This window comes from Colwellia sp. Arc7-D (assembly GCF_003061515.1).
Lineage (GTDB): Bacteria > Pseudomonadota > Gammaproteobacteria > Enterobacterales > Alteromonadaceae > Cognaticolwellia.
The window spans coordinates 2,133,842-2,249,184 of record NZ_CP028924.1 but is presented as its reverse complement, the minus strand read 5'-3'; the positions used below and the strand labels follow the sequence as shown (position 1 = coordinate 2,249,184).

Sequence of the window (115,343 nt, the reverse complement as noted above, 5' to 3'; positions counted from 1 at the left end):
TGATATTAGCTTTGGCTATAGAGAATTATTAGACAGCGATGGTGATGGTTATGACGATGCCATTGATGTATTCCCTAACGATATCAGATATCACTTAGATACTGATAATGATGGAATGGCTGATGCTTGGGAGGTTCTCTACGGACTTGATCCTAATGACGATACTGACAAAGATTTAGATCCAGATAACGATGAATTATCTAGCTTAGCTGAGTTTGAATTAACTCTCGAGCTTGGCAGTGATTATTCAGGCTATCATCCAACAAGAGCCTCACCTAAAGTCCCACAAGCTAAGACTATTAATATTCAAGTAGGTGGCTCTTATCAATTTCCTTTGGCTCCTATTGTTACGTGGTCAGGAAAAGATGAGTCTTTTGAAGCCTACTTACTTACTGAGACTATGAGCGATGGCCTGAGCCCTTTAGGGGCTGATGAATTCAATCACTTTGGATTAAAAGTCGATGAAACGGTGACACAAGGCACTCAATTAACCCTTACATACCGTATTCAATTAACTACAGGGGAGTTAACTAATTTAGCCTCTCTGACTGTAAATACAAGCATAATAGATGCTAATGAGAAGCCATTTATTTTTACAGTAAAAATAGAAGATGGTAATAGTGTTCAATTTTATACTAATAATGAATATACCTATAATTACTCTATTGATTGGGGAGATGGTTACAAATCGACAAATTTAACTAGTGATACAAGTCATACATATGAATCTAATGGTGAATATGAGTTGACTGTAACTGGTTTATTACCTTCTGTACATTTTAATATCTCGTATCCAGAATCGCAGTGCTATATTTCTGAGGTCACACAATGGGGAAGTAATCGTTGGGTTTCAATGCAATCGATGTTTAATGGTTGTCACTCTTTATCGATAAAGGCCCAAGACGAACCTGATTTATCTTTGGTTACAAACATGGATGGTATGTTTGTCGATGCTACGTCTTTTAATGACGATATTTCTACTTGGAATGTAAGCAATGTGACTACAATGTATTTCATGTTTGCTAAGGCGATCTCTTTCAACCAAGATATCTCTACTTGGGATGTAAGCAATGTAACTAACATGGGTATCATGTTTGATAACGCGATCTCTTTCAACCAAGATATCTCTAATTGGGATGTAAGCAATGTAACTAACATGGGTACCATGTTTAATAACGCGATCTCTTTCAACCAAGATATCTCTACTTGGGATGTAAGCAATGTAACTAACATGGGTTTCATGTTTTATAACGCGATGTCTTTCAACCAAGATATCTCTACTTGGGATGTAAGCAATGTAACTAACATGGGTTCCATGTTTTATAACGCGACCTCTTTCAACCAAGATATCTCTACTTGGGATGTAAGCAAAGTTACTTATATGGGCTACATGTTTTCTGGAGCAAGCGCATTCAATCAAGACATTTCTGCGTGGGATGTAAGCAATGTGACAAGTATGCGTTGGACTTTTTCTGGCGCGAGCTTATTCAACCGAGATATTTCTGCTTGGGATGTAAGCAAAGTTACTGATATGGACTACATGTTTTCTGGAGCAAGCGCATTCAATCAAGACATTTCTGCGTGGGATGTAAGCAATGTGACAAGTATGCGTGACACTTTTTCTGGCGCGAGCGCATTCAATCAAGACATTTCTGCGTGGGATGTAAGCAATGTGACAAGTATGATTTGGACTTTTTCTGGTGCTAGCTCATTTAACCAAGACATTTCTAGATGGAATGTTGGCAATGTGACTAGCATGGTTGCTATGTTTCGAGGAGCAAGCGAATTCAATCAAAACATATCTGGTTGGGATGTTAGCAAGGTTACCTTAATGCTTGATATGTTTTCTGGCGCTAGCTCATTCAATCAAAGTATTGCCGCGTGGGATGTAAGCAATGTAACTCATATCAACGGAATGTTTTCTAACGCTATCGAATTCAACCAAGATATTTCGGCTTGGGATGTAAGCAATGTAACTCATATGTCCTACACGTTTTCTGGTGCAAGCTCATTTAACCAAAATCTAGCCACTTGGGATACAAGCAATGTAATTAGCATGTGGGCCATGTTTAGTGGCGCTAGCTCATTCAATCAAAATATTTCGGCTTGGGATACAAGCAAAGTTACTTATATGGACTACATGTTTTCTAGAACAAGCGCATTCAATCAAGACATTTCTGCGTGGGATGTAAGCAATGTGACTGATATGAGTAACACTTTTGCTGGCGCGACCGTTTTCAACCAAGATATTTCAGCTTGGGATGTAAGCAATGTGACTGATATGGACTACATGTTTTCTGGAGCAAATGCATTCAACCAAGACATTTCTATGTGGGATGTAAGCAATGTAACTAATATGCATAGCACTTTTTCTGGTGCCAGCGCATTCAACCAAGACATTTCTATGTGGGATGTAAGCAATGTAACTAACATGGGTTCCATGTTTTATAACGCGATCTCTTTCAACCAAGATATTTCTGCGTGGGATGTTAGTCATGTTGTTGACATGAGCTATATGTTTTGGAAAGCAGAAAGTTTTAGCGCCAACCTGTCAAGTTGGGATGTTAGTAGCGTGACTATTTACAATAATTTTTCCAATGGCAAGCTTATTCCACCTATTTGGCCTTAATCATATCTTTCTATCTGAGTATTCAGGCAGTGATAGTTTGAAAGAAAAGTCTATTTTAAATGTAAGCGCACAATTAAGTAGTGCGCTTAGCTATAATCGAAGTCTAGCTGCACATTCCACGGCATTAAATCTGTTAAATCATCATCGTCACTTTGACGTGCGGGCAATGTTTTGAATAAATGCTGGAAGTAATAATAGGGTTAATGTCATTGGCTCGGCACGTCGCCCTGAGACCTTTAACAAGCTTTTTCTTTAAAAAGTAATGGCGAATTTCTGTCGCCCTGACACTCGGAATTGTTAGATACAGTCTGAGCGACTACAAATTATACTTACTTTATATTTACTTTATATTTAAGGTATAATCTAGAACGTTTGGTATTCTAAGTATCAAATCAATTTGCAGCCACGCCTTATTTAATAAATGAAAAGTACAATTATTTCGAGGCAAGTATCTCATACTTTCCAAGCAATTTACCGTATTGCTCTTTCAGTTCGAAAAATTCGTTTTCTTTTTTTTCTAAATCAGTAATTCGCTTCATGGCTGATTCTATTTGACCTGAAAAGTGAGAGTTATCAGATAATAATTTCTCATTCTTGGTTTGAAGCTGCTCTAACTCATCATATAAATCTGCTATTTTATCATCGCAAGCTTCTAAGGCTATGCCAGCTTGCTGTTCTGATTCTTCAAAACTTTCAATCTTTGATTTATATTCTTCAATAGTAGAAGAAACACGCTTTTCAGCTAATCGTTGTGCGACTTTATAACTATTGATAGTAATATCTTTTAAGTTTTTAATGGCTCGTTTGACATTTATATCAAGGTTTTCTTGAATTTCAGTAGGCAGTTCTATATCTGTTTCATTATCATTACTTAAACTTTCAGAGCTTCTTTCGTTGGCGTAGCTTTCCCAAACCTCTTTTATACGTGCAAATCCACCGCGATTACCAAGTTGAACTCTGATAGCGCCAGAGTTAGGCCTTTTGCCAGCATTCTCTATTGCTACACCAGCTTTAATAATTTCTTCTTTCGATATTTCCGCATGCCTTGCCATATCGGGAACCTTTAATTTAATTAGTTTATTTAATAACTTTAGTTTAGTAATCGGATAAATCAATAAATTATTAAAAAATTTATAAAATAGTTGAGGTGTGTTTGATTTTGATACACACTAGCTTCACTCAATAGCTTGATGCATACAACATAATGAATTTGGACAACCTAAATTACGCACAAAAACAAAGGCTTGCTTATATTGATTTTAAATTACTGTTTGTAGGTAAAATTACTCGCAATGAGATTGTAACTAAGTTTGAGAAAGGGATGTCTGGGGCGACGGCCGATTTAAACCTTTATAAGGAATTTTGTCCAGAGAACATGTCTTATGACACTAAGCAGCGAATATATGTTCAGTGTGATACTTTCAAACCATTGTTTACACACGATCCTCGTAAAACTTTGGCTAAACTCGCGAATCAAATAAGCGATGGCTACGATGCCATTGGTGAAGTAACGTTTCCGGTTGCAGCGCCGAGCCAACTTAATATTCCAGACATATTCATTGTCGCAAGACTTATCCAAGCGATAATTAATCACAAAGCAGTCAGTATTATCTATACATCACTAAGTAGTGGCTCTGCTGCACGCGAATTAGTAGCACATAGCATTGTAGATAATGGCTTGAGGTGGCATGTTAGAGCTTATGATCGCAAATCAAATTCATTCCGTGACTTTGTCATAACACGAATTTCCAAAGTTACAATTCTTTCACAGAATGTAAGTACCAATGAAGATAAACTCGAAGATCACCAATGGATGCGAATGATGCCTTTAGAGCTTGTACCGCATCCTAAAAACATTAAACACCCAACCGCTATAGAATTAGATTATGGTATGGAAAATAAGGTTCTAGGGCTAAATGTTCGTGCAGCGCTAGCTGGATATTTATTAAGACGCTGGAATGTAGACTGTACATCTGAAGCGTCTTTAAAAGGTGGTGAATATCAATTATGGTTACGTAACCGTCAAACTCTTTATGGGGCAGAAAACTTAGCGATAGCGCCAGGTTATAAAGCAGATGTGGGAAGTTATAATGACATCTAAAGTACATGTAAAAAATGATAGTATTAAAAGTAGTAAGGCATACTTAGGCGACTTAATCGGTGGTAGTTTGATGATCCGAGAAAGTCAGTTAATTTCTGAGCTACTTTTGAAAAAACCAACAAAAGAAGAATGGTTAGATGCCATTGTTAATCAAAACATTCTACAAAAGCGATCTGACGCTTCAGCTAAAAGAAACGCAGCGACAATTAATAAACGTTTAGAAGGCTTGGGCGATGAGTACATTGAGCAACTCGCTTTTGGTAGTACAGAACTTACCACTCAGTTAATGTTTGCTGCCACATTACTTAATTCAACAATGCTCGCTGATTTTATGAGAAATGTATATAACGATGCAAAACGAATGTATCGCGAAGTTCTTGATAGTACAGATTGGGAGTCATTTTGGGATGATCGGTCACGGTTGTTTCCAGAGTATACCCAAATGACAGCATCCACTACTTATAAAATATCTCAAGTCGCTTTTAAAGTATTGGCAGATGCAGGTTATATCGAGTCAACACGTAGCAAAAAGCTTCAAAATGTTTACTTATTACCGGAAGTCAAAACATTACTCACTGTTATGGATCGTGAAGATATTATAGCGGCAATGGAAGTTTAACTTTCAAGGAATGAAACGGGGATAAATAAATGAATAATAATAAAAAAAGCTTAACGGCTAGGCTAGATCAAATAATACCAAAAATAGAAAGTGCAGACTTTCTAAATAATCAAGGTTTAGGAAATGAAATTGGTTTCTATGTATTTGATTATCAGGCAGAATCAGAACTAGTGGTAAGAGAGCACATAGCTTTCATGACGGATAAAATGCAAAAACGTGGCAGAACGTTTACCAGTATCAATTTATTCGAGGTGGTTCTTGAAATGCTTGAAACTAGAAACCTAACCGAACGAGCATTTAAAACCCAAAAAGAGCGTGGCGATGATGCTCTATTTAAAGCGTTAAAAGGCCCGCTTGAACAAAATAGAGTGGCAGAGTTTATCGCTAATAAAATAGTTTTAGATAATTCTGGCGACTCAAAAACGGAATTTATTCTATTACATGGTTTGGGGAGCGCTTGGCCAATCATTCGAGGCCACGGCTTATTGAATGCTCTACATGCAAAAGTAGGCAATGTACCAACCGTATTATTTTATCCTGGTGAATGGGATGGACTAACACTTAAAGCTTTTAGCACGATGGACGGAAATGGTTATTACCGTGCTTTTAAGCTTGTTCCTTAAACCACAGCGCCCAGATTAGCGCATGAACTTTACTTGATAAAATTAATGAAAAGGACTTTAGCCCTTTCAAAAATAATGGATTACTAGAGAAATATAAACTATGTCAAATATGCTAATTAAAGATTTATTCACTAAAGACATCGAACGTAAAATTAATGGTGTTGTTAAAGCGGACCAAAAAGAAGATCACGTTGTATTTACCGAATTAGACGAATATGTTGTCACTAAAGAGCTATTTACGCACTTTGAAAAATTCTTCGACTGCTACATGCCTTCAGTTCGCGATCCAAAAGCTAAAGCTGCTTCAGGAAAATTAGGAATTTGGGTTAGCGGATTCTTTGGTTCAGGTAAGTCACATTTTATCAAAATCCTTTCATACCTTTTGCAAAATATTGATGCTCGCAATGAGCTGCACAATGGTGGTGAAAGTAAAAAAGCTGTTGAATTTTTTAAAGATAAAATTCAAGACGGCTTCCTTATTAGTGAAATCAACACAGCTGTAACCAAAGAAAATACTGTCATATTATTTAACATAGACAGCCGTGCTAATACCGATGATGGTGACGATGCTATCCTAAAAGTATTTCTTAAAGTGTTTAACGAACAAATGGGATTTAGTGGTGACCATCCCCATATTGCGCATTTAGAGCGTGAGTTAGACAGTCGCGGTGTATTTATTAAATTTCAAGAAGAATTTACCAGCTTAACTTCAGCTAACTGGCTAGATGAGCGTGATGCCTATGACTTCTATCGAGATGACATGGCAGAAGCCCTTGCTAAAGTAACCGAACAAACAACCGAATCAGCTCGACAATGGGTTGATCAACTAGAGAATAATTTCACTTTAGATGTTTCAAACTTCTGTAAATGGGTAAAAGAATACTTAGACTCAAATATTGAACGTCGAGTATTATTTTTTGTAGATGAAGTGGGGCAGTTTATTGGTAACAACACTCAAATGATGCTCAAGCTACAAACGATTACAGAAAACTTAGGCACCATTTGTGAAGGTCGAGCTTGGGTAGTGGTAACTTCTCAAGAAGATATTGACTCAGTTATCGGCCAAATGGCAGGCTCTAAAGGCCATGATTTTTCAAAAATTCAAGGGCGCTTTGAACGATTATCACTTTCAAGCTCTAATACCAGTGAGGTTATTGAAAAGCGTTTACTTGAAAAAGAGCAACCAGCTCGAGAGTTATTAGCAAAACTGTATGATCAGAAAGGCGATATCCTTCGTAACCAACTGGCGTTTGACTCAACCACCACTGCAGAGCTAGCAAACTATAAAGACGCAACAAGCTTTATTCATAGTTATCCATTTGTACCTTATCACTACACATTGGTACAAAAAATATTTGAAGCAATCCGCAAGGCTGGAGCAACAGGATTACATTTAAGTCGAGGTGAACGTTCATTGCTTGATGCGTTTCAAAGCGCAGCAAAACAAGTAGGTAATCAATCTGTCGGTGTGTTAATTCCGTTATATTACTTTTATCCAGCGATAGAAAGTTTTCTAGATACCTCTGTTAAAAAAGATATTGACCAAGCAAAAGAGAAAGACTCAATTTCTCCATTTGCTTTAAACATATTAAAAACTTTATTCTTAATACGCTATGTTGATGTCATTAAATCAACACTCGATAACCTTGTTACTTTATGTATAGGAAAAGTCGATGAAGACCGTTTAGCGCTGCGCCGTGATATAGAGCAAGCACTTAACTCTTTAGAGCAAAATTTACTGATAGCTCGTCAAGGTGACGAGTATATTTTCTTAACCAATGAAGAAAAAGAAATTGAAAACGAGATCAGAGAAACCGAAATTGAGTTATCAGATGAAATTAAGAAACTCAGTGATGTAATATTTGATGAAGTTTTAAGAAGAAATAAAGATTATCGTTATGCTGAAAATAAGCAAGATTTCCCAGTTAGTCGCTTTTGTGATGGCTTACCACGTGACGGGTCGCAAGAATCAGACTTATTGGTTAAAGTTATTTCTCCTCTCGATGAAGCAAACTATAAAGAATATACCTCTGCTTTTTGTGCCAATTTATCGCAAGACAGTGGCGGTTCGATCATCATCAAATTGGCTAATAAGTCTAAAATAGTCGATGAAATACGTACTACAGTTAAAACTGAAAAGTTTATACGTCGCACTACGGGTAACAGGCCAGAACAGCAACAGCTGTTAAGTCAAAAAAGTTCTGAAAACCGAAAGAGAAATGAAAGAATAAAAACAATTGTAGAAGACTTATTAAAAGACGCTGAATTTTATGCATTAGGATCAGAGCAAAACCCTAAAGGTAGCTCGATCAGTATTATTTTAGACGAAATCTATAAATACGTAATAGAAAATACCTTCAGTAAACTTAAATTAGTAAAACCATTTCCCGGTGAAATTCGTCGTGAGATACAAAACACTTTAATCGCTGATGATGTAGGGCAAATAGGGTTGGACCTTAAAGCGGAAGAAGTTAACCCATTGGCGACTTTGGAGGTTGAAAAACATATCACTTTAGCAGATGACACTGGCCGTTCAATCACTGCAGACGACATTGTTAAACGTTTTTCAAAGCGCCCATTTGGTTGGAATGATGAAGAAATACTTCTCATCATGTCTCGCTTAGCATTATCTAATAAAATTACGTTTCAAATGCGTCAACAAGATGTACCGCTGAGAAATGCTTACGATAATTTAATTCAAGTAAGAAAACGTGCAGAAATGCGTGTTAGACGTGTTAAGCAACAATCAGAAGCAAACCTTAAGCGTGCGGCCAAATTATTCAAAGAATTTTTTGGTAAAAATGCGCCAGATAGCGAAAAAGAATTATTTAATACCGCTCAAGATAACCTTAACAACATGAAAACAAAACTTGAGGCTTTTTCGCATAAATCATCGACGGGTAAATACCCTGGCGGGAAAGAGATAGATTGCGGAATTGTAATGTTGGCTGGTTTAACTGAACTTCAATCAAGCTTTCAGTTTATAGAGCAGTTTTTGGCAAGTGATAACGACTTACTTGATTTTGAAGAAGACTATCAAGATTTAGAAAACTTTTTTGAGACTCAATTCACAACATGGCAAAAGCTAGCAACATCACTAACTCAAGAGTTTGACCGTAATCGCAATGTTCTAGATAAAGATGATACAGCGAATAAAGCACTGCAAGAGCTTGAAGCTATATATAGTAATTCTCGTCCGTATAGATATATTCGAAACATTGAACCACTTATTGCTAAAGTGGCGAAAGTTAATGAACAACTGATTACAGAAAAAAGAGTGCATGCAAAGTCACGTATTGAAGAGCGTATTAAAGAAGTTACGCAGCAAATTGAAGATGCAAAAGCACCTTCTGAGCTAAGTAATAAAGCACTTCGACCATTGCAATTAGCCTTAAAAAACCTAGATGGTTTGCAGGGTATTGCAGAAATTTTGCAAGAGCAAGCAGAGTCAATCCACTTGCTAGAAAATGCACATGACTTGATAAATCAATATATCGGCCAGCAAGAAGCAGCAAGGCTTCAAGCTATTAAACAAGCTGAAATTGAGGCGAGAAGAAAGCAACAAGAAGCTGAGCAACAAAGTGGAACCGGAAGTGTTGATTACGAACCAACAAAACCACCAGTACCACCTAAAGCAGCTGAACCTATCCCTAAAAAAATCATTTCGGTTGATACCAGTAGTTTATTACGAGAAGTAAATTTAGCGGGTGTTATAGAAACCGAGCAAGATATTGATAAATACATCAATGCCTTACGAGATAAACTATCTACATTAGTAGCTAACAATAATAAAGTGCGTATTAAGTAATCAAGGAAGATTATTAATGAATTTTTTTACGAATGTTTTTAAGAGTAAAGAACAAAAACTTCGTGAAAAGCGGAGTGAATTAATCCGTCAAAAAGATTTATTAAAAGAAGAGAACCTTAAAAAAATATTAGCAAAGCAAAAAGGCATCCCATTATACAGGGCACGCCATAAACTAGACGAAACCTTAGTTTCATTTGAAACGAGAAGAGATGAATTAAACCAATTATGGGAAAATGCTTATAAAGACTTTTCGTGGTGGAATAAATTAAAACATGGTGAAAAATTAGATTTACGTGGGTTAGATACTCAAATTAGCCAGTTAAAGTCGGCAATTAAGAAGTTTACTGAGGTTTATGGCGCCGACTGTCAAGCCCTACATGATCATTTTAATTTGTTAAAACTTACGAGCGAAAAACGCATTGATTTTACATATAGGCAATTATTAAAAGCTACACAAACTGACCTTGTTAAAGATGTAAATGATAGCTCCATGGGGATGGCATGGTTAGCGTCATTATCTGTTCCTGTCTCCATAGCCGATGATCTTATCTCGGCCAGTGAGGTTTATGGTTCACTCAAAGCTGTTAATGGCAATTTTGAAAATATGTCTAACTCAGATATTTGGTGGGAAACGCTATGGATGTCACCAGAAAGCCATGCTGGATTAGTGAGCCTCACCAAAGGTGCATATTTTGAACAACTGGTTGCTGATAATACCAATGGTCAATTACATGAGCATTTCAATAACCCCGATACAGATATCCTCATTGGCGGAACTGAGATGCAAATTAAAGCGACAGATAATATTGCATACATAAACTCAGTAGATGATGATATTCCAGTTATCGCTACTTCTGAGGTTGCGTTAGCAACTGGTGTAATAGACGGGGGATACAGTAATGAAGACATCACCAATAGCGTTGAACACGCATTAGGGGGCACAGTTATTGATGCAAAAGATACGGCTGTAGATCTTGTGTTAACAGGCGTCGCTTCTTTAGGTATTTTTGCATCACTTAATGGTATTAACCATGCGTCCAAACAATATGATAAAGGCGTAGATGGTGTTCAATCTTTTTTTGAAGGGGCGGGTGTTGCGATAGAAGGTACTGCTAAAGGGCTCGTAGATGCAAGTGAGTTGGTTTATAAAGTAGTTATGTCTAAGCCAATTCGATTTGTAGGTCGCACACTTATAAAAGGAATTAAAATACTCGACGAAACGCTTTTCGTTGAGCAATCCAAGGAAGGAAAAAAGTGAAAGAATTAGCGAAAAAATATTTACATGAAATGACAGGTAACCCATTGGCAAAATTTCATGAAGATCAGTGGGAATCAATAAACGAACTTGTTAATAAACAGAATCAACTTTTAGTGGTTCAAAGAACAGGTTGGGGTAAAAGTGCGGTGTACTTTATAGCCACCAAAATTCGCCGCTCTCAAGGCTTCGGACCAACATTAATTATTTCGCCTTTGTTATCCTTAATCAGAAACCAAATTGATTCAGCGGCAAAGCTGGGGCTGAGTGTGGTTTCTTACAACTCTTCCATGGATAAATATGAACGTCAATCGGCGGAAAACAAAATTTTAGCCAGTGAAGTTGATGCTGTGATCATAGCGCCAGAACAATTAGGGCAAACTTACTTTGCAGAAAATATTTTAAACCGCATTAGTGGCAATATTGGCTTGTTTGTTGTTGACGAAGCGCATTGTATTTCTGATTGGGGACACGATTTTAGGCCTGACTATGGCCGCATTGTTCGCGTATTACAAAATATGCCCCAAAACATGCCAGTTTTAGCAACAACGGCAACTGCTAATAACCGAGTCGTTAACGATATCAAAGATCAATTAGGTGATCGGTTATCTATAATTAGAGGGCCTTTAACACGTAAAAGCCTTCAACTCCAAAATATTGATATGTCTAATAAATCTGAACGCTTAGCTTGGTTAGCTCAATATTTAAAAGAGATAACAGGAACAGGTATTATTTATGCAAAAACCACCAAAGATTGTGAAATTGTAGCTGGGTTTTTGCAAACACAAGGCATTGATGCTCATGCTTATCATAGTCAATTAGAAACAAGTGAAATTAAAGAAAACTTAGAGAAAGCGTTAATTAAAAACAAAATAAAAGCGCTAGTTTCTACATCTGCATTAGGAATGGGGTTTGATAAACCAGACTTGAGCTTTGTTATCCATTATCAATCACCAGGTAATGTTGTTGAATACTACCAACAAGTTGGTCGTGCTGGGCGTGGCATTGACAGTGCTATCGGTATCATGATGTTAGGTAAAGAAGATGGAAAAATTCAGCAGTATTTTATAGAAAATGCATTCCCTAAAGAACATCAAATTAATCAGCTGTTAGATGTAATCGAAAAAAAAGACGGTGTAAAATTAACAGATTTAGAGCCCTTTGTTAACTTTTCAAAAGGTACCATTACAAGTATTTTGAAGTTTTTAGGGATTGAGCAACCATCACCAATTTTGAAAGATGATAAGTATTATTATCGTACACAGTTTGACTACAAAATACCGCAAGACAAAATCGACCGTTTAAATAATATTAAACAAGGCGAATGGGATATATTAAATAATTACCATCAATCTACGTCATGCTTGATGCAGTTTTTATCGAGTGAGTTAGATGATCCAGAAACACAACCTTGTGGTAAGTGTGAAAACTGCAATCCGGCTAATAAATTGTCTGATAAAATTAATCATGACTTAGTGATATTGGCAAATGATTATTTAAGACATCGATACATAGAAATTAAACCAAGAGCGACATTTGCAAGCTCTGGGGCTAATGCTGGGTTAGCGTTTAAAAGCTATGGATTTCCATACCGAGACAAAAACTTAAAGATAGAAAAAGGTATGGCGCTTTCTTCATGGAAAGATGGTGGTTGGGGAGACATGGTGGCAGAGGGTAAACAGCAAGGAAGTTTTAGCCATGATTTAATTCCTCCAATGGTTAAAATGATCAATAGCATTCCCTATGAACAACGCCCTAGTTGGCTTACTTATGTACCTTCACCTCGGCATCCTAACTTAGTCCGTAATTTTGCTCATGCTTTAGCAAAAGCTTTAGGAGTAGAATGTAAAGATACGATCAGCATTTCTGAAGTTCGACCACCTCAAAAAACAATGGAAAATAGCTTTTATCAAAGTAAAAACCTAGATGGGGCTTTTGGTATAGATGCTTCACAAGGGTATTCTTCACCCGTTTGGCTATTAGATGATGCGGTTGACTCTAAATGGACATTTACAGTTGCGGGTGCGTTATTAAGGCAAAGCGGTGTTTCAAAAGTTGTACCGATAGCGCTCACTAGCACGAGTAAAAACAATTAAAATTATGTCAAAAACAAGTGATAATCTAATGATTACTGAGAATATTAAAGCAGTACTGTTACTTACCAGCTTTTTCAATTCCAACGAACTTGGAAAATATAAAACGCTTTCAATTAATGAGTACGGCTACTTTGCTTGCTGGTTAAATCAAAATGGTCAAAAACCCGTAGATTTACTCAATGAAGACTCCTTTGATAATATATGGGGTTTGTGGGATGAACCACTTAGTCATGTAAAAGCTAAGAAAATAATTGATTTTTCACGCTTAGAAAACACAATAGCTAATATCACATATGACCGAATCAAAGACTTGCTAAATAGAGGCGCAAGCTTAAGTTTAGCGCTTGATAAATGGCAAAGTGCGGGGGTTTGGATCATAGACCGACAGCATGAGCACTACCCAAAAAATATCAAAAAACAATTAAAACATCAAAGCCCTGCTTTATTGTTTGGGGTAGGTGATTCTGCATTATTAATAAAACCTGCCATAGGCTTTGTCGGCTCAAGAGATTGTAATCATGATGATGAACAGGCTACAACGCAATATGTACAACATATAAACCAGTTAAGTTATCAAGTTGTATCTGGAGGCGCAAAAGGGGTAGATTCTCACGCTATGCTTGCCTCATTAAATAATGGCAATACCGCCATTGGCGTACTTGCAGATAGTCTGTTTAAAGCAAGCGCTTCAAATCAATGGCGACAGCATTTAAAAGCAAATAACTTAGTATTAGTTAGCCCGTTTTATCCTGAAGGGCGTTTTACTCCTGCTAATGCCATGGCCCGAAATAAATATATATACCTTTTATCAAATGCAACGCTAGTGATCACCTCTGGTGAAAAGGGCGGCACATGGGAAGGGGCAAAAGAAAATCTTAAAAAAGATTGGGTGCCTTTGTTGGTTTCTACTCATCAAGAGCCTTTACAAGCAGGTAATCAAGGGTTAATTAATGGGAGTGTTTTAGGTAAAGTTAAGACTAAAAACTCGACTAAGGCTCAAGCGAAAGCATTGTCAATTACGCCTACCACTTCTTCAGAACAGTTTTCTGAATTGCTTTTTAAGGGGCATGAAACAACCCCTTTAAAAACTGAAGCTGAGCCGAGTAGCAAGCCAACGCCTTCGACGAATGAAACCTTAAAAAGCCCAAATACAAACTTGGACTTGAGTAATAAAAGTAGCCTTCAAGAAGATATGTTTTCAATGCCACTTAACTTTGAACATGAGGCCGAAAATCTAGAAAATACTCAATCACAATTTATTGAGAATACTCAAAAGGTAATTGAACCGCAGTCACTTGAAACTCCAGACAACATTGCTGAGCACCAAACAGACTTAACCGAAAATAAACGTGGTCTAAATGATGATACAAACGAATCTAACCCTGTCGCTAAGATAGAAGCTAACAGTGAAAAGAAAATTGAAGCTATAAGTCAAGACAGCGTAGAAGTATCCCATGCGGATAAATTAGCAAGCCCTGCGCCTTCTGTTACGCCAGATAAGGCAGAAAACACAAAGCTAGAAAGTCAGCCTCCGACACAAACAACAACAACACCATTACTTGATAACTTTTATCACCAACTATGTGTGCTAATACAAGCTCAGCCTAAAAACCTTATTGATATATCTGAACTTGAAAACCACTTTCCTGAGTTTGAGATAATGGGTAAAACAGCGCTCGATAAATGGCTAAAACACCTTGTTGAAATAGATAAACTTGTTAAGCCTAATGCTCGAAAAAAACAGTATACATTGCCTGTAGCCTGAAGAGTTTAAGCATTAACTTAATAGTAAATAATAAATATATTATTTAAAAATACCGACATCATGGAACCGATAACGAGATTTATATGAACACTAAAAATTTAAAAGCCTACGCACCCAAAGCACGTTCTCAATTTATTGACGCTATTAAAAAGCGTGCTGCACAGTTTGGCATATACGAAGACAATATTGCTGACATTCAATTTGAAGGTAGTGTTGCCCTAATCGAAGGTCGTGCATTTACTAATAAACAAGGCGAGCAGCGCAAACGACTTGAACAAAAAATATCTGAGAAGTCATTAGCTACCCATAAAGAACGCTATGATTTGTTCATTCGCGAAATGGCATATACATGGTTTAACCGTTTTGCAGCCATTCGTTATATGGAGTTACACGATTATTTAGACCACGGCTTCCGTGTACTTAGTAACCCTAACAGCACAGACAATTTACCTGAAATTTTAGACCATGCATCAGATGTGGTTGATAGCCTCGATCCAGAAAAAAAGTATTTGGATAAAAATCACATCATCGAACTGCAATTAGCAGGTAATAAAGAAGAAGAGTTATACCGAGAGTTATTACTAGGCCAATGTCACCGATTATATAACATCATGCCTTTTATGTTTGAAGCAATAGACGATGCTACTGAGTTATTGCTTCCAGACAACCTAACGAAAACTGACTCTATCTTAAAAGGCTTAGTGAACGAAATACCAGAAGAAGATTGGAGAGAGATTGAAGTTATCGGTTGGTTATATCAGTTCTATATTTCAGAACACAAAGATGCTGTTATCGGCAAAGTGGTAAAGTCTGAGGATATTCCAGCTGCGACGCAATTGTTTACCCCTAATTGGATTGTTAAATACCTAGTGCAAAACTCACTTGGTAGACAATGGCTAGCTACTTATCCTGAATCAGAGTTAAAAGACAAGATGGAGTATTACATTGAGCCTGCGCAGCAGTCAGATGATGTCATAGAGCAGCTAAAAGCTATAACTCCAACCAGTATCGACCCTGAAGAAATTAAAATTCTCGACCCTGCCGCTGGAAGTGGCCATATTTTGGTTGAAGTTTATGAAGTTATGCGTGAAATTTACCTTGAACGCGGATATCGGTTACGTGAAATTCCAGAGTTAATTCTCACTAAAAACATTTATGGTTTAGACATTGACGATAGGGCTGCTCAACTCGCTTGCTTTGCCTTAATGATGAAAGCTCGTGAAGATGATAGACGCATCTTCCAACGCGTTGAAAATGGTGAAGTATCGCTTAATGTTTACTCTCTTCAATCAACAGAAGGTTTAGATATAAGCAAACTTTGGCAAGCGTTAAATTTAGACGGAAATCAGAAACAAGGTTCAACGGGTGGACTTTTTGATGGTTTAGATGATTTGTCAGAAGGTTTTGTTCAACCAACAGGTATTTATGAAGGATACTTTGAATTACTACAAACGCTTAAATCAGCTTTTTTGCAGGCTAAAACGCTCGGTTCATTGATTCAAATTAATCATAAATACTTAAAGAGCTTAACTAATTTAAGGCATTTATTAAAAGCAAAGTTAAGAAGTTCAGATCCTTCATCAAAGCATGCATCCAATAAATTAATACCAATTGTAGAGCAAGCTATTTTACTTAGTACACAGAATGATGTAGTCATAGCTAACCCACCTTATATGGGTATTAAAAAAATGAACAAAATTCTGAAGGATTACGTGAGCAAAAAATATCCGAATTCTAAAAATGACCTTTTTGGTGTCTTTATGGAAAGAGGAAATGAGTTAACTAAGACCTTTGGTTTTCATGCTCAGGTCAATATGCAATCATGGATGTTCTTAACCTCATTTAGTGGATTAAGAAGTAATATCTTGCGTAACTTTAGCATTATAAGTCTAGCTCATTTAGGAGCTAGGGCTTTTAAAGAGATTTCCGGTGAAATTGTCCAGACAACTGCCTGGGTCCTACAAAAGAATAAAACAGAGTTTATTAAACCTGTCTTTATTCGATTAATAGATGGTGATGATGAAGTAAAAAGAAGAAATCTGATAAATGGCAATCAACGGTTTACTGATGTAGTTCAAGAAGAATTATTAAAAATTAGCGATCACCCTGTCTCATATTGGATGCCAAAAGAGGTTAGAGAGTTATTTACAAATGAAACACCTCTTTCTGAATTAGCTAGCCCTAAGATCGGCTTGCTTTCTACGGATAATGAACGCTTTCTTAGATATTGGTTCGAACCCAGTGCTCTAAATATTTATTTTAAAGCATCTGACAGGAATGAAGCACAACTAACTAATAAAAAATGGTTCCCCTATAACAAAGGTGGCGATGATAGGAAATGGTTTGGTAACAACGAATTTATCATAAATTGGAAGAATGATGGTGAAGAGATCAAAGCTGCGACGGTTGGTGCTGCCGGTGGAAGGGTAGTGAACGAAGGCTTTTATTTTAAAGAATCTGTTTCTGCTTCATCAATAGCAACCTCTGCCAATAGTTATCGATTTTATAATCATGGTGGCGTATTTGATGTGAATTTTAGAAGTTACTTTAATTCTGAAGATCTTTCAATTAATTGGTTACTTGGATTCCTTAATTCTAACGTTTCAAAAAAGCTAATTTCATACATTAGCTCAACTATTGCCTTAAACAAAGTAGACTTAGATCGTTTGCCTTTTGTTGGAGGTGGGCCTGAAGTCGATACTTTAGTAAATGATATTATAGCGATTTATAAATGGGACTGGAATCAACAAGAAACTAGTTATGAATTCACAACATTCGCTTTTTTAAACGAAAATACTGAAGAGAATAGATTGATAGTTCTCTTAAAAGATTGGTTCAAACGTTGTGAAGTAATATGCGAAAAAGCCAAAACACTAGAAGAAAGTTTAAATAAACACTTTATAACAGATTATAAAGTTAAAAGTGGTATTTCGTCAGTAATTTCTATTGATGAAATTACTTTAAATATAAACCCTTATTACAAATATAAATCTTCTCAATTAGGTACTTATTTTTCAGAAAGAGCAACTTCGAAGTTTACACAAGATTTAATTAGTTTTGTTTTGGGTTGTATGATGGGGCGATACTCTCTTGATCAAGAAGGTTTAATTTATGCAAGCTCAAGTAACGAAGGCTTCAAAGAACTGATTTCTGAAGGAGCTTATAAAAAATTTCCAGCCGATGATGACGGTATCATTCCTCTAGCCTGTGAAGAATGGTTATTTGATGACGATGCAACAGCACGTTTTAAAGAATTTGTTAAAACGGTTTGGGGTAATGAACATCTAAATGAGAACTTAGAGTTTGTGGTTGAAAGTTTGTGTTTACATGCCTTGAAGCCTAAAAAAGGTGAAGGTGCGATGGATACAGTTCGCCGTTACTTCTCAACGCAATTCTTTAAAGACCATTGCAAAACTTATAAAAAGCGCCCTATCTATTGGTTATTTAGTTCTGGAAAAGAAAAAGCCTTTGAATGTTTAGTGTATTTGCATCGTTATAACGAAGGCACACTATCACGTATGCGTACTGAGTATGTCACACCATTAATGGGTAAATATGAAGCTCATCACTCGATGCTAACAGAGCAAAAGCTTGAAGCGACAACTGCTGAATCAAGAACTATCGAAAAAGAGCTTAAGTTGTTAGAGAGAAAACAAGTTGAACTCCGTACCTTCGACGATCAGTTAAAGCATTACGCTGAAAAACGAATCACACTTGATCTAGATGATGGTGTAAAAGCCAATTATGGAAAATTCGGCAACCTACTAGCCGATGTAAAAGCCATCCACGGAAAGGCGGTTAAATAATATGAAATTACAAAGTTTAAGTGATATTTTCGAACGCCGCTTATTACGCATACCTGATTATCAGCGTGGCTATGCTTGGCTAGAGCATCAATACAACGATTTTTGGGAAGATATTCTTCACCTTAATGTTGAACGCGTTCACTATACTGGCGTTATTACCTTAGAGCCTGTAACAAAAGACTTATGGCAAAGATGGGACAATGACGAATGGATCATTGAAGGTGTTGGTTTTAGACCTTTTTATGTTGTTGATGGTCAACAAAGGTTAACAACATCAATGCTGTTAATGCAGGCAATTTTAGAAACAGTAAATAACGATACACAGCTAAACTACCAATCTCTAGATTCTATAAGAAAGCAATATATTATCAATAGAGCTGACGATGGTTTAAGAGAAAGCTTCATTTTTGGTTACGAGAAAGATAACCCAAGTGACGAGTATTTAAAGACTAAAGTTTTTGGTGTTCATTCTCATAGTAACCAATATCAAGAAACCTTATACACTCAGAATTTATCTAAAGCTAAAGCATTCTTCAAGGGAAAGCTTAAAGAGCTAAGTACTGATGAGATCGCATTAATTTATAAAAAGTTGACGCAAAAAATTAAATTCAACTTATATGAGATTGATGATGAAATTGATGTGTTTGTCACCTTTGAAACTATGAATAATCGCGGTAAGCCCCTAACAAGTTTAGAGTTATTGAAAAATCGCCTTATTTATCTTTCGACACTGTTTAAAGAGCATGAAGGTCATGCCGTCCTCAGAGCTAAGATTAATAACGCTTGGAAAACCATTTATGAGTATCTAGGAAAAAATCCTGAAGCTCCTCTCAGTGAACACCTTTTTTTACGTAATCACTGGACTATGTACTTTAAATACACGCGCCGCAAAGGTGATGACTACATTAAGTTTTTATTAGATGAGAAATTCACCGCTAGAAATGTAACTCATCCTAAAAAAGATGAAGATATGATAACGGTTGAGGAAGTGGATAAGTATGTCACTAGTCTTCAGCAATCTATTCGTCCTTGGTTTTACATGCATAACCCTTATTTTCCGTTGCCTGAATACACAAATGATGAAAATAAATTATTGCTTGATAGACTACATAGATTAAGTTTTAGGGCCTTCAAGCCTCTATTACTTGCTGCGTATGTATCTGAGCAAAATGTAGAAGACGTAAATTCATTATTGTTAGCTGCTGAAAGATACAACTTTACTTTGTTTACCTTAAGTCAAAGACGTTCAAATACTGGTGACACTGAGTTCTTCTCAATGGCCAGAGATTTATTGGTGAGATCTATTTCAATTGCTTCAATAATTGAGAAAACCCAAGGTTGGATCAATCATTATTATGATCCTCAACGATTCTATTCGCATGTTGCAGAGAAATACGAGTTGGGATTAAACGGTTTTTTCAAATGGGACGGTTTGAGATACTTTTTATACGAACATGAGCAGTGGCTGCGCTCAAGAGGAAAGCAATCTTCAAATAAACTGTCATGGGAAAAGTTAACGGCGAATAAAAAAGATAATGTAACGATTGAACATGTATTCCCACAAACACCTAAAGATGACTATTGGCTTTCAAGGTTCGGCAGTTTAGATAAAGAGCAGACTCAGTTTGTAGCACATTCTATTGGTAACTTAGTGCCGCTTAGCAGAGCTAAAAACTCTAGCCTGCAAAACGATAACTTTGACTTAAAAAAGAATAACGGTAAAGGTGTTGGATTTTATAACGGTTCAGCTTCAGAAAATGAATTAGCCCAACAGTTAGAGTGGTTACCTGAATCTATTTTGAGTCGCGGACTACAACTCTTAGCGTTCATGGAAGAGAGATGGCAAATAGTGATAGGTGATGATGAATTTAAGGCTCAGTTGCTTCATCTGGAATTTTTGAAAGAGCAAGTCGCCAGTCAGGAAATAAACTAGCATGCTTTATTCAACAACATTTGTTTATAAAGGAAATACAGGTGGTTCTGTCGTTATACCTGACAGTAGAATAAAAACAGAGCTCCAACCTGTGAGATTTTCTTGTCGTTATTGTAATTCTAATTTTGCTAGTGATGATTTAAGAGTAAGACATGAGTGGGAAAAGCATCCAACTAAAAACCCAACTCTTAGGATTAAAGGAAGAGAAGTAACTTCTAGTCGGTTTTATCTAAGAGATACGATTTCAATTGATGATATTGAGCTGAGCAATGTACAAAGAATGTATATTAATGATGTTGAGACTGATGTAGAACAAATTCAGATTATTGTCTCTGAAAAGCTAAATCAGTTTTTAAAGATAGATCTGTTTAATAGAAAAATACGAAAGACATTTGAGATCGATATCTCGATCCCTAAACTTGAAGAAATAGAAAAAGTAGATGAATATTTTTGGTTGTTTTTGAGTCGAGACGACTTCACTGAAGAGTTAATAGACCAGTTTATAAAAAGTACATCCAAACTTAGTTCAGTTAAATGGTATGTCGATGGTTTAGTCAAATATCTCCAGGGTATAATGGCTAAAGATGGGAAAACAAAATTTATTACTTTTGAAGATCATGAAATACGATTCAATCAAGCTCACAGCATATTATCTACGTATGAATCATTATTAGCGAAAGCAATTGTGTCTTTAATTGATTTTAATAAAAACAATTTTACTACCCCTACAGCTGGCCAAAGTCTGCCTTATTTAACAACAGCCTTAACTTTTTTTTCTGGTGATGTTTGCAATAACAAAGTGGGGAGCTTTGATGATGCTTCAAAGAGCATCCCTACAGATAGGATGACATCTCTTATATTAGAGTGTGTTTATACTGAGTTTGAAAGCTCCACCTTTGAGTTTATACAACAACGAGTTGCTCGAATGCGCAGTCATACTTTAACAGTACAAGATAAAAGTAAACTTGATTATATATTGTTTAGAAAAGCCATAATGGAAGGGAATAGCATTGAAATGGCTAAGTGCATAAAAAAGTTAAAATATAACGAAGTTTTTAATTTAGAAATATTTGATGAGAATAGCTAATGAGAGATAAATTAAGTTTACCCAAAGGTAAAAGTGAAGATTCAATTACAAAAATAAGTAAACCGATAAAAGTATTGAACTCATTAAAAGAAATATTAGTTGATATTTTTACAACTGAAATTGATAAAAAAACTTTGAAGGCAAAACCTTTGAAGTTGACGACAACCCATGAAACGGCAATCAAAAATATTAAACTTAATGACAGATTATCAGAATTAGAGTTAAAAAATATCATTAAGCTAGTAAGAAATAATGATAAGGAGCTTAAAATAGTTCTTCAATTAGCTATATCGTCTCAGCAATGCAATCACTCTGAAATAAAGCGCTTACTCATTAATATATGTGTGAGTATTGTAAGCAGTTTGGAGTTTTTAAACCCTTTAAATGCGGAGTCTAATATTTTTCAGGGAATGTTGTCTGAATATAAAAATAATAGAGATGCAGTAGGTATATTGAATGCTCAACTTAAGAAAAAATTTGAATTCCGTGCTGAAGGGATAAAAAAGAGCAATCAAATCAACAAGGCTAAAGAGGCTCTCAATATTAGCAAAGACATTGATGTTGTTGCCGATAAGTCGAAAGGCATGACATTAGTTCAACTTGATTCAATGAGAAAAAATGTACAGGCTTTGAGTTGTTTATGGTGCTATGAGTTTGAAAAATCTAAGCCTGATTTGATTTTAGATTGGTTTTATAAAATTCTAGCTGAAAATACAAAAAGTAAAGATAAGAAACAAGAACGGTCTATTCCATATTTTTTAGCTAAACAATTATTATCTTCAAACCGCGACTCAATCGTTGAAAGTATTGCGTACTTTAAAGAAAAAGAATCCTCCGCTAAAAAACAGTGCATGATAGAACAGCAAACCGTTAGTCAGATTACAGACCACAATAATAAACTAATTCTAGAAGTTTCTTCATTAAAAAGTTGTGTTGAAGAAAAAGAGACTCAACTAAAAGTTTTAACTGCAGAAGTGGAATCTCTTAAAAAACAGTTCACAACCGATGTTATGCAAGTTAAAGCTGAGCGTGTGCACTTAAAAGATGACACTGGAAAAGTAAAATCTAAGGCAATAAACTTGCTTGAAGAGGATGTGCTACCGACTCTTAAAACTTCATTAAAGGGTCTTAAAAAAGATGAACCTAAAGTAAGTTTTGCAGTAGATAAATTAGATTTAGTTATAGAAGATATAGAGGGAGCTTTACAATGGTTCAAAAAATAGGGATAGATTTTGGAACAACTAATAGCTTAATTTCAGTTGTTACACTAAAAGGAAAAGTAAAATCATTTACGGTAAGGGATCGTCCGCATCCTTCAGTTGTTCATTATGAAGGTACAGATGTTATTTGTGGTGTTAAAGCTAAAAACAAGCTTCAACAAAAAACTATTGGTGTTCAAGGGAGCACTGTTAGGGGGCCTAAAAAGTTTATAGGTGGAAGCGATTTTCCGGTTGGCGGAGTTTTAAAGAACCCAAAGGAAGTTGTTACTGACTTAATGAACTTTCTTATAGCAGATGCTAAAGAACAAGATGATGACGGTATTGCTGACTTGCAACATGCTGTTGTTACGATTCCTGTAGCTATGGATGGAAGGGGACGTCAAGCGCTTCGTGAGGCTTTGCTAGATGCTGGTATATACGTTGAGATGTTTATACACGAGCCATTAGCTGCATTATATGGTCATTTTAAGAGCCTACCAGATAGTGAAAATGAATTATTAAAGAATGAAGGGAGAATGATCTTAGTTTTTGACTGGGGTGGAGGCACATTAGATTTAACACTTTGCCAAGTTCGTAATGGCTCTATCGTTCAAATAATGAATAGAGGCAATAACAAAGTAGGTGGTGATTATTTAGATGAAGCCATTTTAAATTACATTGAAGAGAAGCATGCTAAGAAATATGGCTGGGATGTAGCGACAAATAAATCTAGAAATCCAGGTATGAGAGCAAAGCTGCTTGAAGAGTGTGAAAAAGCTAAAATAGACTTATCTAGACGTGTGAAAATTGATATTTGGATTGATGACTATTTTAATGCTGATGGTGATGAGGCAGAAATAGAGCACTCTTTAACCAGAGATGAACTAGATAGTATTTCAAAATCGATTATTGATGCCGGAATTGGTGAAATAGAATTCTTATTATCACAAGAACAAGCACATGTAGATATTCAGACTATAGCATTATGTCTTGCTACTGGTGGCATGGTTAACATGCCAATAATACGCCAACATTTAAGAGAATTATTTGGCGTTGCTACACTGGAGGTTTCAGACATAGGTGATCGGATTATTTCTGAAGGTGCTGCATGGATAGCACATGATGACTTGTGTTTAACCTTAGCAAAACCCTTCGAGTTAGTTGAAGCTAGAAACTCGTTATTAACTGTTATACCTGAGGGAACAAAGTTACCGTCAAGAGGTTACACTCCTGATGCTTTTACTCAGTCTATGTATTGTGCTGATCCTAGAGATGGAAAAGCAGTATTTACTTTTAAAAGACCTCAAATGGTTGGCAAGTCTGCAGCAACGGATAGGAGGACAACTTATGAGAATATGGTCGTTCCTGTTAATAAAGACTTTCCACCAATGAAGGAGAGAATTGACGTTAGTTATCAGATTGATGAAAATTTAATTATTAAAATTAATGCTCAATCACTAGATGAACAAGCACCACAAGAATTACAAATTTATGATCTTGAATTCGCTCTACAAATTTCGAGTAATACATTGTCAAAAAAGCCCTTACGCCTAGTTAATTATAAAGGGGAACAACTAGGCTTAGCGGTAAGATCTAACATTACAAGCGTTGATGATGCATGGGATCTGGTACCTGGTGAACTCTTAAGCGAGTTCAATAAAAAAGATGAAAACTTATACTTTAAGAAGCAACTTACAGAACTTCAAAAAAACGAGAATAGGTATTATCAACTTTGTAGCTATTGTCACCAAAGATATAAAGTTGGATGTTGTTCTACTTAAAGTAGAAGAGGCATAATTAACTAAGGTTTTTCACATAATAATTATGAATTTAGAACAAATTAAACAAGGAATACTTGCCAAGTTTGAGAAATGCCGTTTGGTATTTTGGCAAGATGACGATAATGAGTTTCAGGAGCAGTTTCCTGAGCTAAGTGCCGAATTACAATCATTAGGAATTAACGCTATAGCGCTAGATTCTGAATCGCATCTTGAGGTTAAGCAGCGTATTGAGTTGTTAGAGCCAGAGCAGAATTTTTTACTTTATAGTAATGAAAAAGTCAATGAGCCAACTAGAGATTGGCTGTTCGATATTCGCTTATATGCGCAGCAATTTTATGCTGATTCTAGTTCTATGATCCTCAATGAACTCGGGATGAGAATGGAGTTTCGTCAGCTAGTTAGTCGTTATAAGAAATTTTTTGGAAGTAAACAACGTTATAGTAAATTAAGAAACTTGCTTCCTGACAATGCCGACAAAAAGGCTTTAGAATTAGCCATGATCGCCACTTTAGCTAAAGTAGAATCTGTCAGCTTTACTGCAGTTTTAAACGAATTAATAAGTAAATACAGCAAAGCGCCTGAGCTAGCTGATGAGATACTCGAAGAAATAGAGAAATATGGTTTAGAAAAGTCATTTTGGACATTAGCAATTGAAGAGTTTGGTTATCTTAATGTCGATTATTGGTTAAGTAGTAGTGAAGAAAGTGCAAAAAGCACTTATTCAGTAAAAGACCTAATAACTAAGCTATTAGTTACAGATTGCTATCATGGATTACAGTCATCAGGGGCTAGTGTTGTTGACTCTGCATTTGCACAAAGTTTGTCGTCTCATTTGTTACCAATTACTTTTGATAAAAGCCTCAATGAAAAGCTTCCTAAAGATATTAAAGATCTTGCCGGAAGCACATCTGCTAAAAAAGCATCGGTTATTAATTTTGTAAAAGCATGGCGTGAAAGTAGAACACTTTCCAAGTCATACAATCTTATTGCTAAAGATGTATCTTTCGAGCTAGAAATTAAAAACAAGCTTGCTGAATTCAAGCAACCAAGTGATTTACTTTTTGTGGAAACTTTTGTCGATGCAGAAGAAGAGTTACTCAAAATGCTCGCTAAAGATTTACCTGCTTATAATTCAAATGATATTGCTGATTGGGTTTCTATTCGCTTGAGAAGCCACTGGTGTTATCAAGATGAAAAGTATGCGGCAATTCATCGAGCGTTAAAATCAGCGAAGAAATTTTATGAGCTTAAAGAAAAGTATGTAGATGGTTTTGATTTTATGGGCACTAAAAAACTTGATACAGCCAGTGCTCTTTATAAAGCTTATGAAGTAGAAATACATCAATTTGACACGACATATCGGATATTTTCTGAAAACTCTCTTAGAGCATCACAGAACGGCTCTGATATTTTGAAACTGACAGGTTTAGTCGACGATATTGAAAGCTTGTATGTAGATTGGTTTTTGCACGATTTTGCAATAGCTTGGGGCAAACTTGTAGATAAAGAATCGCTACTAGAAAATTGGAAATTACCAATTATTAATAACCAATACGAATTCTACAATCGTGAAGTTCAAAAAGTGTTACTTCAACCTAGTGTTAAGCGCGTGTTTGTAATTATTTCTGATGCCTTTCGCTATGAGTGCGCAAAAGAAATTCACGACTCGATTAATAATCGTAAGCGCTATAAATCCGAATTAACTTCACAGCTTGGTGTTGTCCCATCATATACTCAAGCAGGAATGGCGTCGTTACTCCCATATAGAAAGTTTACGGCACATTTAAATAAAAGTGTTGAGTATAAGTTGGATGGTATTTCTGCCCATGGCACAGAAAACAGGCATAAAATTTTGCAAGCACATGGTGGTATAGCTTGTACGTATGATGATGTAATGAAATGGACTAATCAGCAATATCGAGATTTAGCTCAAGATTCATCAGCAATTTATATTTATCATAATAAAATTGATGCTATAGGTGATGATGGTGGTACCGAAAACGAAGCGTTTTTAGCAGCAAGAGATGCTATTGATGAAATAGATAAACTGATAATTAGGATATTCGATAAACTTAAAGGCGGTAGAGTTATTCTGACCGCTGATCACGGATTTTTGTTTAATCAAAGTGATGTTACAGAGTCAGATCGAACAGCCTTACAATCTAAGCCCCCAGGCACTAAAATTTCTAAAAAGCGCTATTTAGTTGGAGAAAACTTACCAAAAGCTGATAGTTACTGGGTAGGGAAAATGTCTAATACCGCTAACGTATTACCAGACTCAGATGCTGAATTTATTGTGCCTCGCGGTAGTAATAGATTCCATTTTGTCGGCGGAGCAAAGTTTATTCATGGTGGTATTATGCCCCAGGAAATTTGTGTTCCTGTTATGCATTTACGAGCTATTCATTCAACAGTTAAAGAAAAACAAATTAAGAAAAAAGTTGGTGTTGTACCGTTGAATAGCCCAATTAAAATAGTTTCAAATATCGATAGCATTCAATTCTTACAGGCTGATCCAATTGGTGATAGTTATGTTTATCGTGATTTAAAAATTTGGCTTGAAGACCCTGAAGGCAATCATGTAAGTTCTCCTGAGAACATAAGGTTCGATTCAGTATCAGAAAAAATGGAAGAACGTAAACGAAGCGTTCAAGTGAAATTAGAAGGTAGTGGCTTTGACCGCACCATAAGCTATAAGCTAGTAATGGAAGATACTGAAAGTAAAACTAAAACTACATATTCAGTGACCATTGATTTAGCTTTTGAAGATGACTTTTTTTAGGGGAAAGTGGTTGTGAGCATTGAAAATAATTTGGATAGTGAACAAAGTGAGTCAAACGAGTTAACAGAGCAGGTGACTCATGAATCTTTACCCCCAACATTTAATGAAGAAAAAGCAGATCTTCGAGGTATGGATTTAGACGACTTAATGACAACTGAATTTAAAGGTCGTGTTGTACGGAAAGATTTAACAAAGCAACTCAAAGAAGGAGCTAACGTACCTGTATACGTGCTGGAGTACCTGCTAGGTATGTATTGTTCTTCTGCTGAAGATGACTTGATCAATGAAGGCATGAAAAACGTAAAAAAAATTCTTACGGAGAACTATGTTCGACCAGATGAAGCTGAAAAAGCGAAATCGTTGATTCGAGAAAAGGGTACATACAAAGTTATTGATAAAGTATCCGTTAAGCTAAACCAGAAAAAAGATATCTATGAAGCAAACCTTTCCAACTTAGGTATTAAAGATGCTGTCGTTCCCAATAATATTGTTAAGCAAAACGAAAAGCTCTTAACTGGCGGTATCTGGTGCATTATAACATTGAGTTATTTCTATGAAGAAGGTCAAAAGATATCACCATTTAGTGTTTTTAATTTAAAACCTATTCAAATGCCATCTATGAATATGGATGAAATATATGACGCACGTAGAAAATTTACGTTGGATCAGTGGATGGATTTGTTATTACGCTCAATCGGCATGGAGCCTGCTAATTTAGATCAAAGAGCAAAATGGCACTTAGTTGCGCGGATGATACCATTTGTTGAAAATAATTATAATGTGTGTGAGCTTGGGCCTAGGGGGACAGGTAAGTCACATGTATATAAAGAATGTTCACCCAACTCATTGCTTGTATCTGGTGGCCAAACAACGGTTGCTAATCTTTTTTATAATATGTCGTCTCGCCAAATTGGCTTAGTTGGTATGTGGGATGTTGTCGCTTTTGATGAAGTTGCAGGTATACGCTTTAAAGACAAAGACGGTATTCAGATCATGAAAGATTATATGGCGTCAGGATCATTTTCGCGTGGTCGTGACTCTATTGAAGCAAAGGCATCGATGGTGTTTGTTGGTAATATTGATCACAGTGTTGAAACTTTAGTTAAAACAAGTCATCTCTTGGCACCTTTCCCTGATGAAATGATTGATTGTGCTTTTTTCGATCGTTTTCATGGATATATTCCTGGCTGGGAAATTCCAAAAATGCGTCCTGAATTCTTCACTGATCGTTTCGGTTTGATCACTGATTATTTAGCTGAGTATATGCGTGAAATGCGTAAAACAACTTTCTCTGATGCAATAGATAAGTTTTTCAAGTTAGGTAATAACTTAAATCAACGTGATGTTATTGGCGTTAGAAGAACAACTTCAGGCCTATTAAAACTATTGGTGCCCCATGGGGATTACACGAAGGATGAAGTAAGAACGTGCTTAATATATGCACTTGAAGTTCGTCGTCGTGTAAAAGAGCAACTTAAAAAAATTGGTGGGATGGAATTCTTTGATGTTAACTTTAGCTACATTGATAATGAAACCTTTGAAGAGTTTTTCGTTAACGTACCTGAGCAGGGTGGTTCAAACTTAATACCTGCAGGTATTACAAATGCAGGTGTAGTTCATTTTGTCAGCAATGGATCTGGTGGTAAATTAGGTGTATACCGCCTTGAAAGCCAAATGACTGCTGGTAATGGCAAACACTCTACTTCTGGATTGGGTTCTGACACTTCAGCAAAAGAACAAGTACGTGTAGGTTTTGAATATTTTAAAGGTAATTTGAACCGAATTGCTGCAAGTTCTAGATTTTCTGAGCACGAATTTCATCTACACTTCATTGATTTGCAAAGCTCAGGTAATAGTCATTCAGCAAGCTTATCATCACTAGTCTCTTGTTGTTCAATACTTCTTAATAAACCAGTACAAGAACAGATGGTAGTACTAGGAAGTATGACACTTGGCGGTGTTGTTAACCCTGTGCAAGACTTAGCTTCTAGCATGCAGGTTGCATTAGAAGCTGGAGCTACCAAAGTATTACTTCCAATGGCATCAGCGACAGATATTCCAACAGTTCCAGCGGAAACTTTTACCAAATTCCAAGTTAGTTTCTTTAGTGATCCCGTCGATGCTGTATATAAAGCACTAGGGGTTCAATAAGAGCATATTACGGCTTACTAAGCTTCATATTTGGGGGAATAAAGTGAATAAAATTGCATTAACTCAGTATTGCCAAATTCAAAATAGAGTATGCCCCATGCCGCCACAGTGGGCTAAACTCGAAGAGCTCTTAACAAAGTCTAGTAGCTCTTCAAAACCACCTAGATCGTTTATTTTAGGTTATTGGTTTGAGTGTTCTGACACTGAGAAATTAGAACAGGTTAGTAAACAAATTGAATGGGCCGATAATAATAATGTTTATCACATAGCCCATGAATTTATACTGGCACTTACGCCAAAGCAGTGGCATTGCAAGTAAATATATAAAGTTATTACGGTGCTATAAAGTGAGCAAGGTGCTGATGTAAGGTATTAGAAATTTAATTTAAATAGTTTAATCTAATTCAATTACGATATTTGAAGTAGGGTAAGCACAACAAGTAAGAATTTCATTATCACCAATATAAGCTAAAGGGTACTGTTGATAGTCAACAGTACCTTTTTTTAATGAACAACGGCAAGCCCCACAAAAGCCATCACGACAATGAAAGTGTGATTCGATATTCTCTCTTTCTAGGGTGTTTAGAATGTTTTTGTCTTTATCGAGGAACGGTATTTCCCGTCCCTCGACCGTAATACTAAAAGGCATAAATACTATAAGTCGAAATCGTCGAAATCGTCGCTTGATACTGACGAGTCAACCTGACCAACTAAGTAACTAGATATCTCTGTTTCTTGTGGGGCCACTTGGACGTTATCACTAACCAAATAAGAGTTCATCCACGGTAGTGGATTACTTTTGATGTCATAGGGTGCATCAAAGCCGATAGCACTTAAACGTTGGTTACTGATGTACTCAATGTATTGTTTTAAAATAGCGGCGTTAAGACCAATCATAGAGCCATCTTTAAATAGATAGTCGGCCCATTCTTTTTCTTGCTCAACAACATCCATGAAAATTTGCTTACCTTGATCACGCATTTCAGTCGAAATTGCACGCATTTCTGGGTCATCGTTACCTGAACGCCAGATATTGAGGATATGTTGGGTACCAGTTAGATGCAGTGCTTCATCGCGAGCGATAAGCTTTATCAGTTTTGAGTTACCCTCAAGCAACTCTCGTTCAGCAAACGCAAAAGAGCAAGCAAAACTGACATAGAAACGGATGGCTTCTAAAGCATTAACAGAACAAATTGCCAAATATAACTTTTCTTTAAGTTTACGTTTGCTAACTTCAACTGACTTACCATCCACCTCGTATGTTCCTGGACCTTGAGATTGTAATAATTGAGTTAATAGAATCACATCATCAAAGTATTTAGCTATGGAACTTGCACGGTTTAAAATGGCAGGATTAACAACAATATCATCAAAAACTTCACCAGGAGCTGTAAATAAATTACGTAAAATGTGTGTATAAGAACGTGAGTGTATAGTTTCACTAAATGCCCATGTTTCTACCCAAGTTTCAAGTTCTGGTAATGAAACTAATGGCAGTAAAACAGCGTTAACTGAACGAGCAGCCATTGAGTCCAGCAAGGTTTGATATTTCAAATTAGAGATGAAAATATGTTTTTCAGACTCGGTTAAACTCTGCCAATCAGCACGATCTTTTGAAACATCAATTTCTTCCGGACGCCAAAAAAAAGACAACTGTTTTTCAATCAACTTTTCAAAAGCTATGTGTTTTTGCTGATCGTATCTTGAGACATTTACAGAATTACCCAGAAACATTGGTTCTAGCAGGGCATTATTAGGTGTTTTATTAAAAGTCGTATAAGTCATAAATTTATTCTCAGAAAGTTCACGTTTATATTTATGTTAAGCTGCAATACTGTAGTTATGTGAGCTTTCACATAAACCAATACTTATGGCGTTCGTTGTTTTTATTGGCATTCTACTAACGTTTTTAATCTTTTGTGTACTTTTCTGTCTGTAATCAAGTTTAATTATTTTGGCATTACCTTCTAGTAATTCGCGCTCGGCAAAGGCGAATGAACAGGCAAAACTGACATAAAAACGAATAGCTTCTAAAGCATTAACTGAGCATATTGCTAAGAAAAGACGCTCTTTCAATTTACGTTCACTGACTTCTATAGTGTTACCGTCCACTTCATAACTACCAGGGCCTTGCGACTGTAATAATTGCGTAGTGATAATCACAGCATCAAAATATTTTGCGATACTTGAAGCACGCTTTAAAATTGCCGGATTGACCATGATGTCGTCAAACACTTCACTTGGGTCAGAAAATAAATTACGTAATATGTGAGTATATGAACGAGAATGAATAGTTTCACTAAATGCCCATGTCTCAACCCATGTTTCTACTTCTGGTAGTGAAACAAGTGGTAGTAAAACAGCATTTACCGAACGTGCAGCCATAGAATCAAGTAACGTTTGATATTTTAAGTTCGAAATAAATATGTGCTTTTCAGAGTCAGTTAAGCTCTGCCAATCGGCACGGTCTTTAGATACATCAATTTCTTCTGGACGCCAAAAGAAAGATAACTGTTTTTCAATCAGTTTTTCAAACGCCATATAGCGCTGTTGATCGTATCGTGCAACATTTACACTGTTTCCCAAAAACATTGGCTCTAACAAAGCATTGTTAGCTGTTTGGTTAAACGTAGTGTACGACATTTATTTCTCCTTGAAATAGCGCGCTCGAAAGGCTGTATTTCATTACTTAGTGTTGGTTATCTAGTTTTTTTATTATGTGTATTGCTTGAAAAATTGGTTGGCAAAAAAAGAGGAAAACCTGTTGTTTTCCTCTTTAAGTACGCTATATCTTACACGCACCGCCGGCACAATCATCTTCAATCTCAATTTGGTTGTCGTCAGCGCCATCGCGAGTATTGTGATAGTACATCGTTTTAACCCCTAACTTGTAAGCGGTTAAAATATCTTTTAATACTTGTTTGATAGGCACTTTTCCACCTTCAAAACGAGCAGGATCATAATTGGTATTAGCAGAAATAGTTTGGTCAATAAACTTCTGCATTATGCCAACCAATTGCAAGTAACCTTCGTTACTTGGAATATTCCAAAGTAACTCATAGTTGTCTTTTAAACGTAAATACTCAGGTACAACTTGCTTTAAAACACCATCTTTACTTGCTTTAATGCTGATTAAACCACGTGGTGGCTCAATACCATTAGTCGCATTAGAAATTTGAGACGAAGTTTCTGACGGCATTAATGCTGATACGGTTGAGTTTCTTACGCCGTGCTTTTTAATACTGGCACGAAGTGACTCCCAATCTAAATGAAGTGGTTCACCGGTAATGTTATCGATTTCTTTTTTGTAGGTATCGATAGGCAAAATACCTTGTGATAAACGAGTCTCATTAAACTTAGGACAAGAACCTTGCTCAATAGCTAATTCGTTAGAAGCTTTTAATAAGTAATACTGTATCGCTTCAAATGTGCGATGCGTTAAGTTGTTCGCACTACCATTTGAATAGAAAACACCATTTTTTGCTAAATAGTAAGCGTAATTTATAACACCTATACCGAGAGTACGACGACCCATTGTAGCGGTATGTGCTGCTGGTACTGGGTAGTCTTGATAATCTAATAAGCTATCTAAAGCACGTACGGCTAAATTAGCTAAACCAGATAACTCGTCTAGGCTTTCAATTGCGCCTAAGTTAAATGCCGATAAAGTACATAGGGCTATTTCACCGTTTGGATCGTTTACATCTTCCATTGGCTTGGTTGGCAAAGCAATTTCTAAACATAAGTTACTTTGACGAATAGGCGCAACAGTCGGATCAAAAGGTGAGTGAGTATTACAGTGATCTACGTTCTGTAAATAAATTCGGCCTGTACTTGCACGCTCTTGTGCAAATAAGGTGAATAATTCAATCGCTTTAATACATTTTTTACGAATTGAATCATCAGCTTCGTATTTAACATAAAGCTCTTCAAACTTATCTTGGTCTTCGAAGAAAGCGTCATATAAACCTGGTACGTCACTTGGGCTAAATAAAGTAATAGATTGGCCCTTAATTAAACGCTGGTACATTACTTTATTAAACTGTACGCCATAGTCTAAATGTCGAACGCGGTTTTCTTCAACACCACGGTTATTTTTAAGTACTAATAAGCTTTCAACTTCTAAATGCCATAATGGGTAGAATAGGGTGGCAGCACCGCCGCGAACTCCACCTTGCGAACAACTCTTAACAGCTGTTTGAAAGAGTTTATAAAATGGAATACAACCGGTATGAAAAGCTTCACCATTGCGGATTGTACTACCCAGTGCACGAATTCGACCGGCATTAATACCAATACCTGCACGTTGAGATACGTATTTCACAATCGAGCTAGATGTTGCGTTAATTGAATCTAAACTATCGCCACACTCAATTAATACACAAGATGAAAATTGGCGAGTAGGCGTACGAACACCAGCCATAATAGGCGTAGGTAATGAAAGCTTAAAGGTTGAAATAGCGTTATAAAAACCTTTTACGTAATCTAAACGTGTTTCTTCAGGGTATTTTGCAAATAAGCAAGCCGCCACTAAAATATATAAAAACTGTGCACTTTCATATATCTCACCAGTAACACGGTTCTGTACTAGATATTTACCTTCTAATTGTTTTACCGCAGCGTAACTGAAGTCTAAATCACGGCTGTGATCCATAAAGCCTTCAAGTAGCTCAAATTCTTCAGGTGTGTAATCAGCTAATAAATGCTCATCATACTTGCCCGCTTCTACTAGTTTTACAACATGCGGGTAAAGCTTAGGTGGCTCAAATTGGCCATAAGCTTTTTTACGTAAATGAAATATGGCTAAACGTGCAGATAAATATTGATAATCAGGTGTTTCTTCCGATATTAAATCAGCAGCTGATTTAATAATGGTTTCATGAATGTCAGCAGTTTTAATACCATCATAAAATTGAATATGTGACTTAAGTTCAACTTGAGATACCGAAACATTGTCTAAGCCGTTTGCAGCCCAAGCAATTACTTTATGGATTTTTTCTAAGTCGATTGGCTCTTTAGAACCATTGCGCTTTGTAACAAAAAGGTTGTTATTCATGAAAGACCTGTAAATCTAATTGTTGTTTTAATCACCCACAGTAGGTGCTTAAAATGTTAATTGCCTCAAAATGTCATTTATACGAGATAAATCGTATATCATTCAATATGTCTCTGAATGAAAAATGCACTATATCTTGGGGTTTTTAAAAAACTAATCACAAGATAGTGAGGTTTGCACTACAATGCAAGCGATATAAATTATCGTTTTTAGGTTGATTTTTTTAGAGTAAAAGTTCTGTTAGTAACAACTAACTTAGTAGTGCTTTTTGATTTTGGTTTTTGTAAAACGCAACGGTTATTTTCATTTATTTTTTAGCACTAAATTATTTTAAGTTAATTTTTGTGTTTTATATGACTAAAGGTAATAAAAAATATAATAACCTTATTTATCAGTGTCTTATGTTTTTGGTTTGATTATTGAACACATGAATTGACGAGTGATTATTTTATCAACGCATTATGTTTATCTTTAGTACGAGTGCAGAAATAAGGATGATATTCAGGCGGCGATGGGGTCTTAAACTGCTTTTACAAAGAAAATCTGATAATTGACGTTTTTTTGTCCAGATAACCGCCTGAGATGTACTTTTTACCAATATTTTTACTTTATAGTTAATAAACATTATCCATATGTGCTCAAACTTAATCGCTTCATTAGCCAATAAAGGAGATTAAATCTAACGGTGCAGCAATTATGTGATCAGCCTGCCACGATTGACAATTTTCATCACTGAGAATATATCCCCACTGGGCAACAAAAGTGGTCATTTTTGCACTATTGCCAGCTTGAATATCACGTAAAGCGTCTCCGACATAAAAGCATTGCTGATGATCAACACTCATTTGTTTGCAGGCATATAAAATTGGCGCTGGATCAGGCTTACGTTTTGTTAACGTGTCACCCGCAACCATAACAGCACATTGACTAAATTCAGGGTAGTGTGGCAATAGCAGTTTAGTTAGCCCTTCAGGTTTGTTGGTGACAATCCCCCAAGGTATTTCATTTATTTCTAAATGCTGTAGTAATTCTGCTACCCCTGAATAAAGGCAAGTATGCACAGCAATATTTTCTTGGTAGTAATCGAGAAATTGCTGACGTAATACTTCATAATCGTACTGTTTTATAGCATCACCAAAGCCAAGATTTAGTAAGCCTAAAGCACCATCTGAAGCGATAGGTCGATAATCTTGTGCTGACACTTGTGGTTTACCGTACAGCGATAACACATGATTTAAAGCCGCGCCTAAATCATCAGCTGTATCTAATAATGTACCGTCTAGGTCAAAAAGTACGCTGGCTATATTTTTGGTGTTCTGAGTTGAAAGCATAGTATATCTCTAGATTAAGGTTGACTTGAAGGGATGTTCGCGTTGAGAACCGTTTTTCAACGCGATGATGGCTATTAAAGATTAAACCCGTTGACAACAAAGAATATAGTTAACATCTAATGATGAGATTAATTTATGATTTTCAGTAAAAGGATTATAATGAATACCAGCAGCATCAATACATTTTAAGTCAAATGACTCAGCCCAAGCGATTAACGTTGAGGGCGAATAAAGCTTTTATGATCATGTGTTCCATCGGGTACCAATTTGAATATTTTCTCTGCAGCCACGATAGCCAGTAAATAAGCTTTCAAAGATTTATTCAATGTTGAGAAAAAAACAAAACCACCTGGCTTAACCATTTGTGCACAGGCACTGATGATTGATTCAGGATCAGGCACATGTTCTAGCATTTCCATACAGGTAACTACATCATAATGTTGTGGTTGCTGCTGAGCTTTTTCTTCTGCAGTTATTTTTTGATAGTCAACATTAACACCTGTTTCCAAAGCATGTAGCTTGGCAACATTTAACGGCTCTTGGCCCATGTCTATCCCGGTAACTTCTGCACCAAGTTGCGCTAAGCTTTCAGCTAAAATTCCACCTCCGCAACCAACATCAATTATTTTTTTAGCAAATATATCGCCAACATGCTGACAAATAAACTGACGGCGAAGCGGGTTTATTTGATGTAATGGCTTAAAATCACCATCTAGTTCCCACCATTGGCTGGCAACTTGTTCAAACTTTGCAATTTCGTCGGGGTTAACATTTAAGTTGTTAGACATAGATATTTATCATTGTTGGTTTACTTATATTTCAGATTCTAAACCAATATTTACGACAAGCCTAGTAGCAAGATGAATTCACTGTAAATAAAGCTTTTATCTTTGTTTAAACAGCTTGAGCCAATTTATATAACCGTAAAGTACTGGTTTAATGTTGACTAAATAGTACTGATAAAACGATGTTGATAGCTTAAATTGTCACTTAAAAATGACATGTGATTAAAATGCATACAGCTATCCACATTAAGCTGATCTGTATGTAATAATAATTCAACAAATACCTTTTAAATCATATCTGTATTGTATAAACACTTTATATCTAGCATTTACTTGAAACTTTAGCTTTTTAACGGCAGAATTAAGCAAAATAAAGCGGTAGGGCATGAGAAATATTTATGCTAGTATGCCGTGTTAATTAAAAATAATAATTTCGAAATTTTCTGAATTAGATTTACGTTAAGGGATACCATCAATTTATGACCGATTTGGCGAATAATATTGCTCCTGTCAATATTGAGGATGAGCTAAAAAGCTCCTATTTAGATTACGCAATGAGCGTTATCGTAGGTCGTGCACTACCAGATGTGCGTGATGGATTAAAACCAGTGCATCGTCGCGTACTTTTTGCGATGAATGTTTTAGGTAACGACTTTAACAAGCCGTATAAAAAGTCAGCACGTGTTGTTGGTGATGTAATAGGTAAGTATCACCCGCATGGTGATACGGCTGTGTACGATACAATTGTACGTATGGCCCAAGACTTCTCATTACGCTATATGCTGGTTGATGGTCAAGGTAACTTTGGTTCTGTTGATGGTGATTCAGCAGCAGCAATGCGTTATACCGAAATTAGAATGTCGAAAATCGCTCATTCAATTTTAGCCGACTTAGATAAAGAAACTGTTGATTACGTGCCTAACTACGACGGTACGGAAATGATACCAGCAGTTATGCCAACACGTATTCCTAACCTTTTGGTTAATGGTACTTCTGGTATTGCCGTTGGTATGGCGACAAACATTCCGCCACATAACCTTACAGAGGTTATTAATGGCTGTTTAGCGGTAATAGAGAATGGCGATATAAGCTTTGAAGAGCTTTTAGAGTTAATTCCAGGACCTGATTTCCCAACTGCGGGTATTATCAGTGGTCGTGCTGGTATACAAGAAGCTTATCTTACCGGTCGTGGTAAAATTAAAATTCGTGCGCGCGCTAGAATTGAAGTCGATGAAAAATCGGGTAAAGAAACAATTGTAGTGTTCGAATTGCCTTATCAAGTTAACAAAGCCCGTTTGATTGAAAAAATGGCTGACTTGGTAAAAGAAAAACGCTTAGAAGGCATTTCTGCCTTACGTGATGAGTCTGATAAAGACGGTATGCGTATGGTAATTGAAGTGAAACGTGGTGAAGTAGGCGAGGTTATTTTAAATAACTTGTATAAGCTTACCCAAATGCAAGTTTCGTTTGGTTTGAATATGGTGGCATTAACTAACGGCCAACCTAAATTATTCAGCTTACGTGAAATGCTTGATGCCTTTATATTGCATCGCCGTGAAGTAGTAACACGTAGAACAATCTTTGAATTACGTAAAGCACGTGAACGCGCGCATTTACTTGAAGGTTTGTCGATAGCGCTTTCTAATATTGACCCGATTATCGCGTTAATTAAGAACTCACCAACACCTAGTGAAGCGAAAGAGCAATTACTCGCACAAGGTTGGGACTTAGGTCTTGTTTCTGACATGCTAGCTGCTGCTGGTGATGATGCCGCTCGCCCTGAATGGGTAGAAGAAGAGTTTGGTATTCGTGATGGTCAATACTTTTTAACACCACCACAAGCACAAGCTATTCTAGATTTACGTTTACATAAGTTAACGGGTCTAGAACACGAAAAAATCTTAAGTGAATACAAAGCATTATTAGAAGTTATTGCTGAATTACTTTATATTTTAGCGACACCTGCACGTTTAATGGAAGTTATTCGAGAAGAGCTTGAAGCTATTCGTGATGAATTTGGTGATGAGCGTCGTACTGAAATAACTAATGCTTCACATGATTTATCAATGGAAGACTTAATCACTGAAGAAGATGTAGTGGTAACACTTTCACATGAAGGTTATGTTAAGTATCAAATATTAAGTGATTATCAAGCGCAACGCCGTGGTGGTAAAGGTAAAGCCGCAACTAAGATGAAAGAAGAAGATTTCATTGAGCGTTTACTTATTGCTAATACCCACGATACCATTTTATGTTTCTCAGACCGCGGTAAACTTTATTGGTTGAAAGTATTCCAGTTACCTTTAGCTAGTAGAACAGCACGTGGACGACCAATAGTAAATATTTTACCGCTTGAAGAGGGTGAACGTATTACTGCTATTTTACCGGTACGTGAATATGAAGAAGATAAATTTATAATCATGGCTACTGCTTCTGGTACTGTTAAGAAAACTGCTTTAACAGCTTATAAAAACCAACGAGCTAACGGTATTATTGCCTTAAACTTGCGTGATGACGATACCTTAATTGGTGTTGATATTACCGATGGTGAGAATGACATTATGTTGTTCTCAGATGCAGGTAAAGTTGTACGTTTTAACGAAAAGAGACGCGATAGCGAAACAGGCGAAATAAAAGTTGACCCAGAAACGGGTGAGCAATTATGGGCTTTAAAACCGATTGGACGTACAGGTACCGGTGTTCGTGGTATTAAGTTAGAGGGCGATCAGAAGGTTGTATCTTTAATTGTACCGAAAAACGATGGACCAATATTAACCATTACTGAAAATGGTTACGGTAAGCGCACAGCGTTGGATGAATACCCTGCGAAAAGTCGAGCGACTAAAGGTGTTGTTTCAATTAAAGTAAGCGAACGTAACGGGCCAGTAGTTGGTGCAGTTCAAGTTGAAGAACAAGACGAAATAATGTTGATCACCGATAACGGTACGCTAGTTCGTACTCGTGTAGGCGAAGTTAGCGTTATTGGTCGTAATACTCAAGGTGTTCGTATTATTCGTACTATTGAAGGGGAACATGTTGTTGCCTTACAACGTATTGATGAAATTGAAGAAGTTGAAACTTACGAACTAGACGAGAATGGTGAGCCTACGTTGACTCAAGCAGTAGAGGGTGAGCAAGTTGATACACCTGAATCTAGCGAGAGTGAAGGTGAAGATTCAGCACTCGATAATGACGATACTCAAGAGTAACCGTTATTAATTTAAGGAAGGCGGTTATTACCGCCTTTTTTTATGAGTAAAATTTGATATAAAAGTTATATCAAAGTTGATTTTTGAATTGATGATAACGATTAAACAGGTATGCTAGTGACCTTAAAATTTTCATTGAAACAACGAAAGTCGTTGTTTCAATACAAGGCATAAAATTTAATTAATGAGATTAACTTTTATCGTAAGAGTTTACTCATTTTAATTACTATCGGGCGATAAGATAAATTAAAGAAAGGTGAAGTATTAGATGTCTACTGTTTACAATTTTTGCGCAGGCCCTGCAATGTTGCCTGTTGATGTGATGAAAAAAGCGCAAAATGAATTTTTAAATTTTGCCGGTACTGGTAGCTCCGTGATGGAATTGAGTCACCGAAGTAAAGAGTTTATTACGGTTGCGGATAAAGCCGAAGCCGACTTACGCACCTTAATGTCGATTCCAGACAATTATAAAGTATTATTTTGCCATGGGGGTGGACGCGGTCAGTTTTCTGCTGTGGCGTTAAACCTTCTAGGCGATAATAAATGTGCCGATTATATCGTAACGGGTGCTTGGTCTAAGTCAGCCGCTGAAGAGGCAAGCCATTATGGCAATATAAATGTTATCAATGTAGTGGATAATAGTAATGGCACTCAACGCGTAAAAGCCAGCACTGAATGGCCGATGAGTAAAGATGCTGCTTATGTACATTATTGCCCAAATGAAACCGTCGATGGAATCGAGATTTTTGACGTTCCTAACACCGGTGATATTCCATTAATAGCAGATATGTCATCAACTATTTTATCCCGTGAATTTGATGTGAGTAAGTTTGGTTTAATCTACGCAGGTGCGCAAAAAAATATTGGCCCTTCTGGTTTAACGCTAGTTATTGTGCGTGATGACTTGCTGGGTAATGCTCATATAGATACACCTTCTATTATGAATTACCAAGTATTGGCTGATAACGGATCAATGTATAACACTCCTCCAACGTATGCATGGTACTTAGCAGGGTTAGTTTTTGACTGGTTACTCGCTAAAGGTGGTGTTAGTGCCATAGCGGATATTAATCAACAAAAAGCACAGTTACTTTATCAATATATTGATCAAAGTTCTTTTTATACAAACTCCATTGTTTCCACAAATAGAAGTTTGATGAATATTCCTTTTTGGTTAACGGATGACAGTTTGTCTGCTGATTTTGTCAAGCAGGCTGAAGCACAAGGTTTAACTGCACTTAAAGGTCATCGTATGGTGGGCGGAATGCGTGCCAGTATTTATAACGCTATGCCAATAGAGGGCGTACAAGCGTTAATTGATTTTATGAAAAAATTTGCAGCAGAGGCTAAATAACATGGAACAACTAACACTAGATCCGATTGATAAAATTAATGGTGAAATATTCTTACCAGGTTCAAAGAGCCTATCTAATCGTGCATTGTTAATAGCAGCGCTTGCTAAGGGTGAAACTAAAATCACCAACTTGTTAGTCAGTGACGACATTAACTATATGTTAGCGGCACTAAAAACTTTAGGTGTTCAATTTACCTTAAGTGAATGTGGTACAGAGTGCACCGTTATCGGTAATAATGGCTTTTTTAATACTAGCGAGTCACTGGAGTTATATCTTGGTAATGCGGGCACCGCTATGCGTCCACTATGTGCTGCACTTGCCGCAAGCAAAGGTGACTTTGTATTAACTGGCGAGCCAAGAATGAAAGAAAGACCTATTGGTCATTTAGTCGATGCATTAGCCCAACTCAATGCAGATATTGAATACATGGAAAACAAAGATTACCCGCCAGTAAAAATTAAAGGTAAAGAGCTAACTGGCAGTACTGTCAGCATTGATGGTTCAATTTCAAGTCAGTTTTTAACCGCTATTTTGATGGTGTCTCCATTACTCAAAACTGATACTAACATAGAGATTGAAGGTGAATTAGTTTCTAAGCCTTATATTGATATTACGTTAGATATTATGGCTAGATTTGGTGTCACAGTAGAAAATAACGATTATCAATCTTTTACTGTCAAAGGCAATCAGTCTTATCAAGCGGTTGATAAATATATGGTAGAGGGTGATGCATCGTCTGCATCATACTTCTTAGCTGCTGGTGCAATTAAAGGTGGAGAAATCACGGTTCACGGTGTTGGTAAGTTAAGTGTACAGGGTGATAAGCACTTTGCTGATGTACTTGAGAAAATGGGCGCAGAAGTTATTTGGAATGACGAGTCTATTACGGTAATTGGTAAGCCACTTACCGCTGTTGATATGGATATGAACCATATTCCAGATGCTGCTATGACTATTGCAACAACGGCGCTTTTTGCTACTGGCACAACCACCATTCGAAATATCTACAATTGGCGAGTGAAAGAAACAGACCGTTTAACGGCTATGGCAACAGAGTTAAGAAAAGTCGGGGCTGAAGTTGTTGAGGGCGAAGATTATATTTCAATAACCCCACCAGCAGTTTTGAAACATGCAGAAATTGATACTTATAATGATCACCGAGTGGCTATGTGTTTTTCACTTGTTGCATTAAGCGACACACCGGTAACCATTAATGATCCAAAATGTACGGCTAAAACATTTCCTGACTATTTTGAAAAGTTATCGACGGTTTCATTTTAAAAAATGTTACATAATAATTTATAACGCGATTTTGAACTGTAAATCCCGTATAATGCCGCCGATTTTCGACTTTAGGAGATAAATAAATGCAGGAAAGCATTCCAGTCATCACTATAGATGGTCCTAGTGGTGCCGGTAAAGGAACAGTAGCCCGTATTGTTGCAGAACAACTCGGTTGGCACTTATTGGATAGTGGCGCAATTTATCGCGTTTTAGCTGTTGCAGCCCAACACCACAATATTAGTGTTGAAGATGAAGAGTCATTGTTGCCAGTAGCAGCACACCTTGATGTTCAGTTTCAAATATCTACTGTAGGTGAAGGTAGCGTTATTTTAGAAGGCGAAGATGTTTCAAACGCCATACGCACAGAAGAAATTGGTGCGCTAGCATCAAAAGTAGCCGCGTTTCCACGTGTTCGAGAAGCATTATTGAGACGCCAACGTGCTTTCAAGGTTACACCTGGCTTAGTTGCCGATGGTCGTGACATGGGTACCGTTGTATTTGCTGATGCACCCGTTAAAGTTTTTCTAACGGCCAGTGCAGAAGAAAGAGCACAAAGAAGATTTAATCAGTTGAAAGGCAAGGGCTTTGATGTTAAAATCGGGCGCCTTTTGGATGACATACGTCTAAGAGATGAGCGAGATCAAAACCGCAAGGTGGCGCCGCTTGTCCCTGCAGAAGGTGCATTAATTGTTGATTCTACTGAACTTTCTATTGAAGAAGTGGTTGGTAAAATCCTTTCATTTAGTAATGAAAAATTAATGTAAGCTGAAAATTAACCTTATGCCTACTGTACGGATGCACTGGGCAATTATTTAATTACCCCATGAAACAATGACGTTGACTGGATTAATAACTGAGTTTATATATAAGTTATGACTGAAAATTTTGCACAACTTTTTGAAGAAAGTTTAAAAACAATCGAAACACGCCCTGGTTCAATCATCAAAGGGACTGTAGTTGCCATCACAAAAGACAACGTTTTAGTAGACGCTGGCTTAAAATCTGAATCTGTTATTTCAATTGACCAATTCAAAAGCCTTACGGGTGAAGTTGAAGTGTCTGTTGGTGATGAAGTAGATGTGTCACTTAAAGCTACAGATGATGGTTTCGGTGAAACTATTCTATCTCGTGATGACGCAAAACGTCATGAAGCATGGCAAGTGCTTGAAAAAGCTTATGAAGAAAAAGAAACTATTATCGGTGTTATCAACGGTAAAGTTAAAGGTGGTTTCACAGTTGAAGTTAGCAATATTCGTGCTTTCTTACCTGGTTCATTAGTAGATGTACGTCCTATTCGTGACACTACTCACCTTGAAGGTAAAGATTTAGAATTTAAAGTTATTAAGCTTGATCAAAAGCGTAATAACGTTGTTGTATCTCGTCGTGCTGTTATCGAATCAGAAAGCAGTGTTGAACGTGATGAATTATTAGCTTCTCTTGCTGAAGGCATTGAAGTTAAAGGTATTGTTAAGAACCTTACTGACTACGGTGCATTCGTAGATTTAGGCGGCATTGACGGTCTACTTCACATTACAGATATGGCTTGGAAACGTGTTAAGCACCCAAGCGAAATCGTAAATGTTGGTGATGAAATTCAAGTTAAAGTATTGAAATTCGATCGTGAACGTACTCGTGTTTCATTAGGTATGAAGCAGTTAGGCGAAGATCCATGGGTTGCTATCGCTAAACGTTACCCTGAAGGCGCTAAGCTTACAGGTCGCGTAACTAACTTAACTGACTACGGTTGTTTCGTTGAGATCCAAGAAGGCGTTGAAGGTCTTGTTCACGTTTCTGAAATGGATTGGACTAACAAAAACATCCACCCATCTAAAGTTGTTAACTTAGGTGACACAGTTGAAGTTATGGTTCTAGAGATTGACGAAGAACGTCGTCGTATTTCTCTTGGTCTTAAGCAATGTATCCCGAACCCTTGGGAAGAGTTTGCTAAGAACTTCAACAAAGGTGATAAAGTATCAGGTAAGATCAAGTCAATCACTGACTTTGGTATCTTTATTGGTCTTGACGGCGGTATTGACGGTCTTGTTCACTTATCTGACATTTCATGGGCTGGCGGTGAAGAAGCTGTTCGTGAATACAAGAAGGGTGATGAAATCTCAGCTGTAGTACTTCAAGTTGACCCTGAGCGTGAACGTATTTCTTTAGGTGTTAAACAAACTGAAGATGATCCGTTTAATCAATACCTTGCAGATAACAAAAAAGGTGCTATTGTTACAGGTAAGGTTATTGAAGTAGATGCTAAAGGCGCTAAAATTGAATTAGCCGAAGGCGTTGAAGGTTACCTTCGTGTTGCTGATATTTCACGTGAACGTATCGAAGATGCGACTACTGAATTATCTGTTGATGACAGCGTTGAAACTAAGTTTGTTGGTGTTGATCGTAAGAACCGCACTATCAGCTTATCAATCAAAGCTAAAGATCAAGCAGACGAGCGTGAAGCGATGGATACATTGAACCAAGCTCCAGAAGAAGATTCTGGTCTAAGTGCAATGGCTGAAGCGTTTAAAAACGCTAAACTTTAATTCATAGCAATACCAAGTGAAGAAGAACTGCATTTAAGCAGTTCTTCTTAAATGTTTAAATCCGATGGCGCGAAGCTATAGTGAACACTGGAGGTCAAATGACCAAATCAGAACTCATTGAAAGATTAGCAGATAAATTAAATCATTTAGCTGCGAAAGATGTTGAACAAGCTATTAAAGAAATTCTTGAAATGATGGCGCATACCTTGTCAAAAGGTGAGCGTATTGAAATTAGAGGTTTTGGCAGTTTTTCGTTGCATTATCGTGCTCCTCGCGTAGGACGGAATCCTAAAACTGGCGAGTCTGTAGAACTTGACGGAAAATATGTTCCACATTTTAAACCTGGTAAAGAATTACGTGAAAGAGTAAATCTTTCAATCGCGTAATTGCAGAATTAATGAATAAACGGCATGCTATGAGCATGCCTTTTTTTTGTGTTGCTTTGGATGAACTACTATGCGTCTTTATATTACCGTTATACTATTTCTTATTTTACTTGCCGTCGCGTTTATTTTTGGTAGTCAAAATGATCAAATGCTTACGCTAAATTATTTGATTGCAAAAACAAATATCTCTGTTGCCACAGCCGTTGGACTATTTACCGCAATCGGTTTTGTTCTAGGCTTATTATTTGTTTTATTTTGGAAGCTATTGAGTATGGTCAAACCCAATAAAAAAAATCAAACGTTAACAAGTAAGAAGTCTTAGTATGCTAGGATTATTATTCTTATTGTTACCTGTTGCTATGGGGTACGGTTGGTTTATGGGGCGCAACAGCGTTAAACAAAACAATCATTCTGCAACGCAAGAACTCTCTATAAAATACTCTACAGGACTAAATTACTTATTTTCAAATCAACAAGATAAAGCGATTGACTATCTTCTTGAAGCATTGAAAGTAGAAGATGATACTGTTGAAGCTCACTTTGCCATGGCAAACCTCTTTAGGCGCCGTGGAGAGCTTGATAGAGCATTAAAAGTACATGAACATTTAGTACGCCAAAAGCACTTACCTAACAGTGCGAAACAACAAGCTGTGTTTGAGCTTGCAAAAGATTTTCTCAGTGCTGGTCTTTACGATCGTGCTGAAGATATGTTCCATAAGTTATTAAAATCTAAAATCTACGGTTTAAAGTCTTTAACTTCTTTAATGCAAATCTATCAATCGACTAAAGATTGGAAGCAGGGTATTGCGCTTAAGAAAGCTATTGCTAAAACCCGTGACACCAAACTTTTACACACGTTAGCAAATTTTTATTGTGAACTTGCGACCATAGCTTTAGATAAAGATGAATTTATCGAAGTTATTGAACTTCTAGATAATGCCTTAGGTCATGATCCAAACTCTTCTCGTGCAAATTGGTTGATGGCACAAATTTATGAAAACCACCAACAGTACGAAGAAGCATGCCAATGCTACAAAGCTATTTATGAACAAGACAAAGAGTTTTTTCCTGACGTAATTGAGAAAATGTTTACTTGTTATCAGGCGCTTAATGCTGAGAAAGAGTTTTTCAAATTTATTAGAAAAGTTTACGAAGAAACGGGTAGTACTAGTGCGTTAATTAAGTACTTATCTCATATTGAGCAAGCAAAAGGCGGCAGCCACGCAAAAACTTTTATATTAACTGCGTTAAAACGTCGACCGACCATTCGTGGTTTCAAACATTTTGTAAAAATGCAGATGGGTGATAACCAATCTGAAAATACAGCAGATAACCTTGAAGTCATTCGTGAGCTAGTTACAGCATACTTAAATGTTAAGCACCGCTATAGCTGTAGAACTTGTGGTTTTAACTCAAGTACTCACTATTGGTCATGTCCTTCGTGTCATGACTGGGAGCAGTTGAAACCTATTCGTGGATTAGATGGTGAATAACTCAGCTAAATAGTGATATAGCTGTATTTATAAATTATATAAAGCCTGTTTTCTGCAGGCTTTTTGACGCAAAGAGCGTTGTATTATTAAAAATTAATTATTGAGGAGAAGCGCATGAGAGACGCAAAAGTTGTCGTGGCCTTAGATTTTGATAACAAAGATGAAGCATTATCTTTCGTAGACAAAATTCAACCGAGTGATTGCCGCTTAAAAGTTGGCAAAGAAATGTTTACTCATTTTGGTCCTGATTTTGTAAAAGCACTGGTAGAACGTGGTTTTGATGTTTTTCTTGATTTAAAATTTCATGACATTCCCAATACGGTTGCTAAGGCGGTTGCTGCCTCTGCAGAACTAGGAGTGTGGATGGTTAATGTACATGCTTCAGGTGGCCTTAAAATGATGGAAAAGGCAAAAGAAGCCTTACTACCTTATGGAGACAAAGCTCCGCTTTTAATTGCGGTTACTGTGTTAACGAGTATGGGAGAAGAGGACCTTGCGGGTATAGGCATTACTAAGTCTCCGGCTGAGCACGTAAAACACTTAGCTTCGTTGACTAAGCAAGCAGGTTTAGACGGCGTAGTTTGTTCAGCAATGGAAGCTGAGTCATTAAAACAACTGCTAGGTAAAGAATTTAAGCTTGTTACACCTGGTATTCGCCCAGAAGGCAGTAATGCAGACGATCAAAAGCGTATTATGACGCCTCGTCAAGCCGTTGATGTTGGTGTTGATTACTTAGTTATTGGCCGACCAATCACCAAAGCTGCAAACCCACATGCCGTATTACAAGAAATTAACCATTCAATTAGTTAGGATCAACTAGCAAATAGAACTTTATATGCACTTAATTTGACAAATCTCGACAAGACTTCTAAACCTAATGCAGTGAATTATTATCTACAATAATTCACTTATAAGGAAATTAACTCTATTTAGAAGGAAAGTTACATGAAAAGTCACATCTGTTACGCTCTTATAATTTTATTTACAGTATTATCAATGCCACTGCGTGCTGCCGGGTTTAACGAAGTTCCGGAGGTTGTATCTACTACAGAAGTTCATGTGGTAGATATCAATCTTGCTGATATTGAAACCTTAGCTTTGTTAAAAGGTGTTGGAGAAAAAAGAGCCAAAGCAATCGTCGCTTATCGTGAATCAAATGGACAATTTAATTCTGTTGATGATTTACTTAATGTTAAAGGCGTGGGAGAGCATACATTACAACTAAATAAAGGAAGAATTAAGTTGTAATCTTGGTAGTTTTGCGACATTAGTCATGTAAATCATTGCTACTTTTTTCATGAATTAAGTGTAACTAGGAAATAATATAAATTTTATTTCCTGAATTAATTGGTTATTACTTTAAAAAGTAGATTTATAAAGCGTCAGTCAATTTTATATGAAGTTATATAAAGTTATATAAAGTGAAGCTATCCAATATTAAAAAGCCAGTCAATCGACTGGCTTTTTGCTATTAACGAGATAGGTGTTAGTTTATAGCAAGCTATCTAGTGTTAATTCCATCATACCTTTGAACGTTGTTTCACGTTCGTCAGCTGTAGTTTGTTCACCAGTTTTTATATGGTCACTAACAGTTAATACAGTTAATGCTTTCTTACCATATTCGGCAGCAACACCGTATAAACCGGCAGCTTCCATTTCTACAGCTAAAATGCCATATTTTTCCATTAGTGCAAACATTTCAGGTTGAGGCGTATAAAACAAATCAGAGGTGAAAATATTACCAACACGAATTTTTTTACCTGTTTTTTCTGCTGTTTTTACAACGTTATGCAATAAATCAAAATCTGCTGTTACTGCAAAGTCACAACCATTCATGCGTGAGCGGTTTACATTTGAATCTGTGCTTGCTGCCATACCGACAATAATGTCACGTAGTTCGATATCATCACGAACTGCGCCACATGAACCTATGCGTATAATACTTTCAACGCCATAGTCTTTATATAATTCTGTTGCATAGATAGATATTGATGGAATACCCATTCCTGAGCCCATTACGGAAACTGGCTTACCTTTATAGGTGCCAGTGTAACCAAACATGTTACGTACGCGAGTTACACAGGTTACGTTATCTAGAAAGTTGTCTGCTATATATTTTGCGCGTAGAGGATCGCCCGGCATAAGTACCGTTTTTGCGAAATCGCCGTTGTTTGCTTCTATGTGTGCTGTTGCCATGAGTGTTAACCTTTTTTAGTGGTGTTCAATCACAGTAAGTTTCTAGCCATTGCTGATATTATTTTAACTCAGCCGCTATCAAGGGTGTTTTACTGATATGTCTTTTAAATGTTTAAAGTTGGATTCTAACTGAAAAAGCGTTCAGTGATCCAGTGATAACCTATACCACCTAAATAAATGCCGAAAATTCCAGCAATACCTGATAAAACTGGTGGTGCGGGTATAGGCAATTTAAGTAGCGAAAATATTAATCCCACAAATATTCCTGTGATTATCGCGATTATAACTTCGAACACGTATTCTCCTTGTTGATTGTTAATCAGCTATTTTAACCTCAAATTAACAATTTCAACAATGTACATTATCCTTTATTTGATACCTTTTGTTTTAAAAGTACTTTTTCACTGTCAGATAAGAAGCTTGCTTTTAATGAGTTCTCTTGCAACTGCTGAATATCTTTATCTGAAAATCCTAAGATGTTTCTAGCTAAGTTAAATTCATTTTTTAGCTCGATACCTTGCACACCCGGATCATCTGTATTTAAACAAACTAATAATCCACGTGCTAGAAAGTCTTTAATTGGATGTTGGCTAATATCTTTAATCGTACCTGTTTGGTAATTAGAAGTAAGGCATGATTCTATGGCAATATTATGCTCGAGCATGTAATCCATAAGCTTTTCATCTCGATGACAAGCAACGCCATGACCTATGCGTGTTGCATGTAACTGATTGATAGCCTGCCATATACTTTCTGGCCCTGCAGCTTCTCCGGCATGAATAGTGGCATGAAGTTGGGCTTTATTTACTTGGTTAAAGTGGTCGACAAACAGTTCGCCAGGAAAGTTATATTCATCGCCGGCTAAATCTACTGCAACTAAATGCTGTTTATGAACAAGAAGGGCGTCTAGCTCTGCTTGACATTTTTCTACACCAAATGTGCGACTTAAAATACCAATTAAATTAATTTTTACGTCATAAACTTTACATGCAGCATTAACACCGTCTATTACCGCAGCTACTACATCAGCAACGACCAAATTATTGTTCATTGCCATATAATAGGGTGAAAAACGTAATTCGGCATAATTAATACCGGCATTAAAAGCATCTTCTACGTTTTCATAAGCGATACGCTTACAGTCATCTAAGGTTTTAAGCACAGCAACGCCCCAATCAAGCTTACTGAGAAAAGCTAATAAATCGCTTTCACTGCCTTGAACTTGAACATGTGGAATAAATGCTTCAAAGCTTTTTTCAGGAAGAGCAATGTTGTGTTGTTGTGCTAATGCCCAAATAGTTTTAGGGCGAATGTTACCGTCTAAATGTCGGTGCAAATCAATTAATGGGAGGTGAGAGTGGTTCATAATACTGAGCAACCTATATATTTGTTTGATAAAAAATACGACGAGTAAATTATAAAATAAAGTGATTTAATTTTCATGCAAGTCGAATGTTTTGATTATACCGCTTTTTTCGTATTTTATGTTGCTATTAGTGTAAGAACACTGATAAGTTAAATTTGAGACTAATCATCTAGGTGTCTAGACGTAAATATACATTAAAATCGCAGCATAAAGAGAAACAACATGTTTGAGCAAACCGACGACGTTCGTATTAATAACATTAAAGAACTTTTACCCCCTATCGCATTACTTGAGCGATATCCTTCTTCTGAGCAAGCAACCAAGTCGGTTTTTTCTGGTAGACAAGCCATAAGTAATATTTTTAACAACAAAGATGATCGATTATTGGTTGTTATCGGTCCATGTTCGATACATGACCCAAAAGCGGCACTGGAATACGGTGAACGTTTAGTAAAATTACGTGAAAAATATAAAAACACGCTTGAAATTGTTATGCGTGTTTACTTTGAAAAACCAAGAACAACGGTTGGTTGGAAAGGGCTTATTAACGACCCTTACATGGATAACAGCTTTCAGCTTAATGATGGTTTGCGTATTGGTCGTAAGTTGTTGCTCGATTTAAATAACTTGGGCTTACCTACTGCAGGTGAGTTTTTAGATATGATCACGCCGCAATATATGGCTGATTTTATGTGTTGGGGCGCTATTGGTGCAAGAACCACCGAAAGCCAAGTACATCGTGAACTAGCATCTGGATTATCATGCCCAGTAGGCTTTAAAAATGGCACTGATGGCACGATTAAAGTCGCTATTGATGCTATTGGCGCAGCTAGTGCCTCACATCATTTCCTTTCTGTTACTAAATATGGCCATTCAGCGATAGTTGAAACCACAGGTAATGAAGACTGCCATATTATTTTACGTGGTGGTAGAAAAACAAATTTTGATGCTGAAAGTGTTAAAACAGTAACAGAGCAGCTAGAAAAGTCTGGTTTAAATACCAACATTATGATTGATTTTAGCCACGCTAATAGTAGTAAAAAGTTTGAAAACCAAATGCTTGTGTGCCGTGATGTTTGCGACCAAATGAGTAATGGAAATAAAAATATTTTTGGTGTTATGGTAGAAAGTCACTTAGTTGAAGGCCGTCAAGACCTAGCTGTTGGGGAAAAAGGCACGTATGGTCAAAGCATTACTGATGCTTGTATCGGTTGGCAAGATACTGAAACGCTACTGGCTGAATTAGATCAAGCCGTTGTCAATCGCAGGGCTTAATTCACCGCTTTGAATTAGCATTTAAAAACTAGGTAATACATACGCCAAGCAATTAATTATTGTTTGGCGTTTTTTGTTAGGTCAAATCAATGTTTATTGTCCAGTTATTAACGTTCTATAAAGTCGGTAAATACCAATAATGATAAGGCTGTGAATAGCCCTTGTTGCGTTGTCTTGATTTTGGTTGTGTTATACAGCGTGATTTAACCTAATAAATAGACCATTCACCGTACTTAACAAAAACTTATGTAAAGCAGTGTAAAGAACATTGTTTGTCACATTTTGCAGTCATACTATACTTACTTCATTAATATATCGAAATTGAAATTGTTATTATGGGGAAGGGTTTTGAAAGTTCGTTTTAACAAAGATTTCAGAATGAGTGAGCGAGATAATAAGCATAAATCTAGTTTGCTTTTTTGGAAAATATCCAAGTTAACTACAAGGTTAAAGGCAAGTAATATACTGGTAGTGAGTATAGCTTTGCTTGTGGGGGCTTGTAGTACTCCTACAGGGATGTCTTTTCAAAAACCTAGTCGTTTAACAGAGCATAATGTCCCAAATAAGTGGCAAGAAAATATTGCATCAATTGAAAATGACACAATAGCGACTGATTGGATTAAAAGCTTTAAAGACAATACCTTAGATGATCTAATTGGTTACGCGTTACAAAATAATTATGCACTTGATGCCGATAAAATAGGTGTTGCGCTTGCAAAAGAACGTTTAAATATAAGTGCAGCTACAGACTTTCCAGAGCTATCTTTATCTCTGGCTAATTCAAGAAATAAACAGGTTTCAAACAGTGTCACTACGTATCAAAATAGCGCTGACCTTAGTCTCGATTTAAGTTATGAAATTGACCTGTGGGGAAAACTGTCAGACCAACAAAATCAAGACAGATTAAGTTATGCAGCAGCGCAAGCAAGTTACCAGCATAGTAAACTAACGTTAGTCGCTGATATCAGTAAAGCTTGGTTTAATTTAACCCAAGCACAACAGTTGCTAACTTTATATCAAGAACGTGCTGAAAACCTTCAACGTAACTTATTAATGATTCAATCTTCATATCAATTGGGTTTGAATGATGCATTAGATGTTTATCTCACCAAAAATACAGTTAACCAAGAATTGGCTCGTGTAGCTCAACAGCAGCAAGCATTGAAGGTTAGCAGTAGAGCACTTGAGCTGCTGGTAGGAGATTATCCGCTAGCTAAAAAAGTAAGTGAGCAGAACTTACCGTTTATTGCTGATGAAATTAAGCTAGGTTTACCTGCACAATTACTCACCCGAAGAGCCGATATTCAAGCAAGTTGGTTATCGCTATTAGCGTTAGATGCTGGCTTAGCGATAGCACATAAGCAACGTTTCCCAAGTTTTAATTTAAATGCCAGTGTTGGAGATAATGCCAGTGAATTAACTAATTTGCTCAATGGTGGAGCATTAGCTTGGTCTTTAATGGGCAGTATAACCAGCCCGTTATTTAATGCTGGCCGACTCGAGTCACTGGAAACCCAAGCGAAATTAACCGTAGTTCAAAACGAAAAGCTATATTTACAACAAGTTTATCAAGCCTTTGCTGACGTGGAAAATAGCGTAAGCGAGCGAGAGTCGCTTAATCAGCAATATAATTTTTATCTTAAAGCACAAGAAAACGCTTTAGCGGCTGAAAAACTTTCATTTGATCAATACTTACGTGGCTTAGTCACCTATACCACGGTATTAGAAGCACAAAGGCGCTCATTTGATGCTCAAACTACCGTTATTCAACTAACCAATGAACTATTACAAAATAGAATCGAAATTTACCTTGCTTTAGGTGGTGACTATCTTGATGGCACAACCCAAACGCAGCAAATAAACAGTACTAAAGGTAACTCATTACCAGCATCGTTAACTAACCGTATAAGCATGGAAAAGTAATGTCGTTAAAATTAAAAAAACTACTACCGATCATCGTATTATTGTCGCTCTTATTTGCAGCCTATATTGTTACAAGTAATCCTCCTTCAGCAAAGCGGGGACGTCCAAGTGCATTGCCGCAAATTAGCGTTGAGGTAAAGAAATTAGTGCGTAATGATCTTGCTATCACAATTGACAGTTATGGCACCATAAAGCCTCGTACACAGAGTGTGTTATTGCCACAAGTATCAGGCCAAATTATCCGTATTAACCCAAAATTTAGAGCCGGTGGCTTTTTCGAACAAGGCGACGTATTGCTTGAATTAGATCAAAGAGACTTACTCGCCGAAGTTAAAATTGCACAATCGAGCCTGTTTAGTGCAGAACAAAGTTTTAGTGAAGAACAAGCGCGTGTAGAGCAAGCCGAGCAAGACTGGCAACGTTTAGGTAATGACAAAAAAGCACCTGATTTAGTACTACGCAAACCTCAATTAATGGCGGCACAGGCTTCAGTTTATTCAGCCCAAGCCAGTTTATCTAAAGCTGAATTAGCCGTAGAGAGAAGTAACATTGTTGCGCCATATACTGGACGTATATTAAGTAAATCTGTTGATGTTGGACAAGTCGTCAGCATTGGGACCGAGCTTGCAGAAATTTATGCCGTAGATTATGTCGAAATTCGTTTGCCACTTAAAAATAAAGACCTCCCTTACATGATGTTGCCAGAGAGCAATCGCTTTGAAAATGCCACTGCTCAAGAACAGCCTGCTGTTACTATCTATTCAGATTTAGTCACTCGTCAAAGCTGGCAAGGTAAAGTAGTGCGCACCGAAGGCGCATTTGATGAAGAGTCACAGCAATTATTTGTAGTAGCACAAATTGACGATCCTTATGGCGTAAATGAAGGTAATGGCTTGCCATTAAAAATTGGACAATATGTTAGTGCAAAAATTAAAGGTAAAACGATTGAAAATGCCTTAACTGTTCCAAATAAAGCCATTTATCAAGGCAGCTATGTGTATATTGTTGATGATAATATTCTTAAGCGTAAAAATATTACTATTGCATGGCAAAGTGATGATGTAGCGGTAATTAAATCGGGTCTAGAAGCCAACGAATTATTAGTATTAACGCCTTTAGGTCAAGTAACCTCTGGCACCTTGGTTAGTCTTAATAGCATTGACGGTAAGCCTGTAAAAGCATCAAAACAAACTAGAGTAAAACCTAGCGCTGACAAAAAGCCTGATAAAAACTCAAAATCTAGACCAAATGCAAAGCAATCGCCTGATGAACAAGGGGCTAAGTCATGATCGCTTGGTTTGCAAAAAATCATGTTGCTGCTAATTTATTGATGATCACCATTTTATTGACCGGTATTTTCTCAATAAAAAGTAGTATTCCATTAGAGGTGTTTCCATCTTTTGAATCTGAGATTGTTAATGTTTCTGTGTCCTTACGGGGTTCAACACCTGAAGACGCAGAACAAGGTGTCGCAATTCGAATAGAAGAAGCTGTTCAAGATCTTGAAGGGATAGAAAAAATCACCAGTACGTCTGTTGAGGGTGGGGCATCGGTGCGAATTGAAGCTGACTCCAGTACAGATGTACGAGATTTACTCGCTGATATTAAAAGCCGTGTCGATGCAATTAATACCTTTCCTGCTGATGCAGAAAAGCCAGTTACTGCAATCGCACAGCGTATTCGTAATGTTATTTCAGTTACCATTGCTTCTGATTACGGTGAAAAAGAAATACGTGAGTTTGCTGAACAAGTGCGAGACGATTTACTGCGACTACCACAAGTAACCCAAGTAGCATTAGATGCTGTTCGCGACTATGAAATTAGTATTGATATTAATCAAAGCAAATTAGAGCAATATCAATTAACCCTTTCTGAAATTTCTACAGCAATCAGTAGTAGCTCTGTCGATATTTCTGCAGGTAATGTTCGTACTGATGGCGGTGATGTTCTAATACGTAATAAGGGACAAGTATATCGTCGAGACGAGTTTGAAAAAATTGTTATAAAAACGAATACTGATGGCACGTTTTTATATTTGGAAGATATTGCACAAGTTAATGATGGGTTTGAAGAGACTCCCTTACGGGCTCGCTTTAATGGCCAGCAAGGTGCTTTAATTGATGTGTATAGAATTGGTAATCAAAGCGCGATTGACGTTGCTGATGCCGTAAAAAACTATATTGATGAGCGCCAAAGTAGCCTGCCACAAGGTTTTGTATTGAGTTATTGGGATGATGATTCCGAAATTGTAAAAAGTCGCCTAAACACCCTGATCACTAATGCTTTACAAGGTGGCTTTCTCGTACTGATCTTGTTGACCTTATTTTTACGTCCCTCGATAGCATTTTGGGTGTCTATTGGTATTCCCATCAGTTTTATGGGGCATTTATTGTTATGCCATTTTTTGATATTTCAATAAATATCATGAGCTTATTTGGATTTATTCTAGTGCTGGGTATTGTCGTTGATGATGCCATAGTGACTGGAGAAAATATTTATCGTCATACGCAAACGGCAGCTAGCGGTTTAGAAGCAGCGATAAAGGGCACTCAAGAAGTGGCAACACCGGTAACCTTTGGTATTTTAACCACGGTAGCCGCATTTTTACCCTTAGCGTTTATTGAAGGACAGCGGGGAGCATTGTTTGCCCAAATCCCGATCATCGTTATTCCAGTACTGCTTTTTAGTTTAATAGAGTCTAAATTTGTACTGCCTTCGCATTTAAAGTCGCTGCGTTTGCGCAGTGAAAGTACAAAACAATCAAAATTCAGTGTTTGGCAACAAGGCTTTGCAGATGGTTTTGAAAACGCAATTCTTAAGTATTACAAACCATTATTGTCAATAGCTATTCGTAATCGTTTAACTACCGTAGCTTTGTTTTTTGGCATGTTTATTTTGATCTTAGCATTCATTACCAGTGGTTGGACTCGCTTTGTATTTTTCCCACGTATTGCGAGTGAAACTGCTCGTGGTAGCGTTACTATGCCAGTAGGCACTAGCTTTGATGTCGTTGACTCTTATGTTGAAAAAATGTCGAATGCAGCCAAAACATTACAAGATAAATACCGCGATGACGATGGTAATAGCTTGATTTTAAATACCTTGGCTATCACCAGCGACGCCAGCGGTCGAGTACGCTTTGAAATACAGCCGGCAGATAAAAATGACAGCGGTGTAGGTACAGCACAATTAGTCAATGAGTGGCGGGAATTAATTGGTCCATTACCGGGCGCAGAAAGTGTTACTTTTAGGGCCGAAATTGGCAGGGGCAGCGATCCTATTGATGTACAACTTTCAGCAACTGATTTAAAAAGCTTGAATCAAGTCGCAGATGAAGTTAAAACCCGCATTCGAACGTATCCTAGCGCTTTTGAAATCGCTGACAGTTTATCTAACGGTAAAGAAGAGCTGCAAATAGAATTAACGGCGCAAGGTTATGCCATGGGCATGAGTAACGCTTGGGTCACCAGACAAGTTAGAGACGCTTACTTTGGCTCAGAAATTCAGCGCATTCAACGTGGGCGTGACGATGTTCGTGTAATGTTACGCTTTCCATTATCAGAGCGGCAATCGATATCTAAACTCAATGATATGCTGATAAATACTCCTTCGGGTGGCAAAGTACCGTTATCGCATGTAGCGATATTAAAACCGGGTAAAAGTGCGTCTGCTATTAAACGTATCGACCGGTATCGAACGGTTAATGTTACTGCGGATATTGATAAAAACACCACTAATATGACCACGTTAAATGCCGACCTTAATCAGTTTTTAACCGAGCTAATGGGCAAGTATCCTGGCGTTTCTTATAGTTTGGAAGGTGAAGCACGCGAACAAGCAGACTCTTTTAGCAGTCTAGCTTGGGGCTTATTATTTGTATTTTTTATCATATATTGTTTATTAGCGATACCGTTTAAATCTTACATACAGCCGATCATTGTTATGTCAGTAATACCGTTTGGTGCCATCGGCGCGATTATTGGTCATTGGATAATGGGGATGGATTTAACCATTATGAGCTTACTAGGGTTAATGGCTTTGATCGGCGTTGTTGTTAACGACAGTTTAGTGTTAGTCGACTTTATAAACGCTAAAGTTCGCACAGGCATTAGAGCGTATGACGCAGTATTAATTGCGGCGCAATCAAGATTTCGCCCAGTTATGTTGACGTCTTTAACCACCTTTATTGGTTTAATGCCATTATTATTCGAAAAAGCAACACAGGCACAATTTTTGATACCTATGGCCGTTTCTCTGGGGTTTGGGATAATATTTGCAACCTTTATTACCTTAATTTTAGTACCTGTAAATTATTTACTGGTTGAAGACATGAAACGTTTCACATCAGACGGTAAACAAAAACTGATCAAGCAGTTAAGTTAATTTAATATAGTCACTGAGTACTTAATTAGATTTTTTAAATGAGTTACGCTAAGCGAATGATAAGCCTTTGTTATTCGCTTAGCTTATCGTTAAACTAATCAACAAATGTATTCTCAATTATTAAGGTAAACTGATGGCTGATAAAAACACAGCAGAAGAAACCATATTTTCTAAAATCATTCGCCAAGAAATACCGACCCCGTTACTTTTTCAGGATGAGCTTGTCACTGCATTTCGCGATATTTCTCCACAAGCCAATAGCCACATTCTCATTATTCCAAATAAGCTTATTGCAACCGCTAATGATATTGAGCAAGAAGATGAACTCACCATTGGCCGAATGTTCAGTGTTGCTAAAAAACTCGCTAAAGAAGAGGGGATAGCACAAGACGGATATCGTTTGATCATGAACTGTAACCAACATGGTGGCCAAGAAGTTTATCATATTCACCTACACTTAGTTGGCGGTGAACCCTTAGGTAAAATGTTGAACATTAAATAGTCGAGCTCTTACCTCAAGCATTAGAACAGCTATGTGACTATAGATAATGCTTGAGGTAGCCAATCATGAAATAAGCGAGCTGTTTATGAATACTAATGCCATTAACCTGACATGAGTTAATACTATTAGTTGATTGGTTTTAGCCTTAATTTTAGTATATTTATAGTTATAAGTTAGTATCAAGTTTGAGTACCTCACCCGTTAACACACCTCATCGGACAATTTTATTCTTTATAGTCTTTTAAATCCTTATTGTTATATATAAGCGCAATCTCACTCACGTTAAGCAGTCACCTATTATTTAAATCTTTTAAAGTATTTACTCTGTACTTTCCAGTAAATATTGTTAGTATGCATGTCGAACCAAGGGGTGCCTGAAATTTTTTTATAATTTTGATGGCTGAGATGCATAGCGAACCCTTAGAACCTGAACCGGATAGTACCGGCGTAGGAATGGTTAAGCTAATCGTATTCCATTCTGTAATGTTATGTTTGTTGCTTCACTCTTATAGTGTAGAAATAGCTATTTATTACAGTTTGTACCTCATAAGCTACCCTCCCACATGCCGTATCCCATAGCGTATTCCTAATCGAATTTATGAGATCACAATGACGTTTATAAAAACACCTGTTGCTTTAGCAATATTGACTAGCCTTGTTACTTCAACAACATTTGCTGCAGAAACTTCAACCGATACTGCTGAACCAGTAACAGAAGTTATCACCATAAATGGCGATTTTCGTGCAACATCATTACAAAAGACCGCAAGTTCTTTATCTGTTATCGCGAGCGATGAAATTAACGCACGCAACGCACAAAACCTTGAAGAAATAATTGCTCGCACGCCTAATGTTAATTTTTCTAGTGGTACTCAACGCGCTAGATATTATCAAATTCGCGGTATTGGTGAGCGTAGCCAATTTAAAGAGCCGATCAACCCATCAGTGGGTTTAATTATCGATGGTATTGATTTTTCAAGTGTTGGCAGCATAGCGTCAACGTTCGATGTTGAACAAGTAGAGGTTTACCGTGGACCTCAAGGTACACGTTTTGGTGCTAATGCCATGGCGGGTATGATCAATATTACATCAAACCAACCAACAGATACCTTTGAAGGTAAAGTAAGATTGTCTGCGGGTAATTACGATAGCTACAGTGCGGGTTTGGTTTTATCAGGGCCAGCAACTGAAAAAGTAAACTACCGTTTAGCTCTTGAGCAATACAGTAGCGATGGTTTTATAGAAAACGATTTTTTAAATCGTGATGACACCAACAATCGCGATGAATTTACTATGCGTGGTAAATTGGCCATTAAAGCCACTGACGACTTAACGATTGATCTTACGGCATTTGTCGCCGATTTTGATAACGGTTATGATGCTTTCTCCCTCGATAATAATCGACATACTTTATCTGACCAACCTGGCTTTGATCGTCAAGACACTAAAGCCTTAGCAACAACGTTTACTTATCAAGGTTTTAATCATTTTACCATTGAAAGTATACTCAGCTATGCCGACTCAACATTAGATTATGGCTATGATGAAGATTGGGCCTTTGTTGGCATTCGCCCTGACTGGGAATACAGTTCTGAGGATAATTACTTTCGCGATAAAACATCAGCCACTGCTGAACTTAGAGCTGTTTCAGCGCCCAGTGGAAAAATCTTTAACAACACCACCGCTTGGGTTACCGGCTTGTATTTTAAGCAAGAAAAAACCAATTTATTACGCCAATACACTTACCTTTCTAGCGATTTTACCTCGTCATTCGATACCGATAATATTGCAGCATTTGTTCAGTTTGATAGCCAACTTGATGAAAAGTTAAGTCTTACAACTGGTTTAAGATTAGAGCGAAGAAATTCAGATTACTCCGATGCTGAAATGCTTGAATTTTCTCCAAGCGATTCTATGGTTGGCGGTAAAGTTGTGTTGTCGTATCAAATGGATAAGAATAATTTATTCTACGGTTCAATAAATAGAGGCTACAAGGCAGGTGGTGCAAATACCGAAGGTACTTTACCGGCTAACTTGCGTGAGTTTTCACCTGAATATTTATGGAATTACGAAGTAGGGTATAAAGTTAACTTATTAGATAATCAAGCTTACGTTCGTAGCGCATTATTTTATATGGACAGAGATGATATGCAAGTGCGTACATCATCGCTAGAATTGCGTGAAGATGGCAGCACAGACTTTGTTTCATATTTAGGCAACGCTGCAACAGGCACTAATATAGGCATTGAACTTGAAGCAGGGTGGCAGTTAACGCCTGAACTTGAAATATACGGAGCTTTAGGTTTATTAGATACTGAATATAATGGCTTTATAGATGCTGACGGTAACGATAAATCGGGTGATGAACAAGCACACGCGCCGAGTTATCAATTTAACATTGGTTTAAACTATCAATTATCAGATCACTTATTATTGAATGTATCTGTTGATGGTAAAGATGAGTTCTTATTCTCTGACACACATCAAGAGAAGTCAGAAGCAATTGAAGTTGTTAACTTATCGCTAAGTTACACTAAAGATGATTGGCAAGTAAAAGTATGGGCGCGTAACTTATTTGATGAAACTTATGCGACTCGTGGCTTTTATTTTGGTAATGATCCAAGAGACGAATACACGGCTAAAGCTTATTATCAGTTAGCTGAGCCAGCAGTTTTTGGTGCAACATTTGATTATAACTTTTAGATAAAAATGTTAACAACTTGTTGTTAAATAATGGTTTATGTGTAATAACTGTTAGTCATTAAGTTGAAATTATAACGTATAAGGAGTACGCATCTACAACGGCTAGCGTGTTCCTTATCTTTTTGTTAAACAATATTATTAAGTATTTATTATGAAAATATCGATTGAGATTAGTTTATACCCATTAGCAGAAGATAAATTTAAAACCGAAATATGGGCATTTATTAAACGTTTACGTTTAGTCGATGGTTTATCGGTAGTCACCAATGGTATGAGTACACAAGTATTTGGCGATTATGATCTTGCTACCTCGCATGTCATGGCTGAGATAAAGCATGTACATCAAAAACTTAATGCTGCGGTGTTTATTTGTAAGTTTATAGGCGGTGATCGCTCTGTAGTAGAAGCTGAATCGTAATGTCGAATTCAATGAGTGCAACAACTGAAATTATACAATATTTCACTACATTGCCATTATTTGAGTTGCTCGCTGTGCTAACGTCAATATTTTATGTGGTTTTAGCTGCAAAAGGTAATATTTGGTGTTGGCCAGCCGCTATAATAAGTACTGTGTTGTATACGGTTATTTTTTATAATGTATATCTGTGGATGGACAGCTTATTACAGTTGTACTATTTACTCATGGCGATATATGGCTGGTTTTGTTGGCACCAAAATAGTACTTCAAATAACAGTACTGAAACAAAAGCGCTGCTATACAGTCAATGGTCATTAAATCGTCATAGCGTTATCATTTTAGTATTAACGTTAGTTTCTCTAGCTTTAGGTTGGTTAATGGCAACATATACCCCTGCACATTTCCCATACCTTGATAGCGCTACAACAGTATTTTCGGTATTTGCTACTTATTTGATTACCCAAAAGGTATTAGAGAATTGGTTGTATTTTATTGTCATTGATATTGTTTCTATATATCTGTACATGGAAAAAGATTTGCTTCCAACCGCTGCTCTATTTGGTAGCTTTGTTATTTTTGCTGCTTATGGTTATTGGCAATGGCGCAAACAATTCAGATTACAATTTCGTCAACAACATAATGACATGTGTATCAATAGCTCTGTTACCGAATAAATTATGATGATGGTAATATTTAATATTTCATTTAGCTTGCGAATTAAAAGTTATATTGCGCCTAATCTGCAAGATAATACTTTGAATTTAAGCGGGTAACCATGCAACAGCAAACGTTAAGTCAAATGCTTTGTCAGTTGCCTTGTTTTAAAAAACTTAAGGTAACTGACATAAATGAGATAAATACAGGTCTTAGTCAGCCATGCTTTCGTGTTGAATATAAAAATAATTTTTATTTCGCCAAGTATGTAAGTCCAAACAGTACTGAAGCTTTAGCAAGCCAAATCGCGGCTAACCATAATATTTCTCCTCATGTAGTGTATGTAGGTAATAACTGGTTAATTACCGAGTTTATAGTAGGAGAGGGGCTTGATACGGTTATACAGAGTGAAGTCGCTAAAATAGCCACTATGTTAACCCTGCTGTCACGGTGTCATCGTATTGATTACGCTTTGCAATACAATGCACTTGAACCGTTAGATAATCTGCAAACAACAAATCAGCTTAATCTAGAAAGTGTTGATCAAAAAACAACAAAAATTCAAATACCCACCTTAGATATTTCTAATACCATAAGCGAATTATTTGAAAATATAACGTGTAATGACGTCTTACTAAATAACTTAATGTCGTTATCAAAGGTGTTACAACAAAACTTAACAAATGTGAATATAACGTTAGGAAGTATTGAACAAGTACTTTGTCATGGTGATGCCAACTTTAGCAATGCTATGCAATTAAAATATCCACAACTAAACTCAGTTGCTGTGCATAAGTTAATAGATTTTGAATGCGCATGTATCGCACCTGTAGATTTTGACCTAGCCATGTTAATGGCAGTTAACGAGATTGAACGCGCTAAAATAGCCTTAATCAATGATCAATACATATCTATAAATCAGGCTCACTTAGCAACCAATAATATAGCTGATATTGTCGACAATTCACTAGTCAATAAGCAATGCATGCCTATACCCTCTATATTTCTAGTTACGCGTTACTATGATTTATCTATCCTAATCAATTGCTTATGGTACTTATCTAAATATAAGGACACTAGTCAGGTAAAATACAAAATTTTAGCTAAAAAACAAATAATGCTATTACCGATGTGCCACCCTCAGGTAAACAATATTTTAGATGAAATGAGATAAGGCGTACTAATCTTAAGACTAGTGGTAGTGCGAGAGTGCTTTGCATAGCGCATAATTACGCTAACTTCACTAATGGGTGTTTTGTGTGAATTGGAAAGAGTTTGTAGAAAATAGAAATCGCTTATTTTGGTTGGTACATACAGCTGGCTGGTGTGGTTTTGCCTTAGTACATTACTTAGGTTCGTTGCTGCACGATCTACGCGATATTTTTCTTGTTATCATTTTATTAAATGCTTACGCCGGTTGGTTATTTACCGCGCCGCTTAGGTATATTTATCGTCGTATCTGGAATTTTACCCCGCTAAAAATAGCCTTCGTGGTGATACTCACCTCTTATTGCACTGGGGTATTATGGCAAGTGGTTAAAAACATTAATTACTGGGAAATATACAAGCATGGTTACCGCCCAGATTTTTGGCTTTATTACACCAAAAATAGCCTGTTATCCTTCTTTATTATTTTAAGTTGGAGCGGCTTATATTTTGGTACTAAGTATTACCAAATGTTGCAAAAAGAAAAGCAAAACGTTTTACGTGCCAATAATGTTGCTCATCAAGCACAACTTAAAATGTTACGTTATCAGTTAAATCCGCATTTTTTATTCAACACCTTGAATGCCATCTCTACTCTCATTTTGGTAGAAGAAAATAAAACTGCGAATGGCATGGTGACCAAGTTAAGTGAGTTTTTGCGCTATTCTCTTGATAAAGATCCAATGAAGCGGGTAACACTCGACAGTGAATTACAAGCACTCAGGCTTTATTTAGATATTGAAAAAGTACGCTTTGAAGAACGCTTACAAGTAATTTGTGAAGTTGCTGGCGATTGTAACTTAGCTTTAGTTCCTAGCATGATATTGCAACCATTAGCCGAGAATGCAATTAAGCATGCTGTAGCGGTGCAAGAAGAAGGGGCACCATTCACGTTTCAGTGCACCGATTCGGTAACGATTTACTGATAGAATTGGCTGATAATGGTCCAGGCGCTGACATTCAAAATGGTAACTTGTTTCGCGAAAAAGGTGTTGGTTTAGTTAATACCCGCGAACGCTTACAAGCTTTGTATCAGAATGATTTTTCTTTAGTTGTTGCCAACAATGTACCAACTGGTGTTAAAATAAGCATAAGAATTCCCTATGAAGTTGGCGGTCGAATATGAGCAAGCAGCTCACCACTATTATTGTTGATGACGAACCTCTAGCCAGAAAAGGGTTAGCGGTGCGTTTACAAGAACACCAAGATATAGAAATTATCGCTCAATGTACTAACGGAAGAGCTGCATTAGAAGCCGTTAGAGCTTATCAGCCTGACTTGATATTTCTCGACATTCAAATGCCAGGGCTAAATGGATTTGAAGTGGTTGAAGCTATCATTGAACAGGGCTTACATTTGCCCATGGTAGTTTTTGTTACCGCTTATGATCAATATGCGATGCAAGCTTTCGAGGTACATGCACAAGACTATTTGCTTAAGCCTGCTGATGAACAACGACTCGCACAAACCTTAGATAAAATACGTCAGAACATAAGTAGTGAAGTCAACGCGAAACATAAATCTAAACTGGTGAGACTTGTTAGTGACGTTACCGGTAACGATTGTGAAAAAATTCTTCAAGAATTAGAAAACAATGAACCCGTTAGTATCTCCAGTTATTCCGATGTTTTAGCGATAAAAGACGCTGGTGAAGTCAGTAGGGTACCGGTAAAAGATATCTTATGGATAGATGCTGCTGGCGATTACATGTGTGTACACACGCATGATAGTACACATATTTTACGAAAAACCATGAAACAATTAGAAGAAGTACTAGATCCTAGGCGTTTCCTTAGAAGTCATCGTTCAACAATCGTAAACAAAACTTACATCAATAAGTTTTGTAGCCAGCTTAACGGCGAATACTATTTAGTGATGTCAAACGGTAAAGAATTGAAAGTTAGCCGCAGTTACAAAGAAAAAGTTAAAAAAGCCGTTACCGCTTAAGTTATCAGAAATTACAGTGCTAGCTCTCGGGGGATTTATCGTTTCTCCTATACACGATTTAGACCTAGTAGCTTGTTGGCCTAACAAATTTATCTTTAAACAAGATACCTGTGTTCGTTTTAGGTACCCACCCAAACAAAGCATTAGAGAAAACTAATCTAGATGTTATAGCGCTTCATCAAGAAGCTCACCATAGTGTTTCCTTGAGTGCAGCTTTTTCTATGGCATTGAAAGTAAATTATAAAGCTTAACTTTTATAAACACTGCATTTTCTACACTTTTAGTTCGTACAATTCTTTGTTCATCTAATAATACAAAATTAAAGCTATAAACAGAGAAACTTTAGTGAGTTTACTGATAAAATTAAACAATACTTCTCAATAAAATCAATATTAGCAACACAAGGATGAATAAAGTGCGCATATCAACTATGGGCTTAATACTGTTAACGCTAATTACAGGTTGTTCTTCAACGTCGGACTTAAATAAAAGCGCTGAAATGCACAGTAAAGCAGGAGATTATTACCAGGCTATTGGGCAAGACCATGCCGCGCGAGAGGAATACCAGCAAGCCGATAAAACATTTGACCGAGCAGATAATGTATTTTCTTTATTGGTTGATTTATTTGAGCATGTTTCAAAAGATAATTAATTAAACTCGTTTAAAAATGTAAAAATGTAAAAATGTAAAAATGTAAAAATGTAAAAATGTAATTTTAGAGAGCCTTAAGCTCGGAGTGTTTATAAGTGCGAAGTACCGATGATTTAGTCAATAGTTCTGAAGATAACTTTATAGATAGTTTTGTAGAAGAATTTTGCAAAAACCAAACGTTGACCCCTATATCAATTGCAGATATTGCTGAGCTTGAAGCTCGTTTGATTGTTACGTTACCTAACTCATATAAATATTTGTTATCTAATTATGGCTTGCTTCATACACCCAATGTTATGACAAAAACCTGTGATTTATCAGTAGAATTAACTCAGGTTCAAGACTTCCTAAGTCTGGAAGATGTATATTCCTTATCTAAATTGTATGAAATGAGCGGGATGCCAAAAGGACATATTTTGTTTGCTTCTGATTGTAAGGGCAATATGTTTTGTTTCAAACATGAAGATTGTGAAAAAATTGGCAGTGATATTCCAGTATGGTTTTACAATCAAAATAATCAAACCATTGAAAAAACGGCGGATACATTTAATCTGTGGTTACGGGAGTTTAGCGTCTGCTAAGTTAACCCATACTTTTTATTTAAATAAATAAAAAACGCCAGTAGTTTACTACTGGCGTTTGTATTTTAGCGTATCAAACTTTTAACATTATTAATCTACGTTATGCAAAGTCATTATCTTAATGTTGAATTATTCGGGAATTAAAATAAATTAATACTTTTTACTAGCTCGGCTATGTTAAGTCGTAACCGAGCTATAAATTCTTAATTAGCTTAATTTTTTAATTAAACGCTCAGCAGCTTCACTTGAACTTGCTGGATTTTGACCACTAATAATACCGCTGTCTTCAACAACGAATGATACCCAGTCGTCACCTTTTTGGTAATCTGCACCTTGCTTAATTAACTCATCTTCAAGCAAAAATGGCACTATGTCGGTTAACTGCACGGCTTCTTCTTCGCTATTAGTAAAACCAGCAACTTTTTTACCCTTAACAATAGGGTTACCATCTTTGTCTTTAACATTAAGTAATACAGACGTTGAATGACAAACTACCGCTACAGGCTTATTTTGTTCGATAAATGCTGATATCAAATCAATTGAGTTTTGATCATTAGTTAAATCCCACATTGGACCATGGCCACCAGGATAGAAAACAGCGGCATAATCATTTGCATCAACTAAGTTTAACTTGATGGTTGTTGCTAATATGGCTTGATTGGTGGTGTCATTTTCAAAGCGACGTGTTGCATCTGTTTGAAAATCAGCTTCTGCACTTTTTGGATCTAATGGCGGTTGTCCACCTAAAGGTGAGGCTAAAGTTACATTATATCCAGCATCAATTAATTGGTAGTATGGCGAAGCAAACTCTTCTAGCCAAAACCCTGTTTTCTCTCCAGTGTCGCCTAATTGATCATGTGAGGTAAGAACCATTAATACTTTTTTATTTGTAGTCATTTTATCTTCTCTACGCGTTAAATGCGTGTTAATTTTTGGAGTAGAAGTTGATTAAGTACTTTAATATTAGTAACTAATCGACGTTTTAAATCATGTTCTTCATGCTATGGATAAATTATAGGCTTAATTATTTTTAATACAATGCAGAGTTTATTGATAACTTTGTTTTAATTATTGATACAATAGGTGTCATTAGTTTTATTGGCTACATGATTAATACGGATGATTTAATGGATATATCTTTTGAACAACTGAAAAGCATGGTGGTATTTTCACATATTGTAGAACAAGGTAGTTTTAGTGCAGCAGCAAAACATATTGGGCTTTCTCGAGCCGTGGTTAGCTATCATATTAAAAAATTGGAGCAACAGCTTGGCGTTGTACTATTAAATAGGTCAACACGCTCTATTGCGCTTACACAAGCAGGTAGTGATTATTACCAACGATGTCGTATCATTGCCCAACAGGCCAGTGCAGCCAACCAACAAATAGAAAATGTAAAAAATGAACCTGAAGGCTTACTCAAAATTACCTGTCCGGTGAGTGTCGGTTTGCATACTATTGTGCCTGCGCTAAATAAATTTAGAGATCTTTATCCAAAAATTGAGCTAAATGTCATGTTAACCGATGAAGTGGTAAATATTCTTAAAGAAGGTATAGATTTAGCCATAAGAGGCGCACCTTTGTCTGACTCTGGTTTACAAGCACGCAAGCTTGCCGTGTTATCTACTTGCATTTGTGGCTCACCAGAATATTTTAAAAAACATGGGCGTGTAAACAAACCCAGCGAATTAAACCAACATAACTGGGTCGTTTATAAGCTTGCCAGTCAAAAATTAACGCTTGAAAAGTCAGGTCGAACCTATACAGTTGATATTAAAGGCACAATAACGACCAATAATGCTAGTGCAAGAACAGCCTTTGTTGAAGGTGGTCATGGCTTGGGACGAATTCCTGTTTATGATGCTTGGCCTAAAATCAAAGCAGGGCAATTAGAAACTGTTTTAAATGATTATCAACTCAACGCTATTGATGTTTACGGTGTATTTCCACCCGGAGCGGCAACGTCAAAAAAACTGCGTTTGTTAATTGATTTTCTTCAACAGTTTTTTGAACAACAACAATTAAGTTTGATGACTAACTTTAATTCTACGTAATGTTGAACTTGAAAAGGTTACTTTAGATGTTAAAAATAAAATCAACGCTAATGTGGGTATTGTTAGCTGTACTTGTTTCAGGTTGCAGTTTTAGGTTTGTATATAACCATTTAGACTGGTGGACAAACTGGTACTTGGATGATTATGTCACCCTGACAGATCAGCAACAGCAACTGTTTGATAATGAATTTGAACAATTACATCTTTGGCATCGCACTTCACAGTTACCTGTATATGTGCAGCAGCTTAAAAGTATTAAAGCCGACATAAACGGTGATATAAACGCACAGCGTGTTAAAGATAACCTGGCGCAACTGATACAACATTGGCAAAATTTTTTAATGGCGGCAGAGCCAAAATTGCAGCCTTTAGCTTTTAGTTTATCGAACAGTCAAAAACAGCAACTAATCACGGCAATACAAGAAAATAATCAAGATAATATTGATGACTTTGAAAACCTGAATGAGCAAGAATGGCTAGAAGAGCGTAGTGATGAACAAAAGGATCAACTTAAGTCATGGTTTGGTCGATTAACCGATGAACAAAAAGATCAAGTAACAAAACTGAGTGAAAAATATCAACGCTCTTTTATGCCCCGTATGGCTTATCGTCAACAATGGACTAACGAGTTTGCTCAACTGCTAAATGGTGATTTACCCGATCATCAATTTAAGTTTGAATTTTACCGTTTATTTGTCAATGGACGTAGTTTAAGAGATGAGCAACTTAATACTATTTCTGATAATAACAGTGAAGTTTTTGCTAATATTTTTCTTTATATGGTCACAACAGCAAATGATAAACAACGTAAACGTATTAATAAAAAACTCGATAAAGTTATCGGTGATTTAGAGTACTTAATTAGTAACGATTAGTGGCTGTTAGGACATATAAATAGGCCATTAGTTTATCAAGCTGATTTATGTAGACACAAGTATTAAACAATATTATGAAGGGTTTAAGTGATCAGACAAAAGAAGAGGTAGCATTTTAATGCTACCTCTTTTTTATTGATGCTAAGTACTATTACAAGTAATTGCCAATTAACTAAAACTGATATTTACTCAATAGCTTTCGTCATACGTTACAAAATATTAAGCAAAGTGCTTTTTAGTTAACGTAAGTACTTTTAACGTATTAGTTGCACCAACAGTTTCCATTAAATCACCGTGGGTTAGAATAACTTTATCGCCTGCAACTAATTCTGAACCTTTTACTACTGCAGACATTACGTCTTGTGCCATTTTTTCAGCATTAACAGCACCAGTAGAGTCAAATGCTACTGGGTAAACACCACGATAAATAGCCGTTTTAGTTAACGTTTTAGGATGACGCGACAATGAGTAAATTGGTAAGCCTGAAGAAATACGCGACATAATTCGTGTCGTATGACCAGATTCAGTTAAGGCAATTATTGCTTTAACACCGTCTAAGTGATTAGCTGCATACATCGCAGACAATGCAATAGTTTCTGATACTTCAGTAAAAGTAGTTTCAACACGATGCTTTGAATTGGTTACTGAACTTTCTTTTTCAGCACCAATACACACGCTCGCCATGGCTTTTACGGTTTCAATCGGATATTTACCAGCAGCTGTTTCAGCTGAAAGCATAACTGCATCGGTACCATCAAGCACAGCATTAGCGACATCCATAACTTCAGCACGAGTAGGCATTGGCTGTTCAATCATGGTTTCCATCATTTGTGTTGCGGTAATAACCACACGGTTTAATTGACGGCTACGAGCAATAATATGTTTTTGCTTACCAACTAATGCAGCATCGCCAATTTCAACACCTAAATCACCACGGGCAACCATAACAACATCAGAGGCTAAAATAATACCGTCTAATACTTCGTTATCATTAACTGCTTCAGCACGTTCAATTTTAGATACCAAGCGAGCGTCACATCCAGCTTCTTGTGCTAATAAACGCGCTTCACGCATATCTGCAGCATCACGAGGGAAAGACACCGCTAAGAAATCAACATTAATTTTTGCTGCTAATTTAATATCTTCTTTATCTTTAGCAGTAAGTGCAGGGGCGGTAAGACCACCACCTTGGCGGTTAATGCCTTTGTTATTTGATAATGGACCACCAACAGTAACTTCGGTAAATACTGATTGGCCTTTAGTTTCTAGTACACGTAATTGCACACGACCATCGTCAAGTAATAAAATATCACCAGGGATAACATCTTGTGGAAGTTTTTTGTAATCAATACCGACTTTTTCCTGACAACCTTCACCTTTAGCCATTGAAGCGTCTAATTCAAACTTATCGCCTATTGCTAATTTGATTGGACCATTCTTAAAGGTAGAAACACGAATTTTTGGACCTTGTAAGTCACCTAAAATACCAACATAAATACCAAGTTCTTTTGATAATTCACGAACCATATTAGCGCGGTCTATATGATCTTGAGGAATACCGTGAGAAAAGTTCAACCTAACAACGTTTACACCTGCAGCCAATACTTGTTTTAATATGTTTCTATCGTCAGTTGCCGGACCTAAAGTCGCGACAATTTTGGTTCTTCTAGGCATTGTAATCCTTAAATTTATATATTTTTTATGTGTTTTACAGCGTTTGGTTTTTACCTGTCGCTACTCATTAGTCTTTACGTTCGAAGCGTGAGCTACGCAGACTGTCTTTAACTTTTTTCAAATTATCTCTAAACTTTGTGCCACGACGTAGAGTGAATCCAGTCGCTAAGCAATCAATTAACGTCAGCTGTGCAATGCGCGATGCCATAGGCATGTAAAGATCGGTATCTTCGGCAACATCTACTGATAATACAAAATTACACTCTTTAGCTAATGGTGTGCCTGCCGTTGTTATACCTATTACCGTTGCATCGTTTTCACGGGCTAAACTGGCGACATCAACCAATGCTTTAGTTCTGCCGGTATGTGAGATCACAACAACAACATCACCTTGGCGACTATTTATTGCACTCATACGTTGCATTAATATGTCATCGAAATAAACAACAGGTACATTAAAGCGAAAAAATTTATTTTGTGCATCATGTGCAACGACAGCAGAAGCACCTAAACCAAAAAAGGAAATTTTATTTGCTTGGGTTAACAAATCTACTGAGCGGTTAATCGTTGAAGTGTCTAAGCTTTTACGCGCTAATTCTAGGTTAGCCATTGTTGATTCGAATATTTTTGAGGTATATTCATCAGCAGAGTCATTTTCGTCAACATGACGGTTAACATAAGGCGTACCATTAGCAAGACTTTGTGCTAAATGGAGTTTAAAGTCGGGATAACCTTTTGTGTCAAGGCGACGACAAAAGCGATTAACGGTTGGTTCACTTATATTAGCTTGCTTCGCCAAGGCGGCGATACTGGCATGTATAACAGTACCAGGTGATGATAATATAACTTCTGCCACTTTACGTTCAGATTTACTGAAAGTATCTAACTCATTGGCGATTTTTTCTAATATATTCATTACGTATTAGCCTTAGCGCGTTACTTAATTGGTACTATACTGTCCATATTAAGAATAACTGTAATTTGTTTTCTGTCTTTACAACAGAAAATATGAAAATTAATTTCATATTTCAGGGTAATATAAAACAAAAGTGGTGGTTTTTGCAAACCTTTAATAGTTCTTTGTTTGAAAATTGGCTTGCAGCCGTTATTTTTAAATGAAATATAAATAATGTAATAAAATTACAGAAAGTACTTTACTGTCGATGCTATAGCAGATAAATTAGCTTTATATGTAGTTTAGTTACAGTTAAATAAAAATTGAGAATACATGCTATGAAAAACATAGATACCCCATTAGCAAGTGAAATTGTTATTTTTGGTGCGCTGGGAGACTTATCTCGTCGCAAACTTTTACCGTCTTTATATCAATTAGAATTAGCTGGCTTATTAAGTGATGACACTCGAATTATTGCTGTTGCTCGAAATGATCTAGCGCTTGATGCTTTTACTAAACAAATAGATGAAAGCTTAAATGAATTTATTTCAGAAGCGCTTGATGCCGAAACAGTCACTAAATTTTTAGCCAGACTGGTTTATCAACAACTCGACTTTAAAGATATTAAAGCCTATGAAAACCTCGCTAAAACGTTATCAAGCGTTGAAGGTGCACGTGTTTACTATTACTCCACTCCACCAGCAATTTTTGGTGATATAAGTGAAGGGCTTAAGTCAGCTAAATTAATCGATAATGCTGATAGAGTAGTTATGGAAAAACCTATCGGGCATTGTTTAGAGTCATCTAAAGTCATTAACGACCAAGTATCTCGCTATTTTAAAGAAAAACAAATTTATCGAATCGATCATTATCTCGGTAAAGAAACGGTTTTAAACCTTTTAGTTTTACGATTTGCCAATAGCCTGTTTACTAACAACTGGGATCGTAATTGCATTGACCATGTACAAATTACCGTTGCAGAAAGTGTAGGTATTGAAGGGCGTTGGGGCTTTTATGATGAAGCTGGCCAAATGCGCGATATGGTACAAAATCATTTATTACAAGTTCTTTCTCTACTTGCAATGGAGCCACCGGCAGATTTGAGTGCAGATAGTATTCGAGATGAAAAATTAAAGGTTATTAAAGCACTTAAACCAATTACTCTGCAAAATGTTAAAGAAAAAACAGTCAGAGGCCAATATGCAGACGGTTACCTAAACGGTGTCGCTGTACCGGGTTATTTGAATGAAGAAGGTGCTAAAGCGAATAGTTCAACGGAAACTTTTGTCGCTATAAAAGCTGAAATAGACAACTGGCGTTGGGCGGGCGTACCATTTTACTTGCGAACAGGTAAACGTATGCCACAAAAGCACAGCGAAATTGTTGTACATTTCAAGCAACAAGCTCATAACATTTTTAATGAAAGCTATGCCGAATTACCATCAAATAAATTAACCATTCGTTTGCAACCAGACGAAGGCGTTGAGCTTGAAATGATGAATAAAATTCCGGGTATTGCCTCTCAAATGCAGATCCATGAAAATAAATTAGATTTAAGTTTTTCTAAAACTTATGACAATCAACGTGTTGTCGGCGCTTATGAACGTTTATTACTAGAAGTAATAAAAGGTGATCAATCGTTATTCGTTCGTCGCGATGAAGTTGAGGCTGCTTGGAAGTGGGCTGACAGTATTATTGAAGCTTGGCAATCAACCAATAGCGCACCAAAACCATATGCAGCAGGTTCTTGGGGACCTGTTTCATCAATTTCTTTAATCGCGCGTGATGATCGCCATTGGGTGGAATAATGTACCAAATTAACGAATTCGAGCAACGTGAATTATTAGATGTGGCTCTGGCTGATAAAGTTGCAGCCATACTGACTGCTGCTGTTGAATCTAGAGGAAAAGCGAGTATCGCTGTTTCTGGAGGCTCAACCCCAAAAGGATTTTTTCAAGCATTATCTAAGAAAAAATTAGCGTGGCAAGCTATCACCATCACTTTAGCAGATGAACGTTGGGTGGACATTACTTCAAGTGATAGCAACACCAAGCTAGTACATGAAAACCTATTACAAAATGAAGCCGTAAACGCCAATTTTTTTCATCTTAAACAGGGCGACAGTTTAAATACCGAAATTTTAGCAGATTTGAACTTAGCAGCTAATCAACAGTTACTGCCTTTAGATGTGCTTATCCTCGGTATGGGTGAAGATGGCCACACAGCCTCGTTATTTCCTTGTAGTGATGAAATAACCCAGTGCCTTGCAACTGATAGTGCAGCACTGATAAAAGTTACACCAAAATCAGCGCCTTATCAGCGTATTAGTTTTAGTTTTGCCGCATTATCGCAAAGCAAAAATACATTTTTACATATAAGCGGTGCAAGTAAGAAGCAAGTGTTAGCAACAGCTATTGCAGGACAAGAATGTCGAGAAATGCCGATCAGAGCATTTTTACAAGCACCAGACGTTAATACACAAGTTTATTGGGCACTTTAATTATGACTAAAATTTCTATGAACAAAAATATAGTACAGATCACAAACCGTATCATTGACCGCAGTAAAGCGAGTCGTGCAGCTTATCTTGAAAAAATAGCAGGTGAAAAGTCTACAACTGTACATCGTGCAAGTTTATCTTGTGGCAACTTAGCTCATGGCTTTGCCGCTTGTGGTAGTGATGACAAAGCGACATTGCGTGGTGTTAATCACTCAGATGTTGCTATTGTTTCAGCCTATAACGATATGCTTTCAGCACATCAGCCATACCAAACTTACCCTGAAATTATTAAAGCAGCGGTAAAAGAAACTGGTGGTGTTGCGCAATTCGCTGGTGGTGTGCCTGCGATGTGTGATGGTGTGACTCAAGGTCAACCAGGCATGGATTTAAGCTTAATGAGCCGTGATGTTATTGCCATGTCAACTGCTGTAGCGTTGTCGCATAACATGTTTGACGGTGCCTTAATGTTAGGTATTTGCGATAAAATAGTACCTGGCTTATTGATCGCCAGTATGACATTTGGTCATTTACCTACCGTTTTTGTACCTGCGGGTCCAATGCCTTCAGGCTTACCTAACAAAGATAAAGCTCGTGTTCGTCAGCAGTTTGCTAAAGGTGAAGTGGGCGAAGAAGAATTACTAGAAGCTGAATCAGCGTCTTATCACAGTGCTGGTACTTGTACTTTCTTCGGTACAGCAAACTCAAACCAATTAGTGGTTGAGGTGATGGGTTTACATTTACCTGGCGCATCTTTTATCGCTCCTAATACCCAATTGCGTGAAGAATTGACTAAAGCTGCTGCACGCCAAGTAACGCGTTTAACTCAGCAATCAGGCAATTATATGCCAATCGGTAAAATGGTTGATGAACGTTCAATCGTTAACGCTATTGTTGCTTTATTAGCAACTGGTGGTTCAACCAACTTAACTATGCACATTATTGCCTTCGCAAAAGCCGCAGGTATTATCATTAATTTCCAAGATTTTAATGACTTATCTGACGCTGTGCCATTATTAACTCGTATTTATCCTAATGGTCATGCAGATATTAATCAATTTCAAGAAGCGGGTGGCATGGCATTGCTATTCAAAGAATTGATTGACGCTGGTTTGGTACATGAAGATGTTGAAACTATATGTGGACGCGGATTAACCCGATATACCCAACGTCCAGTATTAGAAGATGGCAAGTTATTGTGGATCGACGGAGCGACAAGTTCTGGCGATGACGAAATAATTGCCACTGTTGCCAAACCTTTCAGTAGTCATGGTGGTTTGCAAGTTATGAAAGGCAACTTAGGTATTTCAGTGCTGAAAACTTCATCACTTCGTGAAGGTAGCTTTGTTATTAAAGCACCTGCAGTTGTATTTGAAGACCAACATGAACTAGATATCGCTTTTAACGCCGGCGAATTAGAAAAAGACTTTATTGCTGTTGTTCGCTTTCAAGGACCTAAAGCACGTGGTATGCCTGAGCTACACAAATTAACGCCACCATTAGGTGTTTTACAAGACAAAGGCTACAAAGTTGCACTAGTTACCGACGGCAGAATGTCAGGTGCTTCTGGTAAAGTTCCTGCAGCTATTCATTTATGTCCTGAGGCTTTAGATGGCGGTTTAATTTCAAAAATTAAAACTGGCGATATGATCTTACTTGATGGCGAAACTGGCGAGTTAACATTATTAGTTGAAGAAAGTGAACTAGCTAACCGTGAAAATGCTATTTTTCACGTCAATGGTCATCACCAAGGCATGGGGCGCGAACTATTTGGCTTTATGCGTCGTAACTTAAGCTCTGCTGAGACGGGTGCTTGTTCACTATTTGATGAGAATTTTCAAGGCGGACTATAATTATGCCGCACAATGAAATTAATATTATTGCTGATATTGGTGGAACTAATATGCGTGTCGCTTTAATCGATGCTCAAGGTGAAATTGCCGATATTACCATCTATGCATGTGCAGATCATGAGAGCTTAGCGTTTGTATTAACAGACTTTATGACTCGACATCAGTTAATGGGCAAAACAATAAATGCTTGTTTGGCTATTGCTTGCCCAGTAGATAAAGATCTCATTGTGATGACTAATTTGCCTTGGCAGTTTTCACAATCGCAATTAAAAGCGCAATTAAAGTTAAATGAGCTAGTGCTCATTAATGACTTTACTGCCATTGCTCATTCAATACCGCATTTGGGCGCTGATCAAAAAGTGCAAATAGGTGAGGGTAATGTTATTGCCAATAAACCTATTTCTATTTGTGGTGCAGGCACAGGTTTAGGTGTTGCAAATTTAATCTCTATTGATTCTTGCTGGCACAGTTTAAGCGGTGAGGGTGGACATGTAGATTTTGCTCCTGTCGATGAACAAGAGATTGCTATATTACAGTTCCTTTCTAAAAAATATGCACGTGTTTCCAGCGAGCAGTTATTGTCAGGGCTAGGTATTGAACAAATTTATCAAGCGTTGAGCTTTGTAAAAAATGGCGAAGCTACCATGTTGTCTGCAAAAGACATAGCAGGAAAAGCATTATCGGGTGAGTGCACCTTATGTGTTGAAACCCTTGCACAATTTTGTCGTATTCTTGGTAGTTTTGCGGGTAACTTAGCGTTAACACTGGGTAGCTACGGCGGCGTTTATATCGCTGGTGGTATTGTACCTCGATTTGTCGACTTTTTTGCCGACAGTGAATTTAGAAAAAGATTTGAGGCAAAAGGCCGATTATCAAGTTTTAATCAACCTATTCCAACTTTTGTCGTTACCGAAGAACAACCTGGTTTACTTGGAGCAGCAGCGTATCTTGATCAATTTATGTCAGAAAAAAGTAAAGCCAATTACACAAACCAAACAACTAACACTACTAGGTATTAAGAGGAATTATGACTTTACCAAATAAATGGCAAATTCAGCCATCAGAACTATTTGCAATGGGCCCTATAGTTCCCGTTTTAGTGATAAAAGATGTTAAAGATGCGTTACCCATTGCAGAAGCATTGTTAGCTGCTGATGTAAAAGTATTAGAAGTTACATTGCGAACTCCTGCAGCTTTAGAAGTGATCAGCATCATTGCTAAACATTTACCTGAAGCCATTATTGGTGCAGGAACCGTTACCAATCGTGAATTACTACAACAGTCTTACGATGCAGGGGCAAAGTTTGCAATCAGCCCTGGTTTAACAAAAGATTTATTACAAGCCGGTAAAGAAGGTAACTTAGCCTTAATCCCTGGTATTTCATCAATATCAGAATTAATGGATGGCATAGACTTAGGTTATGATCACCTTAAATTCTTTCCAGCAGAAGCTTCTGGTGGTGTTAAGGCCCTTCAATCAATCGGTGGCCCATTTCCAGATATTAAATTCTGCCCAACAGGCGGCATTAACATTAATAATATTAGAGATTACTTAGCATTGCCCAATGTAGTTTGCTGTGGCGGCTCTTGGTTAGTGTCTGATGAGATTGTTAAACAAGGTAATTGGCAAGAAATTACGCGTTTAGCTAAACAAGCGCTAGAACACGTAAAGTAGTATCTATTGCTACTTAGCTAGTTAAAAGCTTACATTATTTTAAAATATAAAAAACCAGGCGAATGCCTGGTTTTTTTTGTTAAGAGAACTGCAATTTAAATAATATTTAGCTAAACAATTACTTGAACACTCATGTCACACTCAAGTCACATTCAAGTCAGCTTAGAACTTGCCTGTTCTGTTCAGTGGTATCGCTTAATTAAAACTAGATTTTAGTTTCTGTTAATAACGGTAGCTCTAATCTCATACGTTGGCTATTGCGAATAAAATTGCTGCCAGTCTCAACCAACTCTCTACCTTCTTTGATCATAGCTTGGGCTTCAGTTTGTAATTTTTTTGACTTGGTAATCATTGAATTACCTTTTTTTACGTCATCAATTGCATCTTCCCACTTATCACCAATGGCAGTTAAACGATCTGCTTCATATTGAATTTCTTTTGGGCTTGTAGATGCACCAATTTGTTGAGACTCTAACTGATAGCTCTGTCTTGAACGAATAATAGTATCGCTAGCTATTTGAATGAGCGCTTCGCCTTCTCTTAGTTCAGTTCGTGATTTTTCTAGTGTTTTCTCACCTTTAATAATGAGTTTTTCACCTTTCTCTGAATATTTTTTTCCTTGTTCCCACATCCCATTAGGATCGTTAGCATAATCGCCAAGTTTTGGTGTTGAAACACAAGCTGTTAAAAAAGTAGCCGAGATAATTAATATTAAAAGTTTTTTCATAATTTATCCTTAGAATAAAGGGTTAAACAAAGGGTATGTGTTTAAATTTGTGTGTAAATTTAAGGGTATTATACTGCTATGGGAATCTAATATACAAAAAAGCCAGAATAAATCTGGCTTTAATATCGTAAAATTTTAACTCGCGGTTTTTATTTTGATATAAAAGTTGCCAAGTCTAAAATTTTATTTGAGTAGCCAATTTCATTATCATACCAAGAAACAACTTTAACAAAGGTATCGGTCAGTGCAATACCAGCTTCAGCATCAAAAACTGATGTGCATCTTTCGCCAATAAAGTCGTTAGAAACAACAGCATCTTCAGTGTAACCTAAAATGCCTTTTAACTTGCCTTCTGAAGCCGCTTTCATTGCCGCACATATTTCTTTGTAACTTGCTGGTTTTTCAAGGTTTACGGTTAAGTCTACAACAGACACATTCGGTGTAGGAACACGAAATGCCATACCTGTTAACTTACCGTTTAACTCAGGAATTACTTTGCCTACGGCTTTAGCAGCACCAGTTGATGAAGGTATAATGTTTTGTCCTGCACCACGACCACCACGCCAATCTTTTGCAGAAGGGCTATCAACGGTTTTTTGAGTCGCTGTAGTGGCATGAACTGTGGTCATTAAACCATCTTTAATGCCCCAGTTATCATTTAACACTTTAGCAATTGGCGCTAAACAGTTGGTCGTACAAGAAGCATTTGAAACAATGTCTTGTCCAGTATATTCAGTATGGTTAACACCCATAACAAACATTGGTGTATCGTCTTTAGACGGAGCAGAAAGAACAACTTTTTTTGCACCAGCTGTTATATGTTTACGCGCTGATTCATCTGTTAAAAATAAACCTGTTGATTCGACAACAACATCGACATCAACGTCATCCCACTTTAAATTAAGCGGATTGCGTTCGGCTGTCACTCGGACATTTTTACCGTTTACCACTAAATGACCATCAACGACGTCAACAGTACCGTTGAAACGACCGTGTGTAGAGTCATACTTAAGCATATAGGCAATATAATCTACATCGATTAAATCATTAATTGCGACTATTTCAACATCTGCTCTGGCAAATGCTTCTCTAAATACGAATCTACCAATACGACCAAACCCGTTGATCCCTACTTTAATTGTCATAATGAACCTTAAAAACAAGACTTAAATAATTTATGTAGTAAAATTACACCAATTTGTGAAAATTACAAGCTATAAATCGGTAAATCACAATATAAGTACATTTGTTGCTTGTTTTATTACGTATTGTTACTAAAATGTCTGCTAATTTAATAAGCACGAAAACATTTATTTGTTTTGGCTTATATTCAACGCATTATTTCTGTGTGTTGATGATGCTATAATGCATTCTATTTGAATTTTACTGGATATTTTATGATAAAGAACAACAGCGTATGTGATATTGGTTTTATAGGTTTAGGCGTTATGGGAAAAAATTTAGTGCTTAACTTAGCCGATAATGGTTACAGTATTGCCGCTTTTGATCTTGATATTAGTAAAGTTGAAGATGTTATTGCCCAAGATAAAGCAGAAAGTGGCTTATCTACAGCCCGTGTTGTTGGCTGTACTTCTTATACCGAATTATTGTCACGCTTAAAACCTCCACATCTTATAGTACTGTCAGTACCTGCTGGTGCGCCAGTTGATCAAGTTTGTGAAAACCTGATCGGTGCGGGTATTCAACCTGACGACATCGTAATTGATACTGGCAATAGCTTATGGGTAGATACCGTTGCACGTGAAAAGAAATATAAGAATAACTTTATTTTATTTTCTTCGGCTGTTTCAGGTGGAGAAGTAGGCGCAAGATTTGGTCCTGCGTTGATGCCTAGTGGCTCTCCTTATGCTTGGACGAGAATTAAGCCTATTTGGCAAGCTATAGCGGCGAAGGTGGATGCTAAAACAGGTAAACCGATAGAGCGAACAAAACCAGGTGAAATAGTTACAGAAGGTGAGCCTTGTGCAGCTTACATTGGTCCAGCAGGTGCTGGGCATTACGTGAAAATGGTACATAACGGTATTGAATACGCTGATATGCAAATTATCTGTGAAGCATATCAAATGATGCGAGATGGCTTAGGGCTAAACAGCGATGAAATTGCAGATATTTTTGCGCTGTGGAATAAAGGACCTTTAGAAAGTTACCTAATGGAAATATCTGTAGAAGTTTTACGTCACCGTGTGGGCGAAGCAGAAACTCCTTTAGTTGATTTAATTCTAGATAAAGCGGGTCAAAAGGGCACTGGATTGTGGACTGCTGTCAGTAGTTTAGAACTTGGAACTCCGGCACCCACAATAGCTCAGGCAGTTTATGCACGTTCAATTTCATCTTTTAAAGATTTACGTGTAAAAGCTTCAACTATTTTAGCAGGGCCAGAAATAACCGTTTTAAATGCTACCGAAAAGGAAGCATTTATTGAACAGTTGCATGGTGCGATTTACAGTGCAAAAATTTGTGCTTATGCACAAGGGTTTCAATTAATGAAACTTGCTGAAAAAGAACATAATTGGCAGTTAAATTTTTCAAGTATTGCTAAAATTTGGCGTGCTGGTTGCATTATTAGAGCAGCCTTTTTACAGTCAATAACAGATGCATTCGAACGTAACCCTGATTTAGACAACCTATTACTCGATGATTTCTTTGCTGAGCAATTAAGTAAACATCAAATAAACTGGCGTAAATCTGTTGCTAACTCAGCACTTATGGGGATTCCAACAGGCGCGATATCATCATCGTTATCTTATTACGACTCTATACGTTGTGCTGTGTTACCCGCAAATTTATTACAAGCTCAACGTGATTTCTTTGGTGCTCATACGTTTGAGAGAATTGATGTCAATACAGGGAAAAAATATCACGTTAACTGGTCAAGCGAATCACGTAATATAGTAGAAATTGGTTAAATTATCATTTGTGCGCTATCTAATTTTATTTAGATAGCGTTTTCTATCAATACATCAGTATTTATTTTTATCCATTGCCATATTCACCCCTTAAAACCTTTGTAACTTCATCGCACTTTTCGATACATATTAGTAAAACAAAAGTGCTTTTTAGCTCCTTAATGTCTCTAGTAGTCCATAGATAAATAAAAAATAGTTAGTATTTAAATAAAATTAATTTATTTGATTATTTATGCCTGAAAACCTCTGTAACCGGTAGCGAAATATTTCATGTTGCATTACAATATCTTCCGGATTTAGTAATTAAACATTACGACTTACAGCTTTACATTTTAATAACCCATCTTCAATTGACTGATATAAAAGGTTTACGCAATGACTTCTCATCTTGAGGAACAATACCAAACTAGTTGGCAAGAGCGCCAAACATTCGCTGAAAACATGCAGCCGATCACAGGACAATTATTTAGAAATAAAGGAATTGAAATTTCTATTTATGGTCGTCCACTAGTTAATGCTTCTGCTATCGACATTATTAAAGCTCACAGATCTGTGGCATTACACGAAGAAAACAAGTTGCGTTTACGCGAAAGTTTCCCATTTTTACAAGCGTTAGCCAAAATGGAATTAGCGCCTGCACGAATTGATGTAGGTAAATTAGCCTATCGTTACTTATTCAAGGGTGAAGCTAATGGCTTATCAATTGAACAGTTTTTAGAGAAAGAGCTGGCAACTATTGTTGCAAAGGGTAATGACGTACAAGAAACTAAAGACGTTGTACTGTATGGTTTTGGTCGTATTGGTCGTTTGCTTGCACGTTTACTTATTGAACGCGCAGGACCAAATGCTAAGTTAAATTTACGTGCGATTGTTATTCGTCCAGGTAAAGAAGATGATCTAGAAAAGCGTGCAAGTTTACTTCGTCGTGATTCTGTTCATGGTGCTTTTAATGGCAGCATTACTATTGATAAAGAAAATAACGTTATTAAAGCTAACGGCGCATTCATAAAAATTATTTATGCTAAATCACCATCTGAAATTGATTACACTGCATACGGCATCAATGATGCTTTAGTTGTTGATAATACGGGTATCTGGAGTGATGAAGAAGGCTTAGGTCAACATCTTCAATCAAAAGGTGTTGCTAAGGTGTTATTAACAGCACCAGCGAAAGGCGATATCAAAAATATCGTATTCGGTGTTAACGACGATATGATTTTAGCGGACGATAAAATTATCTCTGCAGCAAGTTGTACTACTAACGCGATAACACCTGTACTTAAAGCATTAAATGATGAGTTTGGTATTCGCAACGGTCATGTTGAAACTGTGCATTCATATACTAACGATCAAAACTTAATTGATAACTACCATCCAGCTCCTCGTCGTGGTCGCAGTGCTCCATTAAATATGGTTATCAGTACTACTGGCGCAGCTAAAGCGGTTGCAAAAGCATTACCAGAGTTAAAAGGTTTATTAACAGGAAATGCTATTCGAGTTCCTACGCCAAATGTTTCAATGGCTATTATGAATCTCAACTTGAAAAAAGAGACTGACAAAGCGGCATTGAATGATTACTTACGTAAGATTTCTTTGAACTCTAAATTACAAAATCAAGTTGACTACACTGCTTCTACAGAAATAGTTTCAACTGATTTAGTGGGTTCTCGTTACGCAGGTGTTGTTGACTCTCAAGCGACTATTGTGGATGGTGACCGTGCCGTGCTTTACGTTTGGTATGATAATGAATTTGGTTACAGCTGTCAGGTTGTGCGCGTAATGCTAGCAATGGCTGATATTAACGTACCAACATTACCGGTTAACTAAGCGAACATTTCAAGTTTTTAAATGTTCAAATAAAGCTTATGCAATCAGGGGTGTTTTTATTTAACCTGATTAATTAACAAGAAGCGTTTACCTGATAGGTAAGCGCTTTTTTTTATGGCTAAATACTGATCAACGCTAAAGTCTTAGCGCATGTTGTCGATATATGATTATAGGTTATTAAAGTGATTAATTATAAGGTGGAGTAAAATGTCAGTAGAATTAAATACAAATAATACAGTTCCTATGAGCACTGAAACTATACTCGCAGTTAAAAGTGCTAACCTAAGTAAGTCACAAACCGAGTTAGAAGGTCAGATGGCATTAGCACTTATTGAATCTGCATCTGTTGGTAACGAAGGCTTAGCTGTTGTCGGTAATATTGGTCAAAATATCAATATTAAAGCCTAGGTCATTTAACGTTTCTTAAGAAAGGCATTTATTAACAGCTTAAGTTTGCGCAGTTTAGCTAATGCAACTCACTAACACATCACATTTAAATCTTCACAACTTACACAGTATTCTTATCAATTTGAGTAAATTAACGCTTAAATACATCTAGCAGGTTTCGGTAAACCCGCATATTTGGTTGCTTGTTTGGCTGGGCCTTCTTTAAATAAACGATATAAATATCGGCTACTGGCTTTTTCTTCGCCAAACTCAGCTTTCATAGCTTTAGTTAAAGCGCGTATCGCAGGAGAAGTGTTATAAGTTAAGTAGAAGTCTCTAACAAAGCGAATAACTTCCCAATGAGCTTCTAACAGTTCAATGTCATCAGATTCAGCTAACAGAGCTGCAATGTCTTCATTCCATTGCGTAAAATCAAGCAAATAGCCTTGCTTGTCGGTGGCTATATTTTGGTTGTTATAAGTTATTGTCATGACCAGGTAATCGAGTTGTCGTGTTTAAAAAGTAAGGTAACTACTTCAGTTAATGTCGTCGGGATAAAATCGCTATGACTACTGTTCTGAGCACGTGCACTTGCGTGTTCGCTTACAACGTAGGCAGTTAACTCAGGGTCATCTTTCAGCGCTTTGAGTAATGAAGCATGGCTTAAGTTATAACAGCCGTCATCCATTAATAATATATTGTCTTGTGGTAACAACATGCTAAGGCACTGTACTAGTGCATTACTGCTATAGCCTGAACTTCTAATAATATGTAGCGTTGCCATGTTAAAACCTGTAAATCACGTTGTGTTGATGTAAGCGTTGACTAAAATCTTTATTGGACAATACCTGTATATTATTCATATGAAAATTTTCAGATAAATTTCTTTCTTGTAATGATGTTTTACAAACATATATATTTTCAATGTCATAAAACTCTAATGCTGAAAACGTTTTCAAATAATCTTTAATTTCTATGGCTGAAGCGTTTTGATCCCCGATCACCTGAAATACACCATCACCTAAAAAGAATAACGATGTAGCTTGTTCATAAGAGCCAAAAATTAATGCCGCATCTAACGCTTCTTTTCCTACAGCTGTTGAAAAGGGCGCTTGTGTATTGATGATAGCGATTGTTTTATCACGAGGTTTATTTTCAATCATTATAATTGCACCACGCGTTCAGCTTTACTGGTTAACTCAACTAACTCACCTAAGCCTGACACTATAAAAGCTGGGTCTATATTTGAAAGCGCTTGGTTGCTAATATCATCACTTAAACCACGTTTTTCTGCAGCAGTAATACATAAATATAACGGTACACTATATTCACGGTTTAACGCTTGCCATTGTATTAATGTTTGATATTCATCACTAGGAATAGATAAATTTTTTGCTGCATTTAATACACCGTCTTGATAAAAAAAGACACCTAAAATTTCAACATCGTTATTAACAGCGGCACGAACAAGGTTAATTGCACTGGTGGTTAAGTTACTGTGAGGTGGAGTAGTAACCACCAAAGCCAATGTGTTTTTCATGTTTTGCCTTGTGCTATCGCAATGTTATTAAAAAATAGATAATAAAAAAGCCTCAATAATGAGGCTTTATATTTTATACGGTAAGTATAAACAATTACTAATCACATTAAATGATTTTTTAACTGCTTATTAGTCATCGCCGCCTAGAACACCTAAAAGGCTTAATAAGTGCACAAAAATATTATAAATATTTAAGTATAAAGAAACAGTTGCACGAATATAGTTTGTTTCACCACCATGAATAATGCGGCTTGTATCAAACAAAATCAAACCTGACATAATCATAATAATTGCAGCACTAATCGCTAACGAAAGAGCCGGAATTTGGAAAAAGATGTTTGCTACCATTGCAATTACAGCAACGATTAAACCAACCATTAAAAAACCACCCATAAATGAGAAGTCTTTTTTGCTCGTTAAAGCGTAACCAGAAAGAGCAAAGAAAATTAATGCGGTTCCACCTAATGCTTGCATAATCATTGATGCGCCGTTTGGCATTGCAGCATAATAATTAAGCATAGGGCCTAAAGATGCACCCATTAAGCCAGTGAAGGCAAAAATCCAAAAAATACCACTCGCTTTATCGGCATTTTTATTTACAACAAATAATAAACCGAATGAAACTAAGGTCATTACTAAGGCAGCCATATGAGACAAGCCCATCGCCATAGAAACACCAGCAGTTACGGCACTAAACGCCAAAGTCATTGAAAGTAACATGTAGGTGTTTTTTAGAACCTTGTTAATTTCAATCGCTGAACTTCTACTAGCATTTACACTAATATTTGATTGCATAAAATTTCCTCTAAGTATGCTAAATATATTTTTTAGATGTGGGCAAATGTTAAAAGTTCAAGGGTAAATCAAATATTTAACCTTTAATTCATCTGTATAGATGATAAATAACTATTAACCACATTGACATATTATGGCACGCTATATTTTTAAATACTATCTTTAACCTTGTTGAAACTCATCGATAATTTGTGAGCGTTTGTAACAGTCGCTGCTATGGTCGTTCACCATGCCACAAGCTTGCATATGCGCATAACAAATCGTAGAGCCTACAAATTTAAAACCTCGCTTTTTTAAGTCTTTACTCCAAGCATCTGATTCTTTAGTGGTAGCAGGGTAGTCAGCTGGTTTTGCCCAATGACCAACAATAGTTTTATGGTTAACAAAGCTCCACATATAATGACTAAAACTGCCAAACTCTTTTTGTATTTCTATAAACAGTTTAGCATTATTAATCGCGGCAAGAATTTTACCTCTATGGCGAATAATCTCACTATTTAATACTAACTCTTCAACTTTAGCATCGTTGAAAAGGGCAACTTTATTCACGTCAAAGTTCTCAAATGCGGTTCGATACCCTTCGCGACGTTTTAAAATTGTGTACCAACTTAATCCTGCCTGCGCAGATTCAAGAGTTAAATTTTCAAATAGTTTTTGATCATCATAAATAGGGATTCCCCATTCTTCATCATGATAAGCAACGTAATCGTCTTTAGTTGTATCTAACCACGAACAGCGACATAGATTTTTTTCACTCACTAGCATTCCTTAATATGAAAATCGGTCTTATCTGCTCAAATAAATGGCAAATTGTTGATTTTTTTAGCAAACAAACTTTTTTATAGAATAAATCCTTTACAAGAGAATTTCGAGCCTTTATTATTCGCCCCGTTCTGAAGCAGCAATGCTTTTGAACTTCAGGTGAGATGGCTGAGTGGTCGAAAGCACCGGTCTTGAAAACCGGCAAGGGTTTGTAGCCCTTCTAGAGTTCAAATCTCTATCTCACCGCCACATTCTAAGGGCTGCACAAAGTGCAGCCCTTTTTCCTTTTTGGCACTTCCGAATACTTTCCGAATATAATTTACATTAAACACTAAAGTTTTATGAATTCATCATAATCTTTGGTTTCTTCAATGGCTGATTTTAGCCGTGCATAATAATCTTGTTTAACTTTTGATTTTAATGGCAACTGCATAAGTACTTTAGAGTAACCTTGTTTAGCCGATAGGCTTTATAAATTTGTTAGCTGTTATGCACCTAAAAATCTCTTGGTGCAGTGTCAATTAATATGCTTCTATTAGATATTTTTGTTTAATTGATATAAAGTTCATTTTTAAAATGACGCTTTAAAAATTTCAAGTAGAATAGTGTCCATAATCCCATATTGCCAATATATCTGTTCAAGAAGAGCTATTTAAAATAATGAAAAAAACTATAAAAATGGATCGATATAATAAAAAAATATTGACGATATTACACCGTGAAGCTGACTTAACAAATGCGGAATTAGCTGAAAGAGTAAACCTTTCTGTTAGTGCATGTTTTCAACGAGTGAGAATGTTGAAAGAATCGGGCTATTTCAGAACCTTTCATGCTGATATTAATGTAGAGCTTATTTGCGAACACGTTCTGGCATACTTAGAATTTACACTTAATGACAATAGTGCAAAGGTGAGGCGAGAATTTGAAAAAGCTGTAATCAAAATTCCTGAAATAATGGACTGTATGAAATTAAGTGGGGAAACTGATTACTTGTCCTTCTGTTGCTTTACTAATACTCAAAAACTTAATGAAGTTTGTGAGTCATTAAGCTCAAATGAAAGTCTTTCAATTAAAAGAATAACTCCAAAGATAATTCTAGATCGACCTAAGTATTTCTTAGGCTTTCCATTAGATAATCTAAAATGGCATGATGAGATAGTTGTGGATGATTAATGTAAGCTAAAATACGGCAAGAAACTTAAAAGTATATTTATTATATTATGGCTATAACTTAAATCTTAGTTTCTTTTTGTACCGTATTTTAGTGCTAACAGACTACATGCGATGTTAAATGTTATTGTTTTTCATCTGATGTAAATGGTTTAGAGGTTAAAAACATTTTTTTCGGAATTTTTATTAATATCACATAAACCAATCCGGTTAAAATAATCGCATCTAAAACAGATATGCCGGTCAGATTAAGCCAATCGTAACGGCCATTTAGCACCGAAATTAGTGCACCCATGATCCAAGCAATAAATGCCGGTATAGAAAATTGGCGATTATTAGCAAGCGTCTCTAAGTTATAAGCGTGACCTTTAATAAAGATAAAATCAACGATAATGACACCGGCTACAGGAACAAATATAGTCGATAAGAAAGATAAGAAGCTGAGGAAATTATCCAGAATATTCATGAACGCCGCTAACACACCAATAAGCCCTAAAACTATCGTGATCACTTTTTGATTAAACTTGGGAAAAGTGGCAACTATACTTAAGGTTGTGCTGTATAAATTAAGAGAATTTAACACCCAGCAGCCAGTGATAATAATAACAAAAGCTAACAAACCTAAATTTAAACTTAACATCAAATCCAGTACATCTGTGATGCCTGATGCACTCGCTGAAAAGCCTGTGACAAACAGCACTAGTAATTGGGCAGCTCCATAAGACCAAAAAGCAATTTGAAAGCCTCCTGTTTTTTGTTTCGAAAACCTTGCTATATCGGGTAGGATTATTGCACCAATTATAATTACACCGACAATAGAAGCTACTCCTTCACTCAAACTTAATGTGGATGTTTTCTCCAATACCCAATATTGCGCTATAGTCATTTCTTCAAGGGAACCAACAAACATTTTCATAGTCACTAAGACTAATACAGGGATAAGCAACGTTGATATAATATTAATCGCTTTAAAACCATATAATGTTGTTGTTATCATGCATATACCAGCAAAAATTTCAATGGACCATTCTGGTATTACGATATTAAATTGCGCGTCTAATAATCGCAAAACGGCATCTGAAAATAAATCAATATTAACGCCAAACCAACCGAGTAATGATATGGCGAAAGCAATATTTACAATTGCAGCGCCAGCATTACCAAAAGCAATTCTGACCAATAAATACGAACTTAGCCTACTTTTTATGCCAATAGTTCCCATCACTCCGCCGATAAAAATCAGTAAAACAGAGCCTATTAATAAGGCGAGCAGAGCATCATGAACGGTAAGTGCCTGCTGAATTTCCAACCCTGTTATAAACGTAGGTAAAGAAAAGCTGATCATGGCTGAGATTGATGCAATTCTGGGCCAAGATACGAGCTCACTGTCGCTGATTTTTAGTTCACTATAGTCATTACTTTCATTCAAAATATGCTTATCCCTGATATATGTGCGGAGCAATATAAATTCTAAAACACTTAAGCCCCAAGACTTTACGTATAATGATTAAAATTCAATAATTAATTGATGTCAATCATCACAAAAACGCTATAAATATTTTGCTGCTAATTTATTTGGGTACAATCACTATTTTTCGTTTTTGTTAACTTAGGTAAAATATTTCTAATCGGTGTAAGAACAACTGCACCTAAAGCCATACTCCTTTGAGCATTCCAACCTTCAATTTTATTCGGTTGATATTTATTATCCGTGAATGGCATCTCGATAGTTAAAGACAAACAATTGAAATATTCACCGACTTGATTACAAGCAATACGTAAATCTCCTGCACCGGGCAAATTGGCTTTATAGCCGTTTTCAACGCAGAAGTCAGGGGTTGCCTTGTTAAATTGGGCTCGGAAAAATGTATCAAGTAAAGCAAGTTCTTTGGTGTAACTAGGATTACCTTCACTACCAGCAATAAAGGCGTAAGGTATGTCTTCATCACCGTGTATATCTAAAAATAAATCAACCCCTATTGATTTCATCTGCTCGAATACAAAGTGTGATTCAGGAGCTGTTAGTTTATTAGGGTTTAACCAAGAGCGATTAAGATCAATGCCTGCTCCGTTGGTTCTCAGGTTGCCAGCAATAGCACCATCAGGGTTCATACTTGGCACTATGTAAAAAGTAGCGGCATCTAATAAGGCTTTATTTTGTAGACTAGTGCCACTTAATATTTTTTTCAGCAAGCCTTCAATAAACCATTCTGCCATTGTTTCAGCAGGGTGCTGCCTCGCAATAATCCAAATGTTTTTTTTATCGTTTGAGCGGGTACCTATTTGCAATAACTCAATTTGATTTTGCTCAAGGGTTTCACAATAGCTTAATAAAGTGCAGTTATCTTGAGTTAAGGACCATGAAATTAAATCGAGGTGCCTTTCGTATGAATAGGGTTCAAATAAAGCGAAATAGGCAATATCACGTTCAGCTTGAAGATTGAAACTTAAGGTTTCTCCGTTATAGGAAGTGGGCACTCTAAACCAGCTTTTTCGATCATAAGATGCAACGATAGAGCATGTCGGCCAAGCTTCAGGATAAGAAACGGTGCTTGCATTCGCTATCTCAAAATTACAGCGTATATTTTTTATGCCGGTAGCTCGAAAGTAAAACCATTGTTTTTCATCTGACTTTGAATCTTTTTTTATATTTAAACTTACTTTTTCTAATGAAATATCAATTACTTCAATGTTTCCACCGTCAAAATTATCATCGACCCTAAGCATTTTATTCACCTTAAACGGTTATATTCGCAAATAAGCAAATGCTACTGGTGTTGATATTTTTCTACAAGTGGCAATGATCGTTGAAACATTTAACACATGATAATTTTTGATAAAGGAAATTTAAAAAACTAATTTTGTTTGTTTATGTGCTGTATACAAAATATTAATTTCCTCCTGTCTCTTATAATTTAGATATGACAAAAAATACTACGTTGGTATTACTTTGAAACTACTAGATAAGGAAAGAAATGAGGATACTTAACCGTGAAGAACTTTCAGACATTTTATATGGCTGTGCTATTTTAGGTACCGGCGGTGGCGGTGATATTAAGGAAGGTTTTCAGTATATCGATGAAGCGCTAAGTGCAGGCAAGGAGTTCAAACTGATTAGCATTGATGACGTGCCAGATGGCGAATACCTATGCACCCCTTATCTGCTAGGCGCTATTTCACCATTATCCACTGAAGAAGAAAAAAAATATAGTTACTTGGCCAAAAGTAACGAGATGCCAATGATGACAGCTTTTAAACGCCTGAAAGCTTATAGTGGGCACAACTATTACGGTACTATTTGTTGTGAGTTAGGAGGAGCGAATACCGCTATTTCATTTTACTTAGCAGCGATGACCGATTGTTATATTATTGATGCCGACCCCGCTGGTAGAGCTGTACCAGAAATAACACACTCTACTTATTATTTTAATGATTTACCCGCTGCACCTATTATAGCTACCAATGAATTTGGTGAGTGTTTTATATGTGAAAATATTATTGATGATATGAGAGCTGAGACGGTTGTTCGCGCTTTATCAAAGGTGAGTAGAAATAATATTTCAGCAATTGATCATGCTCTACCTGTAGAAGTTTTGAAAGGAGCTGTGATTGAAGGTACCATTTCTAAAGCATTAGCCATTGGTAAAGCGCTTCGAATAGCCAAAGCACAGAACACTGATTTAGCTGAGGTAATTGCTGAAAATGGCGGCGGTTATGTTGCTTTTAAGGGAGCTGTTAGTGACTTTAACTTCGAAACCACTGGAGGCTTTACTTTAGGTAATATTTATATTGCGGGCAGCGATGAACACCAAGGAAACACTTACCATATTTCAGTAAAAAACGAAAATATGGTATCACGACTAAATGGTGAAGTTGACGTAACTATTCCAGATCTTATTTGTTGTATCGACCTTGATAAAGGCGAACCAATATCAAACCCCCATTATAAGCTAGATATGAATGTAGCTGTCATTATTCTTCCAGCAGCCAAAGAATTTACTACTGAAAGAGGTTTAAAGGCTTTTGGGCCTGCCTATGTCGGTTTAGATGCACCCTATAAGCCAGCAATTTCCAATATCAAATAATAACTATATTTACACTTACAATTATTCTAGGAAGAAATTATGAACAATAAAGTTACTCATGTTTTTGCAAAGTCGGTTATATGCATAGCTATTACGTCATCTTTTGGTGTTTCTACGTTAAGTTTTGCACAAGATACACCCGCCGAAGTCCAGACTAAAGCCCAAGGTATTGAAGTTATTGCCGTTACGGCTAGTCGACGTAAATCAAGTATCCAAGAAGCGCCGATGAATATCACGGCACTTGATGGTGATACGATGAAAGATCAAAACATTACAGAATTATCAGATGTTGCTCGCTGGGTACCTGGCTTAACCGTTCCTGACCAAGGTGGTCGAACAGGCTCTCCTATTATTGTACGTGGTTTAAATACCAATGCATCAGGTCCTGATACCGATGGCGGCACAGTTGCCACCTATATAGGTGAAATACCTTTAAGTGTTGATATGAAAATACTTGATGTTGAGCGTGTTGAAGTATTAATTGGTCCACAAGGTACATTGTATGGTGCCGGTACTTTAGGAGGTGCAATCAGATACTTACCGAATAAACCAGTACTAGATGAGACCTCAGGTAGCATTTATGGTCAGGTATCTTCTTTAGCACAAAGTGACGATACCGGCTCAGAAGGCGGTTTTGTTTTTAACACCCCTATTATTGATGATGAATTCGGTGTACGTATCGCGTTTAACTATTTAAATGACCCAGGATTTATTGATTACAATTATTTGGTTGGTGAACCCGGTGTTTCGATAACCGATCCAAATTGGTCTGATGCCGATGAAGTCAACAGTAACATAAAGCGTAAAAAAGATGTTAATGACGAACAAACTACAACGGCGCGTATTATGTTTCGTTGGACTCCTAATGATGATATAGACACTACGCTGTCTTATTTTTATCAAAAACAAGACATTGGTGGACGTTCGATTGCTCATGGAAATAGCTTAAGTGATGATAATCCACTTTCTGCTATTATTGGTGACTATGAATCGGCTTATCGTGTTGAAGAACCAATGACTAATGAAACCTCGTTAATCAGTTTAGAAATTAGTGCTGATTTGGGTTTTGCTGAATTGGTTTCAGCAACGGGTTATTCAAAATCTGATTCAGATGGTCAACGTGATCAAACCGATTTATTAATTAGCTTAGATTATAGCTATGAAGAATTTCCAGCATTTACTGCGTTTACCCGTGACATTGATAGCAAAAAAGTCTTTACAGAAGAACTTCGCTTAGTATCAACAAGTGAATCTGATCTCTCTTGGGTCGTGGGTGCTTTCTACAATAAACAAGAAAAAACCAACGAAGGTAAAGAATTTACCCCAGGGTTTGGTGAATATGCTGTTGAATATTGGGGTGCAGATCAAGCAAGACCTGATAATTTAGAATATATTCAACAAAGAGAAGAAGAAATTATCGAAAAAGCCATTTTTGGTGAAATAAATTATCAAGCCACTGAGCAGTTATCACTAACATTTGGTGCACGTTTTTATGATTATAAAGTTACCTCTGCCATTGGCACTGATTTACCATTACTAAATACGTTGTTTTTCGGTGCTGGCCCTGACGACATTTTTATCGACTTACAAAGTAGCACCTCAAGCGAAAGTGGTAATATCTTCAAGTTTAATGCTGATTATAAATTCAATGATGATGTTATGCTGTACGCTACCGTCAGCGAGGGGTATCGCTTAGGCGGCTCAAACGGTGTTCCAGCTTGTCTTAATGATGACGATGTATACCAAAATATCTGTGGGACACCAGATGAAATGTCCTATAATCCTGATGAAATAACTAACTATGAACTCGGTTTTAAGAGTACTTGGTTAAGTAATCAATTTCATTTTAATGCCGCTGTTTTCATGGTTGATTGGACCGATGCGCAGGTTGGTACTTTCGCAGAAACTGGTGGTGTTGATGTCACGGTTAATGCAGCATCAGCAGACGCGCGCGGGTTAGAAATCTCAACTAGAGCACTCATAACCGATCAGTTAACAGGTTTTGCTACTTATGCTTATACCTCATCAGAACTTTCAGCTGATGCGCCGCTGTTAGATGATGGCCTTGGTAATAAAGCATTGGATGGTGCAAGATTACCTGGTACGCCAGAACACCAATTCTCGCTTGGTTTAACCTACATGACAGAAATTACTGATGATATTGGTTTAGATGTTAATTACGGTTTAACTTATCAAAGTGATGTTTATTCTCAGGTCGGTTTATTAAATATGGGTGAAGCGCTTCCGGGTTATGCATTAAGTAATATGTCAGCGATTTTCAGCAAAGATAGTTGGAAAGTTACCTTGTATGTAGACAATATGTTTGATAAATATGCCTATGCTTCGGTGAGACGCACAGCTGCAGATATTACTGTTAACAATGATCCTAGTATTCAGCGTTATTATGGTCATTATGTGGTAACTCCTCGTAAAGTCGGTTTACGTTTTGAATATTTATTTGATTTATAAAATTTATTGTTCAAATTTAATATTACTTAAGTAAATGAGTGAATAAGGCTCTAGGCTAACGTGGCTTAGAGTCATTATCATGAATAAATAGCGGCTAAATTATATGGAACAAACAATAAGTTTATTACACCAACAAGCGCAGCAAGCAATCAATAAAAGCGAGTATCGATTAGCACATCAATGTTTAATTAAAATATTAAAGCAAGACAAGCACTTTTCTGATGCTTACTTTTTACTGGGAATGATTGCCAGTGTTCACCACAATATTGACAAGGCTATTTTATTAATTGAGCAAGCTATTGTGCTTGCTCCGAATAATAGTGAGTTTTTAGCACAACTAGCAAAGCATTACGCGTTGACTAAAAATCACTTGTTGGCACTGAAAAATGCGAAATTATCACAAACACTTAATCCAACCTCTGCGTTAACATGGGACACTTTAGGGGTTACCTATAGTCAAATAGGCCTTCATCAACTCGCTGTGCCATGCTTTGAAAAAGCCATTGAAAAAGATAAGACGGTGGCAGAGTATTTCTTTAATTTAGGTGCCTCTCAAAAGTTTAACGGTGATTTTATCGGCGCACGCTCCAGCTACGAACAATGTATTTTGTTGTCGCCGATGCATTGTAAAGCACATGCTGCATTAACGAGTTTGGGGCAAATATCAGCGAGCAATAATCATATACCAGCCCTAGAATACATACACAAAAATATAGCTAAAACAGATGATTTGCTTTATATATCTCACGCATTAGCACGAGAATACGAAGCATTGAAAAACTACGACAAAGCCTTTAATTATTTACAAAGTGCAAAGCAGAAAAAGTTAGCTCAGCTCGATTATTCAATTAATGATGATAAAACAATATTTACGGCGTTAGAGCAAACATTTAATCAGCAACAAGATTTTAAAATAGGATTTGCAACAAGCGAAGCAATTTTTGTAGTAGGTATGCCAAGAACTGGTACTACATTAGTTGAACGAATAATATCACAGCACAGTGATGTTACGAGTGCTGGTGAATTACAGAACTTTGGTTTGTTATTGAAACAAATGACAAAAACTACAACGAATAAAGTAATTGATGCTGAAACTGTGCAGGCGGCTTGTAACATCGATTTTTGCCAATTAGGTAAAAGTTATATTGAAAGTACGCGCGCTATTACGGGAAAATCAACAAAGTTTGTCGATAAAATGCCCTTAAACTGTTTATATGCTGGGTTTATTTTACAAGCGTTACCGAACGCCAAGATTATTTGTTTAGACAGAAACCCACTCGATACTATTGTAAGTAATTTTAGGCAGCTATTTGCAGTTAATTTTTCTTATTATAACTACGCGTACGATTTATCAACTACCGCAGAATTCTACTTGTTATTTAAAAATCTTATTTCGTTTTGGCTAGAGCAGTATCCAGATAATTTTTATATTGTTAACTATGAAAAATTGGTCAACAATCCAGAAGAAGAGGCCAAAAAATTAATCGAATTTTGCGGTCTACATTGGCAAGATGTTTGTTTGCATATTAACGATAATGCCTCTCCAGTTGCCACGGCTAGTGCGTTACAAGTGCGAGAGCCTATTAATAATAAATCGATTGGGAATTGGGAGAAATATGATAAATATCTTCATGAGGTAAAAGCTATATTAGCAACGGCCAATTGTAGTTAATACGCAGGCAACTAACGGATATCCATAGTCGCAACATAACTTAAACAAATGATTAAAGCTTTTGCCATTATTGCCATAAGTTATAATGGCAGTTCACTGATTAGCCTCTTATTAGAATCACTTCAAAAGCAGGGCGCAGCAATTGATACACCTGCCACATTAAGAAAAGCCCGTTAATCGTAAGGTTAACGGGCTTTTTGCTAGTTGAGTGTTTAGTTTGATAAAAAGGGTTTGCAGCGCTAAACCTTCGAGTAGACTTCAAATCTTTATCTCACCGCCACATGCTAAAAAACCGCTAATTTATTAGCGGTTTTTTTTCGTCTTAAATTTACTAAACAGTATAATTGGGTTTGTCGCGCTAAACCTTCGAGTAGAGTTCAAATCACTATCTCACCGCCACATATGTCCTTTTAATCTGCTGATTGTTGTAATTGGGTGATAAATTTTTTATTCGATTCGTATCCTGTAATTCTCCTTCAAACAATAGTAGTAATTGAAAACCGAATATTACTCATCAACTTGTTCTTGATAACTAAATACCTCGGCAATCGATACACTAAATACATCTGCAATTTTAAATGCTACCTCTAATGAGGGTGAGTATTTGCCTTTTTCTATTGCTACAATAGTTTGTCTAGAGACACTAACCATTTTAGCTAATTCTTGCTGTGTCATCTCATTGTGATGAAAGCGTAAAGCCCGAACATTATTAGTTAATACTTTAGGCATAACTAAACACCTTTTTGGTAGTAAAATAACTGATAAGAGAATCTTAATATTTCTGCCACAAGAAAGCCTACAAGTAGTATGTTCAAGACATTAAACTCTCCACTTAAGGTATCAAAGTAGTAACGAGCATTTTCTAATGATGTTGCCCACAAGCTAACTAATACAAATACGACCCAAGTACTCAACATGTTGTAGGCGATATTCCCACCTTTTAAACTAATCAATATATCTCGTTCATCTCTTTCTTGTTCTACTTCGTCCTTGTTACTCAGTACTGCCACTATGGTATGTACAGCAATATTGAGGATAACGAGCTGAATAGCTGTAGAAAAAAGTAATGAGGTGAAGTTATCATCACTCAGTTGTTCTGTTGAATATAAGTGAGCAAACTCACTACCGTAGAAATATGCAATAAATACCGTAATTAAAAACTGTACCCAAACACTTTTATGAACAAATGACATTTCTCATTCCTCTTTAGTTGATGTCAAATATATTAGACATGGTGTAATGTTAGTTTGACTTTAAATTGATGTCAAATATATTTGACTTCATGTAGCATAAGTTTGACTTGTAATGAATGTTAATTATTTATAAGCCATCGGGTATTGACGAGAATAAGACTATTTATTCAGTTAAACTCAACCCATTTAAAAATCCGTTGGTGGCTTAGTTAATATGGTTAATTTAAATCTCATATAGGAATTCGTAATCTCAAGCATTATGCGTGGTCACATACACCAGGTAAGGAAAACATTAAATTCATGCGAGAAACTATATAGAGTGATTGCTATATGAACGTTTACTCATGCGAAAAAGGGTTTGTAGTGGAAATATTTCGTGCAGAGTTCAAATCTCTTTATCACCGAAATGTTTAGAAAAATTCGCTGTTATTGAAAGGTTTCGTGCAGAGTTCAAATCTCTTTATCACCGAAATGTTTAGAAAAATTCGCTGTTATTGAAAGGTTCATCCTTTTTCGCTATTTGTGAACTTAGCTTATATAGGATGGTTTTTACTCTTAAAATGATAAATCCGAAAATTTACTTTTATATTATGAATATATAAGTCATAAACTCGGTCTTAATTAATACCTTCTAAATTTTTGGCAGTAATCACTTTGTTTCGTAGCCTTCTGATTCAAACGTTCGTATTTTTGTTAATTTTTAATGCTGTTTCTATGCTGCGTGAAACTGATATGTTATCTGCCAGTGCAGATGTTACTCCAGCTCCACAAACATTAAAAACACTTAAAAATAATGTTATTACCCTTCACGCAGAGGGTAAGAAAACGATTGTTTATTTTTTTGCTCCTTGGTGCCAAGTGTGCAATTTTAGCATCGATAATTTACAAAGCTTTTATCAAGAAAATCCTGAGATAAATGTTATTGCAGTCGCATTAGACTTTGTTGATGAAGAAGAGGTAATGAAATTTACTAATAATCACCAATTAACGTTTCCTGTTGCTTTAGGTAATGAGCAAGTAAAAGCCGACTTTAAGGTCTTGGGTTACCCTAGTTATTATGTATTAGACGGCCAAAATACTGTAATTGCTCGATCTTTAGGCTATACAACTGAAATAGGTCTGTATTTAAGGAGTCTTTAGTCTTCTGATCTTTTAAGTGTTTGTGTACACTATTGCCATTATAAAATAATGAGCAGACTGCCTTATGCAAATTTCATCAAACTTCGACTCAGGTAATATCGAGGTTATCTCAGCCGAAAGTCCTAGCAATATACAACTAGCCATTAAAAAAGATCATCAATCAGAATTCTACCAATGGTTTCATTTTAAACTACATAATACTGAACATTCAGAACATGTTATGCATTTAACTAATGCTGGCAAGTCGGCTTATGTAGAGGGATGGAAAGATTATCAAGCGGTTGCTTCTTATGATCGTCAACATTGGTTTCGTGTTCCAACAACTTTTGATGGTGAAAACCTCTCAATTACTTTCACTCCAGAATATGATTCAACATATTTTGCTTATTTCGCCCCTTACAGCTACGAACGTCACCAAGATTTAATTCACAGCGCACAATTAGATATAGATTGTCAGTTACAAGTGTTGGGACAAACGCTTGATGGACGTGACATGTCGTTATTAAAAGTTGGAGAAGAGGGCGAAGGCAAAAAAGTTATTTGGATCACTGCGCGTCAGCATCCAGGTGAAACCATGGCCGAATGGTTCATGGAAGGCTTTATTGATCGCTTATTAGATGAAGATGATGGTGTTGCACGTTCGTTACTCAACAGTGCTGTATTTTATTTAGTACCAAACATGAACCCAGATGGTTCTGCCAGAGGTCATCTTCGCACGAATGCGAAAGGAGTTAATTTAAACCGTGAATGGCAAACGCCAACAATGGAGAACAGCCCAGAGGTTTATTTAGTCAGAGAAAAAATGCTTGCTACTGGCGTAGATATGCATTTAGATATTCATGGCGATGAGGCTTTACCTTTCAACTTTGTTGCAGGTAGCGAAGGTGTTCCATCATACAATGAACGTGTTAAAGGCCTTGAAGATAATTTCAAAAATATACTTCTCGCTATTACACCTGAATTTCAAGATGACAAAGGCTATGATAAAGACGAGCCTGGCCAAGCTAACTTAACGGTTGCAGCTAATTGGGTAGGTGAACAGTTTAATTGTTTAGCTTACACTGTAGAAATGCCATTTAAAGACAATGATTTATTGCCAGACTATAGTGTTGGCTGGTCAGATGAACGTAGTAGTTTATTTGGGCGTGATTTTCTTACGGCTATTTACCATGTGGTTGATGACTTACGATAAAATTTTACAACACAAAATTAACTTTATAAAAATAATAATTATTAGGAGTATGGAATGCAAGAAATTGTGGATATTATAAATGGCTATATTTGGAGCCCATATTTAATTTATCTATGTCTTGGGGCTGGAGTTTTTTTCTCTATTTTAACGCGTTTTGTTCAAATTCGTCATTTTCGTGAAATGTTCCGTTTATTACTTTCAGGTAAAAGTTCAGCAAAGGGGATATCCTCATTTCAAGCATTAGCTGTTTCGTTGTCGGGACGAGTAGGTACCGGTAACATTGCCGGTGTAGCTGCGGCCATTGGTTTTGGTGGTCCTGGTGCTGTATTTTGGATGTGGGTCGTTGCTTTCTTAGGTGCTGCTACAGCTTATATTGAATCAACTAATGCACAAATTTATAAAGAAGAAGAAGACGGCCAATATCGTGGTGGTCCAGCGTACTATATAGAAAAGGCGCTTGGACAAAAATGGTATGCTTGGACGTTTGCACTAGCGACAATTCTTGCATGTGGTGTCCTTTTACCCGTTGTTCAATCAAACGGTATTGGTGACGCTATGGTCAATGTTTTTGGTACCAGTGGCTCAGTAAACTCTTTCATGGGCGCCTTGCCTTTAACGAAAGTATATACTGCGGTATTTATTGTTATATTGCTTGGCTTTATCATTTTTGGTGGCGTTAAACGTATTGCCAGCTTCACACAAGTTGTCGTACCGTTTATGGCATTAGCTTATATTATTATTGCGTGTTCAATTATCGCACTACATATTGATGCATTACCAAGAGTTTTCATGTTAATCGTTTCAGATGCGTTCTCTCCTATGGCTGGCTTTGGTGCTGCAATTGGTTGGGGTGTAAAACGTGGTGTTTATTCAAATGAGGCTGGTCAAGGTACTGGTCCTCATGCGGCTGCCGCTGCTGAAGTTCAACATCCTGCACAACAAGGACTTGTTCAAGCGTTTTCAGTATACATTGATACGCTATTTGTTTGTTCTGCAACCGCATTTATGATTTTAATTACTCAGTCTTACAATGTAATGCCTGAAGGTGCACCAAGTTTTGTTGTACAAAATTTAGCTAGTGATGTTGTTATTAACGGACCTGCTTTTACACAGCTTGCTGTTGATAGTGTACTAACTGGTTTCGGTAAGCCGTTTATTGCAATAGCATTGTTTTTCTTTGCATTTACAACGGTACTTGCGTATTACTTTATTGCAGAAAACAACGTTTCATATATAAATAAAACCATCAAAATGCCAATACTTAGGTTCGTGCTTAAGTTAATCATTATGACAGCCGTATTTTACGGTACTGTTGCAGAGCCAAGTGCAGCTTGGGGATTAGGTGACATTGGTGTTGGGTTAATGGCTTGGTTAAATATTGTTGGTATTATTGCAATTTTCTTTATGGCTAAACCTGCAATTAAAGCGTTAAAAGACTACGAAAGACAGCAAAAAGAAGGTGTTGAAGATTACACTTTTGATCCAAAAAGTTTAGAAATTAAAAATGCTGACTTTTGGGAAAACCGTTTTAATAAGCAAAATAAAAAATAATTGATAATTACTGAAAAAAAACGCCCGCAAGGGTGTTTTTTTTAGGTAAAATAAAGTATCGAAGCAGAGGTAGAAAAATGGCCGTAATAAATTGCCCAAGTTGTAAGAAAAAAATATCCGATAAAGCTAAACAATGTGAGCATTGTCAAATAGACTTAACCGCATTAGATGCTGATAAAATAGCAAGTTTAAAGCGCGTAAGTGCAGTAACTAAGTCACAGCAATTAATGAATCATTCCTTTATTGCTATGTTATTATTTTGTGGTGGTTTTCTGTTTTTATATTGGCAAGATGCACAACCGGGTACTTGGGAATATATTTCTGCAATAACCAGTACTGTATTAGGTTTTATTCTTTATATAATTACCCGAGTTAGACTTATATTAACCAAACGTAGCCAATCTTAATTAACCTAATTTATAAGAGATATTCATGGATATCATTCAGTTAGTCGACAATATGTCAGAAGAAATGTATTTGCGCTTAAAATGTGCAGCTGAAACTGGCAAGTGGCCAGAAGGTACCGTTGTTGCTAAAGAACAGCAATTAAGTGCTTTACAAATTACCATGGCTTATCAATCTAAGCATTTAAACTCAGATCAAACTCTTTCTATTAGCCCTAAAGGTGAGATGATCATAAAAACAAAACGCGAACTACGTTCAGACTTTCCTTCAGCGCTCGACAATAACGACATTGCTAGGTTTTCAGATATATGATTTTTTCTAAATTTTTAAAAAAGAAATGGCAACACAAAAATAGTACCGTACGCGTTGAAGCAATAAATTCTAGTCTTTCAATAGATGAACCAGAACAACGTGAAATTATTGAAGCACTTGCCGCCAATGACGACAATGAAAATGTTCGACGTGCTGCATTAATAAAACTCAATAGTTACCAATCTTGGTTAACCCATAGCCAAGAAAACACCATGGTTAAAGTTAAACAATACGCAGGGAAAAAAGTCTGCGCAATTTTAACCGATCAAGACACTATTAAACTCTCTGAGCAAGATAAACTCACGTATATCAAAAACACGAATGATTATAGTTTTTTTGAAACATGGTTAAAAACAGCCGAAGAAGCTAATTTGATCATCACCTTATTTGAAAAAATAGCGAATAAAACACAGGCTAATGATCTCAGTAATAAATTAACCTTGAAACCTCAGGTGTTAGTTAATTTATTTAGCTTAAAGCAGAACGCAGAAGTACAAAATTACATTATCAGTAAAGTTTATGATTTAGATACTTTAGAAAAACTTAAGAAAAAATCACAACAGCCTGAAGTTACACAACGGTTAACTGATAAAATTGCCAAGCTACAATACGCCATTGAACAACCGATCGTACTTTGTAAAAAAATTAATTTAGTTCTGGCAAAGTTACAAGCTTTAAAAGATCAATACGATTATAAAGAATACTTAGATAAGCGCGAAAGTTTGAATACAGAATGGCAAGCATTAATTGCTGAATTGTCTGCATTTGATACGGCAGAAAATAATGACTTTATTGATAAGCACCAAACTATTACTGTGCAACTTGATAAACTTTTTGCTACAAAAGCTGAACAACATGTTCAGGATGAAATTGCGCGTGAACTAAGCGATGCTAAACAGAAGTCACGTATTCATTTTGACAAAACGTTAGCTATTATTGATCAAACATTAACAACAAGTATTTTTGAAAATGATGATATTGAAGAACAACAATATCAAACACTGTTTGATAAATTAACCAGTGAGATAATTGCTTCAGTATTAACTAAAGAAGAACAGAATTCCTTCATTGCAAAAATTTGCCAACAACAGCAAAAACTTCAGCAATTACCTGAAATTGCACAATCGGTTAGTGACGCTACGCATTTAATTTCAAAAGTATCACAATTGGCTATGCCAACAACCGTTGCAGAAATGAACGAACGCCAAACTGTTTATCAAGACTGGCTTAGTGAATGGAAAAATGCTGAGAAAAATTCGGCTGGAGCATTACCTGACTCTATTAAGAACGCGGCTAATGAAATTCAGCGTAACTGGCGTCAGGCTGTCAAGCCACTTCAGCAAGTGCAAAAGCAAGAATTCTCAGTCACTCAGAAAAAACTACATGATGTTAAAAGGCTCATTGCATCGGGTAAGTACAATGCTGCATTTGGCGTTTTCAAAAAAGCTAAACAACTTTTTAATGCGTTATCAGAGCAGCAACAAAATCGTATACAAAAAGATTATGACTCACTCAGTGAAAAAATAGCTGATTTAGCCGATTGGGAGCATTACATTGCAACCCCGCGTAAGCAGCAACTATTAGCTGACATTAAAACAATTGTAGAAACACCACTAGACAACCCTAACGAACAAGCTGAAAAAGTTAAACAGTATCGAAAAACTTGGAATAGTCTTGGTCATGCTGACGACGACGAAGAACAAAAATTAAATACCGAGTTTAATCAATTATGTGAAACTGCATTTACGCCGTGTAGATTGTTTTTTGCAGAACAAGAAAAACTTAGAGCTCAACACTTATTAACCCGTCAGGGTTTTATGGAGCAAGCAACTTTACTCGCTAATAAGTTACCGAGTACAACTGAAAATATAGACCAAAACATTGTCGTTGATTTTAAGACATTGGAAGCTGAATTAAACCAAGTGGTAAAACAATGGCAAAGTGCAGGGCAAGTTGACCGTGCAATTTATCAAGAAATAAACCAACAGTTTAATAATGTTTTACAACCGGTTAAATCTGCAATTAAAGTTTATCATGATGAAAACAAAGAAATAAAACAGCAACTTATTGGTACTGCTAAGCAGTTACTTGAACAGGACGATGTTTTTAAAGCGGTTAATCAAGTTAAAACGTTGCAAACTCAATGGCGTAATACTGGTTATTCTGGTGCTAAAGTTGAAAATAAACTTTGGCAAACCTTTAGAAAAATTAATGATGATATTTTTACTAAACGTGATCAACAGTCCGCGATTGAAAAATCAGCAAGTACCGCTAAAACAGCTGAGTTAGAACTTGCTTTACAAACTCTTGAAGCCCAATTTTCAACTATTAACCAATTACAAGAGCTACAAGATTTTGAGCAAGCATTACAAGTTTTATACCATGAAGTAACACAACAAAAGCCAAAAATGGTCAAACTTGAAAAACAAATTATTGCGAAGGAAAAGTCTTTAGCTAAGAAAATTGTTGACTGTAAACAAGCTAATGAAAAACAACAATGGCGTTATTTATTTACAGCGTTGGAACAAGGTGTTGCTAGTGAAGCAGGTTTTACTGAGCAGGGTGAATACCAACACTTAAATACATTCTGGCAGAAAAAACTAAAAGAATTAACCAACAAAGAACAGTTGGCTAATCGTGCTGATGCAACGCTAGAGCTTGAAATTTTATCTGGTATACCATCACCAAGCGAACTACAGCAAAGTAGAATGGCGGTACAGGTTAATTTAATGCAGACCCAAATGTCTTCTGGTGCGCCAATTGATTTAGAGGATAAATTTTCTCAATGGCTCATGTTAGGAAAGTTTGATCAGCAAGATATTGCCTTCTTAAATAGAGTTAAACCTATATTTCAATAAAAGAATAACTCGCTAAGTTTGAAGCTGTCGGCCGTCATAAAAAACTGATAGCTTCAAACTAATAGCGATGTCTTAACTTAATTCACCACGTAAACTTACTTCAAGTAATTGGCAAATTTTATCGTGCGAGTATTCTTTACTTAGCAAGTAATGTAATTTCGTTAATGTTGCTTCTAAAGTCATATCGTTACCGCTAATTACCCCAATTTTACTCAGCGCATTACCCGTAGCATATCCTTTCATATTTACTGTACCTTTAATGCACTGACTACAGTTAACAATCACAATACCATCATCATTTGCTTGTTTTAAACAGTCTAACATTGCTTGATTTTGTGGAGCGTTACCAACACCATAACTACGTATTATCAACGCTTTTACTGGTTGTTTAATGATGTTTTTAATTAACTCGACAGATATACCTGGGTATAAATGTACTACGCCAATAGGTTGTGGAGTAATTTGTGCTAATTTTAAAGGCAGAGAAACAGGCTCAGATATTTTACCTTCAATTAACTTAATGTTAATACCTGCCTCAAGCAACGGTGGTAAATTAGGTGAGTCAAAAGCATTAAAACCATCAGCGTAGGCTTTGATACTACGGTTGCCACGAAATAATTTATTATTAAAATATAAACCAACTTCATTAATAGGGTAGTTGGCTGCTATATATAATGAATTGAGTAAGTTTTCTTGGCCATCTGAACGTAATTGGCTTAACGGTATTTGTGAACCGGTAACAATAACGGGTTTACTTAAATTTTCGAGCATAAATGAAAGCGCAGAACTAGTATAAGCCATAGTATCTGTGCCATGAAGCACGACAAAACCATCGTAATCATCATAATGTTGCTGAATATCGTTAGCGATATGTTGCCAATCGGCAGGTGACATATTAGATGAGTCGATTAATGGCTGATATTCATTTATCGTAAATTCTGGCATTTCTTCACGATGAAAGTCGGGCATTTTCATTATTGCGTCGGTTAAATGTTGCTTTTGTGGTATGTAACCATTTTCACTCGGCTTCATACCAATGGTGCCACCGGTATAAGCAATATAGATACGTTTTCTCATAGCATAAGTCTTAATGTAAAGTTGACATTAAAATGCCAAAGTAGAATTGTAATTGCCGAGGATTGTAACACACAGTTTTCAGTGTCTTTGAAGAATTAAACAGGTTTTAGATAAAAAAAAGCCCCGATAATTCGAGGCTTGAGTTAGTTGATGTAAACTTTATTTATTCAACTTCACACGCTAAACAAAATGAATAAATTCCTTGAGGATCATTTAATTGCGAGAATTGTTTAATTTCAAGAGCCAGCTGACTGATTATTTTTGTAATACTGTTTTCACTGTAAATTTCTTTAGTCGGTTCATTAAACAATACTGATGCTTGTCCGAATAAGCTTTGTAAGAATAATGCACGAGGGCTTTTTTCTTTTTCAATGAGTAAGGTATCGTAATTTTGTAAACCGGCTAGTTCAGCTGCAGCTTCAATAGCGTTATCAATATTACCTAATGCATCCACTAAACCCAGCTCTAATGCTTTTTTACCTGACCACACACGACCTTGTGCAATAGCATCAACTTGTGCTGTTGTCATATCTCGATTATTGGCAACCAGTTCAATAAAGTCTCGATAACCGCGCTCAATATTTAATTGTACAATGTTAGCCATGCCAGGGGTTAATTCGCGTGTTAAGCCAAACCCAGCAATATCAGTTGTACCTACACCATCAGTATGAATGCCTAACTTGCTCAATGAGTTTTCAAAGGTCATAAAAAAACCAAATATACCAATTGAGCCGGTTATTGTAGTAGGTGAGGCGTATATTTTATCTGCTGGGGCAGATATCCAATAACCACCTGATGCAGCATATGTTCCCATTGATGCAACTACCGGCTTACCGGCAACTTTTAGTAATTCAACCTCTTGTCGAATAACTTCTGAAGCATATGCACTGCCACCTGGACTATCAACTCTGAGCACAACCGCTTTTACATCATCATTCATTCGAGCTTTGCGAAGTAGGGCTGCCGTAGATGTGCCACCAATAGTACCCGGTTTTTGATTACCATCTAAGATAGTACCTTTAGCAACGATGACAGCGACTTTATCACCGTTAATTATGTTCGGAGCAAATGGGTTTTTGATCACATTTAAATAATCATTAAAAACTATTTTTTTAAAGCTTTCTTCACCATCACTTCCAACCATATTGATTAATTCATTACTAATTTGTTCTCTTGTTTTTAACGCATCAACCCAATGGTTTTGCAGCGCATACTCGGCAATATTACCATTAGCTGCTTTCAATTTAGTGAGGAGAACATCAACATCTTCATCAAAGTTACTGCTTTCAAAACCACGTTGCTGGGCAACATCGTTTTTATATTGTTGCCATAGATCGTTTAACCATAATTGGTTAGCTTCTTTTGCAGCAACAGACATATCGTCTCTAATATAAGGTTCAACAGCGGATTTATAAGTACCAACACGAAAAACATGTTGGCTAATTGATAACTTGTCTAATGCCGATTTAAAGTAAAGTTGATAACGACCATACCCGTCTAACAGCATCCAGCCTTTAGGGTTTAGCCAAATTTCATCAGCAAAACTAGCAAGGTAATATTGGTTTTGACTGTATTGTTCGCCCACAGCAATAACTTTCTTGCCACTGGTTTTAAACTTTGTAATGGCATGAGCAATATCGCTTAATTTCGTAATACCTGAGCCTTGCATGTTTTTTAAGTCCAACACAAGCATACTAATATTATCATTTTGTTCAGCGTGTTCGATCACGTTTAAAATGTCAGCTAATAATACTTCAGGCGCAGTATCAGGTTGCTCTAGAGCTTCACTCACGAATGCATCAATGGGATCTATATCGTGTTTTTGTTCAACAATATCACCACTTAGATTTAACACCAGTGCTGAGCCTGGCTTAATCACAATCGCTTCTTCACCACTATTAATGGCAATAATAAAAATGAATAGCACGGTAAAAAAAACTAGATTAAGTATAATTTTACGTGAAGTGTTAAGTAAACTAAAAAAGCCGAAGGTGATTCGTGCCAATGTACTCTTATTTTCTTTCATAAAACCTGTCTACAGATTATTCTAAGTTATCGATACTATATGCTACTGAAAATTCACGTGATTAAGTAGTCGTAAATGTAACTATTTTTGTCAGAGGGTTATTTTGTAAGGTTTAAGCCCTCGATCATTTTATTCTTTATTACAATTTGGAATTTTTTATATGATAAAGTTGAAGAAATAGATATATACAGTAAAGTTACATTAATTGATGACAAAAGATATTTAACCTATATGATAACAAGTAGATAGCATCTATATAACTGTAATGTTCACACACAAAATCAGTATAATTGATGGCTATATTCATCAGTTCATTTTGGCTCAAAGGATATCAAACTAAAGGAATTTTCAATTTTATGAATGTATTAGAGTTTTTACATACTCGTCAGTCTAACCCTCATTTGCACGGCAATACACCTGATCAAGAGACCATTGATAATATTCTCAAAGCAGGAATGCGTGTTCCTGACCATGGATGTTTAACGCCTTGGCGATTCACCGTAATAAAAGATGACGGTTTAACAAAGCTAAGTAAGGCATTTAAGTCAGCGGTGATCACTGATGGTGGCGATGAAGCTAAAATTGAAAAAGCCGCTAAAATGCCTTTTAGAGCACCGTTAATTATTGTGATCAGCACCAAGTTTCATCAACATGTTAAAGTACCAAAACAAGAGCAATTAATTGCTGCGGGTTGTGCGGTTCATGCAATGCAAATGGCGGCAACATGTCTTAAGCTCGGTTCTGTGTGGCGCACGGGTGAAATGAGTTATCATCCATTGGTTAAAGAGCGTTTAAATATTGAGTTACATGAAGAAATTGTTGGCTTTTTATACATTGGTGACGAGCTAAAAGAGTTACCTTTGAAAAATAGTAAATCACTTGAAGACCATGTTAGTTATTTTTAGATAGGTAAATTGTACGTTATAAAAATCGCGCAATGTTAAGCTTTTAAGTGAAGTGTATGTAATAAATGTTTTTACTTATTTTTACTTAATAAAAAACCCTCTATAAGAGGGTTTTTTTATGTCCACCTGTTAAGTGTTTAACAGTTAACAAGCTTAGAATGCAGCGTTGTTTGGTGTTCTTGGGAAAGGGATCACGTCACGAACATTCTGCATGCCTGTTGCATAAGCTACTAAACGTTCAAAACCTAAACCAAAACCTGAGTGTGGAACAGTGCCGTAGCGACGTAAGTCACGATACCAACTGTAATCTGCAGGATCTAAATTCATTTCGGCTAAACGCTTGTCCAGAACATCTAAACGTTCTTCACGTTGACTACCACCAATAATTTCACCAATACCCGGAGCTAAAATGTCCATAGCAGCAACGGTTTTTCCATCATCGTTTAAACGCATGTAGAAAGATTTAATGTCTTTAGGGTAGTTTTGTAAAACAACCGGACCATTAAAATGCTCTTCAGCTAAGTAGCGCTCGTGCTCTGAGTTTAAATCAACACCCCAAGCTACTTTGTTTTCAAACTTTTTACCGCAGTTTTCTAAAATAGTGATTGCGTCGGTGTAATCTAAACGTACAAAGTCATTGTTAATCACTGAATTTAATCGTTCTACAACCGTTTTATCAACACGTTGTTGGAAGAATGCCATGTCGTCAGCACGTTCATCAAGCACAGCTTGAAAGACATATTTTAACATTTCTTCAGCTAAATCAGCAGCATCTGACAAATCAGCAAAAGCAATTTCTGGTTCGATCATCCAAAATTCAGCTAAATGACGTGTAGTGTTTGAGTTTTCAGCACGAAAAGTTGGTCCAAAGGTATAAACTTTAGAAAGGGCACAACAATAGGTTTCAACATTTAATTGGCCTGAAACCGTTAAAAATGTTTCTTTACCAAAAAAGTCTTGGTTGTAATCAACTTTTCCTTGATCGTTTAGCGGTAAGTTTTCCATATCAAGCGTACTAACACGGAACATTTCACCTGCACCTTCGCAATCACTACCTGTGATTAATGGTGTGCTGATCCAAAAGTAACCTTTACTATGCAAAAAGCGATGTACCGCTTGTGCTAATGTATTACGAACACGAGTAACAGCGCCACCTATGTTGGTGCGTGGGCGCAAATGTGCTTGTTCACGTAAAAACTCAATGCTATGACGTTTTGCTGCCATTGGATAAGTATCAGGGTCTTCTACTAAACCTAATACTTCAACTTGCTCTGCTTGTAATTCAAATGACTGACCTTTACCTGGTGATTCTACCAAGATACCGGTAACTTTTACGGCAGCACCAGTAGTAAGTTTTAATATATCAGTCTGATAATTATCCAAGTTGTTAGGAGCAATTGCTTGAATAGCGTCGAAACATGAACCGTCATGAACCGCTAAAAATGAAATACCTGCTTTCGAATCACGACGTGTGCGGATCCAACCATGGATAGTAATTGATTCATTAACAGGATATTTTCCTGCCAAGATATCAGTAATTGCAATGACTGACATTTAAACCTCTTTTTTGTCAAAAATGTTCTCTAATTTTAAGGATTGATATGTTACCTTGCTTGTAAGGTTTAACAAGTAATAATTGCTAAATCTTGTCTTTATAAAAAGAAAAAATACAATTAGAGATAAAAGGCGGTACGAAGTATGAAAAATACTAGAAAAGAGCGAAGGAGTGCTGCTGATTTATGGACTTATCTATTGAGAATACTAGCCATCTTAGGTTGGGGATTATTCGTTTTTGCTTTAATCGTGTCTTACTATGCGGCACCAGAGTCTGATTATGGTTTATTACGTTATCATGATATTGAAATTAGAAAGTTTTGGTTAACGCCATTAACGGGTTATTTATATATAGTTTTATGGTTAAGTGCCTTAAGTAGTTATTTTTGTTTGATACTAGACAAGTATCGTAGCCGACGTAAAAGCGACAGTAAGCATTTTAATATATTATTGCTGCTTGCTATCACCATCGCTTGGGTAAGCTTTATTTTAGTGCAAATTTCCGAATCGAAAATTGTTTAATAACTTACTGCTAAGTATAAAGAATTAATGAGTTTTAAACGTAATAACGACTAGTTAAATAAATAGCGTTAATTGCGTTTAAAACATTTATCTTCATCCAATATCGTACTTATCGCCTTTATCAGTAAATTTAAATCTGTTTCCTTGCTAATAAAAGGCGGCATAATATAAATAAGCTTTCCAAACGGGCGGATCCAAACGCCTAATTCAACAAAACGTTTTTGTATCTCTGCCATATCAACATTTTCAATAACTTCAACTACGCCTATACCGCCCAATATACGAACGTCGTTAACTCTATCATGTAAATTTAGTGGTAATAAATGTTCTTTAAACGTACTTTCAATATTGGCTATTTGTTGTTGCCATTGGTTTCGCTTTAAAATGTTAAGACTGGCGTTTGCAACAGCACAAGCAAGTGGGTTACCCATGAAGGTAGGTCCGTGCATAAAGCATCCAGCTTCACCATTACTTATGGCGTTAGCAATTTCGTCAGTACATAAGGTGGCTGCTAGTGTCATGTAGCCACCGGTTAACGTTTTACCTAAACAAATAATATCTGGGCTAATATCAGCCCATTCACAGGCGAATAACTTTCCTGTTCGTCCCAAGCCTGTGGCAATTTCATCAGCGATCATCAGCACATTGTATTGATTACATAACGCTCTACAAGCTTTTAAATAGTTAGGGTGATATAAGCGCATGCCTCCGGCGCCTTGTACTATCGGCTCGATAATAAAAGCTGCAATTTCGTTATGGTGCTCGGCAAATATTTTGCTTAGCTCTTCAACATCTTTGTTTTCCCAAGGTTGGTCAAAGGCTATGGTAGGCGCGGGAGCAAAGATGTTTTTCATTAAAACAGGTTCAAATAATTGATGCATACCATTAATTGGATCACAAACTGACATCGCAGCGAATGTATCGCCGTGGTAGCCATTCTTAACAGTGAGTATTTTATGCTTTTCAGGTTTATTTTTGCTATGCCAATACTGTAATGACATTTTAAGTGCGACTTCAACTGACACCGAGCCGCTATCACTTAAAAATACTTTGTTCAAACCAGCAGGGGTAATTTCAATTAAGGTTTTTGATAACGTTATGGCAGGTTCGTGCGTTAAACCGCCAAACATTACATGAGCAAATTTTTGGGTTTGGTCAATTAAGGCCTGATTTAGTTCAGGGTGATTATAGCCATGCAGTACAGACCACCATGATGACATACCATCTACAACTTTTTCACCACTTGCCAGGTTAATATGTACACCGTTAGCTGACTCAACTAGGTATGAAGGCAAAGGTTTAGACATAGAAGTGTAAGGATGCCAAACGTGGTTTTTGTCAAATTCGAGTAATTCTGTTTGTTTATTGTTCATATGTAAGGCTTGGTTGGGTAAATTAGTTGACATCTTGCGGTTGACGCATAGACTACCCGTTAATAATGGCAGATGCAATTTCAAAACGAGTGAATAACTATGACACAGCAAACATCAGCGGTAAGTGAATCTTCAACAAATACGACCGCTAATAATAGCAACCAAGGTAACAGTGAAGTACGCCATAATTGGCAAGCAGAGGAAGTTAAAGCCCTGTTTGAAATGCCATTTAATGATTTGATGTTTAAAGCCCAAGTTATTCACCGCGCAAACTTTAATCCAAATGAAGTTCAAGTAAGTACTTTATTATCAATAAAAACCGGAGCCTGCCCAGAAGACTGCAAGTATTGCTCTCAAAGCTCTCGTTATAAAACTGACATTGATAAAGAACGTTTAATGGAAGTTCAAAAAGTGCTAGAAGCAGCACAAGTAGCTAAAGATCAAGGTTCTACACGTTTTTGTATGGGCGCTGGATGGCGTAACCCTAAAGCGAGAGACATGCCTGCAGTAGTTGAAATGGTTAAAGGTGTTAAAGCTTTAGGGCTAGAAACCTGCATGACACTAGGCATGTTATCTGCCGACCAAGCTGATGAATTACAAGGGGCTGGTTTAGATTATTACAATCATAATTTAGATACTTCGCCTGAGCATTATAATCAAATTATCACTACGCGTACTTATCAAGACCGATTAGACACTTTAACTAATGTTCGAAGTTCAGGTATGAAAGTCTGTAGTGGCGGTATTGTTGGTTTAGGCGAAGAGAGTAAAGACCGTGCGTCGTTATTGGCTCAACTGGCCAACCTTTCACCACAACCAGAAAGTGTACCGATTAATATGTTGGTTAAAATTGAAGGAACGCCGCTTTCTGACGTTGCAGATTTAGATCATTTTGAATTTATTCGCTGTATTGCTGTTGCACGTATCATGATGCCAAAAAGTCATGTTCGTTTATCTGCAGGGCGTGATGCTATGAATGAGCAAATGCAAGCCATGTGCTTTTTAGCGGGTGCCAACTCAATTTTTTACGGTTGTAAATTATTGACTACTGGTAATCCTGAAGCTAACAAAGACATGATGCTCTTTGATCGTTTAGGTATTAATACTGAAACAATTGCGAGTTCAGAAGTAGATGAAGCTAAAATTAAAACCGCTGTTGTTGATCAGCAAAACAGTGATCTATTTTATAACGCCGTAAATTAATTTGTATGGCGTTTGAGTTTTTATCCGCAGATATTGCACAACAAAAACAGCGCGCACGTTATCGTGTGCGTCAGTGTGTTGCTGAGCAAAATGGCCGCTATGTTAAAATTGACAATAAAAGTTACCTTAACTTTTCTTCAAACGACTACCTTGGCTTAAATCATCATAAAGATATTAACCAAGCATTAGTCGTTGGTGCTGAACGATTTGGCACCTGTGCAAGTGGCTCTAGCTTAATTACTGGCTACTCTTATGCTCATCAAGCATTGGAGAATGATATTTGTGATTGGCTAAACCAGCCTAAATGTTTGTTATTCGCTAGCGGATTTTCGGCAAACAATGCCTTAATGCACGCTTTAGGGCATGAAAGTTGCCAACTTTATTTAGATAAACTCAGCCACGCTTCTTTAATCGATGGCGCTTTAGCAAGCAAGGCAAAAGTAAAACGCTTTTTACATAACGATACGGCACAATTACAGCGATTTTTAACTAAAAATACAAAATCATCGGATAATGACGCTATTGAATTAAATAAGGTTATCGTCTCTGAAGGTGTTTTTAGTATGGATGGCGATCAGGCTGATGTAGAAAGTTTGTCGAAACTTTCACAACAGCACAATGCACTACTATATTTAGACGACGCTCACAGTATCGGTGTTATTGGCAATAAAGGGCAAGGAAGTAGCAGCATTGCCGATATTGACATTATTATGGGGACTTTCGGTAAAAGTATTGCAACCAGTGGTGCTTTTGTCGCTTGTAATGAATTGCTTGCTGACTATTTAGTTAATTTTTCACGGCATTATATTTATTCAACAGCCATTTCACCAGCCCTTGCATGGGCAACTAAAAAAAGCATTGAAATCATTCAACGCGACCATTGGCGACGAGAAAAAATTACAGAATTGAGTCAATTACTTGCAACAAAATTATCCAGTAGTGTGCAGTTAATCAAAAATTCATCGTCAATTCATGCCATTGTTATTGGAGATGAACTTAATACACTTAATGTTTGTCAGAAGCTTCGAGAAAAGGGAATTTGGCTCAGTGCAATTCGTCCTCCCACGGTTCCAAACAATAGCTCAAGGTTACGCGTAACCATAACTTCGAGCCACGAAATTAAAGATATCAATTACTTAGCTAATTGTATCAATGAGGTTATAACATAATGTCTGAAAAGACTAACCGTTTTAAGATAGCGAGATCTTTTGGCTCAGCTAGTAGTTCTTATGACACTTCTGCGCGATTACAGCGTTATTGTGGAAAAC

General features: G+C 36.7%; 90 protein-coding genes, 1 tRNA gene, 4 pseudogenes and 1 riboswitch (2 of these 96 running past the window's edge). Of the genes and pseudogenes, 65 read left to right on the top strand and 30 right to left on the bottom strand.

Annotation, left to right across the window (positions count from 1 at the left end; all coding sequences use genetic code 11):
• Positions 1 to 2,629 carry the 3' portion of a BspA family leucine-rich repeat surface protein gene (locus DBO93_RS09855; RefSeq protein ID WP_162533761.1) on the top strand. Its footprint begins 3,158 nt before the window's first position, so only the last 2,629 of its 5,787 coding nucleotides appear in the window; its start codon lies beyond the left edge, outside the window; the stop codon is at positions 2,627 to 2,629.
• Positions 2,630 to 2,715: 86 nt separating this feature from the next.
• On the opposite strand, the pseudogene DBO93_RS18705 reads toward DBO93_RS09855, so the two are convergent.
• Positions 2,716 to 2,852: pseudogene (locus DBO93_RS18705) on the bottom strand (transposase domain-containing protein); the annotation flags it as partial.
• A gap of 211 nt (positions 2,853 to 3,063) precedes the next feature.
• Complete coding sequence (locus DBO93_RS09850; protein ID WP_108456190.1) at positions 3,064 to 3,681, bottom strand: DNA-binding protein; 618 nt, start codon at positions 3,679 to 3,681, stop codon at positions 3,064 to 3,066.
• A 152-nt stretch (positions 3,682 to 3,833) separates the two neighbouring features.
• Here DBO93_RS09850 and DBO93_RS09845 point away from each other — a divergent pair, with 152 nt between their 5' ends.
• The 15 genes from DBO93_RS09845 (at position 3,834) to DBO93_RS09775 (ending at position 29,954) form a co-directional block, all read left to right on the top strand.
• Positions 3,834 to 4,730, top strand: a complete 897-nt coding sequence (locus DBO93_RS09845; protein ID WP_108456189.1) for a WYL domain-containing protein — start codon at positions 3,834 to 3,836, stop codon at positions 4,728 to 4,730.
• On the top strand, positions 4,720 to 5,349 hold the full coding sequence (locus DBO93_RS09840; RefSeq protein ID WP_108456188.1) for a DUF1819 family protein: 630 nt from the start codon (positions 4,720 to 4,722) through the stop codon (positions 5,347 to 5,349). The genes DBO93_RS09845 and DBO93_RS09840 overlap by 11 nt, the downstream gene beginning before the upstream one ends.
• 29 nt (positions 5,350 to 5,378) lie before the next feature.
• Positions 5,379 to 5,972 carry a DUF1788 domain-containing protein gene (locus tag DBO93_RS09835; protein ID WP_108456187.1) on the top strand — a complete coding sequence of 198 codons (594 nt, stop codon included), beginning with the start codon at positions 5,379 to 5,381 and terminating at the stop codon, positions 5,970 to 5,972.
• A gap of 100 nt (positions 5,973 to 6,072) precedes the next feature.
• Positions 6,073 to 9,780 (top strand): BREX system P-loop protein BrxC, encoded by a 3,708-nt coding sequence (brxC, locus tag DBO93_RS09830; RefSeq protein ID WP_239058953.1) that lies wholly within the window; start codon positions 6,073 to 6,075, stop codon positions 9,778 to 9,780.
• Positions 9,781 to 9,796: 16 nt separating this feature from the next.
• The gene (locus DBO93_RS09825) at positions 9,797 to 11,038 is read left to right on the top strand and encodes a hypothetical protein (protein WP_108456186.1); all 1,242 of its coding nucleotides are present in this window, start codon (positions 9,797 to 9,799) and stop codon (positions 11,036 to 11,038) included.
• Positions 11,035 to 13,131 carry a RecQ family ATP-dependent DNA helicase gene (locus tag DBO93_RS09820; protein WP_108456185.1) on the top strand — a complete coding sequence of 699 codons (2,097 nt, stop codon included), beginning with the start codon at positions 11,035 to 11,037 and terminating at the stop codon, positions 13,129 to 13,131. The genes DBO93_RS09825 and DBO93_RS09820 overlap by 4 nt, the downstream gene beginning before the upstream one ends.
• A gap of 4 nt (positions 13,132 to 13,135) precedes the next feature.
• Positions 13,136 to 14,896, top strand: a complete 1,761-nt coding sequence (locus DBO93_RS09815; protein ID WP_108456184.1) for a DNA-processing protein DprA — start codon at positions 13,136 to 13,138, stop codon at positions 14,894 to 14,896.
• Positions 14,897 to 14,979: 83 nt separating this feature from the next.
• Entirely contained in the window at positions 14,980 to 18,702 is a 3,723-nt protein-coding gene (gene pglX / locus DBO93_RS09810; protein ID WP_108456183.1) for a BREX-1 system adenine-specific DNA-methyltransferase PglX, read from the top strand.
• Position 18,703: 1 nt separating this feature from the next.
• On the top strand, positions 18,704 to 20,635 hold the full coding sequence (locus DBO93_RS09805; protein ID WP_108456182.1) for a DUF262 domain-containing protein: 1,932 nt from the start codon (positions 18,704 to 18,706) through the stop codon (positions 20,633 to 20,635).
• Position 20,636: 1 nt separating this feature from the next.
• Positions 20,637 to 21,722 carry a hypothetical protein gene (locus DBO93_RS09800; RefSeq protein ID WP_108456181.1) on the top strand — a complete coding sequence of 362 codons (1,086 nt, stop codon included), beginning with the start codon at positions 20,637 to 20,639 and terminating at the stop codon, positions 21,720 to 21,722.
• Positions 21,722 to 22,945 carry a hypothetical protein gene (locus DBO93_RS09795; RefSeq protein ID WP_108456180.1) on the top strand — a complete coding sequence of 408 codons (1,224 nt, stop codon included), beginning with the start codon at positions 21,722 to 21,724 and terminating at the stop codon, positions 22,943 to 22,945. The genes DBO93_RS09800 and DBO93_RS09795 overlap by 1 nt, the downstream gene beginning before the upstream one ends.
• Positions 22,930 to 24,702 (top strand): Hsp70 family protein, encoded by a 1,773-nt coding sequence (locus DBO93_RS09790; protein WP_108456179.1) that lies wholly within the window; start codon positions 22,930 to 22,932, stop codon positions 24,700 to 24,702. The genes DBO93_RS09795 and DBO93_RS09790 overlap by 16 nt, the downstream gene beginning before the upstream one ends.
• A 43-nt stretch (positions 24,703 to 24,745) precedes the next feature.
• Positions 24,746 to 27,484 (top strand): BREX-1 system phosphatase PglZ type A, encoded by a 2,739-nt coding sequence (pglZ, locus tag DBO93_RS09785; protein ID WP_108456178.1) that lies wholly within the window; start codon positions 24,746 to 24,748, stop codon positions 27,482 to 27,484.
• Positions 27,485 to 27,496: 12 nt separating this feature from the next.
• Positions 27,497 to 29,635, top strand: a complete 2,139-nt coding sequence (gene brxL, locus DBO93_RS09780; RefSeq protein WP_239058952.1) for a protease Lon-related BREX system protein BrxL — start codon at positions 27,497 to 27,499, stop codon at positions 29,633 to 29,635.
• A 43-nt stretch (positions 29,636 to 29,678) separates the two neighbouring features.
• On the top strand, positions 29,679 to 29,954 hold the full coding sequence (locus DBO93_RS09775; protein WP_162533760.1) for a hypothetical protein: 276 nt from the start codon (positions 29,679 to 29,681) through the stop codon (positions 29,952 to 29,954).
• 75 nt (positions 29,955 to 30,029) lie between these two features.
• Here DBO93_RS09775 and yfaE read toward each other — a convergent pair whose 3' ends face one another.
• From yfaE to ubiG, 6 genes and pseudogenes are all read right to left on the bottom strand, one after another.
• Positions 30,030 to 30,284, bottom strand: coding sequence for a class I ribonucleotide reductase maintenance protein YfaE (gene yfaE, locus DBO93_RS09770; RefSeq protein WP_108456176.1), 255 nt, complete (start codon positions 30,282 to 30,284; stop codon positions 30,030 to 30,032).
• Between the two features lie 5 nt (positions 30,285 to 30,289).
• Positions 30,290 to 31,420 (bottom strand): class Ia ribonucleoside-diphosphate reductase subunit beta, encoded by a 1,131-nt coding sequence (nrdB, locus tag DBO93_RS09765; RefSeq protein ID WP_108456175.1) that lies wholly within the window; start codon positions 31,418 to 31,420, stop codon positions 30,290 to 30,292.
• Between the two features lie 36 nt (positions 31,421 to 31,456).
• Positions 31,457 to 32,278 carry a class Ia ribonucleoside-diphosphate reductase subunit beta gene (gene nrdB / locus DBO93_RS09760; RefSeq protein ID WP_108456174.1) on the bottom strand — a complete coding sequence of 274 codons (822 nt, stop codon included), beginning with the start codon at positions 32,276 to 32,278 and terminating at the stop codon, positions 31,457 to 31,459.
• A gap of 142 nt (positions 32,279 to 32,420) precedes the next feature.
• Positions 32,421 to 34,691 carry a class 1a ribonucleoside-diphosphate reductase subunit alpha gene (nrdA, locus tag DBO93_RS09755; protein ID WP_108456173.1) on the bottom strand — a complete coding sequence of 757 codons (2,271 nt, stop codon included), beginning with the start codon at positions 34,689 to 34,691 and terminating at the stop codon, positions 32,421 to 32,423.
• 656 nt (positions 34,692 to 35,347) lie between these two features.
• Positions 35,348 to 36,022 (bottom strand): HAD-IA family hydrolase, encoded by a 675-nt coding sequence (locus tag DBO93_RS09750; RefSeq protein WP_108456172.1) that lies wholly within the window; start codon positions 36,020 to 36,022, stop codon positions 35,348 to 35,350.
• An 81-nt stretch (positions 36,023 to 36,103) separates the two neighbouring features.
• Positions 36,104 to 36,810: pseudogene (gene ubiG, locus DBO93_RS09745) on the bottom strand (bifunctional 2-polyprenyl-6-hydroxyphenol methylase/3-demethylubiquinol 3-O-methyltransferase UbiG).
• Positions 36,811 to 37,286: 476 nt separating this feature from the next.
• On the opposite strand from ubiG, the gene gyrA reads away from it, so the two are divergent.
• The 10 genes from gyrA to DBO93_RS19190 all read left to right on the top strand — a co-directional run bounded on the left by gyrA (position 37,287) and on the right by DBO93_RS19190 (position 48,322).
• On the top strand, positions 37,287 to 40,016 hold the full coding sequence (gyrA, locus tag DBO93_RS09740) for a DNA topoisomerase (ATP-hydrolyzing) subunit A (RefSeq protein WP_108456171.1): 2,730 nt from the start codon (positions 37,287 to 37,289) through the stop codon (positions 40,014 to 40,016).
• Between the two features lie 268 nt (positions 40,017 to 40,284).
• Positions 40,285 to 41,370 carry a 3-phosphoserine/phosphohydroxythreonine transaminase gene (serC, locus tag DBO93_RS09735; RefSeq protein WP_108456170.1) on the top strand — a complete coding sequence of 362 codons (1,086 nt, stop codon included), beginning with the start codon at positions 40,285 to 40,287 and terminating at the stop codon, positions 41,368 to 41,370.
• Position 41,371: 1 nt separating this feature from the next.
• Positions 41,372 to 42,652: a 3-phosphoshikimate 1-carboxyvinyltransferase gene (gene aroA / locus DBO93_RS09730; RefSeq protein WP_108456169.1), complete on the top strand. Its 1,281-nt coding sequence runs from the start codon at positions 41,372 to 41,374 to the stop codon at positions 42,650 to 42,652.
• 86 nt (positions 42,653 to 42,738) lie between these two features.
• On the top strand, positions 42,739 to 43,419 hold the full coding sequence (gene cmk, locus DBO93_RS09725) for a (d)CMP kinase (RefSeq protein ID WP_108456168.1): 681 nt from the start codon (positions 42,739 to 42,741) through the stop codon (positions 43,417 to 43,419).
• A gap of 108 nt (positions 43,420 to 43,527) precedes the next feature.
• The gene (rpsA, locus tag DBO93_RS09720) at positions 43,528 to 45,195 is read left to right on the top strand and encodes a 30S ribosomal protein S1 (RefSeq protein WP_085303692.1); all 1,668 of its coding nucleotides are present in this window, start codon (positions 43,528 to 43,530) and stop codon (positions 45,193 to 45,195) included.
• 98 nt (positions 45,196 to 45,293) lie between these two features.
• The gene (gene ihfB, locus DBO93_RS09715) at positions 45,294 to 45,581 is read left to right on the top strand and encodes an integration host factor subunit beta (protein WP_077286743.1); all 288 of its coding nucleotides are present in this window, start codon (positions 45,294 to 45,296) and stop codon (positions 45,579 to 45,581) included.
• Between the two features lie 70 nt (positions 45,582 to 45,651).
• Entirely contained in the window at positions 45,652 to 45,903 is a 252-nt protein-coding gene (locus tag DBO93_RS09710; RefSeq protein ID WP_108456167.1) for a lipopolysaccharide assembly protein LapA domain-containing protein, read from the top strand.
• A gap of 1 nt (position 45,904) precedes the next feature.
• Positions 45,905 to 47,074, top strand: coding sequence for a lipopolysaccharide assembly protein LapB (gene lapB / locus DBO93_RS09705; RefSeq protein ID WP_108456166.1), 1,170 nt, complete (start codon positions 45,905 to 45,907; stop codon positions 47,072 to 47,074).
• A gap of 114 nt (positions 47,075 to 47,188) precedes the next feature.
• Positions 47,189 to 47,884 (top strand): orotidine-5'-phosphate decarboxylase, encoded by a 696-nt coding sequence (pyrF, locus tag DBO93_RS09700; RefSeq protein WP_108456165.1) that lies wholly within the window; start codon positions 47,189 to 47,191, stop codon positions 47,882 to 47,884.
• 135 nt (positions 47,885 to 48,019) lie between these two features.
• A complete protein-coding gene (locus DBO93_RS19190; protein WP_108456164.1) occupies positions 48,020 to 48,322 on the top strand; it encodes a ComEA family DNA-binding protein in 303 nt (100 codons plus the stop codon).
• 243 nt (positions 48,323 to 48,565) lie between these two features.
• On the opposite strand, the gene deoD is transcribed toward DBO93_RS19190, so the two are convergent.
• The 3 genes from deoD to add all read right to left on the bottom strand — a co-directional run bounded on the left by deoD (position 48,566) and on the right by add (position 50,636).
• Positions 48,566 to 49,270 carry a purine-nucleoside phosphorylase gene (gene deoD, locus DBO93_RS09690; protein WP_108456163.1) on the bottom strand — a complete coding sequence of 235 codons (705 nt, stop codon included), beginning with the start codon at positions 49,268 to 49,270 and terminating at the stop codon, positions 48,566 to 48,568.
• A 125-nt stretch (positions 49,271 to 49,395) separates the two neighbouring features.
• Positions 49,396 to 49,566 (bottom strand): DUF1427 family protein, encoded by a 171-nt coding sequence (locus tag DBO93_RS09685; RefSeq protein WP_108456162.1) that lies wholly within the window; start codon positions 49,564 to 49,566, stop codon positions 49,396 to 49,398.
• A 65-nt stretch (positions 49,567 to 49,631) separates the two neighbouring features.
• A complete protein-coding gene (gene add / locus DBO93_RS09680; RefSeq protein WP_108456161.1) occupies positions 49,632 to 50,636 on the bottom strand; it encodes an adenosine deaminase in 1,005 nt (334 codons plus the stop codon).
• 222 nt (positions 50,637 to 50,858) lie between these two features.
• Between add and aroG the strand changes: the two genes are divergently transcribed.
• The 13 genes and pseudogenes from aroG to DBO93_RS09615 all read left to right on the top strand — a co-directional run bounded on the left by aroG (position 50,859) and on the right by DBO93_RS09615 (position 66,880).
• Positions 50,859 to 51,911, top strand: coding sequence for a 3-deoxy-7-phosphoheptulonate synthase AroG (aroG, locus tag DBO93_RS09675; RefSeq protein WP_108456160.1), 1,053 nt, complete (start codon positions 50,859 to 50,861; stop codon positions 51,909 to 51,911).
• 348 nt (positions 51,912 to 52,259) lie between these two features.
• Positions 52,260 to 53,834: an efflux transporter outer membrane subunit gene (locus DBO93_RS09670; RefSeq protein ID WP_162533759.1), complete on the top strand. Its 1,575-nt coding sequence runs from the start codon at positions 52,260 to 52,262 to the stop codon at positions 53,832 to 53,834.
• Positions 53,834 to 55,123: an efflux RND transporter periplasmic adaptor subunit gene (locus tag DBO93_RS09665; RefSeq protein ID WP_108456158.1), complete on the top strand. Its 1,290-nt coding sequence runs from the start codon at positions 53,834 to 53,836 to the stop codon at positions 55,121 to 55,123. The genes DBO93_RS09670 and DBO93_RS09665 overlap by 1 nt, the downstream gene beginning before the upstream one ends.
• Positions 55,120 to 58,217, top strand: a pseudogene (locus DBO93_RS09660) (efflux RND transporter permease subunit). The gene DBO93_RS09665 and the pseudogene DBO93_RS09660 overlap by 4 nt, the downstream one beginning before the upstream one ends.
• 133 nt (positions 58,218 to 58,350) lie before the next feature.
• Entirely contained in the window at positions 58,351 to 58,719 is a 369-nt protein-coding gene (locus tag DBO93_RS09655; protein ID WP_108456157.1) for an HIT domain-containing protein, read from the top strand.
• Between the two features lie 356 nt (positions 58,720 to 59,075).
• A riboswitch (TPP riboswitch) is annotated at positions 59,076 to 59,190 on the top strand.
• 138 nt (positions 59,191 to 59,328) lie between these two features.
• Complete coding sequence (locus DBO93_RS09650) at positions 59,329 to 61,422, top strand: TonB-dependent receptor (RefSeq protein WP_108456156.1); 2,094 nt, start codon at positions 59,329 to 59,331, stop codon at positions 61,420 to 61,422.
• 151 nt (positions 61,423 to 61,573) lie between these two features.
• A complete protein-coding gene (locus DBO93_RS09645) occupies positions 61,574 to 61,840 on the top strand; it encodes a hypothetical protein (protein WP_108456155.1) in 267 nt (88 codons plus the stop codon).
• Positions 61,840 to 62,514, top strand: a complete 675-nt coding sequence (gene pnuC / locus DBO93_RS09640) for a nicotinamide riboside transporter PnuC (protein WP_239058951.1) — start codon at positions 61,840 to 61,842, stop codon at positions 62,512 to 62,514. Before DBO93_RS09645 ends, pnuC begins: the two co-directional genes overlap by 1 nt.
• Positions 62,515 to 62,615: 101 nt before the next feature.
• Positions 62,616 to 63,668, top strand: a complete 1,053-nt coding sequence (locus DBO93_RS09635) for a phosphotransferase (protein ID WP_108456154.1) — start codon at positions 62,616 to 62,618, stop codon at positions 63,666 to 63,668.
• 85 nt (positions 63,669 to 63,753) lie between these two features.
• Positions 63,754 to 64,826 (top strand): annotated as a pseudogene (locus DBO93_RS09630) (histidine kinase).
• A complete protein-coding gene (locus DBO93_RS09625) occupies positions 64,823 to 65,647 on the top strand; it encodes a LytTR family DNA-binding domain-containing protein (protein WP_108456153.1) in 825 nt (274 codons plus the stop codon). Before DBO93_RS09630 ends, DBO93_RS09625 begins: the two are co-directional and overlap by 4 nt.
• 415 nt (positions 65,648 to 66,062) lie before the next feature.
• A complete protein-coding gene (locus tag DBO93_RS09620) occupies positions 66,063 to 66,299 on the top strand; it encodes a hypothetical protein (RefSeq protein ID WP_162533758.1) in 237 nt (78 codons plus the stop codon).
• Between the two features lie 95 nt (positions 66,300 to 66,394).
• A complete protein-coding gene (locus tag DBO93_RS09615; protein ID WP_310733285.1) occupies positions 66,395 to 66,880 on the top strand; it encodes an SMI1/KNR4 family protein in 486 nt (161 codons plus the stop codon).
• Between the two features lie 207 nt (positions 66,881 to 67,087).
• On the opposite strand, the gene DBO93_RS09610 is transcribed toward DBO93_RS09615, so the two are convergent.
• Positions 67,088 to 67,777, bottom strand: coding sequence for a type 1 glutamine amidotransferase domain-containing protein (locus DBO93_RS09610; protein WP_108456151.1), 690 nt, complete (start codon positions 67,775 to 67,777; stop codon positions 67,088 to 67,090).
• Positions 67,778 to 68,007: 230 nt separating this feature from the next.
• On the opposite strand from DBO93_RS09610, the gene DBO93_RS09605 reads away from it, so the two are divergent.
• Both DBO93_RS09605 and DBO93_RS09600 read left to right on the top strand, forming a co-directional pair.
• Entirely contained in the window at positions 68,008 to 68,934 is a 927-nt protein-coding gene (locus DBO93_RS09605) for a LysR family transcriptional regulator (protein WP_108457795.1), read from the top strand.
• Positions 68,935 to 68,960: 26 nt separating this feature from the next.
• Positions 68,961 to 69,809, top strand: coding sequence for a DUF6279 family lipoprotein (locus DBO93_RS09600; RefSeq protein ID WP_108456150.1), 849 nt, complete (start codon positions 68,961 to 68,963; stop codon positions 69,807 to 69,809).
• Positions 69,810 to 70,028: 219 nt separating this feature from the next.
• Here the strand turns inward: DBO93_RS09600 and pyk are convergent, their stop codons facing one another.
• A complete protein-coding gene (gene pyk / locus DBO93_RS09595) occupies positions 70,029 to 71,483 on the bottom strand; it encodes a pyruvate kinase (protein ID WP_108456149.1) in 1,455 nt (484 codons plus the stop codon).
• 67 nt (positions 71,484 to 71,550) lie between these two features.
• The gene (locus DBO93_RS09590) at positions 71,551 to 72,399 is read right to left on the bottom strand and encodes a MurR/RpiR family transcriptional regulator (protein ID WP_108456148.1); all 849 of its coding nucleotides are present in this window, start codon (positions 72,397 to 72,399) and stop codon (positions 71,551 to 71,553) included.
• Between the two features lie 317 nt (positions 72,400 to 72,716).
• Between DBO93_RS09590 and zwf the strand changes: the two genes are divergently transcribed.
• Genes zwf through DBO93_RS09565 form a run of 5 tightly spaced genes read left to right on the top strand, consistent with a single transcriptional unit; the run spans position 72,717 to position 78,403 of the window.
• Positions 72,717 to 74,186, top strand: a complete 1,470-nt coding sequence (gene zwf / locus DBO93_RS09585; RefSeq protein WP_108456147.1) for a glucose-6-phosphate dehydrogenase — start codon at positions 72,717 to 72,719, stop codon at positions 74,184 to 74,186.
• The gene (pgl, locus tag DBO93_RS09580; protein WP_108456146.1) at positions 74,186 to 74,878 is read left to right on the top strand and encodes a 6-phosphogluconolactonase; all 693 of its coding nucleotides are present in this window, start codon (positions 74,186 to 74,188) and stop codon (positions 74,876 to 74,878) included. The genes zwf and pgl overlap by 1 nt, the downstream gene beginning before the upstream one ends.
• Positions 74,879 to 74,895: 17 nt before the next feature.
• Entirely contained in the window at positions 74,896 to 76,728 is a 1,833-nt protein-coding gene (gene edd, locus DBO93_RS09575) for a phosphogluconate dehydratase (RefSeq protein ID WP_108457794.1), read from the top strand.
• A 2-nt stretch (positions 76,729 to 76,730) separates the two neighbouring features.
• A complete protein-coding gene (locus DBO93_RS09570) occupies positions 76,731 to 77,747 on the top strand; it encodes a glucokinase (RefSeq protein WP_108456145.1) in 1,017 nt (338 codons plus the stop codon).
• An 8-nt stretch (positions 77,748 to 77,755) separates the two neighbouring features.
• Positions 77,756 to 78,403: a bifunctional 4-hydroxy-2-oxoglutarate aldolase/2-dehydro-3-deoxy-phosphogluconate aldolase gene (locus DBO93_RS09565; RefSeq protein ID WP_108456144.1), complete on the top strand. Its 648-nt coding sequence runs from the start codon at positions 77,756 to 77,758 to the stop codon at positions 78,401 to 78,403.
• A gap of 205 nt (positions 78,404 to 78,608) precedes the next feature.
• Here DBO93_RS09565 and DBO93_RS09560 read toward each other — a convergent pair whose 3' ends face one another.
• Entirely contained in the window at positions 78,609 to 79,130 is a 522-nt protein-coding gene (locus DBO93_RS09560; protein WP_108456143.1) for a hypothetical protein, read from the bottom strand.
• A gap of 149 nt (positions 79,131 to 79,279) precedes the next feature.
• Positions 79,280 to 80,275, bottom strand: a complete 996-nt coding sequence (gene gap, locus DBO93_RS09555) for a type I glyceraldehyde-3-phosphate dehydrogenase (RefSeq protein WP_108456142.1) — start codon at positions 80,273 to 80,275, stop codon at positions 79,280 to 79,282.
• A gap of 252 nt (positions 80,276 to 80,527) precedes the next feature.
• Between gap and gndA the strand changes: the two genes are divergently transcribed.
• The 3 genes from gndA (at position 80,528) to DBO93_RS09540 (ending at position 84,292) form a co-directional block, all read left to right on the top strand.
• A complete protein-coding gene (gndA, locus tag DBO93_RS09550) occupies positions 80,528 to 82,057 on the top strand; it encodes an NADP-dependent phosphogluconate dehydrogenase (RefSeq protein WP_108456141.1) in 1,530 nt (509 codons plus the stop codon).
• A 375-nt stretch (positions 82,058 to 82,432) separates the two neighbouring features.
• The gene (locus DBO93_RS09545; protein WP_108456140.1) at positions 82,433 to 83,884 is read left to right on the top strand and encodes a glyceraldehyde-3-phosphate dehydrogenase; all 1,452 of its coding nucleotides are present in this window, start codon (positions 82,433 to 82,435) and stop codon (positions 83,882 to 83,884) included.
• Positions 83,885 to 84,091: 207 nt separating this feature from the next.
• Positions 84,092 to 84,292 carry a hypothetical protein gene (locus DBO93_RS09540; protein ID WP_108456139.1) on the top strand — a complete coding sequence of 67 codons (201 nt, stop codon included), beginning with the start codon at positions 84,092 to 84,094 and terminating at the stop codon, positions 84,290 to 84,292.
• Positions 84,293 to 84,429: 137 nt separating this feature from the next.
• Here the strand turns inward: DBO93_RS09540 and DBO93_RS09535 are convergent, their stop codons facing one another.
• The 6 genes from DBO93_RS09535 to DBO93_RS09510 all read right to left on the bottom strand — a co-directional run bounded on the left by DBO93_RS09535 (position 84,430) and on the right by DBO93_RS09510 (position 87,365).
• Positions 84,430 to 84,762, bottom strand: coding sequence for a TusE/DsrC/DsvC family sulfur relay protein (locus tag DBO93_RS09535; protein WP_204100614.1), 333 nt, complete (start codon positions 84,760 to 84,762; stop codon positions 84,430 to 84,432).
• Complete coding sequence (gene tusB / locus DBO93_RS09530; protein ID WP_108456137.1) at positions 84,759 to 85,055, bottom strand: sulfurtransferase complex subunit TusB; 297 nt, start codon at positions 85,053 to 85,055, stop codon at positions 84,759 to 84,761. Before tusB ends, DBO93_RS09535 begins: the two co-directional genes overlap by 4 nt.
• 1 nt (position 85,056) lies before the next feature.
• Positions 85,057 to 85,434: a sulfurtransferase complex subunit TusC gene (gene tusC, locus DBO93_RS09525; protein ID WP_108456136.1), complete on the bottom strand. Its 378-nt coding sequence runs from the start codon at positions 85,432 to 85,434 to the stop codon at positions 85,057 to 85,059.
• Positions 85,434 to 85,811, bottom strand: a complete 378-nt coding sequence (tusD, locus tag DBO93_RS09520; RefSeq protein WP_108456135.1) for a sulfurtransferase complex subunit TusD — start codon at positions 85,809 to 85,811, stop codon at positions 85,434 to 85,436. The genes tusC and tusD overlap by 1 nt, the downstream gene beginning before the upstream one ends.
• A gap of 129 nt (positions 85,812 to 85,940) precedes the next feature.
• Positions 85,941 to 86,606 (bottom strand): Bax inhibitor-1/YccA family protein, encoded by a 666-nt coding sequence (locus DBO93_RS09515; protein ID WP_108456134.1) that lies wholly within the window; start codon positions 86,604 to 86,606, stop codon positions 85,941 to 85,943.
• 162 nt (positions 86,607 to 86,768) lie between these two features.
• The gene (locus DBO93_RS09510) at positions 86,769 to 87,365 is read right to left on the bottom strand and encodes a DNA-3-methyladenine glycosylase I (protein ID WP_108456133.1); all 597 of its coding nucleotides are present in this window, start codon (positions 87,363 to 87,365) and stop codon (positions 86,769 to 86,771) included.
• 161 nt (positions 87,366 to 87,526) lie between these two features.
• Here DBO93_RS09510 and DBO93_RS09505 point away from each other — a divergent pair.
• Together DBO93_RS09505 and DBO93_RS09500 are read left to right on the top strand one after the other, a co-directional pair.
• Positions 87,527 to 87,617 (top strand) — tRNA-Ser (locus tag DBO93_RS09505).
• A 411-nt stretch (positions 87,618 to 88,028) separates the two neighbouring features.
• Positions 88,029 to 88,541 carry an Lrp/AsnC family transcriptional regulator gene (locus DBO93_RS09500; protein WP_108456132.1) on the top strand — a complete coding sequence of 171 codons (513 nt, stop codon included), beginning with the start codon at positions 88,029 to 88,031 and terminating at the stop codon, positions 88,539 to 88,541.
• A 121-nt stretch (positions 88,542 to 88,662) separates the two neighbouring features.
• Here DBO93_RS09500 and DBO93_RS09495 read toward each other — a convergent pair whose 3' ends face one another.
• Positions 88,663 to 89,967: a cytosine permease gene (locus DBO93_RS09495; protein ID WP_239058950.1), complete on the bottom strand. Its 1,305-nt coding sequence runs from the start codon at positions 89,965 to 89,967 to the stop codon at positions 88,663 to 88,665.
• A gap of 137 nt (positions 89,968 to 90,104) precedes the next feature.
• Positions 90,105 to 91,265 (bottom strand): M14-type cytosolic carboxypeptidase, encoded by a 1,161-nt coding sequence (locus DBO93_RS09490; RefSeq protein ID WP_108456131.1) that lies wholly within the window; start codon positions 91,263 to 91,265, stop codon positions 90,105 to 90,107.
• A 248-nt stretch (positions 91,266 to 91,513) separates the two neighbouring features.
• Here DBO93_RS09490 and DBO93_RS09485 point away from each other — a divergent pair, with 248 nt between their 5' ends.
• The 3 genes from DBO93_RS09485 to DBO93_RS09475 all read left to right on the top strand — a co-directional run bounded on the left by DBO93_RS09485 (position 91,514) and on the right by DBO93_RS09475 (position 96,764).
• Entirely contained in the window at positions 91,514 to 92,623 is a 1,110-nt protein-coding gene (locus tag DBO93_RS09485) for a DUF917 domain-containing protein (RefSeq protein ID WP_108456130.1), read from the top strand.
• A gap of 39 nt (positions 92,624 to 92,662) precedes the next feature.
• Positions 92,663 to 95,092 carry a TonB-dependent receptor gene (locus DBO93_RS09480; protein ID WP_108456129.1) on the top strand — a complete coding sequence of 810 codons (2,430 nt, stop codon included), beginning with the start codon at positions 92,663 to 92,665 and terminating at the stop codon, positions 95,090 to 95,092.
• 103 nt (positions 95,093 to 95,195) lie between these two features.
• On the top strand, positions 95,196 to 96,764 hold the full coding sequence (locus DBO93_RS09475) for a sulfotransferase (RefSeq protein ID WP_108456128.1): 1,569 nt from the start codon (positions 95,196 to 95,198) through the stop codon (positions 96,762 to 96,764).
• Positions 96,765 to 97,271: 507 nt separating this feature from the next.
• Here the strand turns inward: DBO93_RS09475 and DBO93_RS09470 are convergent.
• Both DBO93_RS09470 and DBO93_RS09465 read right to left on the bottom strand, forming a co-directional pair.
• Positions 97,272 to 97,493, bottom strand: a complete 222-nt coding sequence (locus tag DBO93_RS09470) for a helix-turn-helix transcriptional regulator (RefSeq protein WP_108456127.1) — start codon at positions 97,491 to 97,493, stop codon at positions 97,272 to 97,274.
• A 2-nt stretch (positions 97,494 to 97,495) separates the two neighbouring features.
• Entirely contained in the window at positions 97,496 to 97,957 is a 462-nt protein-coding gene (locus DBO93_RS09465) for a hypothetical protein (protein ID WP_108456126.1), read from the bottom strand.
• Between the two features lie 690 nt (positions 97,958 to 98,647).
• On the opposite strand from DBO93_RS09465, the gene DBO93_RS09460 reads away from it, so the two are divergent.
• The 6 genes from DBO93_RS09460 (at position 98,648) to DBO93_RS09435 (ending at position 105,415) form a co-directional block, all read left to right on the top strand.
• The gene (locus DBO93_RS09460; protein WP_239059158.1) at positions 98,648 to 99,097 is read left to right on the top strand and encodes a TlpA disulfide reductase family protein; all 450 of its coding nucleotides are present in this window, start codon (positions 98,648 to 98,650) and stop codon (positions 99,095 to 99,097) included.
• A gap of 64 nt (positions 99,098 to 99,161) precedes the next feature.
• A complete protein-coding gene (locus DBO93_RS09455; RefSeq protein WP_108456124.1) occupies positions 99,162 to 100,289 on the top strand; it encodes a M14-type cytosolic carboxypeptidase in 1,128 nt (375 codons plus the stop codon).
• A gap of 54 nt (positions 100,290 to 100,343) precedes the next feature.
• Positions 100,344 to 101,840 carry an alanine/glycine:cation symporter family protein gene (locus DBO93_RS09450; protein WP_108456123.1) on the top strand — a complete coding sequence of 499 codons (1,497 nt, stop codon included), beginning with the start codon at positions 100,344 to 100,346 and terminating at the stop codon, positions 101,838 to 101,840.
• A 77-nt stretch (positions 101,841 to 101,917) separates the two neighbouring features.
• Positions 101,918 to 102,247: a hypothetical protein gene (locus DBO93_RS09445; RefSeq protein ID WP_108456122.1), complete on the top strand. Its 330-nt coding sequence runs from the start codon at positions 101,918 to 101,920 to the stop codon at positions 102,245 to 102,247.
• Positions 102,248 to 102,272: 25 nt separating this feature from the next.
• Positions 102,273 to 102,557 (top strand): DUF1315 family protein, encoded by a 285-nt coding sequence (locus DBO93_RS09440; protein WP_108456121.1) that lies wholly within the window; start codon positions 102,273 to 102,275, stop codon positions 102,555 to 102,557.
• Entirely contained in the window at positions 102,554 to 105,415 is a 2,862-nt protein-coding gene (locus tag DBO93_RS09435; protein WP_108456120.1) for a DUF349 domain-containing protein, read from the top strand. Before DBO93_RS09440 ends, DBO93_RS09435 begins: the two co-directional genes overlap by 4 nt.
• Before the next feature lie 72 nt (positions 105,416 to 105,487).
• Here the strand turns inward: DBO93_RS09435 and ansA are convergent, their stop codons facing one another.
• Entirely contained in the window at positions 105,488 to 106,492 is a 1,005-nt protein-coding gene (ansA, locus tag DBO93_RS09430; protein WP_108456119.1) for an asparaginase, read from the bottom strand.
• A 163-nt stretch (positions 106,493 to 106,655) separates the two neighbouring features.
• Complete coding sequence (gene sppA, locus DBO93_RS09425; RefSeq protein ID WP_108456118.1) at positions 106,656 to 108,518, bottom strand: signal peptide peptidase SppA; 1,863 nt, start codon at positions 108,516 to 108,518, stop codon at positions 106,656 to 106,658.
• 356 nt (positions 108,519 to 108,874) lie between these two features.
• Between sppA and DBO93_RS09420 the strand changes: the two genes are divergently transcribed.
• Positions 108,875 to 109,423 (top strand): NAD(P)H nitroreductase, encoded by a 549-nt coding sequence (locus DBO93_RS09420; protein WP_108456117.1) that lies wholly within the window; start codon positions 108,875 to 108,877, stop codon positions 109,421 to 109,423.
• Between the two features lie 153 nt (positions 109,424 to 109,576).
• Here DBO93_RS09420 and asnS read toward each other — a convergent pair whose 3' ends face one another.
• Positions 109,577 to 110,977, bottom strand: a complete 1,401-nt coding sequence (asnS, locus tag DBO93_RS09415) for an asparagine--tRNA ligase (RefSeq protein ID WP_108456116.1) — start codon at positions 110,975 to 110,977, stop codon at positions 109,577 to 109,579.
• 144 nt (positions 110,978 to 111,121) lie between these two features.
• Here asnS and DBO93_RS09410 point away from each other — a divergent pair, with 144 nt between their 5' ends.
• Entirely contained in the window at positions 111,122 to 111,499 is a 378-nt protein-coding gene (locus tag DBO93_RS09410; RefSeq protein WP_108456115.1) for a hypothetical protein, read from the top strand.
• Positions 111,500 to 111,567: 68 nt separating this feature from the next.
• Here the strand turns inward: DBO93_RS09410 and bioA are convergent, their stop codons facing one another.
• Positions 111,568 to 112,872, bottom strand: coding sequence for an adenosylmethionine--8-amino-7-oxononanoate transaminase (gene bioA, locus DBO93_RS09405; RefSeq protein WP_108457792.1), 1,305 nt, complete (start codon positions 112,870 to 112,872; stop codon positions 111,568 to 111,570).
• A gap of 99 nt (positions 112,873 to 112,971) precedes the next feature.
• Here bioA and bioB point away from each other — a divergent pair, with 99 nt between their 5' ends.
• The 3 genes in view from bioB to bioC are tightly spaced (at most 5 nt apart) and all read left to right on the top strand, a layout consistent with a single transcriptional unit that may run on beyond the window.
• Positions 112,972 to 114,075 (top strand): biotin synthase BioB, encoded by a 1,104-nt coding sequence (gene bioB / locus DBO93_RS09400; RefSeq protein ID WP_108456114.1) that lies wholly within the window; start codon positions 112,972 to 112,974, stop codon positions 114,073 to 114,075.
• Between the two features lie 5 nt (positions 114,076 to 114,080).
• Complete coding sequence (locus tag DBO93_RS09395) at positions 114,081 to 115,244, top strand: 8-amino-7-oxononanoate synthase (protein WP_108456113.1); 1,164 nt, start codon at positions 114,081 to 114,083, stop codon at positions 115,242 to 115,244.
• Positions 115,244 to 115,343, top strand: partial view of a malonyl-ACP O-methyltransferase BioC gene (gene bioC, locus DBO93_RS09390; RefSeq protein WP_108456112.1) — the beginning only. The gene runs 686 nt beyond the window's last position; only the first 100 of its 786 coding nucleotides appear in the window; the start codon lies at positions 115,244 to 115,246; the stop codon falls past the right edge of the window. Before DBO93_RS09395 ends, bioC begins: the two co-directional genes overlap by 1 nt.

Coding starts and splice junctions, on each gene's coding strand:
- DBO93_RS09850 (WP_108456190.1), bottom strand. CDS start 3,681: ATGGCAAGGCATGCGGAAATATCGAAAGAAGAAATTATTAAAGCTGGT.
- DBO93_RS09845 (WP_108456189.1), top strand. CDS start 3,834: ATGAATTTGGACAACCTAAATTACGCACAAAAACAAAGGCTTGCTTAT.
- DBO93_RS09840 (WP_108456188.1), top strand. CDS start 4,720: ATGACATCTAAAGTACATGTAAAAAATGATAGTATTAAAAGTAGTAAG.
- DBO93_RS09835 (WP_108456187.1), top strand. CDS start 5,379: ATGAATAATAATAAAAAAAGCTTAACGGCTAGGCTAGATCAAATAATA.
- brxC (WP_239058953.1), top strand. CDS start 6,073: ATGTCAAATATGCTAATTAAAGATTTATTCACTAAAGACATCGAACGT.
- DBO93_RS09825 (WP_108456186.1), top strand. CDS start 9,797: ATGAATTTTTTTACGAATGTTTTTAAGAGTAAAGAACAAAAACTTCGT.
- DBO93_RS09815 (WP_108456184.1), top strand. CDS start 13,136: ATGTCAAAAACAAGTGATAATCTAATGATTACTGAGAATATTAAAGCA.
- pglX (WP_108456183.1), top strand. CDS start 14,980: ATGAACACTAAAAATTTAAAAGCCTACGCACCCAAAGCACGTTCTCAA.
- DBO93_RS09805 (WP_108456182.1), top strand. CDS start 18,704: ATGAAATTACAAAGTTTAAGTGATATTTTCGAACGCCGCTTATTACGC.
- DBO93_RS09800 (WP_108456181.1), top strand. CDS start 20,637: ATGCTTTATTCAACAACATTTGTTTATAAAGGAAATACAGGTGGTTCT.
- DBO93_RS09795 (WP_108456180.1), top strand. CDS start 21,722: ATGAGAGATAAATTAAGTTTACCCAAAGGTAAAAGTGAAGATTCAATT.
- DBO93_RS09790 (WP_108456179.1), top strand. CDS start 22,930: ATGGTTCAAAAAATAGGGATAGATTTTGGAACAACTAATAGCTTAATT.
- pglZ (WP_108456178.1), top strand. CDS start 24,746: ATGAATTTAGAACAAATTAAACAAGGAATACTTGCCAAGTTTGAGAAA.
- yfaE (WP_108456176.1), bottom strand. CDS start 30,284: ATGCCTTTTAGTATTACGGTCGAGGGACGGGAAATACCGTTCCTCGAT.
- nrdB (WP_108456175.1), bottom strand. CDS start 31,420: ATGACTTATACGACTTTTAATAAAACACCTAATAATGCCCTGCTAGAA.
- nrdB (WP_108456174.1), bottom strand. CDS start 32,278: ATGTCGTACACTACGTTTAACCAAACAGCTAACAATGCTTTGTTAGAG.
- nrdA (WP_108456173.1), bottom strand. CDS start 34,691: ATGAATAACAACCTTTTTGTTACAAAGCGCAATGGTTCTAAAGAGCCA.
- DBO93_RS09750 (WP_108456172.1), bottom strand. CDS start 36,022: ATGCTTTCAACTCAGAACACCAAAAATATAGCCAGCGTACTTTTTGAC.
- gyrA (WP_108456171.1), top strand. CDS start 37,287: ATGACCGATTTGGCGAATAATATTGCTCCTGTCAATATTGAGGATGAG.
- serC (WP_108456170.1), top strand. CDS start 40,285: ATGTCTACTGTTTACAATTTTTGCGCAGGCCCTGCAATGTTGCCTGTT.
- aroA (WP_108456169.1), top strand. CDS start 41,372: ATGGAACAACTAACACTAGATCCGATTGATAAAATTAATGGTGAAATA.
- cmk (WP_108456168.1), top strand. CDS start 42,739: ATGCAGGAAAGCATTCCAGTCATCACTATAGATGGTCCTAGTGGTGCC.
- rpsA (WP_085303692.1), top strand. CDS start 43,528: ATGACTGAAAATTTTGCACAACTTTTTGAAGAAAGTTTAAAAACAATC.
- ihfB (WP_077286743.1), top strand. CDS start 45,294: ATGACCAAATCAGAACTCATTGAAAGATTAGCAGATAAATTAAATCAT.
- DBO93_RS09710 (WP_108456167.1), top strand. CDS start 45,652: ATGCGTCTTTATATTACCGTTATACTATTTCTTATTTTACTTGCCGTC.
- lapB (WP_108456166.1), top strand. CDS start 45,905: ATGCTAGGATTATTATTCTTATTGTTACCTGTTGCTATGGGGTACGGT.
- pyrF (WP_108456165.1), top strand. CDS start 47,189: ATGAGAGACGCAAAAGTTGTCGTGGCCTTAGATTTTGATAACAAAGAT.
- DBO93_RS19190 (WP_108456164.1), top strand. CDS start 48,020: ATGAAAAGTCACATCTGTTACGCTCTTATAATTTTATTTACAGTATTA.
- deoD (WP_108456163.1), bottom strand. CDS start 49,270: ATGGCAACAGCACACATAGAAGCAAACAACGGCGATTTCGCAAAAACG.
- add (WP_108456161.1), bottom strand. CDS start 50,636: ATGAACCACTCTCACCTCCCATTAATTGATTTGCACCGACATTTAGAC.
- aroG (WP_108456160.1), top strand. CDS start 50,859: ATGTTTGAGCAAACCGACGACGTTCGTATTAATAACATTAAAGAACTT.
- DBO93_RS09665 (WP_108456158.1), top strand. CDS start 53,834: ATGTCGTTAAAATTAAAAAAACTACTACCGATCATCGTATTATTGTCG.
- DBO93_RS09655 (WP_108456157.1), top strand. CDS start 58,351: ATGGCTGATAAAAACACAGCAGAAGAAACCATATTTTCTAAAATCATT.
- DBO93_RS09650 (WP_108456156.1), top strand. CDS start 59,329: ATGACGTTTATAAAAACACCTGTTGCTTTAGCAATATTGACTAGCCTT.
- DBO93_RS09645 (WP_108456155.1), top strand. CDS start 61,574: ATGAAAATATCGATTGAGATTAGTTTATACCCATTAGCAGAAGATAAA.
- pnuC (WP_239058951.1), top strand. CDS start 61,840: ATGTCGAATTCAATGAGTGCAACAACTGAAATTATACAATATTTCACT.
- DBO93_RS09635 (WP_108456154.1), top strand. CDS start 62,616: ATGCAACAGCAAACGTTAAGTCAAATGCTTTGTCAGTTGCCTTGTTTT.
- DBO93_RS09625 (WP_108456153.1), top strand. CDS start 64,823: ATGAGCAAGCAGCTCACCACTATTATTGTTGATGACGAACCTCTAGCC.
- DBO93_RS09610 (WP_108456151.1), bottom strand. CDS start 67,777: ATGACTACAAATAAAAAAGTATTAATGGTTCTTACCTCACATGATCAA.
- DBO93_RS09605 (WP_108457795.1), top strand. CDS start 68,008: ATGGATATATCTTTTGAACAACTGAAAAGCATGGTGGTATTTTCACAT.
- DBO93_RS09600 (WP_108456150.1), top strand. CDS start 68,961: ATGTTAAAAATAAAATCAACGCTAATGTGGGTATTGTTAGCTGTACTT.
- pyk (WP_108456149.1), bottom strand. CDS start 71,483: ATGCCTAGAAGAACCAAAATTGTCGCGACTTTAGGTCCGGCAACTGAC.
- DBO93_RS09590 (WP_108456148.1), bottom strand. CDS start 72,399: ATGAATATATTAGAAAAAATCGCCAATGAGTTAGATACTTTCAGTAAA.
- zwf (WP_108456147.1), top strand. CDS start 72,717: ATGAAAAACATAGATACCCCATTAGCAAGTGAAATTGTTATTTTTGGT.
- pgl (WP_108456146.1), top strand. CDS start 74,186: ATGTACCAAATTAACGAATTCGAGCAACGTGAATTATTAGATGTGGCT.
- edd (WP_108457794.1), top strand. CDS start 74,896: ATGAACAAAAATATAGTACAGATCACAAACCGTATCATTGACCGCAGT.
- DBO93_RS09570 (WP_108456145.1), top strand. CDS start 76,731: ATGCCGCACAATGAAATTAATATTATTGCTGATATTGGTGGAACTAAT.
- DBO93_RS09565 (WP_108456144.1), top strand. CDS start 77,756: ATGACTTTACCAAATAAATGGCAAATTCAGCCATCAGAACTATTTGCA.
- DBO93_RS09560 (WP_108456143.1), bottom strand. CDS start 79,130: ATGAAAAAACTTTTAATATTAATTATCTCGGCTACTTTTTTAACAGCT.
- gap (WP_108456142.1), bottom strand. CDS start 80,275: ATGACAATTAAAGTAGGGATCAACGGGTTTGGTCGTATTGGTAGATTC.
- gndA (WP_108456141.1), top strand. CDS start 80,528: ATGATAAAGAACAACAGCGTATGTGATATTGGTTTTATAGGTTTAGGC.
- DBO93_RS09545 (WP_108456140.1), top strand. CDS start 82,433: ATGACTTCTCATCTTGAGGAACAATACCAAACTAGTTGGCAAGAGCGC.
- DBO93_RS09540 (WP_108456139.1), top strand. CDS start 84,092: ATGTCAGTAGAATTAAATACAAATAATACAGTTCCTATGAGCACTGAA.
- DBO93_RS09535 (WP_204100614.1), bottom strand. CDS start 84,762: ATGACAATAACTTATAACAACCAAAATATAGCCACCGACAAGCAAGGC.
- tusB (WP_108456137.1), bottom strand. CDS start 85,055: ATGGCAACGCTACATATTATTAGAAGTTCAGGCTATAGCAGTAATGCA.
- tusC (WP_108456136.1), bottom strand. CDS start 85,434: ATGATTGAAAATAAACCTCGTGATAAAACAATCGCTATCATCAATACA.
- tusD (WP_108456135.1), bottom strand. CDS start 85,811: ATGAAAAACACATTGGCTTTGGTGGTTACTACTCCACCTCACAGTAAC.
- DBO93_RS09515 (WP_108456134.1), bottom strand. CDS start 86,606: ATGCAATCAAATATTAGTGTAAATGCTAGTAGAAGTTCAGCGATTGAA.
- DBO93_RS09500 (WP_108456132.1), top strand. CDS start 88,029: ATGAAAAAAACTATAAAAATGGATCGATATAATAAAAAAATATTGACG.
- DBO93_RS09490 (WP_108456131.1), bottom strand. CDS start 91,265: ATGCTTAGGGTCGATGATAATTTTGACGGTGGAAACATTGAAGTAATT.
- DBO93_RS09485 (WP_108456130.1), top strand. CDS start 91,514: ATGAGGATACTTAACCGTGAAGAACTTTCAGACATTTTATATGGCTGT.
- DBO93_RS09480 (WP_108456129.1), top strand. CDS start 92,663: ATGAACAATAAAGTTACTCATGTTTTTGCAAAGTCGGTTATATGCATA.
- DBO93_RS09475 (WP_108456128.1), top strand. CDS start 95,196: ATGGAACAAACAATAAGTTTATTACACCAACAAGCGCAGCAAGCAATC.
- DBO93_RS09470 (WP_108456127.1), bottom strand. CDS start 97,493: ATGCCTAAAGTATTAACTAATAATGTTCGGGCTTTACGCTTTCATCAC.
- DBO93_RS09465 (WP_108456126.1), bottom strand. CDS start 97,957: ATGTCATTTGTTCATAAAAGTGTTTGGGTACAGTTTTTAATTACGGTA.
- DBO93_RS09455 (WP_108456124.1), top strand. CDS start 99,162: ATGCAAATTTCATCAAACTTCGACTCAGGTAATATCGAGGTTATCTCA.
- DBO93_RS09450 (WP_108456123.1), top strand. CDS start 100,344: ATGCAAGAAATTGTGGATATTATAAATGGCTATATTTGGAGCCCATAT.
- DBO93_RS09445 (WP_108456122.1), top strand. CDS start 101,918: ATGGCCGTAATAAATTGCCCAAGTTGTAAGAAAAAAATATCCGATAAA.
- DBO93_RS09440 (WP_108456121.1), top strand. CDS start 102,273: ATGGATATCATTCAGTTAGTCGACAATATGTCAGAAGAAATGTATTTG.
- DBO93_RS09435 (WP_108456120.1), top strand. CDS start 102,554: ATGATTTTTTCTAAATTTTTAAAAAAGAAATGGCAACACAAAAATAGT.
- ansA (WP_108456119.1), bottom strand. CDS start 106,492: ATGAGAAAACGTATCTATATTGCTTATACCGGTGGCACCATTGGTATG.
- sppA (WP_108456118.1), bottom strand. CDS start 108,518: ATGAAAGAAAATAAGAGTACATTGGCACGAATCACCTTCGGCTTTTTT.
- DBO93_RS09420 (WP_108456117.1), top strand. CDS start 108,875: ATGAATGTATTAGAGTTTTTACATACTCGTCAGTCTAACCCTCATTTG.
- asnS (WP_108456116.1), bottom strand. CDS start 110,977: ATGTCAGTCATTGCAATTACTGATATCTTGGCAGGAAAATATCCTGTT.
- DBO93_RS09410 (WP_108456115.1), top strand. CDS start 111,122: ATGAAAAATACTAGAAAAGAGCGAAGGAGTGCTGCTGATTTATGGACT.
- bioA (WP_108457792.1), bottom strand. CDS start 112,872: ATGAACAATAAACAAACAGAATTACTCGAATTTGACAAAAACCACGTT.
- bioB (WP_108456114.1), top strand. CDS start 112,972: ATGACACAGCAAACATCAGCGGTAAGTGAATCTTCAACAAATACGACC.
- DBO93_RS09395 (WP_108456113.1), top strand. CDS start 114,081: ATGGCGTTTGAGTTTTTATCCGCAGATATTGCACAACAAAAACAGCGC.